This window comes from Mesorhizobium sp. LSJC269B00, assembly GCF_000502815.1.
In the GTDB taxonomy this organism is placed as follows: Bacteria; Pseudomonadota; Alphaproteobacteria; order Rhizobiales; family Rhizobiaceae; genus Mesorhizobium.
On record NZ_AYVN01000001.1, the window covers coordinates 170,017 to 283,912 of the forward strand.

Annotated in this window: 115 protein-coding genes and 2 pseudogenes (2 of these 117 running past the window's edge); 42 read left to right on the forward strand and 75 right to left on the reverse strand. The window is 59.7% G+C overall.

Going from position 1 to position 113,896, the window contains the following annotated elements; all coding sequences use genetic code 11:
* The 21 genes from X771_RS163820 to X771_RS163735 form a co-directional block, all read right to left on the reverse strand.
* Positions 1-241, reverse strand: the start of a protein-coding gene (locus tag X771_RS163820) for a hypothetical protein (protein ID WP_023686226.1). The gene continues 914 nt to the left of window position 1, outside the view; the window shows 241 of its 1,155 coding nt (coding positions 1-241); it begins with the start codon at positions 239-241; the stop codon falls past the left edge of the window.
* Complete coding sequence (locus tag X771_RS163815; RefSeq protein WP_023686227.1) at positions 238-1,134, reverse strand: hypothetical protein; 897 nt, start codon at positions 1,132-1,134, stop codon at positions 238-240. The genes X771_RS163820 and X771_RS163815 overlap by 4 nt, the downstream gene beginning before the upstream one ends.
* Before the next feature lie 17 nt (positions 1,135-1,151).
* Positions 1,152-2,339, reverse strand: coding sequence for a hypothetical protein (locus X771_RS163810; protein WP_023686228.1), 1,188 nt, complete (start codon positions 2,337-2,339; stop codon positions 1,152-1,154).
* On the reverse strand, positions 2,336-4,387 hold the full coding sequence (locus tag X771_RS163805) for a putative baseplate assembly protein (RefSeq protein ID WP_023686229.1): 2,052 nt from the start codon (positions 4,385-4,387) through the stop codon (positions 2,336-2,338). The genes X771_RS163810 and X771_RS163805 overlap by 4 nt, the downstream gene beginning before the upstream one ends.
* Entirely contained in the window at positions 4,384-4,800 is a 417-nt protein-coding gene (locus tag X771_RS163800) for a GPW/gp25 family protein (RefSeq protein WP_023686230.1), read from the reverse strand. Before X771_RS163800 ends, X771_RS163805 begins: the two co-directional genes overlap by 4 nt.
* A gap of 1 nt (position 4,801) precedes the next feature.
* Positions 4,802-5,188: a PAAR domain-containing protein gene (locus tag X771_RS163795; RefSeq protein WP_023686231.1), complete on the reverse strand. Its 387-nt coding sequence runs from the start codon at positions 5,186-5,188 to the stop codon at positions 4,802-4,804.
* Between the two features lie 7 nt (positions 5,189-5,195).
* Complete coding sequence (locus X771_RS163790; RefSeq protein WP_023686232.1) at positions 5,196-5,861, reverse strand: phage baseplate assembly protein V; 666 nt, start codon at positions 5,859-5,861, stop codon at positions 5,196-5,198.
* Entirely contained in the window at positions 5,858-7,096 is a 1,239-nt protein-coding gene (locus X771_RS163785; protein ID WP_156935957.1) for a hypothetical protein, read from the reverse strand. Before X771_RS163785 ends, X771_RS163790 begins: the two co-directional genes overlap by 4 nt.
* Positions 6,979-7,668 (reverse strand): LysM peptidoglycan-binding domain-containing protein, encoded by a 690-nt coding sequence (locus X771_RS163780; protein WP_031202361.1) that lies wholly within the window; start codon positions 7,666-7,668, stop codon positions 6,979-6,981. Before X771_RS163780 ends, X771_RS163785 begins: the two co-directional genes overlap by 118 nt.
* Before the next feature lie 11 nt (positions 7,669-7,679).
* Positions 7,680-7,874: a hypothetical protein gene (locus X771_RS163775; RefSeq protein WP_023686235.1), complete on the reverse strand. Its 195-nt coding sequence runs from the start codon at positions 7,872-7,874 to the stop codon at positions 7,680-7,682.
* Positions 7,875-7,883: 9 nt separating this feature from the next.
* On the reverse strand, positions 7,884-8,324 hold the full coding sequence (locus X771_RS163770) for a phage tail protein (RefSeq protein WP_023686236.1): 441 nt from the start codon (positions 8,322-8,324) through the stop codon (positions 7,884-7,886).
* Positions 8,317-9,618 carry a phage tail sheath subtilisin-like domain-containing protein gene (locus X771_RS1000000165750; RefSeq protein WP_198025802.1) on the reverse strand — a complete coding sequence of 434 codons (1,302 nt, stop codon included), beginning with the start codon at positions 9,616-9,618 and terminating at the stop codon, positions 8,317-8,319. The genes X771_RS163770 and X771_RS1000000165750 overlap by 8 nt, the downstream gene beginning before the upstream one ends.
* 13 nt (positions 9,619-9,631) lie before the next feature.
* Entirely contained in the window at positions 9,632-10,075 is a 444-nt protein-coding gene (locus X771_RS163760) for a phage tail protein (protein ID WP_023686238.1), read from the reverse strand.
* A 19-nt stretch (positions 10,076-10,094) separates the two neighbouring features.
* Positions 10,095-11,636, reverse strand: coding sequence for a phage tail sheath subtilisin-like domain-containing protein (locus tag X771_RS1000000166190; RefSeq protein ID WP_023686239.1), 1,542 nt, complete (start codon positions 11,634-11,636; stop codon positions 10,095-10,097).
* Between the two features lie 102 nt (positions 11,637-11,738).
* On the reverse strand, positions 11,739-12,191 hold the full coding sequence (locus X771_RS1000000167850) for a hypothetical protein (protein ID WP_156935958.1): 453 nt from the start codon (positions 12,189-12,191) through the stop codon (positions 11,739-11,741).
* Positions 12,192-12,303: 112 nt separating this feature from the next.
* Entirely contained in the window at positions 12,304-13,308 is a 1,005-nt protein-coding gene (locus tag X771_RS163750) for a hypothetical protein (RefSeq protein WP_023686240.1), read from the reverse strand.
* 7 nt (positions 13,309-13,315) lie between these two features.
* On the reverse strand, positions 13,316-13,954 hold the full coding sequence (locus X771_RS163745; protein WP_023686241.1) for a DUF4255 domain-containing protein: 639 nt from the start codon (positions 13,952-13,954) through the stop codon (positions 13,316-13,318).
* Entirely contained in the window at positions 13,951-14,163 is a 213-nt protein-coding gene (locus X771_RS163740; protein ID WP_023686242.1) for a hypothetical protein, read from the reverse strand. The genes X771_RS163745 and X771_RS163740 overlap by 4 nt, the downstream gene beginning before the upstream one ends.
* 357 nt (positions 14,164-14,520) lie before the next feature.
* A complete protein-coding gene (locus tag X771_RS0133100) occupies positions 14,521-15,273 on the reverse strand; it encodes a BTAD domain-containing putative transcriptional regulator (protein WP_023686243.1) in 753 nt (250 codons plus the stop codon).
* Positions 15,274-15,526: 253 nt separating this feature from the next.
* The gene (locus X771_RS1000000167855; protein WP_156935959.1) at positions 15,527-15,712 is read right to left on the reverse strand and encodes a hypothetical protein; all 186 of its coding nucleotides are present in this window, start codon (positions 15,710-15,712) and stop codon (positions 15,527-15,529) included.
* Positions 15,713-15,945: 233 nt separating this feature from the next.
* The gene (locus tag X771_RS163735; RefSeq protein WP_031202364.1) at positions 15,946-17,679 is read right to left on the reverse strand and encodes a patatin-like phospholipase family protein; all 1,734 of its coding nucleotides are present in this window, start codon (positions 17,677-17,679) and stop codon (positions 15,946-15,948) included.
* Between the two features lie 715 nt (positions 17,680-18,394).
* Between X771_RS163735 and X771_RS1000000166195 the strand changes: the two genes are divergently transcribed.
* The gene (locus X771_RS1000000166195; RefSeq protein WP_084566693.1) at positions 18,395-20,458 is read left to right on the forward strand and encodes an SIR2 family protein; all 2,064 of its coding nucleotides are present in this window, start codon (positions 18,395-18,397) and stop codon (positions 20,456-20,458) included.
* A 138-nt stretch (positions 20,459-20,596) separates the two neighbouring features.
* On the opposite strand, the gene X771_RS163725 is transcribed toward X771_RS1000000166195, so the two are convergent.
* The 3 genes from X771_RS163725 to X771_RS163715 all read right to left on the reverse strand — a co-directional run bounded on the left by X771_RS163725 (position 20,597) and on the right by X771_RS163715 (position 23,872).
* The gene (locus X771_RS163725; RefSeq protein WP_023686246.1) at positions 20,597-22,258 is read right to left on the reverse strand and encodes a recombinase family protein; all 1,662 of its coding nucleotides are present in this window, start codon (positions 22,256-22,258) and stop codon (positions 20,597-20,599) included.
* A gap of 470 nt (positions 22,259-22,728) precedes the next feature.
* The gene (locus X771_RS163720) at positions 22,729-23,184 is read right to left on the reverse strand and encodes a helix-turn-helix transcriptional regulator (RefSeq protein WP_023686247.1); all 456 of its coding nucleotides are present in this window, start codon (positions 23,182-23,184) and stop codon (positions 22,729-22,731) included.
* Positions 23,185-23,191: 7 nt separating this feature from the next.
* Positions 23,192-23,872, reverse strand: coding sequence for a hypothetical protein (locus tag X771_RS163715; protein WP_023686248.1), 681 nt, complete (start codon positions 23,870-23,872; stop codon positions 23,192-23,194).
* Positions 23,873-24,007: 135 nt separating this feature from the next.
* On the opposite strand from X771_RS163715, the gene X771_RS0133120 reads away from it, so the two are divergent.
* Positions 24,008-24,250 carry a helix-turn-helix transcriptional regulator gene (locus X771_RS0133120; RefSeq protein ID WP_023699715.1) on the forward strand — a complete coding sequence of 81 codons (243 nt, stop codon included), beginning with the start codon at positions 24,008-24,010 and terminating at the stop codon, positions 24,248-24,250.
* Between the two features lie 85 nt (positions 24,251-24,335).
* Here the strand turns inward: X771_RS0133120 and X771_RS163710 are convergent, their stop codons facing one another.
* Together X771_RS163710 and traA are read right to left on the reverse strand one after the other, a co-directional pair.
* Entirely contained in the window at positions 24,336-24,551 is a 216-nt protein-coding gene (locus X771_RS163710; RefSeq protein ID WP_023669907.1) for an AlpA family phage regulatory protein, read from the reverse strand.
* Positions 24,552-24,680: 129 nt separating this feature from the next.
* Positions 24,681-27,804: pseudogene (gene traA / locus X771_RS01000000164600) on the reverse strand (Ti-type conjugative transfer relaxase TraA).
* Positions 27,805-27,976: 172 nt separating this feature from the next.
* On the opposite strand from traA, the gene X771_RS163705 reads away from it, so the two are divergent.
* The 3 genes from X771_RS163705 (at position 27,977) to X771_RS163695 (ending at position 29,624) form a co-directional block, all read left to right on the forward strand.
* Positions 27,977-28,303: a conjugal transfer protein TraD gene (locus X771_RS163705; protein WP_023686249.1), complete on the forward strand. Its 327-nt coding sequence runs from the start codon at positions 27,977-27,979 to the stop codon at positions 28,301-28,303.
* A gap of 1 nt (position 28,304) precedes the next feature.
* Positions 28,305-28,553 (forward strand): conjugal transfer protein TraD, encoded by a 249-nt coding sequence (locus X771_RS163700; RefSeq protein ID WP_023669904.1) that lies wholly within the window; start codon positions 28,305-28,307, stop codon positions 28,551-28,553.
* 540 nt (positions 28,554-29,093) lie between these two features.
* On the forward strand, positions 29,094-29,624 hold the full coding sequence (locus X771_RS163695) for a MucR family transcriptional regulator (RefSeq protein WP_023669903.1): 531 nt from the start codon (positions 29,094-29,096) through the stop codon (positions 29,622-29,624).
* An 88-nt stretch (positions 29,625-29,712) separates the two neighbouring features.
* On the opposite strand, the gene X771_RS163690 is transcribed toward X771_RS163695, so the two are convergent.
* A complete protein-coding gene (locus X771_RS163690) occupies positions 29,713-30,024 on the reverse strand; it encodes a DUF736 domain-containing protein (RefSeq protein WP_023669902.1) in 312 nt (103 codons plus the stop codon).
* 662 nt (positions 30,025-30,686) lie between these two features.
* Between X771_RS163690 and X771_RS1000000166200 the strand changes: the two genes are divergently transcribed.
* Positions 30,687-30,878: a hypothetical protein gene (locus X771_RS1000000166200; protein WP_155929562.1), complete on the forward strand. Its 192-nt coding sequence runs from the start codon at positions 30,687-30,689 to the stop codon at positions 30,876-30,878.
* A pseudogene (locus tag X771_RS1000000169030) lies at positions 30,838-31,069 on the forward strand (hypothetical protein). The gene X771_RS1000000166200 and the pseudogene X771_RS1000000169030 overlap by 41 nt, the downstream one beginning before the upstream one ends.
* Before the next feature lie 282 nt (positions 31,070-31,351).
* On the opposite strand, the gene X771_RS1000000166215 reads toward X771_RS1000000169030, so the two are convergent.
* The 8 genes from X771_RS1000000166215 to X771_RS1000000165760 form a co-directional block, all read right to left on the reverse strand.
* The gene (locus X771_RS1000000166215; RefSeq protein ID WP_245262503.1) at positions 31,352-31,603 is read right to left on the reverse strand and encodes a hypothetical protein; all 252 of its coding nucleotides are present in this window, start codon (positions 31,601-31,603) and stop codon (positions 31,352-31,354) included.
* Positions 31,604-31,718: 115 nt separating this feature from the next.
* Positions 31,719-31,832: a YHYH domain-containing protein gene (locus X771_RS1000000169840; RefSeq protein ID WP_023686251.1), complete on the reverse strand. Its 114-nt coding sequence runs from the start codon at positions 31,830-31,832 to the stop codon at positions 31,719-31,721.
* Between the two features lie 161 nt (positions 31,833-31,993).
* Positions 31,994-32,137: a hypothetical protein gene (locus tag X771_RS1000000167865; RefSeq protein WP_023686252.1), complete on the reverse strand. Its 144-nt coding sequence runs from the start codon at positions 32,135-32,137 to the stop codon at positions 31,994-31,996.
* A 651-nt stretch (positions 32,138-32,788) separates the two neighbouring features.
* Positions 32,789-34,132, reverse strand: a complete 1,344-nt coding sequence (locus tag X771_RS163685; protein ID WP_023686253.1) for a hemolysin family protein — start codon at positions 34,130-34,132, stop codon at positions 32,789-32,791.
* 481 nt (positions 34,133-34,613) lie between these two features.
* Positions 34,614-35,330, reverse strand: coding sequence for a sulfite exporter TauE/SafE family protein (locus X771_RS163680; RefSeq protein WP_023669894.1), 717 nt, complete (start codon positions 35,328-35,330; stop codon positions 34,614-34,616).
* A gap of 20 nt (positions 35,331-35,350) precedes the next feature.
* On the reverse strand, positions 35,351-35,968 hold the full coding sequence (locus tag X771_RS163675; protein WP_245261798.1) for a DUF1007 family protein: 618 nt from the start codon (positions 35,966-35,968) through the stop codon (positions 35,351-35,353).
* Positions 35,969-36,082: 114 nt separating this feature from the next.
* Complete coding sequence (locus X771_RS163670; RefSeq protein WP_023685957.1) at positions 36,083-36,610, reverse strand: hypothetical protein; 528 nt, start codon at positions 36,608-36,610, stop codon at positions 36,083-36,085.
* Positions 36,611-36,764: 154 nt separating this feature from the next.
* Entirely contained in the window at positions 36,765-37,577 is an 813-nt protein-coding gene (locus X771_RS1000000165760) for a methyltransferase domain-containing protein (RefSeq protein ID WP_050587014.1), read from the reverse strand.
* Positions 37,578-37,730: 153 nt separating this feature from the next.
* Between X771_RS1000000165760 and X771_RS1000000165765 the strand changes: the two genes are divergently transcribed.
* A complete protein-coding gene (locus X771_RS1000000165765) occupies positions 37,731-38,375 on the forward strand; it encodes a TetR/AcrR family transcriptional regulator (protein WP_023669890.1) in 645 nt (214 codons plus the stop codon).
* 229 nt (positions 38,376-38,604) lie between these two features.
* Here X771_RS1000000165765 and X771_RS163665 read toward each other — a convergent pair whose 3' ends face one another.
* The 3 genes from X771_RS163665 to X771_RS163655 all read right to left on the reverse strand — a co-directional run bounded on the left by X771_RS163665 (position 38,605) and on the right by X771_RS163655 (position 42,139).
* Positions 38,605-39,642 carry a Cj0069 family protein gene (locus X771_RS163665; RefSeq protein ID WP_031202368.1) on the reverse strand — a complete coding sequence of 346 codons (1,038 nt, stop codon included), beginning with the start codon at positions 39,640-39,642 and terminating at the stop codon, positions 38,605-38,607.
* A gap of 86 nt (positions 39,643-39,728) precedes the next feature.
* Complete coding sequence (chrA, locus tag X771_RS163660) at positions 39,729-41,144, reverse strand: chromate efflux transporter (RefSeq protein WP_031202369.1); 1,416 nt, start codon at positions 41,142-41,144, stop codon at positions 39,729-39,731.
* A 17-nt stretch (positions 41,145-41,161) separates the two neighbouring features.
* Positions 41,162-42,139, reverse strand: a complete 978-nt coding sequence (locus X771_RS163655) for a chromate resistance protein ChrB domain-containing protein (protein ID WP_023669887.1) — start codon at positions 42,137-42,139, stop codon at positions 41,162-41,164.
* Between the two features lie 236 nt (positions 42,140-42,375).
* Here X771_RS163655 and X771_RS1000000167870 point away from each other — a divergent pair, with 236 nt between their 5' ends.
* The 3 genes from X771_RS1000000167870 (at position 42,376) to X771_RS163645 (ending at position 44,151) form a co-directional block, all read left to right on the forward strand.
* Positions 42,376-42,600, forward strand: a complete 225-nt coding sequence (locus X771_RS1000000167870; protein ID WP_023814962.1) for a hypothetical protein — start codon at positions 42,376-42,378, stop codon at positions 42,598-42,600.
* 109 nt (positions 42,601-42,709) lie between these two features.
* Positions 42,710-43,684, forward strand: a complete 975-nt coding sequence (locus X771_RS1000000169845) for a Fe-Mn family superoxide dismutase (protein ID WP_023669886.1) — start codon at positions 42,710-42,712, stop codon at positions 43,682-43,684.
* Positions 43,681-44,151 (forward strand): chromate resistance protein ChrB domain-containing protein, encoded by a 471-nt coding sequence (locus X771_RS163645; protein ID WP_023669885.1) that lies wholly within the window; start codon positions 43,681-43,683, stop codon positions 44,149-44,151. The genes X771_RS1000000169845 and X771_RS163645 overlap by 4 nt, the downstream gene beginning before the upstream one ends.
* Before the next feature lie 34 nt (positions 44,152-44,185).
* On the opposite strand, the gene X771_RS163640 is transcribed toward X771_RS163645, so the two are convergent.
* The 9 genes from X771_RS163640 to X771_RS163600 form a co-directional block, all read right to left on the reverse strand.
* Entirely contained in the window at positions 44,186-45,169 is a 984-nt protein-coding gene (locus X771_RS163640; RefSeq protein ID WP_023686257.1) for an ABC transporter ATP-binding protein, read from the reverse strand.
* Entirely contained in the window at positions 45,162-46,172 is a 1,011-nt protein-coding gene (locus tag X771_RS163635; RefSeq protein WP_023686258.1) for an ABC transporter ATP-binding protein, read from the reverse strand. Before X771_RS163635 ends, X771_RS163640 begins: the two co-directional genes overlap by 8 nt.
* A complete protein-coding gene (locus X771_RS163630) occupies positions 46,169-47,080 on the reverse strand; it encodes an ABC transporter permease (RefSeq protein ID WP_023669882.1) in 912 nt (303 codons plus the stop codon). The genes X771_RS163635 and X771_RS163630 overlap by 4 nt, the downstream gene beginning before the upstream one ends.
* A 4-nt stretch (positions 47,081-47,084) precedes the next feature.
* A complete protein-coding gene (locus X771_RS163625; protein WP_023686259.1) occupies positions 47,085-48,026 on the reverse strand; it encodes an ABC transporter permease in 942 nt (313 codons plus the stop codon).
* A 28-nt stretch (positions 48,027-48,054) separates the two neighbouring features.
* Positions 48,055-49,617, reverse strand: coding sequence for an ABC transporter substrate-binding protein (locus X771_RS163620; protein ID WP_023686260.1), 1,563 nt, complete (start codon positions 49,615-49,617; stop codon positions 48,055-48,057).
* A 130-nt stretch (positions 49,618-49,747) separates the two neighbouring features.
* Positions 49,748-50,188, reverse strand: coding sequence for a YqaA family protein (locus tag X771_RS163615; RefSeq protein ID WP_023683323.1), 441 nt, complete (start codon positions 50,186-50,188; stop codon positions 49,748-49,750).
* Positions 50,189-50,197: 9 nt separating this feature from the next.
* Complete coding sequence (locus X771_RS163610) at positions 50,198-51,520, reverse strand: MFS transporter (RefSeq protein WP_023686262.1); 1,323 nt, start codon at positions 51,518-51,520, stop codon at positions 50,198-50,200.
* Positions 51,521-51,584: 64 nt separating this feature from the next.
* A complete protein-coding gene (locus tag X771_RS163605; protein ID WP_023686263.1) occupies positions 51,585-52,925 on the reverse strand; it encodes a cation diffusion facilitator family transporter in 1,341 nt (446 codons plus the stop codon).
* A gap of 8 nt (positions 52,926-52,933) precedes the next feature.
* Positions 52,934-53,215: a metal-sensing transcriptional repressor gene (locus X771_RS163600; protein ID WP_023669876.1), complete on the reverse strand. Its 282-nt coding sequence runs from the start codon at positions 53,213-53,215 to the stop codon at positions 52,934-52,936.
* A gap of 104 nt (positions 53,216-53,319) precedes the next feature.
* On the opposite strand from X771_RS163600, the gene X771_RS1000000165770 reads away from it, so the two are divergent.
* Genes X771_RS1000000165770 through X771_RS163590 form a run of 3 tightly spaced genes read left to right on the forward strand, consistent with a single transcriptional unit; the run spans position 53,320 to position 55,174 of the window.
* Positions 53,320-53,709 (forward strand): hypothetical protein, encoded by a 390-nt coding sequence (locus X771_RS1000000165770; RefSeq protein ID WP_023683326.1) that lies wholly within the window; start codon positions 53,320-53,322, stop codon positions 53,707-53,709.
* A gap of 48 nt (positions 53,710-53,757) precedes the next feature.
* Positions 53,758-54,492: a HupE/UreJ family protein gene (locus X771_RS163595; protein ID WP_031202371.1), complete on the forward strand. Its 735-nt coding sequence runs from the start codon at positions 53,758-53,760 to the stop codon at positions 54,490-54,492.
* Between the two features lie 34 nt (positions 54,493-54,526).
* On the forward strand, positions 54,527-55,174 hold the full coding sequence (locus X771_RS163590) for a hypothetical protein (RefSeq protein WP_023683328.1): 648 nt from the start codon (positions 54,527-54,529) through the stop codon (positions 55,172-55,174).
* A gap of 210 nt (positions 55,175-55,384) precedes the next feature.
* Here the strand turns inward: X771_RS163590 and X771_RS0133150 are convergent, their stop codons facing one another.
* On the reverse strand, positions 55,385-56,455 hold the full coding sequence (locus X771_RS0133150; RefSeq protein WP_031202372.1) for an NAD/NADP octopine/nopaline dehydrogenase family protein: 1,071 nt from the start codon (positions 56,453-56,455) through the stop codon (positions 55,385-55,387).
* Between the two features lie 231 nt (positions 56,456-56,686).
* Between X771_RS0133150 and X771_RS163585 the strand changes: the two genes are divergently transcribed.
* The 8 genes from X771_RS163585 (at position 56,687) to X771_RS163550 (ending at position 63,307) form a co-directional block, all read left to right on the forward strand.
* The gene (locus X771_RS163585) at positions 56,687-57,658 is read left to right on the forward strand and encodes a LysR family transcriptional regulator (protein WP_023669872.1); all 972 of its coding nucleotides are present in this window, start codon (positions 56,687-56,689) and stop codon (positions 57,656-57,658) included.
* Positions 57,655-59,124 carry an NAD(P)/FAD-dependent oxidoreductase gene (locus tag X771_RS163580; RefSeq protein ID WP_023686266.1) on the forward strand — a complete coding sequence of 490 codons (1,470 nt, stop codon included), beginning with the start codon at positions 57,655-57,657 and terminating at the stop codon, positions 59,122-59,124. The genes X771_RS163585 and X771_RS163580 overlap by 4 nt, the downstream gene beginning before the upstream one ends.
* On the forward strand, positions 59,121-59,603 hold the full coding sequence (locus X771_RS163575) for a hypothetical protein (RefSeq protein WP_023669870.1): 483 nt from the start codon (positions 59,121-59,123) through the stop codon (positions 59,601-59,603). Before X771_RS163580 ends, X771_RS163575 begins: the two co-directional genes overlap by 4 nt.
* Positions 59,600-60,163 (forward strand): peroxidase-related enzyme, encoded by a 564-nt coding sequence (locus X771_RS163570; protein ID WP_023669869.1) that lies wholly within the window; start codon positions 59,600-59,602, stop codon positions 60,161-60,163. The genes X771_RS163575 and X771_RS163570 overlap by 4 nt, the downstream gene beginning before the upstream one ends.
* Positions 60,164-60,220: 57 nt before the next feature.
* The gene (locus X771_RS163565) at positions 60,221-60,961 is read left to right on the forward strand and encodes an amino acid ABC transporter ATP-binding protein (protein ID WP_023669868.1); all 741 of its coding nucleotides are present in this window, start codon (positions 60,221-60,223) and stop codon (positions 60,959-60,961) included.
* A 24-nt stretch (positions 60,962-60,985) separates the two neighbouring features.
* Positions 60,986-61,813 carry a transporter substrate-binding domain-containing protein gene (locus tag X771_RS163560; protein WP_023669867.1) on the forward strand — a complete coding sequence of 276 codons (828 nt, stop codon included), beginning with the start codon at positions 60,986-60,988 and terminating at the stop codon, positions 61,811-61,813.
* Positions 61,814-61,880: 67 nt separating this feature from the next.
* Positions 61,881-62,597, forward strand: a complete 717-nt coding sequence (locus X771_RS163555; protein WP_023686267.1) for an amino acid ABC transporter permease — start codon at positions 61,881-61,883, stop codon at positions 62,595-62,597.
* 17 nt (positions 62,598-62,614) lie between these two features.
* The gene (locus tag X771_RS163550) at positions 62,615-63,307 is read left to right on the forward strand and encodes an ABC transporter permease subunit (RefSeq protein WP_023669865.1); all 693 of its coding nucleotides are present in this window, start codon (positions 62,615-62,617) and stop codon (positions 63,305-63,307) included.
* A gap of 277 nt (positions 63,308-63,584) precedes the next feature.
* On the opposite strand, the gene X771_RS163545 is transcribed toward X771_RS163550, so the two are convergent.
* From X771_RS163545 to X771_RS163520, 6 genes are all read right to left on the reverse strand, one after another.
* Positions 63,585-64,589: an ABC transporter ATP-binding protein gene (locus tag X771_RS163545; RefSeq protein WP_023686268.1), complete on the reverse strand. Its 1,005-nt coding sequence runs from the start codon at positions 64,587-64,589 to the stop codon at positions 63,585-63,587.
* Positions 64,582-65,610 carry an ABC transporter ATP-binding protein gene (locus tag X771_RS163540; RefSeq protein ID WP_031202375.1) on the reverse strand — a complete coding sequence of 343 codons (1,029 nt, stop codon included), beginning with the start codon at positions 65,608-65,610 and terminating at the stop codon, positions 64,582-64,584. The genes X771_RS163545 and X771_RS163540 overlap by 8 nt, the downstream gene beginning before the upstream one ends.
* Positions 65,607-66,482, reverse strand: coding sequence for an ABC transporter permease (locus X771_RS163535; RefSeq protein ID WP_023683335.1), 876 nt, complete (start codon positions 66,480-66,482; stop codon positions 65,607-65,609). The genes X771_RS163540 and X771_RS163535 overlap by 4 nt, the downstream gene beginning before the upstream one ends.
* Positions 66,483-66,484: 2 nt before the next feature.
* Positions 66,485-67,423 carry an ABC transporter permease gene (locus X771_RS163530; RefSeq protein ID WP_023686269.1) on the reverse strand — a complete coding sequence of 313 codons (939 nt, stop codon included), beginning with the start codon at positions 67,421-67,423 and terminating at the stop codon, positions 66,485-66,487.
* Positions 67,424-67,487: 64 nt separating this feature from the next.
* On the reverse strand, positions 67,488-69,050 hold the full coding sequence (locus X771_RS163525) for an ABC transporter substrate-binding protein (protein ID WP_031202376.1): 1,563 nt from the start codon (positions 69,048-69,050) through the stop codon (positions 67,488-67,490).
* A gap of 171 nt (positions 69,051-69,221) precedes the next feature.
* On the reverse strand, positions 69,222-70,379 hold the full coding sequence (locus X771_RS163520) for an FAD-binding oxidoreductase (RefSeq protein ID WP_081727304.1): 1,158 nt from the start codon (positions 70,377-70,379) through the stop codon (positions 69,222-69,224).
* Positions 70,380-70,603: 224 nt separating this feature from the next.
* Between X771_RS163520 and X771_RS163515 the strand changes: the two genes are divergently transcribed.
* Entirely contained in the window at positions 70,604-71,617 is a 1,014-nt protein-coding gene (locus X771_RS163515) for an ornithine cyclodeaminase family protein (RefSeq protein WP_050587383.1), read from the forward strand.
* 4 nt (positions 71,618-71,621) lie between these two features.
* Positions 71,622-72,758: an aminotransferase class V-fold PLP-dependent enzyme gene (locus X771_RS163510; RefSeq protein ID WP_023683340.1), complete on the forward strand. Its 1,137-nt coding sequence runs from the start codon at positions 71,622-71,624 to the stop codon at positions 72,756-72,758.
* A gap of 39 nt (positions 72,759-72,797) precedes the next feature.
* Here the strand turns inward: X771_RS163510 and X771_RS163505 are convergent, their stop codons facing one another.
* Positions 72,798-73,253: a RidA family protein gene (locus X771_RS163505; protein ID WP_245261772.1), complete on the reverse strand. Its 456-nt coding sequence runs from the start codon at positions 73,251-73,253 to the stop codon at positions 72,798-72,800.
* Positions 73,254-73,293: 40 nt separating this feature from the next.
* Positions 73,294-74,262, reverse strand: a complete 969-nt coding sequence (locus tag X771_RS0133155) for a LysR substrate-binding domain-containing protein (protein WP_023683342.1) — start codon at positions 74,260-74,262, stop codon at positions 73,294-73,296.
* Positions 74,263-74,947: 685 nt separating this feature from the next.
* Between X771_RS0133155 and X771_RS163500 the strand changes: the two genes are divergently transcribed.
* The 5 genes from X771_RS163500 to X771_RS0133160 are packed head-to-tail and all read left to right on the forward strand — an operon-like array spanning position 74,948 to position 80,356.
* Positions 74,948-76,519 (forward strand): ABC transporter substrate-binding protein, encoded by a 1,572-nt coding sequence (locus tag X771_RS163500; RefSeq protein WP_023686273.1) that lies wholly within the window; start codon positions 74,948-74,950, stop codon positions 76,517-76,519.
* 21 nt (positions 76,520-76,540) lie between these two features.
* On the forward strand, positions 76,541-77,476 hold the full coding sequence (locus tag X771_RS163495) for an ABC transporter permease (protein ID WP_023683344.1): 936 nt from the start codon (positions 76,541-76,543) through the stop codon (positions 77,474-77,476).
* The gene (locus tag X771_RS163490; RefSeq protein ID WP_023683345.1) at positions 77,473-78,393 is read left to right on the forward strand and encodes an ABC transporter permease; all 921 of its coding nucleotides are present in this window, start codon (positions 77,473-77,475) and stop codon (positions 78,391-78,393) included. Before X771_RS163495 ends, X771_RS163490 begins: the two co-directional genes overlap by 4 nt.
* Positions 78,390-79,379, forward strand: coding sequence for an ABC transporter ATP-binding protein (locus tag X771_RS163485; RefSeq protein WP_023683346.1), 990 nt, complete (start codon positions 78,390-78,392; stop codon positions 79,377-79,379). The genes X771_RS163490 and X771_RS163485 overlap by 4 nt, the downstream gene beginning before the upstream one ends.
* Before the next feature lie 5 nt (positions 79,380-79,384).
* Positions 79,385-80,356: an ABC transporter ATP-binding protein gene (locus X771_RS0133160; protein ID WP_031202377.1), complete on the forward strand. Its 972-nt coding sequence runs from the start codon at positions 79,385-79,387 to the stop codon at positions 80,354-80,356.
* 156 nt (positions 80,357-80,512) lie between these two features.
* Here the strand turns inward: X771_RS0133160 and X771_RS163480 are convergent, their stop codons facing one another.
* Positions 80,513-81,712 carry a PLP-dependent transferase gene (locus X771_RS163480; protein ID WP_023683349.1) on the reverse strand — a complete coding sequence of 400 codons (1,200 nt, stop codon included), beginning with the start codon at positions 81,710-81,712 and terminating at the stop codon, positions 80,513-80,515.
* Positions 81,713-82,453: 741 nt separating this feature from the next.
* On the reverse strand, positions 82,454-83,329 hold the full coding sequence (locus tag X771_RS163475; protein ID WP_023686274.1) for a LysR substrate-binding domain-containing protein: 876 nt from the start codon (positions 83,327-83,329) through the stop codon (positions 82,454-82,456).
* A 416-nt stretch (positions 83,330-83,745) separates the two neighbouring features.
* Between X771_RS163475 and X771_RS163470 the strand changes: the two genes are divergently transcribed.
* Positions 83,746-85,146: a M20/M25/M40 family metallo-hydrolase gene (locus tag X771_RS163470; protein ID WP_023686275.1), complete on the forward strand. Its 1,401-nt coding sequence runs from the start codon at positions 83,746-83,748 to the stop codon at positions 85,144-85,146.
* Between the two features lie 1,339 nt (positions 85,147-86,485).
* On the opposite strand, the gene X771_RS163465 is transcribed toward X771_RS163470, so the two are convergent.
* Genes X771_RS163465 through X771_RS163450 form a run of 5 tightly spaced genes read right to left on the reverse strand, consistent with a single transcriptional unit; the run spans position 86,486 to position 91,055 of the window.
* Entirely contained in the window at positions 86,486-86,869 is a 384-nt protein-coding gene (locus tag X771_RS163465) for an acyl-CoA thioesterase (protein WP_081731284.1), read from the reverse strand.
* 41 nt (positions 86,870-86,910) lie between these two features.
* Complete coding sequence (locus X771_RS163460; protein ID WP_023683354.1) at positions 86,911-87,846, reverse strand: 3-keto-5-aminohexanoate cleavage protein; 936 nt, start codon at positions 87,844-87,846, stop codon at positions 86,911-86,913.
* A 31-nt stretch (positions 87,847-87,877) separates the two neighbouring features.
* The gene (locus tag X771_RS163455; RefSeq protein WP_023683355.1) at positions 87,878-88,984 is read right to left on the reverse strand and encodes an ABC transporter ATP-binding protein; all 1,107 of its coding nucleotides are present in this window, start codon (positions 88,982-88,984) and stop codon (positions 87,878-87,880) included.
* The gene (locus X771_RS0133165) at positions 88,984-89,721 is read right to left on the reverse strand and encodes a GntR family transcriptional regulator (protein ID WP_023683356.1); all 738 of its coding nucleotides are present in this window, start codon (positions 89,719-89,721) and stop codon (positions 88,984-88,986) included. Before X771_RS0133165 ends, X771_RS163455 begins: the two co-directional genes overlap by 1 nt.
* A complete protein-coding gene (locus X771_RS163450; protein ID WP_023686277.1) occupies positions 89,721-91,055 on the reverse strand; it encodes an aminotransferase class III-fold pyridoxal phosphate-dependent enzyme in 1,335 nt (444 codons plus the stop codon). The genes X771_RS0133165 and X771_RS163450 overlap by 1 nt, the downstream gene beginning before the upstream one ends.
* A gap of 121 nt (positions 91,056-91,176) precedes the next feature.
* Here X771_RS163450 and X771_RS163445 point away from each other — a divergent pair, with 121 nt between their 5' ends.
* The 7 genes from X771_RS163445 (at position 91,177) to X771_RS163420 (ending at position 98,557) form a co-directional block, all read left to right on the forward strand.
* Positions 91,177-92,232, forward strand: coding sequence for an ABC transporter substrate-binding protein (locus tag X771_RS163445; RefSeq protein ID WP_023686278.1), 1,056 nt, complete (start codon positions 91,177-91,179; stop codon positions 92,230-92,232).
* A 31-nt stretch (positions 92,233-92,263) separates the two neighbouring features.
* Positions 92,264-93,463, forward strand: a complete 1,200-nt coding sequence (locus X771_RS163440) for an ABC transporter permease (protein ID WP_023686279.1) — start codon at positions 92,264-92,266, stop codon at positions 93,461-93,463.
* Positions 93,460-94,269, forward strand: a complete 810-nt coding sequence (locus tag X771_RS163435) for an ABC transporter permease (RefSeq protein WP_023683360.1) — start codon at positions 93,460-93,462, stop codon at positions 94,267-94,269. Before X771_RS163440 ends, X771_RS163435 begins: the two co-directional genes overlap by 4 nt.
* On the forward strand, positions 94,266-95,444 hold the full coding sequence (locus X771_RS163430) for a M20 aminoacylase family protein (protein WP_023686281.1): 1,179 nt from the start codon (positions 94,266-94,268) through the stop codon (positions 95,442-95,444). The genes X771_RS163435 and X771_RS163430 overlap by 4 nt, the downstream gene beginning before the upstream one ends.
* Before the next feature lie 381 nt (positions 95,445-95,825).
* On the forward strand, positions 95,826-96,878 hold the full coding sequence (locus X771_RS1000000166220) for an FAD-binding oxidoreductase (RefSeq protein ID WP_280941096.1): 1,053 nt from the start codon (positions 95,826-95,828) through the stop codon (positions 96,876-96,878).
* Between the two features lie 3 nt (positions 96,879-96,881).
* Positions 96,882-97,244 carry an AraC family ligand binding domain-containing protein gene (locus tag X771_RS163425; protein ID WP_023683363.1) on the forward strand — a complete coding sequence of 121 codons (363 nt, stop codon included), beginning with the start codon at positions 96,882-96,884 and terminating at the stop codon, positions 97,242-97,244.
* A gap of 407 nt (positions 97,245-97,651) precedes the next feature.
* On the forward strand, positions 97,652-98,557 hold the full coding sequence (locus X771_RS163420; RefSeq protein ID WP_023686282.1) for a LysR family transcriptional regulator: 906 nt from the start codon (positions 97,652-97,654) through the stop codon (positions 98,555-98,557).
* Here the strand turns inward: X771_RS163420 and X771_RS163415 are convergent.
* From X771_RS163415 to X771_RS1000000169040, 9 genes are all read right to left on the reverse strand, one after another.
* Positions 98,541-99,245 (reverse strand): peroxiredoxin-like family protein, encoded by a 705-nt coding sequence (locus X771_RS163415; RefSeq protein ID WP_023686283.1) that lies wholly within the window; start codon positions 99,243-99,245, stop codon positions 98,541-98,543. The genes X771_RS163420 and X771_RS163415 overlap by 17 nt on opposite strands.
* Before the next feature lie 291 nt (positions 99,246-99,536).
* Positions 99,537-100,931: an NAD(P)/FAD-dependent oxidoreductase gene (locus tag X771_RS163410; protein ID WP_023686284.1), complete on the reverse strand. Its 1,395-nt coding sequence runs from the start codon at positions 100,929-100,931 to the stop codon at positions 99,537-99,539.
* Positions 100,932-100,970: 39 nt separating this feature from the next.
* Positions 100,971-102,128, reverse strand: a complete 1,158-nt coding sequence (locus X771_RS163405) for a patatin-like phospholipase family protein (RefSeq protein ID WP_023683367.1) — start codon at positions 102,126-102,128, stop codon at positions 100,971-100,973.
* 22 nt (positions 102,129-102,150) lie between these two features.
* Positions 102,151-102,933 (reverse strand): 3-hydroxybutyrate dehydrogenase, encoded by a 783-nt coding sequence (locus X771_RS163400; RefSeq protein ID WP_023686285.1) that lies wholly within the window; start codon positions 102,931-102,933, stop codon positions 102,151-102,153.
* A 370-nt stretch (positions 102,934-103,303) separates the two neighbouring features.
* Complete coding sequence (locus X771_RS163395) at positions 103,304-103,756, reverse strand: DUF302 domain-containing protein (RefSeq protein ID WP_245261723.1); 453 nt, start codon at positions 103,754-103,756, stop codon at positions 103,304-103,306.
* A 111-nt stretch (positions 103,757-103,867) separates the two neighbouring features.
* Complete coding sequence (locus tag X771_RS163390) at positions 103,868-105,031, reverse strand: MFS transporter (protein WP_023683371.1); 1,164 nt, start codon at positions 105,029-105,031, stop codon at positions 103,868-103,870.
* Positions 105,032-105,161: 130 nt separating this feature from the next.
* The gene (locus X771_RS163385) at positions 105,162-105,644 is read right to left on the reverse strand and encodes a cupin (protein ID WP_023683372.1); all 483 of its coding nucleotides are present in this window, start codon (positions 105,642-105,644) and stop codon (positions 105,162-105,164) included.
* A gap of 192 nt (positions 105,645-105,836) precedes the next feature.
* Positions 105,837-106,751 carry a LysR family transcriptional regulator gene (locus X771_RS163380; protein WP_023683373.1) on the reverse strand — a complete coding sequence of 305 codons (915 nt, stop codon included), beginning with the start codon at positions 106,749-106,751 and terminating at the stop codon, positions 105,837-105,839.
* Positions 106,752-106,988: 237 nt separating this feature from the next.
* Complete coding sequence (locus X771_RS1000000169040; RefSeq protein ID WP_245261696.1) at positions 106,989-107,420, reverse strand: hypothetical protein; 432 nt, start codon at positions 107,418-107,420, stop codon at positions 106,989-106,991.
* 76 nt (positions 107,421-107,496) lie between these two features.
* Here X771_RS1000000169040 and X771_RS01000000164615 point away from each other — a divergent pair, with 76 nt between their 5' ends.
* From X771_RS01000000164615 to X771_RS163355, 5 genes are all read left to right on the forward strand, one after another.
* Positions 107,497-108,228, forward strand: coding sequence for a patatin-like phospholipase family protein (locus X771_RS01000000164615; protein ID WP_023686288.1), 732 nt, complete (start codon positions 107,497-107,499; stop codon positions 108,226-108,228).
* 336 nt (positions 108,229-108,564) lie between these two features.
* Positions 108,565-108,834, forward strand: a complete 270-nt coding sequence (locus X771_RS163370; RefSeq protein WP_023683376.1) for a DUF2282 domain-containing protein — start codon at positions 108,565-108,567, stop codon at positions 108,832-108,834.
* 45 nt (positions 108,835-108,879) lie between these two features.
* Positions 108,880-109,908: a DUF692 domain-containing protein gene (locus X771_RS163365; RefSeq protein WP_023686289.1), complete on the forward strand. Its 1,029-nt coding sequence runs from the start codon at positions 108,880-108,882 to the stop codon at positions 109,906-109,908.
* Complete coding sequence (locus tag X771_RS163360; RefSeq protein WP_023683378.1) at positions 109,895-110,680, forward strand: DNA-binding domain-containing protein; 786 nt, start codon at positions 109,895-109,897, stop codon at positions 110,678-110,680. Before X771_RS163365 ends, X771_RS163360 begins: the two co-directional genes overlap by 14 nt.
* A gap of 11 nt (positions 110,681-110,691) precedes the next feature.
* Positions 110,692-111,168: a DoxX family protein gene (locus X771_RS163355; RefSeq protein WP_023686290.1), complete on the forward strand. Its 477-nt coding sequence runs from the start codon at positions 110,692-110,694 to the stop codon at positions 111,166-111,168.
* A 355-nt stretch (positions 111,169-111,523) separates the two neighbouring features.
* Here X771_RS163355 and X771_RS163350 read toward each other — a convergent pair whose 3' ends face one another.
* The 3 genes from X771_RS163350 to X771_RS163340 form a co-directional block, all read right to left on the reverse strand.
* Entirely contained in the window at positions 111,524-112,882 is a 1,359-nt protein-coding gene (locus X771_RS163350; RefSeq protein WP_023686291.1) for a chloride channel protein, read from the reverse strand.
* Positions 112,883-113,070: 188 nt separating this feature from the next.
* A complete protein-coding gene (locus X771_RS163345; RefSeq protein ID WP_023683381.1) occupies positions 113,071-113,370 on the reverse strand; it encodes a hypothetical protein in 300 nt (99 codons plus the stop codon).
* A 132-nt stretch (positions 113,371-113,502) separates the two neighbouring features.
* Positions 113,503-113,896, reverse strand: partial view of a LysR family transcriptional regulator gene (locus tag X771_RS163340; RefSeq protein ID WP_023683382.1) — the 3' portion only. It continues 512 nt past the right edge of the window; the window shows 394 of its 906 coding nt (coding positions 513-906); its start codon lies beyond the right edge, outside the window; the stop codon is at positions 113,503-113,505.

Sequence of the window (113,896 nt, forward strand, 5' to 3'; positions counted from 1 at the left end):
CAAACAATTGTCCTGCTTGATCCACGACCACGCCGGAGCCGATCTCGAGCCTGGTGTCGCCCTTTTTTCTCGGCAGCAATCCACGAACCACGCCCCAGCCATGACGTCGCGTTTCGGCACTCAGGCGCGACTTGGCCGATACTCCAAGCTGCGTCAGTTCCGCGTCCGAGAGAACCTGCCCCGGATGAAAAAGGGGGCTATCGAAACCAGCTGGGGATGGGATTTTTTTTGGCACGGTCATGAAACTTTTCCGATCATGACCCAGCTTTCGAACAGTCCTCCCGCAACCCAGTTGCCGCTCGGCAGTCGGCCTTTCAAATACGCTCCGGATACCGGCTGCCCCTTCCAGTCGACGACGAAGTCGCAAGCCAATCGAACAACAACTGTTTTGCCATCCATACTCCCGCCGGGCCTCTGAAGGTCCAGGCAGAGCATCGCCCCCCCGGTCACTAAATTGTTGGTCAATGTTAGCCCCGAAACAGGGACGATCGAATCTCTGTTCCCAGAGCGGACCCGAACCTCCAGCGCGTGCTCCGGTGGCAAGTCGATCAGCGAGGAAAACTCGATCCACCAACTTCTAGGCCACGTATCCTCGACGCTGCCATGCTGCCAGCTGGTCCTCGTGATAGAAGTAAGGCCTCGTGACGCCGCCTTGATTTCGATGTTCTGATAGCTCCGCTCGACATCGGCAAGCAGCACATATCCGTCGATGATCGCCTTATCGAGTTTGTCGCGAGGAAAGAAGCGAAGCTCCGCTTGCTCTATACGTCGAACGGGAGTTCCATCGTCAGGGGGTGTTGTGGCCATCCTGGCAATATTGCAGGCAGTCAAGAGCTTCGGCGCAATACTACGAACGCCCAGGACACCGTCCTCCGCGTCGATCGAACATTCGCTGTTTTCGTCGAGCACAATCTCCTGGCCGTTGGAGTCGATCGCGTGGCCTGCGCTGACGTTCAGTTTTCCTCGGTCCCCAGGATCCTTAGCAACGTCCATTCCGTCGATCACGCCCCAGCCTAAAGAAAGAGCGAGCTGCTTCAGTCGACGTGAGACACAATCCTGTTCGAGGGAGAGGTCTTTGGCCGTTAGCAGCATGCCGTCAACGAATATCGGACGGCCGGTATCGAAGTTGGTCATAGTGTTGGGATCCCCTCTTATCCTTGCGCCGCCAGCAAACTGTCTTGGCCAAGCCGTACCGAGCCCAACGGCAGTGGTGGAAGCGTCGTAGTCATGCCCAGCACGGTGTTGTAGCCGACGTTGAACGGCGTCTGCCGGTCGACAACCTCAAGTCCGATGTGGGCTGGCAGGATCGGCGCCAGCAAGCGCTTCCAATCATCCGGGGTGGGATCGTCATCGATGTGGGGGGGGACGAACATCCAGAGCCGGCTGGCAAGCGTGCGCATTCCTAGCATGTCGTCGTCAGACTCACCGGATACTCCAAGGGTCGGTTTCCCGTCGAGTTCGCTGCTGTCGAGGCGAACACGGGTCGCCAGCGGATCGCTGCCCAACGGGGCGCTGTTGGCCAACCAGCCCCAATCGGTTCTCAACGGCGTTGGCTCAGGGTCTTCGCTCGAATGATTGGCGGGCAAGGTAAACAACCGCCGCATCTTGTACCCTTCGACGACGGCTATTCTGCGCCGACGATCTGGCGACATGCCGCGCGCCTCTGCGACTGCGTCGATCCAGTTCAAAACGGATTTGGATGTTCCTGCCTCAAGCGCGTAAGGAATAACGTGTGTTAGGAAGCGTCGCGCCAGCGCGATGCTTCGCCGCTTATCGTCGCTCGACTGACCTTGGCGCCCAAGGACGAGATCGATGTCGATGTCGAACCATCCCGCGAGAAAACGCGCGGCTTCCATCGATGGCAGACGCGACGGCGCTATGAGGTCGCCGATGCGATCGATGTTCGCCTCGATCCGCTCACCATCCTGGAACGCCGAACTGAGAAATCGACCGAGGAAACTCGCTTGGTCGCTATCCTGGCGAAATACGGCTGGAAGATAATTGATCCAGCGGTTGTTATCATAGACGAGAATGAACTCCGCCCGGCTCCATATTTCGGGGCGAATGGATACGGATTTATCCGTGATCGTGATGGTGTCGCCGGCGCTAGCTTGCACGGTCAGGGACACGTTTGTTCCATCGCGCGTGGCTGGATCATCGCCAATGATCTGCACATAGTCATATTGCCGCGAGGGCGGGATCAATTCGACCGCGAGCTCGGCAAATTCACCAGGCTTGAGGCATATGCGCTTAATGTCGATCCGAACGACGTGATCCTTTGCCACTGTGCTTATCAGCAGCGCCTTGTCGGGAGACGACTGGAGGAGCATGGACTTCATGATGGCGTAGCCCCTTCGAGTTGAATGATATGGTCGGGCCGCCCCCAAAGGATCGCCTGATCTGCTATCGCTATGAAGTTGGAGGTATTTTTTTCTGGAGTGACGCTCTCCGTGCTGACAAAAGTGAACGTGCGTGGGCCACGCAAAACAGGCGGGGCCATCTCGAGGATCCTGCCGTTCACATCCGCCCTCAGGGACAGGACCTGATCGATCACGCGAACACCGCCAATGGTGGTCTGCGCCGCGCAGCTCCATAGATCGGCGGCGTAGAGTTGCGTGGCAAAACCACGGTCGCTGCTGTTGAGCCAGTCGTTCAACGAACGCCGGATGGCACCTCTCACCTCGTCACCCGCGTATCCCGCGCTGGCTCGTGCAAGCATGGTTACCTTGACTGGAACGATCATCGCCGCACGGACGAACAATTCCGCGCCAACCATGCGCCGGCGGTCCAGGATTTCCTTGACGTTGCCGATCTCTGCGTCGCTCGGCCACGGCGGCAGGTCGCCACCCAGCCGAGACTTACCCACGACGAAGACCGTGATCACTCCTGGCATTTTGCCTGAAAGCTCGGGGAAATCGGGATGTAACTGAGCGATCGCCCTGGCCCTGCCCATCTGCCCTTTGCGTAACGCCAGTTCCTCGAAGTCCGCGCAAGTGACGGCCCGATCGCGACTGCGCAACCGCGACGCCGCCCGTTGGCGCAGTCTTTCGGTCTGCTCCGCATTGCTGCCATCGATTGCAGGAAAGGGATTGGTGCCGCTCGCCCCCTGGCTTCCAATCTTGATCTGCTTGGCGCCGACATTCCCTCCGATGCCACCGCCGGCCTGGTAGGATTTGGCAACGACACGCACACCTGCCCCCGGAACCTGACCATGCGAGTTGTCACCGAAGCGCACTTCGCCGGTTGCACCATCGACGGTGAAGTGGGTGTCGGTTGAGAGGGAGTCGAAGAAGTCGTCGACCTTGCTCCACAGGTGCTCATTGTTTGCAGGACCTGTTGCCAGCTTGACCGAATCCGGATCGACTGGTCGATTGCGCAGACTGAAGACTTGGCCTTCAAGACCGGTGCTCGTCCCCAGCAAGTCTTCTGTTTCGGTGGTCAGCGCAATGGCGTCGACGGCATTGAGCGCCACGTGCAGGAAGCGCGGCGCGCTCGCGAATGCGAAGCCCGCGCCTCCGACCAGGCACCGTAGCTCGAACACGTAGGTCAACGCTCGCTTCGCCTGGCCCGGCGCTCCACTCGGCGCGGCATTTGCAATCGGAACCGCCCGCCTGGGTCCAGCAATCCGAATAAATCCGTCACACTCGAATCCCTTCGTTGCATCGTCGATAACTTCGAGTGGCTCCCAGACATCCCCGTCAATGCGCGCGCTCCAGGAGAGCGGCGGGGTTTGCGGCCGCAACGCCAAGGAATTGCCTTCCGGCATCGAAAAATCTCCAGTCCTGCCGCGCTTCATCTGGCTGACGTGAAGCGTCAATACGTCTGGAAAGACGTCTGCGGCTTGCATGTCCGGTGATGCTGCCTTGATCCGCAAGATCAATTCGGAATTGGACGCGCCAATCGTGCCGAACGGATCAAAACCTCGGTCGGGCATCTCGTTGAGCTTTGTGAGATCCTCCTCGGCCTCGCCCGGCAATTTACGAATGATTGCAACCATCGGGCGGCGCACCATCGCGAGGTCACGCGTGGTCTGAAACTTCAACGGCCTGTCGGCACCCACGTCGATCGAAATTGAAGACGTGCCACCAGTAATACTGCTCGGACAATTGTCTAACGGCGTGAATTCGATCATCGCTCGCGCTGCCTTTGCCGGCTCGGGCATAATGCCAACAAGGCTCAGCAGCTCACCGTGCAGTTTGTCCGGAACCTTGTTCATCCGGAATAGCATCAGCTCTGTGAACCAGGCGAACAACTCTACCAGGGTGATTCCCGGATCGGCGGGATTGAAGTCGGTCCAATCCGGGCAAGCGAGGCGAATTCGTTTGAGCGCTTCCGCGGTGAGATCGTCAAAATGGCGATCGTCGAGGATCGGGGGAACGAGACTCACGCCGCACCCTCCTGAAGATAGAACGGGTACACCATGTTACCGACAGCATTGTTGGCACGGAGACGATATGTGATGTCTATGAGCAGGCACTCTGGATTCGGTTCCAACGACTGAACATCGATCTTCAGCAAATCAATGCGCGGTTCCCAGCGTGTCAGAGCCGTCCTCACTCGATCTACCACAAGGGCGGTCAACGCCGGTGTGACAGGCTCGAACGGCAGTTCATGAATGCCGCAACCGAAGTCGGCGCGCATGACGCGTTCGCCCGGAGCGGTTGCCAGAATCAGCCAAAGGCTATGCTTTATCTTGTCCTCGCCTTCGCTCAACTTGAATCCATACCGCTTCGGCCCTGCCTGATCCGCAAACCATGGAGGACTGGGAAAACTGGGGCCTTTGCCGAGGAAGTCGGACATTTCAATCTCCGATCCACACGGTGCCGGTTGCGACGACTTTGCCATTTGGAGCGTCGACCGGATCGTTGCAGGTCAGTGCCGTATCGCCGGCTCGGGCCGCAGGTCGCCCACCGATGGATACTGTAACGGACCCTGTGTTGATCGTGCCTCGGTTGCGTGGCGCTATTACGAAAGTACCGCCCATCGGAATGTGTGGCTGGTTGAAAGCAACCGACCCGACGATGGCGGCGGGCATGCCGTTGACCTTCACTGTGTCGACGCATCCTGAATCGATGATCCCGTCGAAAGGATGCGGCACAATGACCGGCGAAGTCGGACCTGGCGGCTGAATCAAATGCATGTCGATCCCCACAACACGATCCCCCTGTTTTGCCGCCGGCTGTTTCATCTTTGCCTCAATTGAGCGTTATCTGGCTGCCCTTCAGCGAAAGCAGGCCGCCGGCTTCAATCGTGAAATCCGCGGATGCGCTCAGCTTGAGGGTCACTGCCTTGATTTCAGCCTGGTCAGCGGCCTGCACCAAGACCTCCTGGGCGTTCACCATCACCTTGCCGCTGGGCGCGCTGACCGTAACGTCGCCGTTGGAGGCCTCGATCGTGACCGGGCCACTGTCGGACACGAGTTGGATTTTCTCCCCTCCTGAATCGATCACCAGCCGGCGTTTTCCATCCTTGTCCTCGATTTCGATCCGCTCCGCGCCGGGCGTATCATCAAGCTTGATCAAATGACCGCTGCGCGATCGCAGAAACCGCCAATGGTTGGACACAGGCTCTGGTTCGCCCGGCGGCGGCCGGTCGACGTTGCTCCACAATGCGCCCAATACATATGCCCGCTGCGGATCGCCCTGCTCGTAGGCGACCAGCACCTCATCTCCGACTTCGGGGCGCAGCACGAGCCCGCGACCTTCCCCTGCCATTGGCGTGACCAGACGCGCCCATGGCGCAACCTTCCCGCCAAGATGCGGCAGTTGGACCTCTACGCGATGCAGGCCGAGCGGGTCATCGAGGCTGGTGACGACGCCGACCACGATCCCGTTTACTGATGCCGAGAAGGGCGCGTTCATAGTTCCTCCCGCCTGCATGCGAAACTGGTGGTGTAGCCTCCAGCACCGATCGTGTGGTCGCTGCTGGTGACGAACCAACGGCCACGGAAACGCTCGCCGACGCCTTCGATCTGAAGCACGCAGCCGGACCGCAGTTCTGGAAGGCCGATGGTCCGGCCGGTCGCGGTCATTGTGTTTTTCACGATCCGTTCCATATAGTCGGTAGCGCGCCGCCGGCCTTCCGCTTCGTCTTGCACTGGTTCAGAACTGATCACCTCGAGGCGTTTTCTGACCGCCGTAGCTATGTTGTCACTATCGAATTTCGGATCGCGGATTCGGAGGTCGTTGCGCCCGACGCGAACCGAAATCGCCGTCTTTTCGCGCGGGTTCCAACTGTTGAGTTCGAGGGCCTCGGGCTGCCTTGCCGTGGAGAAGCGCGGTTGAAACTCAAGCAGCGGCCCGCCGCGTAGCGACGAGCGGTAGACGAGCTTGAGAGGCTCGCCGCGACACTGCAGGGAGTTGATCAGATGGATTTCGGTGCCGCTGTCTGTCTCGGTGACGATCAGTTCGAAGCCTAGCTGGCTGGCCCTGCGTTTAAGGAAAACGAGGTCGAACTCGTTGTCCTGGACGACATCCTGAAGTTGTAACACCGTCGCCAGATCGCCCTCATCGACGCTTATGCTCAAATCGGGAAATGCCAGTTCGATCTGCCGGGCAAGGTCGGTATCCATTCCTGGCGGATAGACCTTGGAGCGCCGTTGTCCGAGCAGATCCTGCAAGCGGTTTCGCCCGCTGACACTGAGCGTCGGAGGGCCACCGGCAGGGAAGCTTGGGATGAGATCCGTGATGATGCCTCGTATCATCCAGCTCATCTGGCCCCGGCCAAGATAACCCATGCGAATGTCGAGCCGCTGGCCAGGGTCGAAAATGTGCTTGTCGCTGTAGGAGAACGTGTATTGGTCGGCATCCCAGTTGGCGAGCGTCAGCGAGAACCCACCCAACTCGTCGATCGAATCATGAAAACTCACATCGAGCACGTCGCGAATGATGTGGCGATCCAGCTTCTGCTGTCCGATCCAGACCTCGAATGCCGGGACAAACAGGTCGCTTGAGCCGGACAGTATGTCAGCGAGCATGTTCATGACGGCCTCGATCGTGACGGATTGGCCAGTGGCCGAATCTTGAGCATCGTGCCAGGAACCAACCTGAGCGGATCGGCGATGGCTTCCGGGTTTGCATCGGCGATCTCGCGCCACAGCGCGTGATTTCCGTAAGCCTGGTAAGCGATCAAGGCGAGGCTATCTCCGCTACGCACGCAATGAGTCTTGCTGTGGTCGGGAGACTGCAGGTTAAGCTCGCGAAGCTGCTCGCCGAGCGTTCGATAGCTGCGCAGCGCCAGCGTGACCCGCGCGCGGATCGGTTCACCGCTTTCGGAAAACAGCGTAAACCGGCATTGCACGTTTTCGGCTATCGCTTTCAGCGCGAGATGAGTTCCCCAAATGATCTTCAGCCTTGGCGGCGCATGCCGTTCCGGTAGAATACGTGCCAGGCGCTGCAGATCATTGGCCAGGGCGGCGACATCCACCGCGCTGTCGATCTTGGAGGCATCCAGCAGCAACTCCAGGCTTAACCGTTGACTGTTGCCGTGAATGAACTGCAGGATCGGCTCTTCCAGTCCCGGTATCGCTATCTCGGCAAAGTTGGCGCCTCTCTCCAAGGAGTATTCCGTAGGGTTGAATTGAGCGCTGAATCGGGTCGGCAACCCAGCGGATCGAGCCGCAGCCTGATCTTCCTCGGCGATTTCGATGATGGTTTTGACGATGGTCACGATAGACTCCGCTATTCCCAAGACAGGCGAGGAACAAAACCAGGAGTAATGGCCATCGACTCGGCCTTGAAGCGCCGCTCGCGTTCGCGCTTGTCCAGGCGTGCCATCACGATTTGAACGATTTGTTCGATTTGATCCGCCGGCAGCCCTACCGGCTGGTCGGCGATATCAACTTCGCTGGTCAGATTGCCGATGTGCAGGTCCATGCCACTCCCCTAACCGATCACTTTCAGGCCTTGATGTGCAACCGTCACGGTCTCCGTGGCGACCATGCTCTGTCCGGCATCGAGTTGCGGCCCCTGCCAGCGGATGGGAAATGCGTCGTGTATTTCCAGCGTGATCGCGCGTTCGGCAGGATCATAGGCCCGGATGAGCAGGCCGATACTTGCAGGTTGTATGGACCCGACCTTCTGCTCGTTGCACCACTTCCAAAGCTCGATACCCGAGAGCCCGCGCTTGAGAACGATGTCAGTCTGCTTGCGCCGGCCGGGAAGCCTGTGAACGAAACGGTTCTCGCCACCCTCGGCGTATTGCTCGACCTCAAGTTCGAGATCCAGGCCCGAACATTCGCTGAAGCCGCCAACCGGGACGCTGTTGAGTTCCAGCACGAAGCGGAAGCCGGGGAATGGATCCTGTCTGCTTGCGGTCTCAGCCATTGGTTATCTCGTGATCCAGCAACTCGACCCGGCCTTCGGCAAGCCCCACACGCACCGTGATCATTTCCGCCGGTGGAGGCGGACGCAGGCCGACTAGGCAGACCACGCGGCCTTCCTCGGCAGCTTCCGCGCTGTTGGTCGTCTTGTCGCAACGGACGAAATAGGCCTCGTCATCGGTCGCCCCGACGAGACCGCCACGCCGCCACAGGTCGAAAAGAATCGTCCGCACCAGACGTTCGGTCGCCCGCCACAACGCCTCGTCACGCGGCTCGAATACGGTCCATTGCGTGTCTTCGGCGATCCACTCGCACAGATGCGTGACGAGCCGGCGAACGTTGAGCCATTTGAACGAATCGGAATCTCCAGGCTTGGAGGACCCACGCCTCGAAAGCGTCGAATCTTGAGGCTCAGAAGGCCCAAGATTCCGAAGCGTCCGGGCTCCCATGGCGCGAACGCCGCGACCTGGCAGCGCGACAATCACGTTCATGCCGACATCATTTTTCGCCGCTCTGTCTTCGTCGGTGAGTTCGCCAGCGACGCCGACCACGCCTTCTATGACCATGTTTGCCGGGGGCGCGAAAACGCCGCGTTCAAGATCACGCCGTGCAATGGTGCCGGCGATATGGCCACAGGGGGGGACCGCCCTTGTCCAACCACCGCCATCCCGGTCCCACACCTCGCGCCTGATCTTCAACCAGGGCCAGTAAAGCGCTGCAAATGCCGATTCCGAGGTTGGGAACTGGCCTTCCCAATACTCTTGAGGCATCCAATCGGCGGGGGGATCAAGCAGCACGATCCGGTCGCGAAGCTGCTCCGCCTGAGCTATCATTGCTTGCTGGATCTGCTTTCTTCGACTCTCCTTATCCTCCTCCGTGTGCCCACAACGCCCGGCGTCGGGCACCGCAAGCATGCTTACCTGGTCGATATTGCCCAGTTGCTCGATGGCATGCTCAACCTTTCCGGACTGCAAAAGATCACGTTGGCAGACCGGCGCGATCCAGCAGGTTCGACCGCCGTTCGAAAAGAACCCCTGGACCGCTGCTGCAAGATATCCCTCGGATGCGTCAAGACTTCCCTCACTTACTTCAGAATATCCCTTGCGCGTTCGGCATTTGGCCTGCGCCAGGAAGTCCTCGTAGCCGTTGCAGACAAAGGGTTTGTCAGAGGTCGTCGCGGGAATGAATCCAGCAAAGCCTGCAATGTCGCTGCGTCGGCGCGAATTCGGAGCCGGACGCTCGACAAAGTCGAAATAGACGCCGGGGGGCTGCGACATCAATGTTGCACTCGAAGCCACGGGAGGCATCCCACTATGCTGTTACCAGTTCAATTTTCTCGCAGGCTATCTCGAGCGTTTCGATCGCCACCTCGGAGTTGCCCGCGTGCAAGGCCGGGCCCTGCCACTTGGCCGGCCATGCGGCGGTGAAATTGAAGCGCAAGGCCGGCTGGCGGGCCTCGTTGAGCAAGGTGATGGAGCCGGAGCGGCGCTCGGCCTTGCCGTCGAGCACCGTCTTGCGCCAGTTCCACAGCGCCTGGTTGTTGGTAAATCCGCGCTTGAGCGTGATGTTGCTGTATTTGTGCAGTCCTGGCAGTTTGGCTTTGCCGGGGTTCTTTTCGTCGCCGTTGCGGTACTCGATGATGTCGGTATCCGTATCGAGCCCGGTGACTTCGCTGAACCCGGCGGCTGATCCGTCGCCGATGTCGAGAATGAAGTTGAATCCGGCATATGGGTCGTTGCGATCTGCGGTGGCCATGGTCCGTCTCCTCTGATCTTCAAGCCTGTGCGTCAGCGGTCATCTGGCTGATGCGGATGATGACGAATTCGGCCGGACGCACCGGCGCGATACCGATGACGCAAACCAGGCGGCCATTGAGGATGTCGTCCTCGGTCATCGTGGTGCGGTCACAACGAACGAAGAAAGCTTCCTCGGGCGTGTTGCCCAGCAATGCGCCAGAGCGCCAGACCGAGGTGAGGAAGTTGGAGATGTTGCGACGCATGGCGGCCCAGGTCGGATCGCTGTTCGGCTCGAACACAGCCCACTGGGTGCCCTGATCGATCGATTCCTCAACGAACAGGAACAGGCGGCGGACATTGAGGTATTTCCATTCCGCGTCTGAAGAGGTCGTGCGCGCGCCCCACAGCCGGATGCCGCGCCCGTCGGGGCGAAAATCGCGGATGCAGTTCACACCCAGCGGATTGAGCATGTCCTGGACCTCTTTGTTGATTGGTGTCTCCAGATCAATGGCCCCAAGAACAACTTCGTTGGCCGGAGCTTTGTGGACGCCACGAGCAATATCCGAACGCGCGCAAATACCCGCGATATGACCGACGGGCGGAATTCGCTTTATTGTTCCTGCATTCGAAACTTTGATCCAAGGATGGTAGAAGGCGGCATAGCTAGAATCGGTATCCTTTTTTAAATTGACATTGTTCGGAATTTCGTTGTCTTCCAATGTAGACGGCAGAAGTACTACCCGATCGCGTAGCCGCTCGCAGCTAGTGACCAACCCGATGATATCGCCGGGCTTCGAAATGTCTGGAGCAATCACGAGGGAAATGCCGTCTACCTCTTCAAGATACTGCAAGGCGGTCCTAGCGGGGGTCCCATCCTTCGGAGCAGGGGGTGGCTCGCCTGCGTCGAGTTTCGTCCACTTTTCTTCGGTCGATTGAGCTTTTGCCAAGCTGAGTCCGGCGGGATTGTCCGCCCTTTTTCCGACAATGCGTACCAAGTTCGAGCGCTGGTTCACGACTGTCATGATATCATTCGGGCTTCCTTCGATATTTGATAGATTGTCGAAAACTTCACGAGAGTCCGGTCGTGAAATCTTCTGTTTCGGCTTAAGTAATTTCCAATCAGAGTTCGAGTTAACGTAACTATCTCCTGGCTCATTTCTGAAGTAATCGATCCACAGCTGTAGCCGTTTGGGACCACCAATAGGCGTCAAGGTGGCTTCGACCAACAGAACCCGTATTCTTGTCCCCCAAGAACCGGGTCCGATCGCCTGGAACGTGAATCCAGACAAATCCGCTGTGGCCACATCTTCGTCGTCTGGCAACACGTCGCGTGCCACAAAGGCGCGTTTACCGCCGTTGTCGTAGAATCCTTTGATCGCGTCCGGGAGGTAGTCGGTTTCAGAGAGAAACCCACCATATAACCGTTGATAGTCTGCGAAGCTGGTAATGAAGTGAGCTCCTATCGGCCCTCGTTCCGTACGACCCATGAATCCAGCTGTGCTGGTGCTCACTCCCTCAATGGGCTTAATGCCACTTGAAACTTCTTCGACATAAACGCCCGGCGCAAGATATTCAGGCATTGAAAAATTCCTTTCCTTAGACCTTAGGCCATTTTGTACTGTATTGCAGAAGTGGTATCGTCATAGACCTCAGTCTTTCACCTACGATCATCGTTGATAGTGTTATGATGTTGATTTAGATTTCGAGCTTAGCACCGGCGATTTCGACAGGTCGGCCGGTGCCGCTGCTGGGGCCGGCGGCGGTGCGGCTGGTGGCAGATTGCGTCCAATTAAGGCATCGACTGTGATTGCCTTTGTTCCTAAATTTTCGAACTCAAGCAGAAGAGGATTACCTTTGGGAAGGACGTCCTGCTGATAGAATCTCGATTGCGGAAGATAGGATATTGTAGATGCAATACCGTCAATGGAGTACTTGACTAACCCATTTTCTTCACCGTCGATTCGTAGGGCGAGAAAATTAATATTTGAGTTATTCAGGCTAATGTTGTCGCGCTTTGTTGGATCTATTTTCAGGTTTGATTTTTCGTAGGATGATATCGGGATGCTCCACGAGCATTTCACCTCAGGACCAGATTCTGCGGATGCAGTTATACTGATTTTTACTGTCTCTACCATCGGTATCTCCTGCCTATTGGTTTGATGTTAGATTAATCTATCGAAAACCTTTTCGACATAGACGCCGGAAGCGAGATGTTCAGACATGGTGACCTCCGAGTCTTTTGCCGACTCAGATCAGCAAAAAATGAATGGGGGGGATGTCCTTGACCGACAACGCGTCGGCCGGCAGCTGTTGGATGCCGATCAGTTTTGTCCGGGCCGTATTGTTCGCGCCGAGCAGTCCGACAGCGTCAGATTCGTCTCGCGTGATTGCGTAGGTCAGTTCGAGTTCACTGTTTGTAGGTGGGTCAGTTTTGAACCTGATCGTCAGCTGTTGCGGGTTCGGCGCTGCTCCAGGCAGCAACTCCAGCGCCTTGCCGTATAAAACGAAGCGATAATCATTTTCGACCCCTGCCGTAGTGCCGGCTCCGTCCATCGCCGGCGCGGTAATCGTCACCTGCACGCCAGGCTTTGCTCCAAGTTTTCCCTCCGTCTTGAACTTTGCCGGCACACGTCCGAACAGGAACGCGGCGACGCCGGTGACCGGGTTGTTGACGGTCGGTACCATGGCGACGCTTATGACGATTGAAGGCCAGTCCTGGATTGAAGGCCAGACCTCGATTTCGGACTTGGGCATGGGCAGCGTATCAGCATCAAACGTCTCGGTTTCGTAGCCATCGTGACGGATGCTGATTTGCTTTATGCGGTCCGGAGCGATGGTCCCGCCAGCTCGGCTGACCAGATGAGGCATGACGAACCACTTCATGTCCGGGTCCTTGGGGAGCTTCGTATTCATCGTGCGCGTTCGCACCGTCAGCAATCCGGACATGCTTTGGAATGTGGCGAGCTCACTCTCGCTGTCGGCAGACGTCTTTGCGAAGAGTCGTGCCGTGCCTTGCAGCGGGTGCGGGGTGGCTGGGTTCACAACCGCCGCCAGCGCGTCGGTCAGCCGAAAAGCCCATATCGGAGCATAGTAGCGATCGTCGAGCGGAACGATGTTCGGATTGACGCGATCGATGATAGCGATAATTCCAGGGTCGTCTCGCAACAGTGGTTCCGGGCCTTTCCCAACCACCGCCGCCCCGATCGCTCCAGGGCCCTTCTTGCTATATTTCGCTTGCAACTTGGCGGCCATTTTACCTCTAGCCCGCGCTCTGCTTGATACGGCCGGAGATGAAGCGGCGTGCAACGATCGGCGTGCCGATCGTTGTGCGCTTGCTGTCGATGCGCACCACGTTGACCTTGAAGCACACTGACAACTGATATGGGCTGTTGAGTGCTTCCCAGATACGCGTAAGTTCCTCCAGACTGAGCCGGCATAGCGAGACATGAAGTTCTTCGCTGGCAGCGGTCTCACTCCCATCCGCTGCTTCAGGGATGACCAGAGGGATGATGGGGCTCTTGTGGAATGCCTCGAGCACGGCGCCAAGGACATAGGCGGAGTTAGATGCGATCATCTTCTCGTCGTTGTCGTCGGCGGACAAAGGCGTGGCCAGGAAGTAGAGCGTCAGCGCCAGCGGAGGCGGTTTAATGAGACCGTCAGCGCCGAAAGACGGGGCCCTATTCTTTACGTGTTCGTTTTCCGTGACAAAGTAGAGCCATAGTGAAAGTCGGTGCGACGATTGAGCATCCCCTTCTTGTGATGGCGCACAAAGCGAAATACAATGTTCCAAATCCTGTGGCGGAGGATTGCCGTCAGCCAGCTTCACCAACTTCAACTCATCGAAGAGTTGTTTCCGGAGTGCCTCGCTCGCCTGAGCCAAGACGGAATGCCCGCTCATGCCTGGCTCCGCCGCGCCGGCAACAAAACATCGGCCGCGCGCAAGCGCTCCCTGATGAAGTCGAGCAATCTCTGTTCGTCATCGAACGCGTGGTACTCACTGCCGTCGTGGGTGACGCGACCGCGCCATTCACGGCTTGCGGGATCTTTCAGCCAAAGGTGAACGACAAAGCTCATCTGGACTTCATCCACGCCATTTTGATTGCCCATTTCATCCTCGTGGAACTTGGGCTCGGCTTTTCAGTTCTAGCTGCAACGAATAAAGCAACGTGGGCACGCGGCAGGCACATCCGGGTGAGCTGGGCGTCACCCGCTAACTACATACGAAGAACCACGAGGTCACCGCTCCGTCACATCGTTGCCGCAGGCGCTCGACCACGCTGCCTTTGGCGGCATAGACGTTCGAGCCAATGTCGACGTTCTGTTGCCGGGCTAATGCGCCGGCTGAGAGCTTGAAATGGGTCGGTTAGTGGAAATGGGCGAAGCTGACCGCCGACATAGCTGTGTGACTGGCGCAACGCGCCGGCCTCGCCCACAAAACGGGGCGTCGGCGTGCACGTTCCGATCTTAGATTGATTGGCCGGCTCGGATGCGATCGATCAAGTTTCGCGTCGTCGGTGATGGCGCAATGCCCAGTTCGTTTCTCAGGAGCTGGGTAAGCCGGTCGTACTGGCGGATAGCCGCGACCTGTTGGCCCGACGAATAGTAGAGCTCAATCACTTTCTGCTGCACCTGTTCCTGCAGCGGTTCGATCCTGAGCGCGGCGTGGCCTGACGACAACGCGTTCTCGAAATCACCGACGTCGGAATAATGTTCCATCAGTCTCCTGTACCCGCGAAGGCAAAGGAGCCGTAGTCGCTCGCGCTCAATCAGCACCCAGTCGTCATACCATCCCAGTAGAAGATCGCCGCGATAGTTGCCGAGTGCGTTCTGGAGATCGGCAAGAACCAGACCTTCAAGCTCGCCTTTGGGCGCGGCCAGGGAAGCAGAAATGCCCGCTTCGACAGCAACGACATCGAAGTGTACCGGCGCCGATAGGCAGATCCGGGGTTCGCCAAGCGGCGACAGCTCGAGCCAATTCGATCCATTGATCTTCAGCAGCGTCTTACGCAACCGCGACAATGCAGTTCCAAGACATGACCTCGCTCGTGCCGGGTCGCAGGAGGACCAGAACTGCTCGATCAGAACTTCTCGTGGATGATCGACTTCGCGGAAGACCACCAGATAAGCCAAGAAAGAAAAATTCTGACGCGATAGGACGATTTCACGCTCGTCCACCGACACGCGGGCACGCCCCAGCATTTCAACAGAAATCTGCATCTGCTATACCCCAAATCACGCATGGGTCAGCAACGGATAGGAACGGGAAAAGGAATTGATAGCCCCATCTCAGCGTATGCGCGATCTATGCTACATGCAATGAGTTGGTATAGAAAAATTCTGCTTTACGCATATACTATTGCTTGACTCTAAGCAAAATCGAACGGCTCCCGTTAAGTTATTGAAACGACAAGTAATTGGCTTTGCCGATGTGAATTCGCAAATAGGGAATTGCTATGTTGATGCAAATCTTTCAGGTGCTGCCTTGGCGTTTTTCACCATCGACTGTGCCGTTGAGGCGGGCCATCAAATGTGGCAAGGTGCCGTACGGGAATGGCAAAACCTCTATCCAATCTGCGAGCCCTGTTATCCAGGGCTGACGCAGTTCTTCAGGGGACGTCGCGCGCCCCGTTTCCCAGCCGCCGATGATGACAAACATCGCCCTTATGATGGACAGCTACCAAATGAAAGGCCGCGTTCGATCGATCCATGCGTCAGCGAGCCGCGTGATTGGGATACGCCTGTGCTCCTTTGAGGGTGCCGCATCAACCGGCGACCGACGCGGCGGTTTTTTGAGAGGCAGTGGCGACTCGCAGAAGGCGCGCTTGCCTTTAAGTAGACCGGCGCGCTTCCATTGAACTGCGATCCACCAAGCGCATTCTACCGAGTCTGTTAGGCCTCGGGCACGATCTGCAGCCTGGCTTTATGCGTGGGAATGGCGCCCTCCTGATGCCGCAGGGGTGGTTCGAAGTTTTCGCGCGCCTCGGCGATCAACGCATCCATACGGTTCCACACCTGCTGCCTCCATGCTTTCGCAGAGCCTTTGTAGGATGGCGGGGCATCAATAAGTTCACTTATTGCCGCTGCGAAGCTTGAGGGGTCGGCCAGATCGCCCCAACCCTCCCGCAATTCCTCAAGCAACTGCTCGATTTGATAGTAGGCAATGAGAAACCGGCGCCAGCGATGGTCGTTGAAGTCAAACGCGGCAAGGTCGCCGGATCTTGGCTGACTCGCCATCAGCGCGCCGGCCCGATCGCCGAAATCGGCAAGGGCAGCGATCGTGGTCGGTTCCATCTTGAGGTTGAGCCCGCCCTCGGTTTCTTTAAGATAGATGTGCACGATCCGCTCGCGATACCCGGACAGGCCAGCGAGCCGCCGGTCCTGCCAATCCTTGGCCGTGTTGAGGACAGACATGGCGAAGGCTGTTAGGGAACGGCAGCTTCCAATTGGAAACCAGTTTGTATCGGTAACTTTCATTGGCAAGTGCACGCGTCGCTCCTTGCGGGATTCGTCGTATTCATCGAGGGAAATACCGAAGGTGGGGCGGCTGGGCAGCAGCGCATCGAAGAACTGCACTGGGAAGTTGCTGGAGATGCCTCCATCGCTGAATAGGACGCGTTTGGGCTTCGCCTCCTCGCCTTCCGGCAGATTCTCGGCGAAATCAATTCTGTAGAGCGGCACCGCCGCGATCAGCACCGGAAAGCTGAGGCTCATTCTGACCCCCAGTACGACCGGCAGCAGATCGGGGGAGGGAAATTTCCGCAGCCCCGAGCGATTGTCGGGCTCGCCACCGGTGCGCGCCATATAGTCGACGATCCAATCAGGCAGCAGTCGCCGCATCTCTTCTTCTTTCCAAAAATAGTTGCCATCGCCTAGCGAGGGCAGCACGTGACCCAACCCCAGTGACAGGTTGGTTGTCATCACGCGAAGGGTGATGGAGGGGGACGCCGCGGCGAGATCCCCGAAGGTCACGGGGCTGTGGCCTGACTGGAAAGGACCCTCGTGGCCGGCGGATTCCTCAATCACCGTAGAGAGCCAGTCGGAGAAAGCATCGAAAGGCACGCCTAGCTGGGTACGCCCGGGACAGAGCCCAAAGTCGTGCTCTGGAAGCCTCTTCATGACATCGCTGTAGAGGGCACATGCGGGCAGGGCTAGTGCGCCTAATACCACCACGATGAGGCCCATCACGAGAGTGAATGCTGTGGGCGCACCAACCCACGCCGCCAGCAGAGCGACGAGCACACCAATCGCCACACCGCCTAGGGTCCAAGGCCAATAGCCAGAAAGAATCGGCCAGATCGCCGCGATGAGCCCGCCTTGGGCAATCGCGACAAAGACCCGGTGCAAAGCGCGCAGCTTCGGCCATGGCTGAAACAGGTCGCCCAGATGCTTCGCCATCTCATCGGGGATCATAGCGACGCGGTCGAAACCGCCCCTATCACGTCCCAACTCGGCGGCTGCGGCGACAGCGGCGGCGATAGCGCCGGCGGACGCGCCACCGATACTGCGAAAACGGAATTTATCCTTCAACTGCAGTAGCGCCTTGGGGTAGACCACGCCCGAGGTGATGCCACCCTTCATGACCACGTCGCACTCCAGCGACGGCACGCTACTCTTGCAGTCCATGTCTCGACCCATTTTGATCTGCCCAAGGCTCCTGTCTCTTTGCAACACTAATGGAGTAGCTCCAGCTGGGCTAGACCACGCGCAAGGTGGTTGAGTAAGATCGCATCCCTTGGGCACGGATTCTGAGACACGCAAAGACAACTGCGCACGCGCACGCATAGTATCTTCTGGATCGAGGCCATTGGTCTTTGAGAAGCATTTGACTAATGGGTTGCAGCTGGGGATCGCGCCCGAGCTTCAAGGCAGGTGACTGACTATGGCATTGGTCTGTCGAAGTGGTAAGACTTGTTCTACTTTGTGGTGGTCGATATCCGTCATCGCGTTTAGAGTGCGATTGAGATTGCGCTCTTCTGGTTCGGTCGAAGTCGATCAGCATGATCTCACCAACGCCGTGGCGGCGAGTTGCTCGGCGACGATCGATGCGGGTCCGAAGATGCCGACTATGCAAACGGTGACACGTCCAAGCCAAGGAGCGCATTTCCCCTGCAAACGCAATCAAAGCGTTGTGCGCCAGCTCCGGAGGTGCCTCACGGGCCCTTAGCGGGCTTGCGTTGTTGACGGCGACACGATCGACTTGGTGATGTCGGCCATGATGATTGGCTTGAGATGGAAGCTAAATTCTGGAAAAGTGACCGTAGAATATCTTGCCAAGTCTAGTCGGCCATATCCAGAATGCTGCACCCTGCGGTAAGTTGTCGCAGGAAAGGAGGTTAACATGACTGAGGTAGACTTAGCGGAATTCTCCCGAATGTTTTCGGAGTCAGTCATCTCGGGAAGAATGGATTTCGCCTTCTTCCTGGGGGCGGGTTGCTCCATCAGCTCGGGGATTCTTCCGGCCAGCACCCTCTGCCTTCGTTGGATCCGGGAGCTCAAACGGAATGAGACGGGCAACTCACTTGATTTCGAGGAGTGGTACGAGAAGGCCAAAAGCAACCCCGGCTTCAGCCGCAAGAATGCCGGAGCATTCTACGCCAAGGTGATTCAAGAGCGATTTCCCAATCCGGCACTCCGACGTATGGCGGTGCAGGATCTTGTCGCCCAGCGGGACCCTGCCTTTGGCTACTACGTCTTGAGCGCGTTGATGGCGAACGAGGCGCTAGGCTCTCGCTTCAACGTCGTGTTTACCACCAACTTCGACGACCTCGTGGCCGACGCGACCTTCTTGTTTCAGCATGTCAAGTCTTTGGTGATACCGCATGAGGATCTTGCTTCGCACGCAGCCGCGAGCGCCAGACGTCCCCTGGTCGTCAAGGTGCATGGGGACGCGAATCTCAGCCCACTTAACACTCGTGAGGAAACTAACGCACTATCGCTGAACATGGCGGATGCCATGCGGCGCAAGCTGGACGACCGTGGCCTTATTTTTATGGGATACAGCGGCTTTGACCGGAGCGTGACGCGCGCATTGCGTCATTTACCTGCGTCCTCCCTCCCTAATGGAGTTTACTGGGTGAACAAACACCTGCCAGAGGATGAGGAATTCCGTACCTGGTTGGCCGAGCGCCGCGCTACCTGGGTTCAACACACCGATTTCGACGAGGCCATGACGCTGCTTCACGCGTCGTTCCGGCTCGATGAGCCGAATGCTCGACGCTTCAAAGTCATCCAGGAGAATCTGGAGGACGAATCGGAGCGGCTACGACGCAAGATGGGTCGGAAAGTGAGAGGTACAACCGAAGATCGCGCGGGCGTCGAAAAGCGTCTCAAATCTGAAATGAAGGTCTTTCAGAAAGCGGCCGGCAACGCAGACGATGTGAAGAGGTTAATAGAGGAAAAGCTTTCGACCTACCGAGGCAATGCGGATCTTCTGGGGGTTTGCGCTCAGTATATGAGGCGGCACGACCTCAGACAGTTTGCGGAGCAGCTTTACGGAATGGCTCTGGAAGTTGACCCCGACCATCCGAGCGTCCTTTGCGCGTTCGCAGCATTTCATTTGGATGAGGCATCGCAATCCGAACGGCAACCGGAGGTGTACGAGAAAGTCGAGAGATTGTTGCGACGAGCCTGCAATAGCAACCCCAGCAACGCCCAATGTCTCGGCATCATGGCGAGCTTCCAATCGAATCACCTTCTGAATAACGCCAAGGCGGATTCATTTTACGAGCGCGCTCTGCAGGCGGATCCGATCAACGCTGAAACACTAGGCAGCTATGCTAATTTCCTTTGGAGAGTTAAAGGCGCCTTCGCTGAGGCGCTCGAATATTATGAAAGATCTATGGACATCAATCCGACCCGCTTCAGAACGCTGGCAAATTTTTCTCAAATGCTGTTCCTGACAAAGGACAGGCGGCGGGCGCACCAGTACGCGTCAAGCGTGGTCGCGAGTTCTGAAAATCCCGTGTTGAGGCTCGAAGCGCTTTTCTACCTGTTCGCTCATCATCCGCGAAATTTTCAGGGGGATTGGGTTGCAATGCTCCGAGCGCTCATCGATCAAGGAGTTCGCTCACCGCGCTGGGATTTTTCCCCTACCCTGCGATGCGCTGCCGAGTTGCAGCACCCGCACATTCTTCTCCTTGAAGCCCTCAGCAACGTTATAGCCCACTCGGCCCCCGCTGACGTCCTCGCCCAGTTCGAACTCTGGAATACGCCACACGGCGCCTTGGTGGACCCTCCAGGAGTCGAACCTGAAACCTCCCGATTAACTCGGTTGCTCTACCCTGTTGAGCTAAGGGCCCAAGGTGGACTTCAACAGGTAGCAACCTCCACGTCAAGCGTGGATCCCGGGCCTCTTGGGCTTGATTCTTCAGCAGACACCGAGAGTGCCAAACCGGCAAAATAGTCGAGAAAATTCGCTCGCTGATGATCCGCAAGGTGACCTGTCCAAGCGACTTGCGAAGTGACCCACCAAACAAGGTACGAACCTGTAACCTCTGTCTTCGGAGGGCATCAACTCTGTCACAAATTGGAAAGTTTTGGACTAAGCCGCGTGCCTCCGATAGCAGAAGAACGCCTCTTCGATAGTGGGTCTCGCGATGTAGCGCTCTCCCGCTACCACCATTCCCCCCGCTCGTTTGACGCCGTGGGGGAAGGCACCCTCGCCCAAGAGTGCCGTTAACCGCCCAGCGATTTCGACTTCGACGCCGCCGATCCTCGATGGATCTCGAAACACCGTGACGGTTTCGACCAAGTCGCGCATTGCCTCTGCACATTCGGAATCGCCAAAAGCAATGCCCTTAGCAAGCCCGGTCCGAAGTTGGTTTAGTTGTTCCTCGTAGCGAGCGAGCACCGCAGGGTGCAGCGCGATCACTCCCGTAGCGGCGGGCACCCGATCCAACTCGGCTAGAATGCCCTTACGCTCTTCATTCAGCGTTGTTGATTGCGGTCCCAGCACGGCTGGGTCGCCATAGCCCTTGGCAATGGCGTTGACCAGGCGCTCGATCTCCCGAGTTAGTTCTTCAAGCCGTCGCTCCAAACGGCTGCGCCTGGCATCGGTGTCGGCTGCCAAGCGCTTCCGTTCTTCGTGGTAGGTCTGGACGTACTGGGCAATCACTTCGGGATGGCGCAACTCGGCGGAAAGGCCGTTCAGAACTGCAGCTTCGACCGTATCCAAATAGAAGGTCTTGGGATCGGCGCATGTTCCGCTTTCAGTCGCGGCGGAACAGCGGATGCGAATGCGCTTGGACTTGTCCACGCCTTTCGACGACATTCCCGCACCACAGGCACCACACCTCAGGAGCCCCGTCAACATGTGCCGTGGTCGGCGCTGGTGGCTTGGATGAGTGGTTGCACGCGCCTTCTTGCGTGCTTGTGCTGCGTCGAACAGGTCGGACGGAACAATAGCGAGGTCGGGCACTGCGACTACTCGCCAGTCACCCTTGGGATTTGGGCGCGAGACACGTTTCCCCGTGTCAGGATCCTTGATCATTCTGACCCTGTTCCAGATCAGGCGGCCAGCATAAAGCTCATTGTGAAGCAGCCCCGTCCCTCTCTGCACATTTCCATTGATGGTGGAGGCATTCCAGGCACGACCGCGAGGCGGCGGTATGCGGTCTGTGTTTAGATCGTGAGCGATATCGCGCGGGGTTTGCCCTGCGACATACTCTCGAAAGACACGACGCACGATTTCCGCTTCATCCTCTGCGATCATCCGCTTCCCGGGATCGCCTAGCACGTACGAATAGCCATAGGTCAGACCGCCGGCGTGAAGCCCTTTGTTGACTCGGCCGGCTTGGCCCCTGCGGACTTTGTGAGCGATGTCCTCTCGGTATAGCTGGCCAACGAGACCGCGCAGGCCGACCAAGACCGTGTTCACCACGCCTTCGTGAACGGCACGAATTTCGATGCCGAGAAATGAAAGGCGTTTGTGAATGCCCGCAAGGTCTTCCATGTCGCGCGAGAGCCGATCAAGTGCCTCTACGACGAGCACGTCGAATTCGTGCTCACGCGCTTTGTCCATGAGCTGAAGTAATCCGTCACGGCCCAGGACGGAGCCACCGGAGCGTGCTCGGTCGTCAAACGTTGCGACAACGTTCAACCCCTCACGTTCTGCATATGCTCGGCACAAAGCGAGTTGATCGTCGATTGATCGCTCATTTTGGAGGTCGGTTGAGAAGCGTGCGTAGATCGCGGTTCGAGTCATGATAAGTTTTCTCGGCCTGTTCACGCTCGTGGTCTTCGCGAGCCGCTTGGCGCGCAAGTGCTTTTGCAAGGCGCAGAATCGCTCTATCAGGCGCTCGGAACAAGGCCCTTTTTTGGTGCCTCACAACCATTGCGAGTAGCGCTCGCTACGGATCGGCTGGGCTTCTGCTGAAAATAAGAATGCTCGGCTTGGTTCGATCCTGCCGAGATCATGATCTTGGTCCATGTCTCCCAGATGCGCGCATGCAGGAGATGAGAAAAGCCATCAAATTGATTAGTCGCAGAATTGGATAGCAAGGCGTGCTTTTCGGAAATCCGTAAGTCCCAACCTCAAGCCGCAAGCTATTCCGGGCGGCTCTGGAGAAGCTCTCAGGCATGTCTGGCGGGATCGCCTGACTACACCCACCGCCGTCTTTCCGAGGTTGTAGGCAACAAGTGGCGCGGGCCCTCACGACCTCCTCAACCTCGTTTCTAATACTCGTCTGGGCATTGCACAGGATCGATTTCCTTTCCCAATTCAAAGAGCAGAGACGACACGCGGTTGCGCACACGCGGGGGGAGTCGCATCAGCCTTTCGATCAAGCGTCTGCCTTCCGCGCTGGCGATGAATCCCAGGCGTTCGTCTACGGTCAGGAGCGGAGCGGTTGCCTCGCCATTGCCCGGCAGACCATCGAAGAAGCGGCTGACAGGAACATCCAGCGAGCGGGCGATTTCGTAGAGCGTGGAAGCGCTGACGCGGTTGCGCGCGCTTTCGTATTTCTGGAGCTGTTGAAAGCTGATGCGGATCGCACGGGCCAGTTGCGCCTGCGAGACGTCCGACTGGACTCGCAGAGTCGCGATCTGCCTGCCGACGTGACGGTCGGCCGGATGGGGACCGACCTCACCGTTAGGTGCCACACCGCTTTGAAAACGATCCAAGATTTTCATCAAGGCTTCACCTGCTCTGTGAGTTTTGCTGCTTTTCTGAGCTTGGGTTCGTCGCAACGTCTAAACGGTGAAGACGGACGAGGTCATTCAGTACCGATCGGATGTGCGGCCAGGGAAAATCGTCTGGATGTTCCCAGTGCTCACCGTCACGCAGGATGACCTTGAGCTTGGCCAAAATGCCTTCGATGGACGTGGCCGCTGTCTGCGGTAGATCATCCAGAAGTGCCCCTTCGACTGTTTCCGATTGCCGGATCAGTTCGTCTGTTCTCGAATAGCCGATCTCAGCATCAGCAGCGTCCCAGCGCGCCTGGTGTGCCACGAAATCCGCAAGCGCCCTGCCCCATTCGACTTCATTTTCAGGAGAGTGGGCATCGTTCAGGCTCTCGATGGAATGGAGCGTCACGTCCGTACCATCGGCAAGCCGCACCTTGGCGCAGGGAAAGCCAACTATCCTGGCGAGGTGTGTCTCCAACCGCTGCTGTTCGCGGCACAGCGCCAGTGTCTCATCATGGATTCTTTGCCAGCTCCCACACAGACGAAGAGCAGGATCGGCCGCGCTGCCGTCCGTCAGTTCGCCAGCCAGCGATTTTGCCTGGAAGGGCCATGCCGCCGCGCCCGTGGCCGTTCCCGTCAGCAAGCGCCGCCGGGTGATGAAAAACAAATTTATGCTATCGTCGGAATCATCCATGATCCGAGCTCCAAACAGCTTTGCATGGAGTGATACAGCCAAACGCTTTGGCGGCCTCAGTTAAATATCTGAATTTAAGATAACTGAAAATCAGATATAAAGGAAGCCCCCATCTGAGTTCAGATGAGGTGATAAGTGGTCGATACACTCGGTACGAATCGGCACAAAGCTTTGATCGCGCTGCTGATCAAAAACCGTGAAGCGGCAGGCCTTACGCAAGTTGAGTTGGCAACCAGGCTCGGCCAATACCAATCGTTCGTAGCTCGACTAGAAAGCGGACAGAGACGTGTTGATGTCGTGGAGTTTATAAACCTCGCCGAGATTCTCGGTTTTAGCGCTCCGTCAGCCATCAAGAAGCTATCGGAAGTAACAGGTTGAGCGATGGGAGCGTGTGACCGCGCTAGTGCAAATTGACAATTTGCAGAACCGGCAAGGAAGCCCCCAGGTTGTTGCACCTACCCGTTCAATCGGACCTCTTCACCTCAGCCTTCGACCCCCATCGAATGGGATCCTCAACCCAGCGGTTGATCTCGGATTCATGCCACCCGGCGCCATTGGTGCTGATCCTCAGTTGAGCCGGGAACGTGCCGTCGGCGATCTTGCGATAGATTGTCGAGCGGGACAGGCCGGTCCTGGCGAGGACTGTTTTGAGACGAACGATACGATCCGGCTCGGACATAGCTTGCGTCCACCTGAATGGTTGTAGCTGATTTCTGTTGGGACAGACAGGACGAACCCATGCCGGAGGCAATCCGATTTTTCGCTTCATCCGCCTGTAGCGTGAAAACGGTGGCAAATCGGAGGGGTGTCAGAGCCCAAGGCCCCGCCCCTTTCCGATGCCATGGCTGAATGCCAGTTCCACACCCAGACGCCGGCCGGATTCGACCTCGATGCCAAGCGCCTTCTTATGATTGGCAAGCATGGATTCAAGCTGCGGATCGCGTTCAAGGCTCTTGGCCATATCGGACATGGCCGAGCGCGTTGACTTGTAGCCGGACATGTCGCCGGCCTGATATTGCTCCCGTCCCGTCCGATCGAGCTTTTGCCAGCGTTCGACGAAACGGTCGGCGCGGCGGCCTGGATCGATGTCCATCCCGGTGCGGATTTCCGTCTCAAGCTGGAGAGCAAGCACGATGCGGCGGACACGGCCAGCCCCCGCCTCGTGGACAAGTTCGGGATTTTTCACATAAGCCGCTTCGGCATCGCGCCAGCCAAAGGGCCGCACNAGCCCCCGCCTCGTGGACAAGTTCGGGATTTTTCACATAAGCCGCTTCGGCATCGCGCCAGCCAAAGGGCCGCACCTTCTCGAAGGCCCTACGGGCATCCCTCAACTCGCGCATCTGCTCGGGACTGCCCAGCCCATCCGCATCTCCGTTGTGCGATATCGCGTCGATAGCGCGCGCGTGACGAATAAGCGCCTTCGTACGAGCGCTGCGCAACGCCGCTTCCGCGTCCACCGGCACATTCGCGCCGCGTGGCACTCCGGTGGCGAGATTTTCTCTGCCGGGCGTCGGGTCCGCATCTCCGATCCGTACCTCTACACTCTCCCTTCCCGGCCCAGGTCCACGTTCCTGCATGGGCACGGCGTCTGCGGGCGAGCGCAACCCGTCGAGCAGTCCGCCTATCCTGTCGCGCAGCTTCTCCGGAACGATCCGGCGCACGATCTCGACCGCGCGCTCGCGGAACGTGATACCGCGCCGTTCGGCATAGTGTTGCGCCGAGTCGACCTGCTCGTAATCCGACGCCATGTCTTTGGCGCGGTCCCGTGACAGCGTCCGGACGAGGCGTTCGCGGGTCGTGAAGTCATCGCTGCCGTAGTGCAGGTCCATTCCGTCTCGATGCCGCGACAGTGCGACGTAGCTGCCATGCGCATCCATGCCCGGTGTGGCGAGCACATGCGTCCGGTCGACGGTCATGCCCTGGGCCTTGTGAATGGTCGCGGCATAGCCGTGGTCGATGTGGGCATAGTCTTTCAGATCGAAGCGCACGGATCGGCCGTCGTCGATTTGAACCGTCATCCTCTGTATGCTGACCTCTTCGATCACGCCGAGCGTGCCGTTCTTGACGCCAAGCGCGCGCTCGTTGCGCAGGAACATGACACGGTCGCCGCCGGCGAAGGCCCTTGCACCGCGTTCCACATCCACCTGAACCTCGTCGCCGAGATCGCCGGCAGCGCGCATGCGCTCGCGCGCTGCCTGGTTGAGCGCGCTCACCTCGTTGTTTGTGTGGGTGAGGATGATCCGGCTTGCCTCTGGATGCGCCTGCCTGTCGCGATCCCAGCGCTCGACGAGTTCAGCTCGCGCCTCGTCGCGCGTTGCAGCCTGATGCACCATGCCTTGCGCATCGTAGGCGCCGATCGCGGCGCCGATCCTGCCGGTTGCCAGATCGCGCGTGGCATCGCGCTGCCAGTCCTCACGCTGCCGGCGGACCTGACCGATTTCGACGCCGCCATGACGCTCGTGGATGGAACGGAACGCGGCGCCGGCCTCGATCGCCTGCAACTGCTGCGGATCGCCGACGAGTACGACTTTTGCGCCAACGTCGGCGGCATGGGAAAGCACGCGCTCCAACTGGCGCGTGCCGACCATGCCGGCCTCATCAATCACCAGGACATCGCGAGCTGTGAGCAGATCGCGGCCCTGTCCCCAGCTATGCTCCATACTGGCGATGGTGCGTGATGAGATGCCTGATCCGCCTTCCAGATTCTCGGCGGCAATGCCGGAGAGTGCGGCGCCTCGAACCTCGTAGCCCGCCGCTGCCCATGCCTGGCGCGCAACGCCCAGCATGGCGCTCTTGCCCGTTCCGGCAAAGCCGACGACGACACCAAGACCGTTTCTATCGGTGATATGCGCCAGCGCATCGGTCTGCTCGCTCGAAAGGACAAGCCCGCGTTGCGCTGCGCGCGCCAGTGCCGCCTCGCGATGTGCCTTACTCACCGCGTGTCTCTCGTCCAAATCGATACGCTCCGCAGCGCGGTGAAGGCGCTGTTCGGTGTCGATCATCTGCCGAGTGGTGAAGCGATCTTCGCCACGTCCGTCCTTGCCGAGTTCAATCAGATCGGGTGCGTTGCTGATGGCTGCCACGACCGCGTTGAACTGCTCCACTCCGTCGCTGTGCCGATGCGAGAACTTCGCAATGTCCTTTCGGGTGAAAGTCGATTGCTGATGCGTGATGGCATCGAGCGCCACGGATGGATCGGCAATGATGCGCGCACCATTGTTGCGCGCGATGTCGCGATGCAGTTCGGCGCGATCTGCTTCAATGTCGCTAGCAGCAAGGCCACTGCCCTCAATGCGCTGTGCTGGCGCACCAATCTGGGTTTGCGGCTCCAGTGAAATGCCCTGCGCTTCCAGACTGCGATGATCGATGTGCGCGTCGATGTCGAGTTCGGCCAGGCGTTCATTGGCCAGCTCCGCCCATCGCTCGCGCCAGCGCTCAACCAGCTGGGTAGCATTCCAGTCTCGAACCTTGGCGCCAAAACCATTCTCGTCCACGGCCCGCATGGTCAGCATGACATGAGCATGCGGCTTGGGGCTTCCATCCTCTGCGCGGTCCCAGTGCACATTGAGATCGGCGACCATGCCCCGGCTTACGAACTCAGCCTGAACGAAGTCGCGCGCCAACTCGATGCCTTGCGCCTGGCTGAGTTCACGCGGGAGCGCAAACTCGACCTCGCGGGCAAGTTGCGCATCCTTCCTCACCTCGAACGCCTCGACATCGTTCCAAAGCCGTTCGCGGTCGCGCCAGGCCTCCGGTGCATCCTCCGGCAGCATCACCTCGGAATGAACGACACCGCGCTTGGCGGAGAAGTCGTGGCTGCGTTCTATCCGCTCGTCACTCAGCCGCGAGGCCGAGCGGTAGGCGGCGGACGCCACAGCGCTTGAGCCTGCCTTGCGGCCAATGACCTTGACGTGAAGATGATAGATCGCCATCGCGACCAGATCATTTGCACGTCAAAGCCCACGTCGGCACGACGTATAAGCGCGCCCTCCCTCGAAAAAATCTCGGGATGGACCAGCCCGTCCCGGGCTGTCTCGGCGACCCTGAAGCCTTCCGGCAGCCGCTCCCCTATCATCCTCCGACCGACAACCGATGGAGACAGCCATGCGCAAACCGCGGGACTTCGACGCAGAACTTCAAGCCCTGGAAGAAAAAGCGCGAGAGCTCAAAACCAGAAAGGTGCAGCAGCTTGGCGAGCTGGTGATCGCCACCGGCGCCGATCAGCTCAGCGCCGACGAACTGGCGGGCGCACTGGTCGCAATCACTGAGACGAAAGACACGGCAAAGCGTGAGGCATGGGCTAAGCGTGGGGTGATGTTTTTCGAGAGCAGGTGCCGGCGAACTGCTTCGGCATCTCAGCGCAACCCTCGCGGCGCTCCAGCGCAATCGGGCAGCGCGCAATCGCCGGCAGGCGGCACAGGCTCGCAATGACATGAGAACATGGCAGGTGGAGCGTCGCAAACGCACCCGACAGCTGATCGAGCTTGGCGGTCTCGTCCTCAAGGCAGGCATTGTCGAGCTCACCAATGACGATCGCGCAATCATCTACGGCGCGATGCTCTGGATCGCCGCGAAGCTGCAGGGCCATGACGGTAAGCATGCCCGGGAGCTTTTGGCCGCGAAGGGAAAGCAGGCATTCGATGGTGAACGGCGTGAAGAGCAGATGGACTGGCGAACATAGCCACAGTTGGCGCGAGCAGCGGCCAATCCAAAGTCGGAACAGCAAACTTCCGCCGGTGTGCCAGCGCCGCAGTCAAGCGCTTGCGCAGGAAGCTTTCGCGATCTCCTCGCGACCGCCGACAATCTTCTCTCGCGAGCCTTGATCCTGATCATATAGAGCGCAAGGCTCGCGTTGGCGACGCTCGTCAAAGCGGGCGCTGCCCTATGAGCGAACTTCAAAATCCAGATCGTGCCCTCGAAACCTCCCACGCCCTCCAGATTCGATCATGCACACTGCGCATTGATACAAACTCTATAGCCAGGGTGAGAGCCAGCGGCATTGCTCTGCACAGCTGGAACGGGCGGAAAAGTGAAGGAAGCTCCTCGCTTTAGATGAGATAGGCAAAAGCATCCCAGCCGATGGGACAACAGAAGCGAAACTTACTCTTGTCATGTTGCGCAAGAGAGGTGGATTTTACGAAGAAACGTACTATTTGCGCCGTGGGCAGGCTAGAAAAATCAAACGTCGCTCAATTCATCCGATACAAAAAAGGGAAATCATATGACCACTGCTCTCGAGCAAGGCAACAAACTGGATACCGTGTCGATAACGGCTGACATTGTCGCCGCCTATGTATCGAACAATCCAGTACCGGTTGGCGAGTTGCCAAAACTCATCGGCGACATCCATGCCGCCCTGAATGGCATCGGCACGCCGGCGGTAGAACCTGTGGTAAAACAGGACCCGGCAGTTTCGATCAAGAAATCGGTGACACCTGACTTCATCATCTGTCTGGAAGACGGAAGGAAATTCAAATCGCTCAAGCGGCACCTTCAGCACTTCAACCTGACCCCCGACGAATACCGGCAGAAATGGAACCTGCCGTCCGACTATCCGATGGTGGCGCCGAACTACGCGGCTACCCGGTCGGCTCTGGCGAAATCAATAGGGCTCGGGCGCAAGGCGGCGACGCCCACGTCTGCCGCGGCGGAAAAACCAAAACGGGCTACTCGTGCGGCGGCAGCGGCGACGACTGCGGCGGCCATGAAGTCGCCGCTGAAGAAGGTCCGCAAGGCGCCGGCCAAAGCGTAACGCGCTGCACCTAGCGGACGTGCCAAGTTGTATAGGACCTGAACATGGCAAAGCCCCGCCTTGCGGCGGGGCTTTGTGTTTTGTCGGGTCACTCTGCGGCGCGGCGTGACCAGATGAGCGAGAACTCACCCTCGGTGTCGGTCTCGACCAGGCTCGCATAGATCGGAGCGGGGAAGCTGGGATCGTCGAGCTTGACCGAGTGGTAGTCGCGTCCCTCGCGCGAGGTCTTCTTCCATGCCGCCCCGAACTCGGTGGCGCCAGCGAAGATGCGGAAGTCGGGACCCTTTTCATTTTCGCCATCCGTCGGAGCGAACGTTACCGTCTTGACGTTGAGATTGAGGGTCTTGACCGAGCCGGAGAAGCCGTTCGCGGTGCGGGAGAAAGTGCCGATCGTAGCCATGGTGATGTTCCTTTGTGTTTTCTCGGGCCGCGCCCATCGCGGCCTCGATGGTGGACGTGAGACCGGAAACGATCGGTCTGCATCCCGAAGGGGCTGAAACGAAGTGGAAGACGGCGACGCGAGGCTTTCTTGGACCGTGAGGAATGGACGCGCAGCGGACAGGGGAAGAAAACGCAGCGCCGACGTTGCGAGAAGACGATCGAGACGGAGTGAAACGAAGACGGTCTTCGGTCAGACCCAATCCATTCGAGGACGCCTTGGGCGTGGCCTGGAAAGAATACCCGGAAGGAACGCCACATTGGCTAAGATCCAGTCAGGGCCATTGTAGCTTGCGCCCTGCGCTTCTGAATTTCGGTCACAGACCTTCCTCACGCGCCAGGGCGGTGTTGGTCCTACTCCTAACCGGTGAAGAAGGGACGTCCGATTTCCCTAATCTTTGGGCTGAATCGTCATCGCGTTCGGGGCGGCTCCGAAGGCGACCAATTGATTGCTGAGGGCAGCACTTCTAAGCCGACAGATGCCGACGATTTCCTATAGATGCGTCACACCTGATCCTCCACCGCATGGCCGAATGTTCCCGCTGCGGTCACGCCGACGCGCGGTGAGGCATTGCTGGAAGGTCGGATTCACGCCGGGCGTCTGACGCCGAGGTGATGCGCTGCGTGACTTTCCCGATAAGAGTGGTGGAAATTCCCGGTTCGACCATTGGTTTGGAGGTGCACCCCGAGCATCTGCCGAAGCGCTTGATGATCCACAAGCCGATGAAGATCGACGGCAAGGTCGTCTGGCACACAGAGATTTCGAGGGTAGGACATGGCCAGGTCGAAAGGTTCGCAGCAATTATCACAGGCTGAAATTGAGCGCTTTGTGACGGCAGCGGAGGCACTGCACTTAAGTATCATCAAGCCGTTTATATCGCCCGATAGCGACCACTTACCGGCAGACGCGCGTCCTGCATGAGGTGCTGTTGAAAGCCGTGCGGGAAGTCACCGGGAAGGAAGTGGCGTTCATCCAGTGGAACGGGACAGGGCCGTGCAAGCCGTAGCGTGGCTCTAGCCGTTTTCGCAGCCGATCCCATCGCCGTGGCGGTCCAGATCATAGATATCCCTGCCGACAACAGTGACCGGGCCGCGTACATAGGCGGACCATTGCCCTTTCCGGAGGAGCAATCGACGTCGCTGGCGATTGGAACGCAGGCTCCCGCGTAGTTTGGGGCGCACGCGTCTTCGGCATGAGCGCAGCCGATGAAAGATGCCACACCAAAAGCGACCGCGCCTACACGACGGGAAGCCGCCGGCTGGATCCTTATCCGAATCAGCGCTGTATCTCAGTCGTCTATCTCTTCGCCTTCATCGTCTTCGTTCGAACCGCGAGACGAGTCTTCGACGAAGGTTTGGCAGCCCTCATTAAATGGTTGGCTGTTTGAGCTGCAGTCGCTGTTGTTGGAAATCTGATTTTGCTCAGCCCAGTCGTAGCCAGCTTTATGCCCGGAACAATCTTCGGTGCAGTAATTTCCTCCGAAAGTCCCCTGCGCATGACATGGCGTGGCTGATGCCGCCGCAAGCATCAATGTGCCCAAGTGGAACAGCCTTCGAATTCTCATCTGCGCCCCCCCATGGTGAGCAACGCTGCTATCTAGGCGCCGCGAACATGCCTACTCGCACGAACCCAAATCACGCAATTTGGTCCTGATATCAGTGGCAGTGATACTCGCCAGTCTTGTGGTTGGTATGGCATCCATTGGCATCGGTGCCGCCGCCGTGTGCGAAGGTATCCATCGAAAATGCGAACATGGTCAAAGCCGCCATGGCGGCAAGGAAGCCCTCCCAAGATAATTTGGACAGAAGAGCACTATCGTGGAGTAGCACAACTGGCTGAATGCAAATTACCTACTTGTTAAGTGGCGATCTTCAATATCCAATATTGCCCCCCGCATCAAGATCGGCCGATGAAATGGCGAGCGACGGGCTTAGACGCCCAATTGCGCGGCCATCATTTGCGTGGCCGCCGTCGTCCGGTCAATGCCGCTGGTGATCGACAGCAGATGTCGTTTCGTCGAAAGAAATTCGGAGTCGCTGCAATCGGCCACAGCGCGCTTGAACAGGGCTCGCATGGCGAATCAGCGCGACCTCGCCGCTACCAGATCACAGACCAGCGAGGCATCTGTCGGCGCAAGTTGATTTGCGACGGCCTTTCGGATCGCAAAGCTTCGCGAACTCGGCTTTCTCAAAGCGGGTCAACGGCGCGGCGGCGGAAAATCAGGGGATTTCGGATTGGTCTTGGCCATGACTTCTGTACACGATTCAAAAATCATTCTTCGCCGCAAAAAATTGCCGCATGCCGCATCTGTGGTCGCTCGTCGACACGCAACCGACATGTCCCTCCGTCGCGCAGTCGCTGTGGTAATGGGGGTGCCACCGCCACGGCGCCACAACGGCCTGTGGCGAGTGTCGATCAGCCTGGCTGACTCATAGCAGCCCGAATGCCATTGCGGTGAGAAAGGCCACCACTAGCACCACCAGGACCCCAATAATCAGCCAGACGGCGCTCTTGGCGTCCATTTAGACCCTCAACTGTCGGTTCCATTGATCACATAGCGCGACGCGAAGACGCTCACCAGTCACTGTGACTCCAGCGGATACGCGTCCTGGGCGAACTGACGGGCGTTTGTGGATAGGGACTACTGTGGGAGCGTGGGTTCGAAAAGTGGGAATATTCGCGCGCAAAAGGCCGGCCGGCTTACCGGCCTGTCGCGCGGTCAGTCTCAACTGGTTGCCGGCTTGGATGTAGGCGGCTCACGGCGAGCGAGCAGCTTGTCGATCCGCCTTCCATCCATATCGAGGATCTCGAAGCGCCAGCCCTCGTGGTCAAAGTGCTCACCGGCTTCCGGCAAGTGCCCAAGGCTGGACAAGGCGAACCCAGCGATCGTGTGAAAATCCCCTTCGGCAGACCCCGATCGGAATCCTAGGCGAGCGAACGCATCGTGCGCCAGCATCATTCCGTCGATGAGCAAGGACCCGTCATCGCGCTCGATGACATCAGGGTCCTCATTGTCCAGGTCAGGAAGGTCCCCTGCGATGGCTTCGAGCAGATCGGTCTGGGTGACGATCCCCTCCAGAGCGCCATATTCGTCGATGACGATCGCCAGACGCACCGGCGTCCGCTTGAACTGATCGAGTACACGGAAAATCGGCGTTGCCTCGTGAACGATCAAAGGTTCTCGGATGACCGCCATCGGGTCAAGCGTTTTGCCGTCGAGCACCTGGTCGAGAAGGTCCTTCTTCAGAATCATGCCAAGCGGTTCGTCTATCCCCCCACGGCCGACCAGAAGCTGCTCATGGCGACATTGCCGGATGGTGCGCAGAATCTCGTCAGGGATGTCGTCGGTATCGATCCAGTCGATATCGCGTCGCGGTGTCATGATGTCGGCAATGCGCCGATCGCCGATGTTGAAGACACGCTCGACCAGTTCCTGTTGCGTCTGATGAAGGAGCCCTGCCTCCTGGCTTGCCGCCACGAGCAGCTTCAGCTCTTCGGGCGAATGCAAGGACTCCTCGCCTGTGCCCGGACGCAGACCGCACAGACGCAGCACCAGATTGCCGAGACCGTTGAGAACAAGAATCGCCGGCCTGAGCAGGAGCAGGAACAGACCGAGAGGGCGGACGACCCGAAGTGCCGTGCTCTCGCTGCGCTGGAGCGCCAGACTTTTCGGCGCTAGTTCACCCAGGACAATGTGTAGCGCGGTTATGATGATGAAGGCGATTGCGACGGCAATGGTGTGCGAAGCTGCCGTGGCCAGCGACCCCATCACTCCCAAGAGGAGTGGCTCGATCAAATGAGCGAGTGCAGGCTCGCCGACCCAACCGAGCGCCAGCGATGAGATGGTGATGCCGAGCTGAGTTGCTGCAAGGTTCGCATCGAGATTCACCAAAGCCCGTTGAAGGAGGCTGGCGTTCGAGCGTCCAGCTGTAGCCAATTCGTCGACGCGGCTTCGTCTAACCGCGACCAGCGCAAATTCGGCGGCGACAAAGAAACCGTTGGCGCCTACGAGTAGGAGAACCAACAGAATTCCAAGAATGTCGCGTAGACTACCATCGTCCGCAGGCATGATATCCTCTTTATGAAACAGCCACTCTCATCTCTCAAGCGCGTATGCCGCCGTCGTGGAACCGCCGTTGGCCATCATTGCGGAGCGATCACCGCAGCTCCGCCTCTGACAATCAGGGGCAAGATAGCCAAATCCGCGCTGAGTATCCTACCCCCGCAAAAAATCCGCCGGCGCGAACCGGCGGGCCAGAAATCGGATAGAAAAAGAACCGGTCATGCCGGCCGAACTAAATGTGGCGTCTGGGTAGTCGAAGTCAATGGACCCGCCGCGTAGAGATCGCCTTTGATCCAGTGATTTAGCAATATCACCCCGATGCCGGCGAGGATCGCCAGCGCTATCATCCAAATGATCTTCTGACGGTCGCTCAATGTTCTAAACCCAAACCCGAACCGCGCGTGCCGGCACTTAATGGCACGACGTCGTTAATTGCAATGTGATCCCTATGAGAATCGCTGTGGCCTTGGCGGTCGGTCAAACTTTCTCATTTCGACGAGATTTGCCAGACAGCCACGCCAGTAAGAATAAGGCCGGCGGTACCTTCGATAGTTCGCGATATCACATCGAACAGGCGCGGCCGACGGTCGAAGAAATGCACCAGCCGTTCCCGAAACAGGATCGACAGAACTGCCACGCAAGACAACGTCAGTGCCACGCCGGCCATCATGGTGATTGCAAAGAGTATGCCCGCGACCGGAACACCTCTTGAGATCGCGAAGGTCATCGCGAAGAGCGTCAATGGACATGGGATCAGGCCGGCCATGACGCCCACAACCTCGCCTTCATGCTGATGGTGATGACCGTGGCTGAGCGCCCGCCAAAGCATCCACAGACCAATTAACCCGAGCAGGCCACGACTGACATCCTCCAAAAGCGGCGCCCGGCCGACGCTGCCCAGCGCAATCGAGACCAATGGCAACGAGAGGGCTGCAATCACAACGGCAATCGTGACATGGGTGAAGGAGAGTGTCAGCGACACCAGTAGGCCGCGACGGATGCTGGCATCCGATCCGGCCAAATAGGTAGCCAGCACGGCTTTGCTGTGTCCGGGTGTCAAAGCATGCGCAGCTCCGAACAGGACACCCATCGGCAGGAAGGCAGTGAACGCCAGCCAGTCGCCCCCGGCTGACAGCAATTTGATCTGTTCGGCGAGCGCCAAGTATATCGTGCGTTGAAACTCGACCAGGGTTTGGAAAAACACGTTCTATCCGTTCCGCCGCTTCAACTGCACGTCAATTCAAGGCGTGTCGCGAATATCTTGCCGAGATCGGTTCCGGTCGGATCGCTGAAGAAGGCATCCGTCAATTTCGTCTGATTCTGTGCGATTGCGGTATTCGGATCGGGGCGGACGACGGCCCTCGTGCAATCTTTCGGTAGGCCAGCCACGGCGATCTTATCGTCATCGGTGAAATCGATCGCGGTGTAGAAGGTCGGATCGTAGACGCCGATGCTCACCTTGCCGGCGAGCGCCAACGTGTCTTTCGGCTGCGTCTCGAATTGGATGATGAGTTGATTGTTCTCGTAGCTAGTGACCAGCCTCGCCGGCGGCGTCATCGCCACGTCCTTGCCTTCCACAGTGACCATTTGGAAATAATTGTATTCTTCCAGTGAGGCATGGATGGTGAGGGCGGCGGCGTCGAGTTCTTCGGCGTCGAGAGTAAAGTCGGAATTCTTGTCGAACTCCATCAGCACCGTCGAGGAGAAGAGCTCGTCGAACCGCCAGAGATGCTTGAGCGACTTGACCGACTTGTCAGCGCCAACCGTTAGGTCCAAACGGGCTTCCGCGAAGACATGAGGATGAGCGCCGACCGCGACGGTGGAGGCGAGCAGGAGCGCCATGCCAAAAATCGTGCTGGTCAGTCGCATTTGCGCTCGCTTTCTCGTCATTGCGCGCCAACCGAGTGATCTGGCAGCGCAAGCAGGCTAAATTGGGACGCGGCCCGCGAAGCCTTTTCAATCATCGACTATCGAACTTGCTATGATGGCGTTCGCTGTGCCCCGAACGGCTGGCGACGTCAAATGCACGAGCTGCTTGCGATTGCCCGCGATCAGTATGAACAGCCGGGAAACCTGCCTGCCCTTCCTCTCCTCGCCGATTTTTTCGGCGTCGGTGCGGTGGAAGAACCGTTTTTCAAACTCGGCGCGGTCGACATCGAAAAGCTTGAGCGAGCAGGTCTGGACGGACCTGCCGTCCATGGTCGCCCTGGTCACCGCGACCATCGTTCCGGCCGGAAGGTCGTCGCCGGTGACCTGCCATCCGCGGAACGCCTTCATGGCATCCACAGGAGCAAGTGCCGCGCCGTCGACGAGCGGCGTCCATCCGCGCGTCTTTGCCAATGTCGCGGTTCGCTCGAAGTCGGGGCCGTGCGCCAGGCATGTCGCGTGGAAGGCATCCAGCGCCCGGTCGACGCCATCGGCATGCGCAAGCGGTGATGCCAACCATGCGGCCGCAAGCGTCAAGGACAAGTAGGTCTTGGGCATTCGGTAGACTCGCGTATCGAAGCAGGCCGGGATAGCCAATCGGCAAGATAGCGCCGCGGCGGCTACGCACGCAATGCAGCGCGGCCCGCGACTACCGGCCCGCGCGTCTTCCTGGCGGCGGCGCGCCCGGTCCGGTCGCCGCGGCATGCGGCGCTCAGGCAGGCAGGATCTTGTCCGTGGTCGCGCGCACATAATCGAGGTTCATGGTCCCGACGGCGCCGGTATCGTCGACCCTGAAGCCTGTCTCGACCAGTAGAGTTCCGACCGCATTCATGTCGATATGCCCGTGCCGATGGAGCCTCGGCAATCTGGATTCGTGCAGCGGCCTTCCGAAGTCGATCAGCAGCAGTCGGCCTCCCGGCTTCAGAACCCGCTCCGCTTCACGGAAGAAGGTCGATCGGTCGGGTTTCGGCAGGTGATGCAGCATGAGCGTACCGATCACGATGTCGAATTGGCCATCCTCGAAGGGAAGTTCCTGGGCCGTCGCCTGGACGAAGGTAAGATCAACGCCGGCTCGCGTAGCCTTGACGCGCGCCCTCTCGACCATTTCGACCGATGCGTCGACGCCCGTGACGCGTCCGACCGCTCCGACCAACCGTCTCGCGGCTATGGCAAGCGTGCCCGTACCGCAGGCGACATCGAGCATCGCCTCGCCGGGCTGGAGCCTTGCCAGACGCAGCATGAATTCACGGAACCGGTCCTCGCGGCCCCAAGTCAGGACGCGCGCAAGCAGGTCATAGCCGACCGCCCTATGCAGGACGATGCCGATGCCCCTTTCGCCGGCGCCATGCGCGCCGGCAGTCCGCATGTGATGGAAGCCGCCCCAGAGTGCGAATGCCGCGACCGCAGCGAGGATGAGGCCGTGGACTGCAGCCGTCCAAGCACCGGCATTGAGATAGCCGTCCCCGAAATGAAGCATTAGCAGAAAACCGGCGACCAGCGACAGTTTGACGAGCACAGCAAGCATAATAACACCCTTTCGCGAATGCTGTCCGTTTCCAGCCCGATGACCAAATTGGTGCATTTCCTTTTGCCTCCTCGTCCGTTTCCGGAGTGCTCAAGGCATTCTTGAGCTTCTGGACTCGGCGTATCATACTGGACAGATTGTCCATTAGCGCTGTTGCTGGACAACGGACCGCTGAACGTCCCAAACCGCACGGTGGAAAGAGCAATGACCATTAAAATCGAGCGGCCCGACGACAGGGGTACGATCGACCGTCGTGTCGCGCGCACGCGCGCCATGCTGCAGGACGCGCTGATTGCTCTGATCCCAGAGTGCGGCTATGCGGCTCTCACCGTGGAAGACATCTGCCAGAAAGCTGATGTCGGCAGGTCGACCTTCTATACGCACTATGCCGGCAAGGACGAATTGCGCAGCGCGGCCCTTGAGGCGCATCTGCTGTCGCTGAGCAGGCGCGTGTCGGCAGACGAAAAGACAGGCAATCGCCTGTTCGAATTCAGCCTGCCGATGTTCGAGCACGCGCGGGCGTTCCGGTCGCTTCACAAAGCGCTACTTGCGAGCAGCGGCGACACGATCCACGATCAATTGCGTGAACGCATACGGCGCGCAGTGCGAACCGAACTGTCTGGCAAGCGGATCGGCGACGCGGGCGTGCCGCTGGAATTCGTCGTCCAGTTCATATCGGGAGCCTTTCTCTCGGTGCTTGCCTGGTGGATCGCCGAGGACTCCAGCCTATCGCCGGCCCAGGTCGACGACCTGTTCCAGCGGATGGCGGGTTCAGCTCTTCCGGGGCGGTCACCCTAGCAAGACCTTCCAAATCCAGATCTCGCGCCGGTTGAGGCTAACGTTCCTCGGGCGGCCGAATCTTGCGAAACGTCATGAGCAAAGGATTTCGTAGATGGTGTTCAAGCCACCGGCGACGAGAATTGGTCAGCCGAAACCGGAAACGGCAAGCAGGGGTCCGGCGACCATCGGACTGACCGCCGAACCGCGTTCGGCCAGAGCCCCACTCGGACCGCCAATCTTCGTCGATTCAAAATCGCATGGCAACGAGTCGAGCTATTTCGGCCGGCGCTTGATCGGGGATGGCAAAGACCGAGCTGACGTTGATCTCACAAAGCGCATACGTGTCTTCACCTGACACAGTCCGTGGTCCGTAGAGAAAATCGGCATCCCAAATGATCGGCAGCGACCTGGCATCGACGCCTAGCACAGCCATCATTTGCGGCGTCCACCCGGTTTCCATATTGGTCCGCAGCGACTGAAACGGTTCGGCCGTGGCGGGATGCATTATCCGCGGCCCTGGTTGCGCAGCCTCGGAATCTGGCCCTTCAGGAGGTGGTGGGATTAGGGCCTTGATGAACTGGTGGCCAAAGCCGACCACCTTGTCGGCGCCCATGTAACAGCGGATCATCCCGTCGGGTAAACGCGGTTGGAATGGCTGATCCACGATGCAGCCATCGGGTGTCAAATACACCTGGCAGCGCGCCATGAAATCCGGCAGTGCGAGTTCTTCCGGCATACTGCCGCGTCGCGCGTGCAGCACCCGAACCGCCGGCTCTCCGCCAGGAAGCGAACCGATCAGCTCGACCTTCCATACTCCCTGGCCGCCATTGCCGCGGTTCTGCTTCAGCACCCGTGGACCGGCCGTCCGAAGCCGCTCCGGAAACGCCTCGCGAAAAGCCTCGGCGGAGCCGTAGAGGTAAGTATCGGTTCCCCATCCGAGATGCTTCGTACGGTGCAGAACTTCCTTCACGCCCATTTTCAGGATCACGTCTGGATGTGCACTCACCCAGGGGCCGCGTGCCGCCACGTCGCGCAGCAGCGGGTCGAGCACCGCACGGGTTTTTCCCTCGTGCAAGGGATCGACCCAGACCAGCACGCCGTCCGTCGCCAGGAGCTGGGTCCGAACCTCCTCGGCAAACTCTTCGTCATAAACGGCGGGTTCGGCGTGAACACCGATCGCAGCGAGTTCCTCGAACACGCGATGAAACCGGTTGTTCTGCGGTGTCGCCGTGCGACGCGCCTCCCGGTCACCGCGCCAGACCACAGCCACTCGCCTCGTGCCCATTATACCTCGCCTCCTACTTGCTCGCCCATCAGGCAGCCCCGATACGAAATAGACTGCGATGCTCGCATCCGAGCAGAAAGATCGCCCTAGACCGAGCCCGCCGCGACGCCGAAAAGCACGCCCAGGATCGAACATGCCGCTAGCACCGCGATCACGCCGACCTTGAAGCGGAATACCGCCAGCATCGCACCGAGGGTCAGTACGAGAGACGGAATGTTGAGGGAACCGAGGACTGGCACGTCGAGCCTCATGCCCAGCAAGCCGATCTCATGCAAATCGCGAAACAGGACATGAAGCGCGAACCACACCGCGAGGTTCAGGATCACTCCAACCACCGCTGCCGTGATGGTCGACAGTGCGGCTGACAGGGCCTTGTTGCTGCGCATCGTCTCTATGTACGGCGCGCCGAGAAATATCCACAGGAAGCACGGGACGAAGGTCACCCACGTCGTCAGAAGGCCGCCGAGCGTTCCAGCGACCAACGCGTTAAGAACCCCCGGCTCCCGGAATGCTCCCATGAAACCAACGAATTGAGTGACCATGATCAGCGGACCCGGCGTCGTTTCGGCCATGCCGAGGCCATCCAGCATTTCTCCAGGCTTCAGCCAGCCATAGTGCTCGACTCCTTGCTGGGCGACATAGGCAAGCACCGCATAGGCCCCGCCGAACGTCACCACCGCCATCTTGGAAAAGAAGATGGCGATGTCGGTGAAGACATTGCCTTGCCCAAGAAACAGCAACAAGAAAAGGACCGGAACGAACCATAGCAGCAGAAACACCGCCGCAATCTTCAGCGACCATTCGATGGATGGCCGGGCATGCGCCGGCATCCCTTCGCCAAGCGCCGAGTCGACATCATCGACCTGCTTGCCACCAAGCTTGCCATGTCCATTGCCTGGCTGGAATGCGGCCCAACCCATCTTGCCCCCGACGTAGCCGATCACGGCCGCAACCAGGATGACCAGCGGGAACGGTGCATGGAAGAAGAACAGGGCGATGAAGGCTGCCGCAGCGAGGCCGACCATCACATTGTTCCTGAGCGCCCTCCTGCCGATCCGCAGGACCGCTTCGAGCACGATGGCCAGAACCGCCGCCTTCAGGCCGAAGAAGAGCGCCTGGATAGCGCCAACGTTGCCGAAGATGGCGTAGATCCAGCTCAGGACCATGATGGCGACCGCGCCTGGCAGCACGAACAGGATTCCCGCGACGAGGCCGCCTTTGGTCTTGTGCATGAGCCAGCCAATATAGATGGCCAATTGCTGCGCCTCCGGACCTGGCAGCAGCGTGCAGTAGTTGAGCGCATGCAGGAATCTCGTCTCGCCGATCCAGCGCTTTTCCTCAACGACGATCCGATGCATCATGGCGATCTGGCCGGCCGGGCCGCCGAAGCTGAGCATTGCAACGCGGGCCCATACTCGCATGGCGTCCGCAAACGAAATGTCATGGTCGTGGGTTTCGGCCAGAGATGGCGGCGTCGTGACGGACTGCTCCAGATTGGCCATAGTTTGAGTCCCTGCGGTCATCCGCGTTTCTTGCGGAAATACTGATAGAGGTTGTCGAAGACAGGAGCGCCCTGCGCGATCCGCTGTTCGTCGCTCTCGTTCGCCATGGCGATGCCTGCAATCAGACTGGCAATCCCAGTCGCCTCCTCGCGACCGAACTTGTTGTCCTTGAGGTCGATGTCATGGACGATCTCGGCGATGGCCTGGAGTGCCGGATCATTGATGCCGGCGCGGGTAAGCAGAACTTCGAAGCTGCAGCGATCGCCCTCATGGGTGATTTCGCCTTCGAACATGTCGAAGCGCAATTCCCCCTCCTTTGGCACGTATCCCTTGCCCGCTACGAAGCGGATGATCGCGTCAGCATCGATGAACCGGCGGATCAGCCAACTGCAGGCGATGCGGTCGACATGCACGTCCCGGCGCGTGACCCAGATTCGGCCCTTGAGCTCGCTCGGCTCGGCGGCCTTCTTCGGTTCCTTGGTCATGGCCTTGTCCTCTGTAAGCTGTGTTTCAAGTTCGGCGATCAGTCCCTCGATCGTGAGGCGACCGCTGGCACCAAAAAAGTCGATCATCACCACTTCAGTGAGCCGCTTGCGCAAGCGACCAAGTTGCGGACGCGCTTCTGCGTGTTTTTCCGATGTCGCGTCGGCCCCAATCGCTGCAGCCAGCTCGCGCGCTTCCCCAGCGATCTCCGCATAGTCGGCATCACGGGCCGCGTCGAACATCGCCCGCACCTGCGCGTCCGACAGACCGTCGACAAGGCGCGCCTCGCAAATCATGGCCTCGCCGCCGCCGGCGACGATCTCCTTCAGAAGCCATTCGAAATCCTCCTGCATCTCGGCATTGGCCGGCAGGGCGTAAACGGTGCTTTTGACTGCGACCGCGCCGATGCCTTGCAACCGTCGCCAGATCTTCACCCGGAAATAGGCGGGCTTGCTTGGCAGCTGATAAATCAGGAGCAGCCAGCGCTGCTCCTGCGATTGCCCCTCACTCATAAGTGAACCGTATCATGGACTGAATTAGATGCAACACTTGTATCATGGCTCATGCGCAAACCATACTAAATGGCCAAGATCCGCAGAGACACCATACTTCAATGCGGGCGAAGCTCATCGTCGGTTGTCGAAGCGCCCCAGCGCACTTCCGGGCGAAGAAAGAAAGCTCATGTGGCGCCCCTCGAACGTCGTCCGGCAGGAATGGAGGCCCCGGAAGTAATGGCGACGGCACCTTCGTGTACACAGTCACGGACAATCGCATCACACGCCTCGCCATCAAGGCTGGTGTCACCGAGAACGGTCGCGTCGAGGTGACGGCGGGCCTTTCGGAAGCGACATCGGTGGTGGCAACCACCCAAGGCGTGCCGCCCCTGAGGACTGCGGTTCAGCCGCAGATGGTTCGCTCCTCGTCCTTGGTGGAATACCCGGCGCAGCTGGGATCGATTCCCTCTCGCCCATAAGTGACCCGTATCAAACGCCTGAGCAAGATGCAACACTTGTATCATTTCTCGTTTGGGCATAACGTGCGCCTGCTCACGGATGGGCCGTGCCGCCGAGCGAGGAAATCCAATGCCGCACCAGATCATGCCGCTGCCGTTCAAGCCGCCCAGGCTCGTCGGACTGTCCGAACGCCTGCTGGCCAGCCATTATGAAAACAATTACGGCGGTGCGGTTCGCCGCCTCAACGCTATCGAACAGCGGCTCGATGAACTCGACTGGGGCGCAGCACCCGTCTTCGACATCAACGGGTTGAAGCGCGAAGAGCTGGTCGCGGCAAATTCGGCGATCCTGCACGAGATCTATTTCGATGGGCTCGGTGGTTCCGGCGATGCCGGAGGCGATCTTGCCGCAGCACTGGAGCGCGACTTCGGCAGCGTGGCGGCATGGCGCGCCAAGTTCATGGCTTGTGCTAAGGCGCAGGCCGGAGGCTCGGGATGGACGCTGCTGACCTGGTCGGAGCGCCGCGATCGGCTGACGATTCAATGGGCGGCGGATCACACCAATTGTCTCGCCGGCGGCATGCCGATCCTCGCGCTCGACATGTACGAACATGCCTACCACCTCGATTTTGGCGCCAAGGCTGGCGCCTATGTCGACGCGTTCATGAAGAACATCCATTGGGAGCGGGTTGCCGCCCGCCACCGGCGGGCTGTCGCGCAGCGCGATCCTTCAACAGGACCTGCATCGGACAATAAGGTTCCAACTGTTGCGCCAGAGGAACTGCGGGCCCGACTCGACCAGGGCGAAGATCTGGTCGTGCTCGACGTCTGCCTGGCCGACGATCTGGCAAAACGCAGCGATATGCTGCCGGGCGCCAAGCTCCGCGCTCCCGAGACCATTGCCGATTGGGCCGATGAACTGCCGAGGGACAGGCCTGTCATCGTCTATTGCGTGTACGGCTTCCAGGTCAGCGGCGACGCAGTCGCCGAACTGCGTCGCCGCGGCGTCGATGCAACGGCGCTCTCAGGCGGCATCGCCGCCTGGCACGCCATCGGCGCGCCAACCGTCCCTCTGGTGATGAGCGAAGAAAGGATTGCGTCATGAAATGGGTTACCCGTGAACGCCCGGTCATCGACCGCATCGCCTGCCCCTGGCTGATTGCACGCTTCATCGACAAGGAACCTGATTTCCTGTTCGCGGCACCTGATCAGGTGATCCGTGTTGCCCAGGAAGCGGGCGCGACACCCTACGACGTGCCCGGCGTCGAATTCACCCATGTCGGCGACGGTTGCAGCTTCGACACCTTCGTCTCGAAATTCGGCCTCGATCGCGACCCGGCGATCGTGACCATTGCCGCGATCGTGCGCGGCGCCGACACGGATCGGCACGATCTCACGCCACAGTCTGCAGGACTGCTCGCGATCTCCATGGGGCTGCGGGACGTGACGCCCGACGACCACGAGATCCTGAAGCACGGCTTCGTCATTTACGATGCGCTTTATGCCTGGGCCTCACGACGCAAGGCGGAGACCCATAGCTGGCCACCCGTCACGAAGCCGGCGGCGGCCTGAAGTAGCGGGCAACGAGGGCAGATCAAGTCGGCACTCAAATCACCGGCCGCCGCTCGCCGTCGGCAAGGTGGCAGGCCGCGACCCCGCCATGCGGCACCGAGCGCAACATCGGCTCCTCGGTCCGGCAGACATCGATCGCCACAGGACAGCGGGTGTTGAAGCGGCATCCCGGTGGCGGCGCGCTGGGGCTTGGAGGGTCGCCCGCGAGGATGATTCGGCGACGGCCGGCCTCGATACGAGGATCCGGCGAAGGAACCGCCGAAAGCAGTGCCTGGCTGTAGGGATGGGCCGGCTCGCGAAACAGCGGCCGCGTCACGCCGGCTTCCGCGATGCGGCCAAGATACATCACCGTCACGTTTGAGCAGACCTCGCGCACGATCGCCAGGTCATGCGCAACGATGACGATGGTAAGGCCAAGCTGTTTCTGCAATGATGTGAACAGGTTGACGATCTGCGCCCGGATCGAAACGTCAAGCGCGCTGAGCGGTTCGTCGCAAACCAGGATCGATGGCTTCAGCGCAAGCGCGCGAGCGATCGAAACGCGCTGGCGCTGGCCGCCGGAAAGCGAACGCGGCAGGCGGTCGAGCACGGTCGCTGGCAGCGCCACCAGATCCAGCAGCTCGCCGATACGGCGCCGGCGCTCGGCCGGAGATCCGAGGCGATGGATCTGCAGCGGCTCTTCCAGCGTCTGGTAGACGGTCTGGCGACGGCTCATCGAGCCCAGCGGATCCTGGAAGACGAACTGGACCTCGCGGCTGAACGATTTGCGGTCCGACTTCAGCCACTGGGCGCGATCCCGCCCCGAGATCAGCACCGTACCCTCAGTCTCCTTCTGCAGGCCGACGACGCTGCGAGCCAGCGTGGTCTTGCCACAACCGGATTCGCCAACGATGCCATGGAAGGCACCACGCGGAATGGTCAGGTCGATGCCGTCGACCGCCCGCACGGCGCCTGTGCCGGAGCGGTTGGCGAAATGGACCTTCAGGCCCTTAACCTCAATCGCCGCAATGTCAGCCATGGATTGCTATCCCTTCCCGCCTCAGCACCACCGGGCATCCCACCTTGTGCGGCGTCCCGCCCGTCGAGATCGTCTGGAGCGGCGGCCGATGCACGCGGCATTCGGGCTCAACCAGTTCGCAGCGGGCAGCGAAACGGCAGCCCGGCTCCAGCCTGATCTGGTTCGGCGGCAAACCTGGTATTTCCTTGGTCGCGGCGCGTTCGTCGGCGCGGAAATCCGGTACAGAGGCAAGCAGCCCGCGTGTATAGGGATGCGTCGGCCGCGTCAGCACATCCATCGCGATCCCCTCCTCCGCCACCTGCCCGGCATAGAGCACCATGACCCGGTCCGCGACCGAGGCGACGACGCCGATGTCGTGCGTGATCAGCACGACCGCGATGCCTTCCTCGCGCTGGATCTGGCGGATGAGCTCCAGGATCTGCGCCTGCACCGTGGCGTCGAGCGCAGTGGTCGGCTCGTCGGCGATCAGCACGCGCGGCCGGCTTGCCAGGGCCAGTGCGATCATGGCGCGCTGCAGCATGCCGCCAGACATTTCATGCGGATAGCGATCGTAGCGGTCTTCCGGGTCAGGGATGCCGGTGCGGGCGAGCAGCGAGACCGCTTCCTTGCGGGCATCCGCATACGAGAGATTGGCAAAGCGGCGCGCCTGGCGCGCCAGTTGCGGTCCGATCTTCAGCATCGGGTTCAGCGCGCTCATCGGGTCCTGGAAAATGACGCCGAAATAGCGGCCGCGAAGGTCAGACAAGCGCCTGGACTCCATTCCGACCAGTTCGCTCGCTTCGGCTCGGGCCGATCCCTTGATGTCGACGGTGACGCCCTCGGGCAGCAGGCCGAGCGGCCCAAGCGTCATGACGGTCTTGCCCGAACCGCTCTCGCCGACGACGGCGACTGTCTCGCCGGGACGGACGTTGAACGACACCCCATCGACCGCGCGCACGGAAACGGTCGTGGCGTAGAGATCAATGACCATGTTTTCTATGGAGTAGATCGGCTCGTCGCTCATGGCGCGGCTGTTCCCGTTTCGACGGCGTTCCGCTCCGCTTCCTCAACGGCGCGCGCCTTGCGACGCTTGCGCAGCAAACCGCCGCGCACCGGCCTCGGCACCTTTTGCAACGCGAAGGTCTCGCCCAGCAGATTGAAGCTGACCACCACCAAAGTGAGCGCAAGGCCCGGAAGGACGACAAGCCTCGGGTATTCCTCAATGTAGCTCATGCCGTCGACCAGCATCTGGCCCCATTCCGGCGCCGGCGGCGCGACGCCCAGGCCGAGGAAGCTCAGCGTCGCGATGGCCAGGACAAGGGCGCCAGCATCGGCGCTGGCATAGACCACGACGAGGGCCAGGACATGCGGCAGGATATGGCGCACAAAGATCCACAGATGGCTGGCGCCCATCACCCTTGCCGCTTCGATATAGGGCTGTTGCAATTCGGCGGTGACCACGGCGCGGCTCATGCGGGCATAGTTCGCCCACCACGCCAGCGTCAGCGCCGTGATCATCGACCAGTAGCCGGTGCCGAGAATGCCGATCAGCGCCAGCGCGATCACCAGGCTTGGCAGCGCCAGCGCGATGTCGATGAGGCTGATCAACACCAGCTCGACGCGCCCGCCGACATAACCGGCGAACGAACCGATGCTGACGCCGATGGCAAGTGCGGCCACCAGCACGATCACCATCGCCACCAGCGATATGCGGGCGCCGCCGATGATGCGGCTCAGAATATCGCGGCCGAGATAGTCGGTGCCCAGCCAGTGAGCCCAGCTCGGTCCCGCAAGCGTGACGTCGTAGTCTTGCGCGCCGGGATCGTAAGGCATGATCGAGGGACCGAGCACACCGACCGCGACAAAGAAGACGACTGGCAGCAGCACCAGCCAGGGCCAGTCCTTCATGCTCCTGAACAAGGACGTGTTCATCGGATCAAGCTCCTCTCGCCCTACGCATGCGCGGGTCGACAAACATGCAGATCACGTCAACCATCAGGTTGACGACAACGAAGAACACCACGAACAGCAACAGAACCGACTGCATGCCGACGAAGTCGCGGAAGCGGATTGCATCGATAAAGAAGGCGCCGACGCCGCGCAGCGCAAACACGGTTTCAACCACGATCGAACCGATGATCATCAGCGTGAACTGGGCGCCGAAGGTGGTCAGGAACGGGATGGCGATGTTGGGCAGAGCCTCGCGCATCAGCACCTGTGTCCTCGTGTAGCCCTTCGCGAAGCCCGTCGTGGCGAAGGGTCGCGACATGGCCTCCTGGAGGTTGACGCGGACGACGCGGCTCAGCACCGATGCCGGAAACAGGGCGATTGTCACCCACGGCAAGAGCCACGAGGTGAAGCCGCTGACGCCGAAGGTGGGCAGCCAGCCCAGCATCACCGAAAAGACGATGACCAGCAGCGCCGCCACGAAGAAGTTCGGCGTCGAGGCGCCGACCAGCGAGAAGGCGTGGAGGAACCAGTCCAACGCGCCACCATTGCTGACCGCACCGGCAACGCCGAGCGCCAGCGACAGGAAAAAGGCGAGAATGCCGCCGCCCGCAAGCAGCGCCGCCGTCATCGGGATTCTGGCGGCGAATTCCTGCGCGATCGGCTTGCCGGTGCGCAGCGAGACGCCGAGATCGCCTGTGATGGCGCTGAAAAGCCATCGGCCGTAGCGGACCGGCAGCGGATCATAGAGCCCGAGGTCCTCGCCGATCTTCTTGATCATTTCGGCATCCGCGCCCGGGCCTGCCGCACGCTCGGCCATGAGCGCGGCGACGTTGCCCGGCGCCGCGGCAACCAGGGTAAAGGTCAATGCCGATGCCGCCACGACAAGCAGACAGGCAAGCAACATCCTTCGCAGAATCGTGCGTCTCATCGGAACTCCCCCAGGAGGTTCGAGGCGTTCAGGCCTTCAGCGTGATCGCCTTGAACGGCAGGTCGTAGTCCGTCGCGGGAAGCGCGAAGTTCTCGACGCGAGGATTGTGCGCCCACAGCCGCTGGCTGACAACGAGCGGGCAGATCGCCCGGTTGTCGTGCAGCCAGTCGTAGAGCGCCTGCATCTTGGCTTCGCGTTCGTCGCCGCTCGCTTCGAGCGCGGCCTTGACCACGCCATCAAGCTCCGGGGAAACATAGATCTTGCCGTCCGGCCCGCTGTCGGCGGTGGATACGAACGCGTTGCCGAGCGTGCCGTGCGGATCATAGGGCGCGCCATAGGTGGTGAAGAAGGCAAGATCATATTCGAACGCCGGGCGACGGTCGTGCATGGTGGCGTTGTCGACTGACGAGACCTGAACCTGGAAGCCGACCTCGGACAGCTGACCCTGGATCATCTCGGCGATGCGGCGCGAACCCGGCAGCGATTCCTCCGATACGAGGAAATCGATCGCCAGCGGCGCGCTCTCCTTGCTCCAGGCGCCTCCGCTTTCGCTCCAACCGCCATCGGCAAGGATTTTCCTGGCCGCGGCGACGTCGCGTACCGGCACGTCATGCCGCTTGCCCGACGAAGGCACGTTGGCCGGGAAGAGATCCGCCGCCGGATCTGCGTAGCCTTCGAACAACACCTTGGCGATCGCGGCGCGGTCGACCGAGACATAGATGGCCTCGCGCACGGCCTTGTCGGCCATCATCTTGGCCTTCGGCGAATAACCGAGCAGCATGGTTGCGGTGCCGGCCTCGGCCACCACTTTCATACCGTCCTTTTCAAGCGCGCGGGCGCGGCGTGGCGACAGCGTCGCCACCCAGTCGCCGCCGATCACGTCGAGATCGCCGGAACGCAGGGCGTTGGCGCGGGCGAGTTCGTCGGGAACCACCTTCAGCTCCATGCGAGCAAACAGTGGCTTCTCGCCCCAGTATTTGTCGTTGCGCACCAGCACGGTGCCGGAGGAATCGTAGCTTTCGACGATCCACGGTCCGGTGCCGACCGGAGCGGTCTGCTTGCCGCCGGCGTCGACAGCCTTCGGCGACAGGAAGCGCACCGGACGCACGATGGTGAGCTCCAGCAAGGCGGCGGGCACCGGACGCTTCAGCTTGATCGTCAACTTGCTGGGTCCATCGGTGACGATGCTGTCGAATCCGTCGGACACACCGATCCATGAGAAATCCGCGACGCCCAGCCAGCGTTTGAGATTCCATTCGGCGGCGGTCGAATCGAAGGGTGTGCCGTCACTGAAGGCAACACCTTCGCGCAGGTCGAAGGCGATCGAAAGCTGGTCGTCGGCGACAGCCCACTTGGTGGCGAGCCCGGGCTCGAGCGCGCCGTCCTGGCCATAGTGTATGAGGGCGTCGAACACGACCGTGTAGGAACTCAGCGTGGAGACGTTTTGCAGCAGGTCGAGATCGCCGGTTTCGGCGGCAATGGCGACCTTCAACGTTTCATGCCCCTCCGAGTACGCGGCGCGCGGAAACGCGGCAATGAAGGCCAGGCCGGCTGTGGAGGCCAGGAAATTGCGGCGGTCGAGAGTCATCATGTTAGTTCCCCTTTTTGTTTGATTGGCAACGATCATGTGCACGCTTGCTAATTTGTATAGACATAAGACATAAAGTCGGAAAACCGTTTGAGAGTTTTACCCCAGCGACCCACTTGGTCGCGGTTGCGGCCTACAGCCAGTTCAGCACCGCCGCCGAGAGCGCGAGATAGCGGCCGGCTTTCGCCATCGTGACGATCGCAACGAAGCTCCAGAGCGGCTCGCGCAGAACACCGGCCATCATCGTCAGCGGATCGCCGATGACGGGAACCCAGCTCAGCAACAGGCTCCATCGTCCGTAACGGCGGTAGCGCGCCGCGGCGCGATCGAGCGCAGTGGGCTTGACCGGAAACCATTTGCGGTCGCGAAAGCGGTCGATGCAGCGGCCGAGCAGCCAGTTGACAACCGAACCAAGCACGTTGCCGATCGTCGCGACCAGGATCAGCGCCGCCGGTGACTGGCTTCCGGTCAGCAGCAGGCCGGCCAGCACCGCCTCTGACTGCAGCGGCAGAATTGTCGCTGCGGCGAACGCGGTGAGGAACAGCGCGCCGAAGGCACCAACATCTCCCAGCATTGGGGCCGCTCAGCTCGCTTTCGGCCATTTTGGGTGCCTATCGTTAACGACATAACCATGCGCATGCTCGAAGCCTGCTTCGGTCCAGACGGCGTCCTCGAGGTGCGAATGCCCGTCAGACAGATCGTCATGGGCGTGGCTGAGAACGTCGGGATCGTGACGCGGCCACAACCACATCGCGGCAAAGAGTGCCGCGGCGCCAATGACGCCAAGCAGGATAAAGGTGAAGGGCAGGCCCATCGCCGCGCCGACGAGTCCGGCGATCGGATAGGTGATGAGCCAGCAGGCGTGCGAAAGCGCGAATTGCGCGGCAAACAATGCCGGCCGGTCGACGGGATCGGCCGAGCGCTTGATCAGCCGCCCAGACGGGGTCTGCGCCAGCGAATAGCCCAGCCCGAGCACGAACCAGAGCGGCAAGAGCAGCTGATAGCTGATGGCGAACGGCCCTGCGAACACGCCGGCAACCAGCAGGCCGGCGCCTGACAACATCGCAACCCGATCCGGGATGCTGTCCAGCAGCCGCGGCAGGACCAGCGCCAAGATCATCGAGCCGCCACCGAAGGTGGCAAGGGCAAGTGCCGTGTCGCTCTGGGAAAGGCCGAATTTTGCCTGAACCAGCACGACCGTGTTGACGATCACCATGGCACTGGCGGCGGCGACAGCGAGGTTGAGCGCCAGCAGGCCGCGCAATCTCGGCGTCGCCAGATAGATACGGATGCCGCGTGTGGTGCGCTCGTAAATGCCGCGCGGCTCAGAGGGTTTCGGGCTCGGCAGAACCACCGACACCACCAGCGCGGCCGACGCCAGGAAGCCGATGACCGTGCCTGCGAACAGGCTATGGAAGCTGATGACGGAAAGCAGTGCCGCCGCCAGTATCGGACTGACCACGCTCTCCAGATCGTAGGCAAGCCGCGACAGCGACAGCGCCCGCGTGTAGTCCTTCTCTTCGGGCAGCACGTCAGGGATCGAAGCCTGGAAGGTCGGGGTGAAGCCGGCTGACGCCGACTGCAGGATGAAGATGAGAAGATATATCTGCCAGACTTCGGTGACGAAGGGCAGGAATACGGCAACCCCTGCCCTGATGAGGTCGAGCGAAACCAGCATGGTACGGCGTGGTAGGCGCTCGGCGAACGCGGCGGAAACGGGCGCCACGCCGACATAGGCGATCATCTTGATGGCAAGCGCCGTGCCGAGCACCGCGCCGGCATCGGCGCCGGCAAGGTCATAGGCCAGCAGCCCGAGCGCCACGGTGGCAAGGCCAGTGCCAATCAGGGCGATGACCTGGGCCAGGAAAAGATGGCGATAAGTGCGATTGGCAAGGACTTGCAGCATATGTCTGTCTTCTTGGAGGAGCGATGGGTCGTTGATCCGTGGCGATTGAATGGCGGGCCTGATCTCAGTGATGGTGGCCTTCCGGCTCGACCATTTTGAACGGCAGCACCTGCTCGCGACCCTTCGCGGCCAAGACCAGCCTCGCCTGGAACTCATGCGGCTCAGCAGGAGCCACGGTGCTCTCAAGGCGATGATGGTTGTCGGCGACGGGTTCGAGGCGAAGCGTCTCCGGCCCGCCAGGCCTATCGATGATCACCGTTGCCATCAGATCGTCGGCATGCCGGTCGATGGTCAGCCGCATCCGCTCGCCAGCCGGCGTGTCGACGATTTCCAATGTCCCGGCAGCCAGATCGCAGTCGACCTTGAAGGGCTCCGGCGCATGATGACCATGTGAGTGAGAGGGTTCCGTGCCCGTCGCGGCAGACCCGGCCGAACTCTCCAGACGAACATTCGCTTCAGCCAACGCCGGCAAGTGGGCGAACAGTTCCTCCTTGAGGGCTTCGGTGACGCCCATCACGTCCTTGGCCGTCGCCGCGTCGGCGACACTGATGGCGACGTCGGCATGCAGGCGATGGCCGATCCAGCGCGCCTGCACGCTTTGGACACGTTCGATACCGGACACATGCTCGGCGGCATGATGGATTTCATCGACGATGCCGGGCTCGACACCGTCGAGCATGCGCGTGAGGACTGCCTTCGAAGACTGCCAGACGATCGCGAAGATGGCCACCGTGATCAAGAGCCCGATGATCGGATCGGCCAGCGGAAACCCCAGCCATACGCCGATAGCACCCAGCACAACCGCCAGACTGGTAAAGCCGTCGGTGCGCGCATGGTAGCCGTCGGCGATCAGCGCCGCGCTGTTGATCTCGCGGCCGACCCGGATACGGAACACTGCAACGGCCTCGTTGCCTAAGAAACCTATAATGCCGGCTATGGCGACCCAGCCAAGAAATGCGATCGGCTGCGGATTGATCAACCGGTCGATCGCCTCGTAGCCGGCAACGATGGCGCTGAACAAGATGATGAGGACAATCAGAATGCCGGCCAGATCTTCGACGCGGCCCAGCCCGTAGGTGAACGTCTTGCTCGGTTTGCGACGGGCCAGCATGAAGGCGACCCACAATGGGATGGCGGTGACCGCGTCGCCGACATTGTGGATCGTGTCGGCCAGCAGCGCCACGCTGCCGGAGAGGAACACGACCACCAACTGCAGCGCCGCCGTGATGGCCAGAACGACGAATGACCATTTGATCGCCCAGATGCCGCGCGTCGTCGTGGCGATCGTCGGGTCGATGACGCCATGCGTGTGGCCATGGCCGCCCTCGCCGTGATCATGTCCGTGGCCGCCCATGCCTTGCGTCATCGGGCCGAACCCGAACCAATCGCGAACTTTGTCCATCATGGCGCTTCTCACAGGTACTTGGTGATATCCTTGAACTCGTCGATCGAGCGGCGCTGCTCGAGCGCCAGCGGTCCGACGACGTCCTCAAGGCAGTGGTTGAGGTGGTCCTGGATCAGCGTCTTCTTGGCCTGGGCGATGGCCTTCTCCACGGCATGAAGTTGCTGGGCGATGTCGAGGCACGGTCGCCCGGCCTCGATCATCTCGACGATCCCGCGCAGATGGCCGTCGGCGCGCTTCAGCCGCTTGATGATGGCAGGATGGGTTTCGTGGACGTGGGGACGCTCATTCATGCCCTTGATGCTATCCCCCCAGAGAGGATATTCCAAGCCTCAAAGTGGCCTCGATTCTGGTGCATGCCACCATTCGTTAGGATTTTAGAGAATAATCGTTAAGCATGCCGAATTGGATCCCTAGCACAGCCTTTCGTCTCATCGTCGCGTTCGCGATGACTCTCGGCGTGCTGCTCTCCCCAGTGGGTAGTTCGGCCTCGCATAGCCCGATTGCGCTCGCTGCCGCCGAGGCAGCGCGTCACGCAGAGCTGACAGCACAGATCGAAAAACACGGCCACAGCCATGACGATGGCGAAGCCGATGAGCAGAGCTTTGGTCATACCCACGGCCACAATCCGGCCGACCACACCCATGAAACGGCGAGCACGCTTCCGGGCTTCGCGCAGCCAGCACCGCCGATAGGCCGGAGCTGGCTGGTTTACCCGCCTTCGTTTGCCGACCTCGAAATCCGTTTCCGGCTTGAGCGCCCTCCCAGGCAGATCGTCATCGCATGATCGCGGCCGCACGCGCGGCCATCCTCAACGACGACGATTGGAATTCTCATGCAAGGATCCTTCTACAAGGGTCCGCCACGCACGCCTTGCGCGCGCTGGCGGTTGGCCCTTCCTGTGCTCATTGCTCTCCTGACCCTCCCATTGCTTGGGGGGACTGCCCTCGCCCATGCCGTTGCCGAAGGCGACAAGGGCTATATCCAGGAGATCACGGGCATCAATCTGCTGCCCTTCATCTATCTCGGCGCCAAGCACATGGTGACGGGATACGACCACGTCCTGTTCCTGTTCGGCGTGATCTTCTTCCTCTACCGGATGAAGCACATTGGCATCTATGTGAGCCTGTTCGCGCTCGGCCATTCCACGACCATGCTGCTTGGCGTCTATTTCAACGTTGGCATCAACAGCTACATCATCGACGCGATCATCGGCCTGTCGGTCGTCTACAAGGCGCTCGACAATATGGGTGCCTTCCAGAGGTGGCTCGGCTTCCAGCCGAACACCAAGATCGCGACGCTGATCTTCGGCTTTTTCCACGGCTTCGGCCTGTCGACGAAGATCATCGAATACAACATCTCGCCCGACGGGCTCGTGCCCAACCTACTTGCCTTCAACGTCGGCGTTGAGGTCGGTCAGCTTCTCGCGCTCGCTGCTATCCTTATCGTCATGGGCTACTGGCGCCGGACCGACAGTTTCTGGCGCCACGCATACACCGCCAACACCATCATGATGACCGCCGGGTTTGTGCTGATCGGCTATCAGCTCACCGGCTGGGTCGTCTCCTGAACCTCCAAGTAAAGATCAAAAAAGGAATTCTCCCATGTACAACACAGACATCCCGACCCGCGCTGAACTGCCGACATCCATGCAGCTCCTCCGATCTACCCTCATCGCCATTGTCGCGGCAGCGGCCATCCTTGTGACCATCGTGCTGCCGGCCGAATACGCCATCGATCCCACCGGCGTTGGGCGAGCGCTCGAGCTCACCGAGATGGGCGAGATCAAGACACAACTCGCCGAAGAGGCCGAGCAAGACCGCCTTCGCGAATTGCAAAACGGCACGCCGACCGCAGTGCCAGGCCAAGATCAGCAGTCGAGTCTTCTGGAGCGCGTCTTCGCTGAACTGGTGATTGGTTCCGCCTCTGCCCAGGAACTGCGGACGGACGAAATGTCGGTCACCCTCAAGCCCGGCGAAGGAGCTGAGATCAAGCTCGTCATGGCCAAGGGCGCAAAGGCAAACTACTCTTGGACAGCCAATGGCGCGGCGGTGAACTTCGACACCCATGGTGACGGCGGCGGCGAAAGCATCTCATACGAGAAGGGACGCGGTGCTGCAGAGGACGAGGGCGTACTTGAGGCAGCCTTTGACGGCAATCACGGTTGGTTCTGGCGCAACCGCACCGGTGCCGACGTCACCGTGACGCTGAAGACGAATGGCGCGTACACCGACATCAAACGCATGATGTGATCGATACGGCACGTCTTATCCGGCGCCGTTTGGCGCCGGGGGAGATCAAGCAGGTGAAATAGCCAACTCGGACCAACACAGTTTGATAATATCCAACCTGTGTTGGTCCCCTTCGGATGTCGTTGGTTAGAATCAGCTCGCAATGATGTAACAGGAGCGTCGCGCTAGCTTCCCCAAAGCGTAATCACGCCGCATTGGCCGCGAGCGCGCTCAAAACCCCTTGCGGCAAAGGGCTTCAAGATCCGTCTTTGTCATTTTCTCGATGCCGAGCCCAGGAAGAATATCATTATCTCCCTTGAGATCCCGGCCATAAGCCGCCGACAATATGGAAATTCCGGATTCATGGAGAACCGCCGGATTTCCGCTGATCTTCCCCAGGACTGCGGTTGGTAACAGGCCGAACGGAACGTCCTCGAGAATATAGCGGCTCTCGATAGTCGTCGGGCCAAAGCCGCCACGACCTTGGCGATCCATCTCCAGGTTCATTTCCGAAACGGTGCTCATGGGGACGTGGAACGACAATGAAAAATGTTCCTGGACGGTACGAACCGCGATACCGAAATTGCCAGCTATGGCCAATCGTTCGGCATCCAGAGCCTCGATGAAGCGACCAACGGCAGGAGTGACATTTCCCCCCTGGCTCCATCGCTCGGCCTTCTCCATTCGTGTGAGATTGAGAAGGGCAATTCCCAGATGGTTCTGCGGATTGAGGTTGCTGAGCGCAATTGCCAGCAGACCATCGCGCTTGACGAAACGATCGCCGAACAAGGCCGTGCAAAGCTTGTACCCTTGATCGAGCGCATCGAAAGGCAGCGTCGCAACATCAAGCTTCTGGCGAATGGAAGTGACCTGGACTTCTGCTGGTCCGAGCTGGCGGCCGGTCAAGAGCGTTGTGCCCCAAACGACGATCGGCAACCTGACCTTGCGCTCGGCTAACCGCTTGGAGAGATACAGCGCGCCGAACGAACTGTGCGAACTGACGATGACAGGAATACCATCTGCCAGGTGAGGGACGGCGGCATCCATCACTATCTTGTGGCCGTAAGCGGGAAGCGCGATCACCACCACATCCGCGTGATCGATGGCATCTTTACAATCATTGGCAATACGCACCGGCACCGTCGCCTCGATATCCCCCGTCGCCTTCAATAATTCGCCAGTCGCCAACGTTCTGGTGCGGTCTCCCGACGGTGACCAAAGTGTTGGCGTATGTCCCGATTGTGCCAAATAGGCCGCAAGGCCATAGGCAATTGCTCCAGCGCCCAGAATACTCACGCGCATAACATTCCTCCTGTCGCCGGCTTTATGGTTCGAGAATCCTTGCCGTCCCCGCCTACAAGTTTTTTCATCGGGAGGATCCGAATTGAAGTCACGTCGGTTGCCATCAGCCGTTTCGATCAGGACTCCGGCTCTGAGCCGGCAAACGCCGCAACGACTATTAGTTTCCGCTTGACATATATCAAAAATGAATGAGACGATGTCAATCATACGAATTACGCATGTAGGGAGAACATGGAAACCCGGGACCTTCAGACCTTCCTTGCGGTTGCTGCCAGCGGCAGCATTACCAAGGCGGCTGACATGCTCGGGCGTTCCCAACCTTCGGTGACACGCACCATTCAGGAGCTCGAGGCCGAACTTGGCTTCGAATTGCTGCATCGGATCGGTCGACGGGTGCAGCTGTCTGAAGAGGGTGTCGCATTCGAGGAGGAAGCGCGGCGATTGTTGATGTCTTTCACCGAACTTGCAGCGCGGGCCAAGATGATCGCCGCCGGCCGTGGGCGGATCCTGCAGATTGTCACAACCTCCGCGATCGGCACCGGCTTGATCCCGGCGGCCCTGGCCGAGCTCAAGGGTGTCGAGCTTCCGCACGAGACGCATCTCGGGCAGTTTCTTCCCTCGATCGTCGCCCAGGAAGTGCGCAGCGGACGTGCCGAGATCGGGTTTTCAAGCCTGCCGCTCGATACGCCCGGTCTGGATGTCCTACGGCTCTATTCGGCGCCTGATGTTGCTGCCGTGCGGGAGGACGATGCGCTGGCTGAACTTGATGTCATACCGCTTTCGGCTTTTGCGGGTCGTCGCGTGGCTACGTTGCTCAATCCGCTGCGGTTTCAGTTGCATGTCGCCAAGGCACTCGCTGCCCGGGGCATCGACACCGGCCCGGTGATCCGGACCAATACTGCCTACGGCGCGTTGCAGATCGTGCGCCATACTGGTGTCGCGGCCGTCATCGATCCCCTCACGGCCTATGGCGTCGCCCTGCCTGGGGTCGTCATTCGCCCGATCGATGTAACCGTTCTCTTTTATTGGGGCGTTGTGGCTGCCTCAAAACGTCCCCTTCGCCCAGTCGCGCAGGCGCTGATGGATGCGGTCGAAGCGGTGGCTGAACGGTCGATCGTCGGTTTCAAGAAGCTCGATCCAGCTTTGGCCAGCCAATTGGTGAACGATCCCGCGTCGGGCACAAATAACGGAACTGGAATATGAAGCATACTCCCACCCCGGCAGCATCGACGGGCCTTGCCGCGTTGGAAGCCCAGCTCGCGCAGGATCTCGACTTTGTCGAGCTGCCCGCCAAGCCCTGGGTCCCCACACGCATGCATGAGGGCGCCCCGGTCCGTGATGTCGTGGTCATTGGCGCTGGCATGTGCGGACTTGCTGCCACGGCAAAGCTGGTGCTGGCAGGGATCACCAATGTCGTCGCCTATGATGCGGCGCCGGCTGGGCTCGAAGGACCGTGGATAACGTTTGCCCGCATGCAAACACTCCGGTCGCCGAAGACCCTGCACGGTCCGTCGCTCGGCTTGCCGCAATTGACGTTCCGCGCCTGGTTCACGGCGCAATGGGGCGTCGACGCCTGGCGGTCGCTGGACAAAATCCCCAAGGGCCAGTGGATGGATTACCTGGTCTGGTACCGCAAGGTTCTTGCTCTGCCTGTGCGCAACGGCGTGCGCATGACCGGCGTCGCACCGGTTGGTGATCTGATTGCGATCGATATCGAAGGCGCGGAATCCGGCCGGGTTCTCACCCGTCATCTCGTTCTGGCCACCGGCCGCTCTGGTCTGGGCGGTTTTGCCGTGCCCGATTTCCTCAGGGGCATCGATCGCGCTTATTGGGCCCATTCTGCGGACGAGATCGATTTCGACGCGCTGCAAGGTAAGCGTGTGGCGGTCATCGGCGCCGGTGCCTCGTCCATGGACAATGCCGCAACCGCACTCGAGGCGGGCGCCGGATCTGTGGACATGTTGATCCGGCGCAAGGAAATGCCGCGCGTCAACAAGCTGACCGGAATCGGCAGTCCGGGTGTTGTACTCGGCATGCATCAATTGCCCGATGCCTGGAAGTGGAAGTTCTTCGACTACACCGCCTCAACCCAGACGCCGCCGCCGCGTTCATCGACGCTTCGCGTTTCTCGCCACCCCAATGCCCGGTTCTTTCTCGACTGCGGCATCGTCGCGGTCACGGAAGATGCGGGAGGCCTGCTTATCGAAACCACCCAGGGGCTGATGCGCTACGACTTCCTGATCGCGGCAACCGGCTTTTCAAACGACTTCAACGGCCGCCCGGAATTTGCAGCCATCGCGCCACATATCCGCACCTGGTCGGATGGCCGATATACACCGGACATGGGGCCGGCGCGTGCAGGCATGTCCGACGCACCGGACCTAGGTCCCGCCTTCGAGTTTCGTGAGCGCGTCCCCGGCTCCTGCCCGATGCTGTCGCATATCCACTGCTTCAACGACGCCGCCATGCTGACGCACGGCAAGGTCTCCGGTGATATCCCAGCCGTCAGCGCGGGTGCCGACCGTTTGGTCCGCGGCATTGCCGCATCGCTGTTTGCCGAAGATGTCGAAACCCACTTCGCCAACCTGATCGCTTACGACACGCCCGAACTTCTGGGCGACGAATGGGTCGATTCAACACCCTTGTTGGAGAAGGAGGCCGCGCTGTGATCGACGCAATGGACAAGGCCGCCGGTCTATCACCGCACGATGCGCTTTTCAGCGCGCGTCGGTTTCGGCCTGAATTCGTGCTGGGGGCCGAGGAATGTCGCCTCTCCGTCCTGCAGCCAGCAAACGACCAAGGGCTTGCGCCTAATTTGCGGGTTGCTCTGGCCCGTCGCATGGCCGCTCTGAATGCCGATCCGGTCCTGATGGCCGAATTTGATGTGCAGCTGGCTCAGCTCGATCCGACTGAGCAGCTTCTGGCCTTAGCCCAGGGGGAAACGGATTTGGAAGAGCCATTGGCGACCATCGCACGTCATGTGGACCTGATTACGCTGACACCGAAAAAGGCGGAAGCGGGCCACATCGCCCTGCTCGCCCAAGCTGGATTGAACAATCCTCAGATCGTCGCCCTTTCCGAGCTCATCGCCTTCGTCAATTTCCAGACGCGGGTGGCAACCGGCCTGCGATTGTTGAGGACGGCATGATTTCCGCGGTGCGCCTGAAGCCATTGAATTGGCATCCGTACATAGCGCCGGTCGAGCTATCCGAGGCCACGCCGGAACAGCTTGAAGCGATGAAGGTCACGCCATCAGCCAAGAAAGTTTCGGAATATGTGCGCACCCTTGCGCATGACCCTGAGAGCTACCTTGCCCGCACCATCTTGTTCAACGCCATCATGTATGTCGAAGGCGGGCTTGCCCGCCCTGACCGCGAGCTTGGTGCATTAGGTGCGTCCATCGTCAATGGCTGCAAATTCTGCGCCGTTGTTCACGCCCGCAGGCATGCAGAGCTGACCAAGAACGACGAAGTGGTCACCGCGCTCTATCTCGATAAACCTGAAGCGCTCGGCCCACGCGATGCGGCAATCTACAGTTTTGCCCGCCGCCTGTCGGCGGCCCCGTCGGAAGCAACGGCAGACGATATCGCCGCGCTTCGATCAGTCGGCATGGACGACCGCGAGATTATCGACCTGATCCACGCCATATCGATCTTCGGCTGGGCAAACCGGCTGATGCACGTTCTCGGCCATGCGGAGAGCGGGTGATGATGTCGCATGCGGTCGAAGCAGTCCGTCTCACACTTTCCGAAGGGACAACCAGCAATGCTTGAACTCAAAGATGTAAAGCTGTCTTACGGAAGCACGCAGGTTCTGAACGGCGTCAATCTCTCGGTAAAGCGGGGTGACGTGGTTTCGATCATCGGCCCCAGCGGCACCGGCAAGACCACGTTGCTGAAATGCATCAACTACCTGGCCAAGCCGTCGTCAGGAACCATCGCGTTCGATCAGATCCGGATGGATTACCAGCGTGCCGACAAGGTCGCTGTCCAGGCGATCCGGTTGCGAACGGCGATGGTCTTTCAACAATTCAACGTCTTCAAGAACATGACGGTCCTGCAGAACGTGATGGATCCACTGGTCGTCGTGCAGCGCAAGTCCGCGGACGAGGCGCGGGAGATCGCCTTGCGGGAGCTCGAGCGGGTCGGCCTCACCCCGAAGCGAGACAGCTATCCCTCCCAACTGTCGGGCGGCCAGCTCCAGCGCACCGGCATTGCGCGCGCCCTGGCGGTTCGTCCCGACGTGATACTCTTCGATGAGCCTACGTCATCGCTGGATCCAGAACTCGTCGGTGAAGTCCTGAAGGTGATCAAGGACGTCACCTCGTCAGGGATCACTTCGCTGCTTGTGACCCATGAGATGCAATTCGCAAGGAACATCTCCAACCGGATCGTCTTCATGGACCGTGGCGTGGTCGCCGCCGATGGCAGCCCGGCTGATATCTTCGACGCGCCTTCCAGCCCACGACTTGCTCAATTCCTGCAGTCAGAACTCGCTTTTCAATAATCCAACAACAAGGGAACCTAAGAAATGTCTGTAATCACATCCCGCTTTTCCCGTCGTCATGCCCTGGCTGTCGTCGGCGGCATCGCAATAGCCCTTGCAACGGCGGGGGTCAGCTATGGCCAGACCGTTCGGACAATCAAGATCGCGACGTCTGCCGAATCCAAGCCGCTGGCATGGGGCGCGATCGGCGTCGAGCCGCAAGGCTATGAGCCCGATCTCCTGAGGGCGATCAACGCAAAGCTGCCGCAATACAAGTTCGAAATGGAAGGCGTCTCCGACATTGCCCAGGAAACCGGTCTCGCTACGGGCAAGTACGACATCGCGGTGGGTGGCTACTACAAGTCGCCCGAGCGCTCCAAGCAGTTCTTCATTCCGGAAAATCCCATGGGCGCCAGCCTGATGAAGATCTACAGCAAGAAAGACAGCGGCATCAAGGAAATGAAAGACCTGGTCGGCAAGAGGATCGTTCCGACCACGGCCGGCGGTGGAACCTACAAGTTCATCATGAACTGGCAGAAAGAAAACCCGCAATACAAGCTCGATGTCACGGCATCGAGTGCAGGCATTCCCTACCCGAACCGGCTGGACGAAGTTCAGAACGGTAAGTTCGACGCTCTCGTCTTGCCGTCCAATCTCGGTGAGCAGACCGTCATCGAGCAAAAGAAACTCGATATCGTGGCGTCCGAACCAGTGTTCAGCAACAACACCTACATGCTGATCCACAGATCAGACGAGAACAAGGTTCTGGCTGACGATGTGAACAAGGTTCTCAAGGAATTGAAAGACGACGGCACGATCGAGAAGCTCTCGCAGAAGTGGTTCGGCGAGGGCATCGTCCAGTACATGAAATAGCACGGCCGTCGAGGGCCATATTCGCTAGTCAGCGGCAAGGCTGAATTGCAAAAAGGAGCGTTTCAAAGTGGATGTATCTGCTATGATTCCCGAGTTGCTCTCGGCACTGCCGCTGACGCTCGCCATCACGTTTACGGCCCTCATTTCCGGGTTCTGTCTGGCTCTCATCGCGACAACACTCCGGGTTCGCAGGGTGCCACTGATCAGTCACCTGGTGGACCTCTACGTGTCCTATGCCCGGAGCGTTCCTGTCGTCCTGCAGCTGTTCGTCGCGTTTTATGGGCTTCCGCTGTTGGTGATCCTGTTCGGCGCCAAAGATTTTATTTCGCCGACGATGGCTGCCATGGTGGGGTTGAGCCTCTACCATGGAGGATATCTGTCGGAAGTCATGCGGCCTGCATATCTTGCCGTCGATCGCGGCCAGCACGATGCGGCCGATAGCCTCGGATATACGTTCCGGCAGAAAATTACTCGCGTCGTCGGCCCGCAAGCGGTGCACTTCGCACTACCGGGCTACGGGAACTCCGTCATCTACCTGATCCATAACGTTGCGCTGGTCATGTACATCGGCGCCGCCGACGTCATGGCGACTGCGCATTTGATCATGGAGCGCGACTACAACCAGTTCCAGTTCGAAACCTACCTCGTCCTGGCGGTCATCTATTCGCTGATGTGCCTGGTCGCATGGCTCATCGTGCGCTTCTTCGAGCTTCGATCACCGATGCAAGCGCCAGAGTCAACGACAACAACTCCGATCAAGAACGAGCTCCTCGCGAGCGTCTGACGTAAGGGTATTCAACCATGTTTGATACCGATATTTTGCTCCAGGACACGCAGGAAATTCTGAGTGCCGTACCCGTGACCGTTGGAATGGCACTCTTGATTTTCGTCCTGTCGACGATAGTCGGCAGCATATTCGCGCTGATCGAATACAGACGGGTGCCGGTTCTGCGAGAGCTCATCATGACTTACAAGATCGTCTTCAAGGGCGTTCCAATGGTCATCGTTATTTTCCTCGCCTATTTCGGTCTGCCGCCCGCATTTCAGTTCCTGTTCTCGTTGCTCGGGATCAACTTCAACGCTCACGAAACCCCCAATTGGGTCATTCTTGTCGTCGCGATTACCGGCTGTGTCGCCGCGTTCCAATCCGAGATTATCAAGGGAGCCCTGAATGCATTCGACACCGGTCAGTCGGACGCGGCCCATTCGCTCGGCTATACGGGCGGCCAACTGTTTCGACGTATCCTGTTTCCCCAGGTGGCCCTCACCGCAATTCCCGACCTGACGACTTCGATGATGGTCATCATGAAGGCGCTTTCTCTCGGATTCGCCATCGAGGTCGTCGATATCTTCGCCCAGTCCCAGCTGACCGCCGCCCTGAACTACTACTACCTCGAAGCCTTCGTGATTGCCGTCGTGATCTACATGGTGATTGCCTATATCGTCACACAGATTGCCGACAGGCTGGAGCAGGCGCTGAGGGTGCGGACGTGAGGCGGATGTGGGATAGAATCGTCAAGCTTCGGATATCGAGCCGCACCTGGGAGGCAATTCTTTCGGGGATGAAAAGCTTGAGGAGAAACCCAAGTAGCCGATGTATGTACCGCTGAATGCCGACTGAAGCACCGATCGCGCCGACGCAACGTTGCGACTGTGCCGACCAGAGGAATCCGGTCTCCGGCTACTGGCATGGAGATCCCCAAGCCGTATTCGGCGCCGCGAGTACGCATCAATATTGGAGAACCTGGGCCTCTCCGTCTCCCACGCCGGTTTATCCGACTTGTCTCACGTCGTATTCCTGCAGGATACCCGCTTTGATCCGACCAGCGAAATGACAACTTGCGAGATGCGATTCCGACAAGCTGTTGACCGGAGGCGATGTCTCACAAACACTTTGCACGGCAGGGCAGCGCGTACGAAAACGGCATCCGGTCGGCGGATTCACAGGGCTTGGCACATCTCCCTTTAGAATGATCCGCTGACGTTCGCGCTCCTCAACTGGATTTGTCGACGGGACAGCGCTGAGCAGCGCCTGTGTATACGGATGTGCGGGCTGGCTATAGAGCGCGCCGCTCTCACCTTCTTCCATGACGCGGCCGAGATACATCACGTAGACGCGCTGTGCGGCCTGGCGAACGATGGCCAGATCGTGCGCAATGAGAAGACATGACATTCCGAAATCATCGCGCAGCTTCAGAAACAGGTTCATGATTTGCGCTCTGATGGAGACATCGAGCGAACTGACAGGCTCATCGCATATGAGTACGGTTGGGTTGGCAGCAAGCGATCGCGCGATACACACGCGTTGACGTTGGCCACCCGACATCTCGCGCGGATAGCGCTCCATTATCTGTTCGGGCAGCCCCACTTGGTCCAAGAGTTCTTTGACATGTGCCGCCCGCGCAGAATGGTTGTTCTCCCCATTGATGAGCAGCGCTTCATCGATCGCCTGACCAATCGTCTGTCGGGAACTCAGCGAGGAAAGCGGATCCTGAAAGATGTATTGGATCTTGCGCCTTCGTTCGAACAAATGCTTGCCGCTCATAGCCAGGAAATTTTCGCCCTTGAATCGGATCTCTCCGGATTTGGCGCTCTCGAGACCGACGATCGTGCGACCCAGTGTCGATTTTCCGCATCCCGACTCCCCGACCAATCCTACAATCTCGCCCGCGCCAATCTTCAGGCTCACGCCATCACAGGCCTTAATCTCAGCCCCTGTGTGGCGGTCGCGAAAGTGAGTTTTGAGATCGACGATCTCAATGAGGTTCTCAGGCATCTTCCATCACTCGCGCAAGCTTGTTGATGATGACCGGGCATGCGGCGACGTGCGTCGACGACTCTCCTGGTACTGAAAGCAAGTGCGGTTGAGTGGCGCTGCAGCTCTGCAGCGCCGAAGCGCAGCGTGGCGTGAACGCACAACCGCGTATCAACCGAGACAGATCTGGCGGCTGGCCAGGAAGACCAATAAATTTCGAACCAATGTCTGCATTTAGCGATGGAACTGAACCGAGCAGACCTTTGGTGTAGGGGTGGACCGGCGTCATCAGCACGTCGTCCACCGGACCCAGTTCTGACAGCCGGCCGGCGTACATCACCGCCACCTTGGTCGCCATGCCGGAGACCACACCAAAATCGTGAGTGATGATGACGATGGCCATCTGCAGGCGCCTCTGTAGGTCTTTCAGCAGCTCCACGATCTGAGCCTGAACCGTGACATCGAGCGCGGTGGTAGGCTCATCCGCTATGAGGAGCTTGGGCTCGCCGGCAATGCTCATCGCTATGCCAACGCGCTGGCGCATACCGCCGGAAAGCTCGTGCGGATACTGCTGCAGTCGGCTTAGTGGATCGGGTAGCCCGACCAACGCCAGCAGTTCGGCGGCTCGTTTGTCGGCCTGCGCCGCAGTCATGCCAAGGTGCAATTCCGAGACCTCGGCGATCTGCCTTCCAATGCGTCGGACCGGGTTGAGAGAACTCAACGGATCCTGAAATATGACGCCGATCTCGCCGCCACGCAGTTTGCGCATTTGTTGCTCAGGCGCTCGCAGGATGTCGAGGCCGTTGAATTTCACCGTCCCCTCTATTTCAGCGTCGAGTCCCGTCGGAAGCAGAGATAGCGGCGCCATGTTGAGGATGGTCTTGCCGCTGCCGCTTTCGCCGACAATCGCCAGGACCTCGCCTTCGTTCACACGGTAGCTCACGCCATCGACCGGCTTGACGCTGGTTCTCGCCGTATGGAGCGTCACCGACAGATTGGAGACTTCGAGCAATGCAGGTGTTGGGGAACTCCCAGTGCTCATGTCGCGATCTCCTTCATGAACAGTTTCTTGCGGGCGGCCAAGCTCCGCTTGGTCATCCGGCGCGGGTTCTTGGACAGCGCGATCTTCTCGCCGAACAGGTTGAAACCTACGACCATGATGGTAAGCGCGAGCCCCGGAAGGATCACCAGGCGCGGTGCTTCTTCAAGATAGGGCAGGCTCGAAACCAGCATCTGTCCCCACTCCGCTTGCGGCGGCTGCACACCGAGCCCCAGAAAGCTCAAGTTAGCGATCGCGAGGGCCAAAATACCGACGTCCGCGCTCGCGTAGATCAGCACGGATCCCAATGCGACCGGCACCAGATGTTTGAATATGATCCTGAGTCGGCTGGCGCCCAAAACGCGAAGGCTTTCGATATGCGGCTGGTTTACTGCCGCCGCCACCACACCTCGCGTCAGCCGGGCATAGATTGGCGTCCAGGCGATCGCCAGCGCAATGATCATATTCCAATAGCTAGGACCGAATACACCAACGATCGCCAGCGCCACCACGAGACTAGGCACACTGAGGCCGAAGTCGACCATACGCATGAGGATTTCGTCGATCCAGCCACCGAAATAGCCGGATATGGTCCCAACCAACATTCCAAATATGCCGGCAAGAAACAGGACAATGGTCACACCCACGAGCGTGGTCTGGGCACCCGCAATAAGTCGGCTGAGCACGTCGCGCCCGAGGTTGTCGGTGCCCAGCCAGTAGACTCCTGAAAACGATTCAGTTGGAGCAAGGAGGTTTTGCGTATTCGGGTCATAAGGGCTGACCAGTGAGCCGAAGGTCGCGATGAAGACAAAGAACCCGATCATCAGCGAGATCGGCCAGCCGACGCTGCGAAAGAATGATTTTATCGAACTCATGATCAGGCCCTCGCAGCTCGACGTTGAAGCGGATCGACGACAATGACGATCAGGTCGACGACGAGATTCACCACAATGAACAGCACGGAGAAGATCAGCAGGCACGCCTGCAGTACTGGGAGATCCCGGAAGCGAGCTGCCTCAACAAAATAGGCGCCAAGACCTTGCCACGAAAAAATCGGTTCGATGATGAACGCGTTGGGCACCATCTGGGCCAGCGCCATTCCAAACGCTGTCAAAACGACCGGGACGATATTCGGCAAGGCGTCGCGAAACAGAATTCTTCGTCTGCTGAAGCCTTTGCTGATCGCGGTGATGACATAAGGCTTGCTCATAGTTTCCTCCAGCGCGACCCGTGCGACGCGGCTGAGGAGCGCACCTGGAACAACCCCAATGGCGATGCTCGGCAAAATCCAACTGGAAAGTCCCCTGAAGCCGAAAGTGGGAAACACGTTCCACGTCACGCCGAACGCATAAATGAGCATTGATGCTAGGAAAAATTTTGGGATCGACACGTTCAAAACGGCGAAGGCGCGGATCATCCGGTCTGTCGTTCCGTTAGGCCACATGGCACCCATGAAGCTGAGCCCGACACCAACGATCAGCATGACAATGCCGCCGCCAGCAATAAGAACCAGAGTGGGCTCAAGGCGTTCCATTATGGCTTCTGAGACCGGCTGACCGGTTCGCAGCGACCTTCCGAAATCGCCCTGCAACACATCGCCGAGCCAGTGCACATATCGCAATGGCAGCGGATCGTTCAGGCCGTATTCGATCGCCACCTGCTCAACGACCTTGTGCGACACAAAGCCGCCTCTCAACTCAGCTATGAGCGCGGCCACGTTTCCGGGAAACGCTGCGATCAAGATGAAAGAGAACACAGAGGCGATGGCGATGAGGATGGCGGCGGAAACACCGCGCTTCATGGCTATTCTCAGCATGGCGAACCTTTGGCTTTCCTGAGACTGCGGGTGCCTCGGCGCGAAGCCGAGGCACAGGTACAGCTTAAAGAGATATGCCTTTCAGCGGCATCTCGTATTCTGTCGCGGGTATGGCAAAAGCCTTGACGCGATCATTGTGCGCCCAGATTCGCTGGGCGTGGAACAGCGGCATCATCGCCCAGTTGTCATGCAGCCAGGTGAAAACGGCCTGGAATGCCTCAGCCCGCTCGGGCTCCGGAGCCGAGAGTGCCTTGAGGATCAGTGGGTCAACCGCCTTGTCCTCGTAGATCTTTCCGTCCGTTCCCGGTTCGATCGTCGAGAGGACCATCAAACCAATTGAATTGAAGGGGTCATACGGCGCGCCGTTGGTTATAAACAGCGAGAGATCATACTTGAACTCCGGAATATCACCGTGACGCGTAGCGTGGTCGACGTTGCGCAACTTCACGCCGATACCGGCTTCCGAAAGCAACGCCTGTATAACCTCGCCTAGGGCCCGGGAGCTCGGGACCGCGTCTTCGGATATGACAAGATCGATGTTCAGCTGCTTGCCGTCCTTGGATCGGACAGGCTCTCCAACCCAACCGGCCTCGTCGAGCAGGCTCTTAGCTTTTTCCAGGTCACGCTTCGGAACTTCAAATCGGGTTCCCGAATAGGCGATCACCTCGGGATAAAGGTTCATCGTAGGCGTGGCAAAACCCTTCATCACTGCCTTGCAGATGCCCTCGCGGTCGATAAGCAGGTTGAACGCCTCGCGAACACGCACATCCTTAAAAGTATCGATGCGCGGGTTGAAGCCGAGCACAATCGTATCCGTGCCCGTGTCGGTCACCACGGTCATGCCGGAAGACTCAAGGGTCTTCGCATCCTGAGGACTGACGGGAGCGATGAACTGTCCGCCCATCGCGTCGATGTCGCCTGCTCGTAGCGCCGACATCCGACTGCGTGCGTCCGGCATGACAATCAGCGAAACCTTGTCAACAGAAGGCTTTGCCCCCCAGTACTTTTCGTTGGGAATGAGGTCGGTGCCCTCAGGCGCGTCCTTCTCGATCTTCCACGGACCGGTTCCCACAGGAGATGCGTACTTACCCTCTCCATCAACTGCTTTAGGGCTCAGGAACCTTACGGGCCTGACATAGGAAAACTCTACGAGAGCCGTGGGAGTCGGCTGCTTGAAATGGATTGCGATCGTCATCGGGTCGACGATCTCGATCTTGTCGAGATTCGCGCTGATACGCATCCAGTTGTAGTCTTCCTTCGGAAGCCAGCGATCCAGATTCCACTTTGCCGCTTCGGCGTTCCAAGGCTCGCCATCCGTGAACGTCACCTCGGGGCGAAGCTTGAACGTGTATACTTTGTCATCGGGTGACTTGTCCCACGAGGCAGCCAGAGCCGGTTCGATCTTGCCGCCCGAAGAGTAGTGCACGAGCGGGTCGAAGATCATATCCTGCACGGCGAAGATGCCGACATAACGCTGCGGATCGAGATTTCCCGCTGCGCGACCGATCGGCAGTCGCAACGTGTTGCCTTCTTCTGCCGAAGCTTGATTCGTACCAACACCGGTGACCAAGAGGCCGCCAATGGCCGCCGATCCCAGCAATAGAGTTCTGCGTGAAAGAAGTGTCATCTGAGTTCCCCTGTTATGGTTATGACCTGTCTTCTGCGTAGCCTTCGACCCTTGCGCTTCCTTTTGATTGTCGCCCCTTTCCGAGGCTGCGCTCATTTGTTCGATTCGAATTCCGGACTGGTTGATCTCCTACGGCAGCGCCACACCTCGGTGCTTGACTTGCCTGAATGCTCAGTCGTGGCTGGGGCCGGCAACCGCGGATTTGGGTACGACGCTGCCAGGGGCTCCGCCGAAGAAGCGCGCTGGTCTGAACATGGCGAGTTCTTCGCGGATGTTCCCGTGAACAATCTCATCAGCCAGCAACCGCGCCATCTGCGGGGCGATCGTGACACCGCTATGTGTCACGCCAACATAATACCCATCGACTTGCGGCATCGGGCCGGCGCAGCTCAATCCGTCGCCGGGAATCGGGCGAACCGTCGTCCTGACGGCCTCGATGCTGACTGCCTCGAGCGCTGGAAGCAGCTCACGTGCAGCATTGAGGATGGTGGTCGCTTCGATGCCATCGGGCCGAAGCAGTTTCGGTTCGGAGAGCTGATCGTCGACTGATATTTTATGAAGCATCAGGCGGCCTGCGCCGTCGGGACGGACATCGAGATCGTCAGCGTGGAACTGCCGTCTCAAGGTCATCGCCACTGGCTGAGTGAACGCCAGAACGCCGATTGACGACTTCATTGGGATGCCGGGAATCTCGCCCAAGCTGTCTTTGGATGCCCCCCCTGCGCAATTCACCACAATGTCAGCTTCAAATCGTTCGCCGGCCGCCGTGCGCACGCCTGAAACGCGTCCAGACCGCGTCTCCAACGACTTGACTTGCGTGCCGGTGTACACCTGCGCGCCCCAGCGTTCGCACGCACTGCGCAACAGGCAAGCTGCGTACAGAACTGGATCGATCCAGCCCTCTTCGGGGTAATAGACGATAGGCGCCTCACCTATCGCCCGAACATCGAGGTCGGGCTCCATCGCGGCAACGCGATCCCGGGAGATGAAATCGACGCCATACCCCCATTCCTGTTCAAGCTTTACTCCCGCCAGCTGCTTTGCCTGTGCAGCCTCCGTGGTCCACCATTCGAAACTGCCTGTTTGGTTGAACCAGCCCGCGCCCTCGAACTCACGGGCGAGATCGATATAGGCGCGCATACCAGCGACATTGAGCGCATGGTATTCGCGAGGTCTTTTGCCGTTGGCATTGGTCCAAGCAAAACTTACCGCGGAAGCGCCAGAAGCAACTCTACCCTGCTCAAGGACAGAAACTTTCGCTCCCGCTTTCGCCAACTCGTATGCAACGGAGGTACCAATAACTCCTGATCCTATAACGATAGCACGCATATATTATTGCTCCGAGCGCTTTATCCCAGGAATGCTTTCGGCATCTCAGCATGCAGCCGAGTTCGTCTTGGAAGCGGCTGTCTCTGCTGGCGTATTCTGCTGAGAGCGACATGCATCGTCAACGATCCAGCAACGTGTGGTTTATGCTTTAAAGTTATGAACTTCGCGGATGAGTCCGGTAGTGCCGGTGATAGGCTGCACGAAAATTGCCCAGGGACGCATGCATGTTGAGTGCCGATCATCAAGCACCAGCTTTTATGGTGCTCGACAAAAATGCCATTCGAGCTGCGCTCTCGATCGAACTGTCGCTCGAGATCGCAGAAGCAGCCCTACGCAAGACGTCGAACGGCGTTGCGAGCCAAGATGTCCGACGAACGCTGACGCTGCCTGGGTCGGAAGGAACTTGCCTATCCGTAATGTACGCGGCGCTCTCCGACCGTGACCTGTTCGGTGCGAAAGTCCTCTCTATCTTTCCTGACAACTTCGCCCTGGGGCTGCCTTCTCATCGAGGAGCTATCATCCTCTTTGATAAGGAAAATGGCAGTCCGGTTGCACTGGTCGATGGCGGGGAATTGACCGCCTGGCGCACAGCGGCAGCGAGTGCCGTCGCTACCAGAGCACTATCTCGCGCCGACTCCTCAATCCTTGCGATCTTTGGATATGGCGAACAGGCGCGACGCCACATAGAAACGATCTCGAAGGTGCGGCCTATCAAGCGGCTTCACATCTGGGGGCGAAATCCTGGGAAGGCGTCGCGTTTCGCCGAAGAACAGGCGAGCGCAGGCTTTCAGACATTGGTCTTCCCATCCGCAAGAGACGCCCTGGTAGAAGCGGACATTGTCTGCACCACAACCTCGGCGCAGGAGCCGGTACTGTTCGGCGAATGGCTGCCTCCGGGGATTCACATCAACGCCGTCGGCGCAAGCGTGTCTCAATGCCGCGAACTCGACCTGGAATGCGTGCGCAGATCGAGCATTTGGGTCGACTACATGCCAATGGCGCTCATCGCGGCCGGAGAGATGGTCGAAGCTTTCAAGCTCGGGGTTGCTAGCCGAGACGACATCCGCGGAGAAGTCGGCGCGATGTTGGAAGGCGCCATCCCCGGCCGCACTACCGATGCGGAGATCACTCTATACCGTTCTCTCGGCGTCCCGGCGCAGGATATCGAACTTGCGAATTTCGTTTACTGCGTTGCCCGCGAAAAGTCGCTTGGCACGCCCATTGATTTCGAGGTGTGATCGTATGCTGGACTGCCAACGTGATCTTTTCGATCTCCCAAGGTCGATCTCCTATCTCGACGCCGCATACATGTCTCCAATCCCGAAAATATCGCTGCAGGCTGGCATAGCCGGGACGGCGGTGAAAGCGTCGCCCTGGAAGATGTCCATCGGGTCGTACTACGACGAGGTCGAGGATGCACGGACACTGGCCGCTTCGATGATCAACGCGGATGCGGACGATATCGCAATCGTTGCTGCCACAAGCTACGGTACAGCAGTTGCCGCGGCCAACGTGCCTGTGGAGCCCGGCTCGACGATCATCCTCATGGAGAACGAACATCCGTCGCATCGGTATGTCTGGTACGAACTTGCGGAGAAGAAAGGTGCGTCGATCACAATCGCGAAACGGCCCGCCGACAATGACTGGACGTCTGCGATCATCTCGACGATCGGGTCGTCCAGCGTGCCGGTCGCTGTCGTCGCAGGTACGATGGTGCACTGGTTCGAGGGAATGTCGGTTGACCTGGAGGCAATCGCATCCGCCGCACGGGAGGTTGGCGCCTGTGTCGTCGTCGATGGAACCCAGTGGGTGGGAGCGCTGCCTTTCGATGTCAAGACGGTGCGTCCGGATTTTCTCGTTTTCGCGACCTACAAATTCCTTCTCGGGCCATATCGGCTCGCGTTTCTTTACGCGGACCGCCGATGGCATTCGACAGGCAAGCCTCTCGAACACCATTCGTGGAACCGTGTAGGCGGCGATAAATCGGACTTCTATGCGGTAGATGTGGCTGAGTTTCTACCAGGCGCCCGGCGATTTGACATGGGCGAACGCTCCGATTTCGCGGTACTGCCAGTTGCGACCGCTTCTCTTCGCCTCTTGAGTGAGTGGAGCGTCCCAACCGTGTTTTCCCGGCTTGATTACCTCAACCAATTGATCTGGGACGAAGCTGCGAAGCTCGATCTAACGGTGTCTGACAACCGCTTTCGAGCCCCGCATATTGCAATCGTCGATCTTGGCGACAGGCCGATAGAGGGACTTTCCGAACACCTCAAGAGCCAGGGAATTTTTGCGACCGTGCGTGGAAAGAAACTACGGATCTCTCCTCACGTCTATAACGACGAAGAGGATGTGAAGCGCCTCTTCGCAGCTATTGCATGAATTGCGGGGCCGCAAGACCCCTCCCCTTCGCTGACACGGTCAGACGGCGGCAGTGAATTGGATTTCCACATGGATGTCCGGGAGCGCGAAGGTCGCGCCCACGGTAGCGCGTGCGGGAGGAACCGTGCCTTCGAGCCATGTGATCCATGCCCTGTTCATCTCATCAAACTCGTTGATGTCGCGCATCCAAATTTGCGCTGACAGAATTTTCGATTTGTCCGACTGAGCCTTGCCAAGAAGCGCGTCAGCCTTCCGCAGCACCTGTAGAGTCTGCCCGAAAGCATCGGCACTTCTGTCATCGGCTGTCAGGCCCGAGAGATATGCCACCCCCTGATGGATAACCACACGGCTCAATTTTTCGTTTGTTTCTAGCCTTTGGATGTCTGACATCAATTTGGTTTCCATTGCTGTTGCATCGGCGGCCAGAGCTTGCTGAACTAGCTTTTTGCTGCCGCCAGATGCGGCGACAGTCGCTTCGGGATCAAAATCGGTCAATTGAGTTGGGGCCGCACGCATCGGGCGAAAAGTTATGAACTCAGCGCACGAGGTTCAGGATGCCTTCCTCTACCCCGTTCATATAGCTGCGCGTGCCCTGGATGAGATGTTCGGTGAACGCATCGGCTGCCGTGGATGCGATCACGCCCCATGGTCGATAGACACTGAGATTGAGATCGAGATGAGGCCGGAAATCCCTGATCTCGATCGGTAGGTCGCGCGCCGTCCAGGCGGACAAGCGATCAACGACGGTTACGCCCATGCCGCACGCCACAAGACTGATGCAGGTACTTGAAAGGCTCGACTCCACTTTGAGTGAACGGTTCACCCCACGCTCCACGCACAAGGCGTCGAGTTGCCGCCGCATTGGATCTGATGATCCCATCGAAATGAAGTTGATGCCGTCGAGATCGTCCGCCTGAATGACCTGCAATTGTGAGAGCTTGTGGCCGGCAGGCATCACGCAAACCGGCGGAGTTGCCGTCAAGGCGCGGCGAACGATTGATGGGTTTTCTTCCGATGAGGTAACGCCGATTCCGATGTCCAACTGGTTACGGCTCGCCCGCTGGATAACGGTTATCGAGCTCCGGATCTCCAGCGAGATCGAGACTGATGGATGAAGTTGGGAAAAGCTGGTGATCAGCGACGGAAGTAACGTGAGTCCAAAAGCTGGTAATGCACATACGTTCAGCCGGCCGCTGCGTAGTTCACGGATATCTCTAGCCGCACGCGAAATACCTCGTGCCGACTCAAAAACCCGTTGCACTTCAGCGTGCAGCATATGCGCCTCCGGCGTCGGAATGAGACGTTGCCGGGTCTTCCTGAAAAGCTGGAAGCCGGCCTTCTCCGCAAGGTGCTGCAGCATCTTGCTAACGGCCGGTTGCGTGATGTCCAGAGCGTCCGCTGCCTTCGTCGTTGTTCCGTGCAGCATAACCGAGGCGAACACCTCGATTTCGCGGGGAGTGAATTCCTCGTGTTTCCCTGGATCAGTGGCACTTCGATTGCCCATCCAGAACCACCCTTGTTATCAAAAACCAGATACTTGACGCTATGGCCAGGCGAGTGTCTCTACTAATAACTTTGGGGAATAATCTCATGCAAGCAGTTCATAGATAATGAGATCATTGCCAGCCGTTCGTATCTTTGGCCCTTTTTGCAGGCGAACATGAGGGTGCGTTGTGGCCGCGCTGCCTCAAGGATGCGCCCGCAAGCCTTGCGATCCTGATCGGCGATCACACAAAATCGGAGAAAACCTCACGGGCGCTTGGGGCGAATGCCTCGCCATTTCGCCTGCCCGTTACCTCGGAGAACGGGCGGAGGGAGGCCAATCATCCCTGCGGTATGGGAGATTCTGCCAGGGTCAACGCAATCTCATTGCCCCGACTTTATGAACGTCGATGATCCCATCCTATAACCCTCGAGAATAGCTCGTGCTGATAAAAATATTAGACGGCATGATCTGCGCCATGTCACCTTCCTTAAAATTACATGTGACAGCTGGAGTGGATACCGGCCGTGCCGAATTGGAAAGAGGTTCTGCCCTTGGTTCGGACGGCGTTTGCGGAAACGATCGCGGCAACACCACTTCGGCGACTCACCAAAATAATCCGGCAAGAGGAAAGATCGGAACCGCGCGGAGGCAGCCCGTCCGGCTCGCGAGGTAAAATGGGGAAAAGGGCGATGGAGAAAGCTCAATGACACTTACGCGTCGCAACATTCTAACGTCTTTCGCCACTGCACCACTCCTGTTGGGGTTGGACGGCCTGATCAGGTCTGCCATGGCCGACAACCACACGGGAACCTTGCGTGTCGCGGTGGCCAAAGCGTCCACCAATCTGGACGCGCGTGACTATGTCGCCCAGTTCCAACTGCAAGATCTCATTTACGAGCCATTGATCAGATATGGGGAAAGGGGTGCTCCGGTACCCTGCCTCGCAGAATCCTGGAGCCTTTCCGACAACGACACTCGATTGACGCTGAATTTGCGGAAGAATGTAAGCTTTACCGACGGGCATCCCTTCGACGCGGATTCGGCTATCTGGAACCTGAAACTCTGGATGGGTGTTGCGGACAATTCCTGGATCAACGCCTCCAAGTTTTTCTCGGGTGTCCAGAAGATCGACGAGCACACGATCGAGATCAAGTTTACGCAGCCCGTACCGGGGCTCATGTATGAACTCAGCTATGTTCGGCCCGTACGTTTCCTGTCTCCCATTTCCGTCAACGAGGACGGAACCCTCAAGGCACCGGTTGGAACTGGGCCGTGGATTGTTCAAGCAAATTCGACCTCCGGCAGTTCTTTCATCCGCAATGATAAATATTGGGGAGATAAGCCATCTTTTTCCGGGATCGAGATTACCGTTATGCCGGATTCTCGTTCCCGTGTTGATGCCATGCGTTCTGATGAACTGGACATTGTCGGCGGCGGAGCCGCTGCGCTGACATCGCAGGAGGCGGACACCTTGCGGCGGGCGGGAATCAACGTCATCACCGCGCAGGGCTCGATGACGATGGTGCTTTCCTTCAATACTCAAAGGAACCCCGCCCTTGCGGAGAAGGCCGTACGACAGGCGATTGATGTTGGCTACGACCGGACTGCCGTATCGGCTGTGCTCTTCAATGGCGACGCCGCTCCGGCTGGTGATCTTCTCGGGCCCACCGTGCCCTTGTCTGGCACGAGGCATGACGCACCCGTTCGCGACGTCGAGCAAGCGAAGCAACTGCTCGAGAACGCCGGTTGGACGGGCGCGCCGTACCGCTCGAAGAGTGGCAAGAACTTGTCCCTGGAGCTTCTAGTTTCAGACGATTTTATCGCCGGCTCCAAGGTGTTTGGCGAAATTCTTCAGCAGCAGCTTGGTGAAATAGGCATAAACGTCACGGTGCATTCCGTCGACCATGCCTCCCGCCATTCCGAGATTCCTAAGCGCGAATATGACATCGCAATCTTTCAGACCTATGGCGCTCCCTATGATCCATTCGGCTCGGTGACACTTCTGTTCCTATCCACGATAGAAAGCGGGTCCGACGGCAAGGTCGCGCTCGATCCAAGTCTGGATCCACTCATCGCAGCTGCCACTGAAGCGGTGGGAGTTGAAGCTCAGTTGGCCGCATTGCAGGTCTTCTACGACAAGCTTCGTGAAGATGTCCTATATTCACCAGTCCTCTACCCGCCGACATATTGGGCAGCTTCGAGTCGGGTCGAAGGCTTCAACGTCCCTCCCACCGATACAGAATTCCCCTATCGAGGTATGGTGTTGAAGTCTTAGTTTCGGGGAGGTGGCTTGTTCATGTTTATTTATCTGAGGCGCCGATTGCGAAACTCAGCACTGCTGCTGCTGATGGCGTCAGTATTGTGTTTCGGGCTCGTCGTGGCTGCCCCGGGAAATGTCGCGCAGCTCATCGCCGAGCTGCGCTTTCCGGGCGCATCCAAGGCTATGGTAGACCAGGTCGCGCAGGAGCTCGGGCTGAACGATCCTGTTCCTGTTCGCTATTGGCACTGGTTGCAAGGCGTCGCTCAAGGTGACTTCGGCATTGCCTATATAACAGGCGAAGATGTCGGCAACGCCATCAGAGACAGGGTTCCGACCACGATGAAACTCATTCTCGGGGGGAGCATCGTGACGATAGTCTTGTCGGCAGCGATGGGACTGATCGGTGCGGCTTGGCCAGGACGTTTCCCCGACCACATAGTGCGGCTCATGGCTCTGCTAGGCGCGTCGACACCAGTGTTTTTCGGAGGCGCAGTTCTGATCCTGATTTTCGCCGTCAATTTGCGATGGTTGCCTTCGTTTGGCGACAGCTCCATTTTGAGTTGGGTACTCCCATCAATCGCGATGGCGGCGCCTTCCGCTGCTGTGCTTTCTCGTGTGCTCCGGATCGGCATTTCCGAAGCGATGACACGGCCTTATGCCCTGACGGCGCGCGCGAAGGGGTTCTCGGTCCTGCATATCATGCTCCGCGATGCCTTACCCAATGCAGTTCCCGCATATGTCAGCGCGCTGGGCAACATGATCGGCTCGATGACTATCGGAGCGATCATCGTCGAACCGCTTTTCGCCCTTCACGGCATAGGCGAGCTCTTTGTATCAGGCGTTCGCACCAGAGATTTCATGGTCATGCAGGCCTGTCTCCTGGCGTTTGTACTGTATGTCTCGCTGGTGAACCTGATAGCCGACTTGCTGATGATTGCGGCGGACCCTAAGCTGCGGAGGCAGGTGGCATGAAGCGCTTTTGGCATTCCGTTGGAGAGGCGTTCAGCAACTTTCCAAAGTCCGCGCTGATTGGGGTAGGTCTGTTTCTCTTTCTAGGAGCATTCGGTCCGTGGCTGGTCCCCCACGACCCCAACCTACAGGATCTTACTGCTCGCTTCGCCGGTCCCTCAGCCGATCATTGGCTCGGGACGGACCATATCGGCCGCGATGTCTTCTCGCGCTTGATTGTATCGGCTCGAACAACAGTCGTCGCAATGACCATTGTCGTGACTTTCAAGCTCCTTATCGGAGTCACGCTGGGTACTTTCGCCGGCTTCGTCAAAGGGCGGACCGAAGAGATCCTGATGCGCTTCGTGGAACTCTTCATGGCGCTTCCGTCGCTCATCATAGCTCTCGCAATCATCGGCATGCTCGGAACGGGCTACTGGAACATGGTGCTGGCGCTGATCCTGGCGTTCTGGGCAGGTTCCACTCGCGTCGCCCGCGGCGTGGCGATCGGGATATTGAACCGGCCGCATATCGAAGCACTCCGGGTTCTTGGGGCCAGCCCGCTGCGAATCTATTTCCGTCATCTGCTTCCATCAACGCTAGGAATGGTGCTGGTCTATGTTTCAGCGGATGCAGGAGGGATTGCACTATCAATTGCGACTCTTTCGTTTCTCGGACTGGGCATACAACCGCCCACTCCGGAGTGGGGGCAGATGCTCGTTGATGCGTTGCCGTACCTCGATCTCAATCCGTGGATGGTATTGCTTCCCGGCTTTGCGATCACAGGAGTCGTCGTCAGCTTCAACTTGCTTGGCGAAGCGATTGCACTGAACCGTGTGCCGCGCGACTTGCGACGTTCGGTTTTGCGGCGCGGCCGGCTTGTCGCTGCCTCATGGGAACGAGCACCAATCGAAGATCCGAAAAAGCGGATTGCGACATGAGCACAGATAAAGTTCTGGAGGTAAGAGACCTCAGTGTCGATCTCTTCACCAAGAATGGTGCACTTAGGCCTGTTGACCGGGTCAGCTACAGCGTGCGCAGGGGAGAGACGCTAGCCATTGTCGGCGAGAGCGGCTCCGGCAAGACTGTGATGAACTTCGCGCCACTCGACCTTATGCCAGTTGGGCTGGCGGTCCAGATCAGCGGTTCATTCAACATCGCCGGTACTAATATTGCAGCCTTGCCGCCTTCCAGCCTGCGCCATGTTCGTGGGAAATCGGTTGGAGTGATTTTCCAAGATCCGATGAGCGCCCTGAATCCGGTCAGGCGGGTGGGCCGACAGATCGCGGAGGTGGCGCAAAAGCAGCTAGGCTTGACCACCCGGCAAGCTGAGAAGCGCGCTGAGGAATTGCTCTCCCTGGTAGGAATGTCGGACCCAGTCCAGCGCATGAGACAATATCCTCATGAACTGTCGGGGGGTCTACGACAGCGCGTCATGATTGCGATTGCGGTTGCGAGCGAGCCGCCTCTGCTAATCGCGGACGAGCCGACAACGGCGCTGGACGTGACGATCCAGGCGCAAATACTCAAGCTCCTGCAAAGCCTTCAGAAAAGATTGAACATGGGTATCGTGCTGATCACGCACGATATGGGCGTCGTTGCCGCCATCGCGCATCAGGTCGCCGTGATGTATGCGGGACGTATTGTGGAGTACGGCCCCGTAGCGGACGTACTAGTGTCACCCTCCCATCCTTATACCTGTGGTTTGGTCGACGCGATTCCAAGAGAGGAAGATCCTTCCGGGTCACCCTTCAGGGGAATTGCCGGGCTTCCGCCGAGCATGGGAGCGCCTCTGGAGGCATGCGCATTCGCCGAGCGGTGCGCATTTACCCAGCCGGTTTGTCTCAACGGCCGGCCCCAACTGCACTCCATTCCGCAATCATCTGTTTCGATGGCGTGCACTGTAAAATACGAGCAACTGAGGTAGGGACAGTGAAAAGCATCCTCGAGGTAAAGGACCTGACCACCCGCTATAAAAGCGGGGAACGGGACAAATGGATCACCGCTGTCGATAACGTTTCAGTTCACCTAAATGCCGGCGAGATCGTTGGACTTGTCGGCGAATCCGGGTGCGGCAAATCCTCTCTCGGACGAACCATAGTTGGTCTCGAGAATCATCAGCATGGCAGCGTAGTGCTGGACGGCACCGATCTTTCAACCCTCCGGGGGCGCGCGCTACGAGATCGGCGACGTACAATCCAGTACATCTTTCAAGATCCCTATGCCAGCCTCTCCGAACGTCAGACCGTCGGTGAGACCCTGGCCGAGGCACTTGTCATTGCCGGCAAGGTTTCGGCCAAGCAAATCGACACCAAGGTCGGCAAGTTGCTCGATCAGGTTGGGTTACCCTCCCAAATGAATAGCCGGTTTCCTCGCGAACTGTCGGGTGGACAAAGGCAGCGGGTCGCAATCGCCAGGGCCTTGGCGGTCGAACCGAAGGTGTTGATATGCGATGAGCCTGTGTCCGCTCTTGACCTGTCAATCCGGGCTCAAGTCATGAATCTTTTCTTGGAGCTGCAGCGTGATCTGGGGGTGGCGATGCTTTTCATTGCTCACGACCTAGCGCTGGTTCGACAGGCCGTGACGCGGCTCTATGTGATGTATCTCGGGAAAATCGTCGAGGAGGGTACGAGCGAGGAGGTCTATCGGACACCTCAGCACCCTTACACCCGGGCTCTGTTACCTTCGGTTCTGCAATCGGATCCTCGTGTTGCCGCTGAACGGGGACTTGTCACGCTGGCGGGCGAAATCCCCAGCCCGATCAATCCTCCCTCCGGTTGCCGGTTCCACTCGCGATGTCCGATTGCGCAGAGCATTTGTTCGCAGACCCCTCCTGAGATGAAGAGTGGTGGCCGCGGACGTCAGTTCGCGTGTCATTTCGGCACCGATTTGAAGGCGGCGTGACCGACAGGAACTGTGCGCTTCCAGAATGGATCGCAAATGGGGAGCGGCCTGCTGGCTCCGGTCTCGCCTCGATCGCGTTGTCATGCCTGCGGAGAAAGTCCGGGCGCACCAGCTTTCTCCCCTCTCTCCATGAGTCACGTCGACGACCGGAAACAACTAGCCGTGGACGGCGCTGCGCGGTTCATTTCTCTCGCCGTCGATCAACACCGCGAAGAAGCGCTGCAAATCTTCCTCAAGATCGTCAGGGTGTTCAAGCCCGACATTCAAGCGAAAGAGATAGTCCGGACCCGTCCAAGGCCGAACCGTTCGCAGTGCCTTCACGGTTGATGGCGCGATCAGGCTCTTGGTTCCTCCCCAAGAAGCGCCAATGGAAATTATCTGTAAGGCGTCCAATGCAGCGAATGCTTGGCCCGCATACTGTTCCTTCAGTATGAACGTGAAGACACCGCAGGAGCCGCTGAAATCTCGCTTCCAGATTTCGTGGCCAGGGCTGCCAGGCAGCGCAGGGTGGATCACCGTTTCCACGCATGGATGTTCGGCTAGCCAAGCCGCGATGCGAAGGCCGGATGTGTCGGATCTTGCGAGGCGTATTGCCAAGGTCTCCAGTCCGCGAGCCAGAAGCACACAGTCGTCAGGCGACGTGCCGATGCCCAGTCTTCCAAGAGAGGCTTTGATTTTCAGGCCCAAGGCGTCGTCCCTTGTGGTGATCGAGCCCAAGACCAGGTCGGAGTGACCGGAGAAATGTTTGCTGAGAGCTTCCGCAACAATATCCACGCCATGGCGGATCGGCCTGAAATTGAGGGGAGAAGCCCATGTGTTATCGCACCCGACGAGTGCGCCTTTGGCGTGAGCTATCAGGACAATCGCCGGAATGTCTTGCATCTCCAGCGTTATTGACCCTGGAGACTCTGTCCAGACGAGGCGCGTGCGCGCATCAATCAGGGAATCCAGTGCGCGCAAGTCGACGGGATCGTAGAAGACGGCCTCAATGCCAAGCGACGCCAACTCATGGGTGGCAAAATCGCGCACGGGGCCATACACGGTGTCGGGTATGAGTACTTTCTCGTGTGCGGCAACAAGGGCCAGCATGGAACAAGCGACAGCAGCTTGACCGGAAGGCACCAGCAGTGTGCGGGCGCCCTCTTCCAGTTCGGTGATCTTCTTCTCCAAGTACCGATGAGTGGGCGTTCCATAGAGCCCGTAAACATATCCATCAGCACTGCGCTCGAACCGGGCGGCGAAGGACGCGGCATCCGGATACCGGATTGTCGAGGCGCGATGTATCGGAACGGTCAGGCTGTCATAGCCTTCCAGGCTCACCGCGAACCTCGCCACCGATCTTGTGTCATCATGCATTCGATCCCGTCTCCGTTAATGACGCCATTGTTGACATGCGGGGATGTATCCCGTCCAATAGCAACAAATGGCGCTGCTATTCTCTTAGGTTATGGGCCTACGGAGTTCTCTGGAGCGCGGGTCGGCTTCAAGTCCGCCATTCGGCGCTTTGCCGTCGCAACAAGAGCATGCGATGCATGCGAGTGCTGCACTTAGCAGAAGGCATCATTTCGAGACCTGTTCGCAACAGCTTGAGAGACGCAATTCGAGGTCATCCAGAAGACCTTGCGTGCGGCCCGAGCCAATTGTGAGCTACGATGGGGCACCGTTGGTGTGCCTTCCATTGTCGAGCGCCGAGCCCGTGTAGGAGGTCGTGATCGCGCATCCCGGTGAGGCGACGCTTTCTCAGCCGCCGGCCACCCAATAACCTGACGGAATAGGAGGCCTAAATCTTACCATTGGACGAACCTGTGCGTCCTTCCCATGATGCAGTCGATGGACGAGTGGTGGGAATACTTTCAAGCTTGAGCAGCCGATACTCGCAACGGCACGCCGCTTCTCTTCATCAACTAGTTGGATGCATCTCAGCCGGGAAGCGTGTTGGTGAAAGGTGGGTTGCAGGGTTTCGTGGAGCGGGATGTGAGCCGTGGAAGTGTGATGGAGGGAACTCTTCACGTAAAGGACTGGTCATCGGAGCAGGCAAGAGCCGATGCAGATCCACTCATCCGGAAGCAACCTGACGCACGAGTGTGTTCGACCATTTCAGATCGCGGCTCGCAAATCCTCGAGGAACTCCGCAATAATACGAGAGGGGAGACGATTGGGCGGCCTGATCAAGAGGGTTCGAAAGTAAAGTGCGGGCTCGAACGGCCGCAAGGTCAGCCCGCGGCCCTCATACGGCTGTGCGGTCAAAGGATCGACAAGGCCGACGCCGACACCAGCAGCCACCATCGCACAGATCGTTGTCGAATAGGGCGTTTCCATCACAGTTCGCACCGCGACGCCGGCTTCCTTGAGAACGTGCTCGGCGTCGCGTCGGGTCGTGTCTTCCGGGGCGAGAGCGATAAATGGACAGCCGGCAAGATCGATTGGGCGGATGATGTCCAAGGACTCGAGTGGATGTCCCTTGGGCACCGCCACGGCTACTGGAAACTGCGCAAACTCGCTCACCTCAACACCCGTGCGATCGATCTCGTCAGCGACAATCCCGAGGTCGAACTGGCCGGAAGCGACGAGGTCGCGCACATTAGAGGACATGCGCGTCTGGAAGGTGACGGCGATGTTCGGATTTCGATCCATAAAGGCGCGAAGGGCGCGCGGAAGAACATTGGTCGAGAGCGCCGAAAGACAAGCGATCCTGAGTTCGCCGGAGCCGTAGTCTCGAATGCGGGCGGCCGCCCCCCTGAGATGGCTGAGGCCAACAAAAGCCTGTTCGACCTCGCGGAAGAAAAGCTGTCCCTCGGGAGTAGGGTGGAGTCTACCCTTGATCCGCTGGAAGAGATCGAAACCAAGCGAGCGTTCCAGCTCTTGGATCATCTTGCTGACCGCTGGCTGGGACACATGCAAAACGTCAGCCGCGCGGGCCGTGGTACCGTTGGTCATCACTACCCGGAAGACCTCAACCTGCCGAAAATTCATCGATGCCGCCACTTCAATTCAATAACTCACGCGAATAGATGTGCGGAAAATTCGCGTCCTTTTCGATCGAAATCCGTACAGCGTTCACAGTGGTTTGGAAAGGCGCTCTCATCCAATTCGTTGTTACACCCCAAGGGCCAACCGAGGACTTTGCATCTCTTGGTGTTGGAGTGCATCCAGCGCCTGTCCATCGACGGCTTCCGAAGCGCGACGTCATGGCCAGGGGCCCGACGCAACATTGCGCCTGAGTATCGGCCTGGAGGACGAAGGCGAGCTCTGGGGCGATATCGAGCGCCTCCTGACAACAAGCATGGGATCAACGGGAACGAAAAGCGCGAGCGAAGGATCTCTCAAGGTCGTCCGCTGCGTCTGACGGCGTCCGCGATAAAAATTTTTGCGCACTTAAGGTGATCAACATGCCGGATGTGGAAAATGTGCTCCGTGACATTGACGACAATTTTGAGGTTTCAGTCCGCAAACTTCTGGAGTTAATCTCTATCCCGTCGGTTTCGAACGAGATTTCGGGCGAACCAGAAATTCGTCGCGCGGCTCACTGGCTCAAGTCGGAGTTGTCAGCGATCGGGCTTTCCGCGGAGATCATCCAGACCAACGGTCACCCGGTTGTCCTCGCCAGTTCTCCCGCAGGCTCCATGATCGAGCGCCCACGTTTGCTGTTTTACGGACACTACGATGTGCAACCGGTCGGCGACTTGAAACAATGGACGCATTCGCCGTTTGAGCCGCGCGTGATCGAGGAAGAAGATGGCGCTCATCGCTTTTACGGCCGAGGTGCATCGGACAGCAAAAGCCAGCTCTGGACGTTCATCGAGGCTCTCCGTGCATGGAAAAGTATCGAGTGCAGTTTTCCAGCCGACATCATCGTGATGCTGGAAGGGGAAGAGGAGTCGGGTTCGGCAAGTTTGCCTGCCTTCATCGAAGCGCATCGGCATGATCTTCAATGCGACGTCGCGTTCATCTGCGATGCAGAGATGTGGTCGCCCACCCAGCCAGCCATCACGACACGACTCAAGGGGCTGGTCCACGAGCGAGTGACCATCTTGGCGCCCAATCCCGATCTTCATTCAGGCCACTACGGTGCCGTGGCCGCGAACCCCATCCGCATACTGAGCAACATTCTGACAGACATTCATGACAAAGCTGGGCGAGTGCGCATTGAGGGGTTTTACGACGGAGTTCGCGAGATTCCGGATAATCTGCGTCGGCGATGGCGGGGGCTCGAACAAGACGCAGGCCGGTTTGAAGAGGTCAACCTGAGCGGCGGCATAACGGAAGAAGGATATACCACGCTGGAAGCAATGTGGGCACGCCCCACCGTCGACATGAACGGCATCACGGGAGGCAATCAAGGACCGGGCGGACGGTCAGTCTTGCCTGGAAGTGCAACAGCACGTCTCAGCTTCCGGCTCGTCGATGCACAGGAACCGGGGAAGATCCGTGCCGGGTTCAGGGCCTACGTTGAATCGAAGCTTCCGAAGGGTTGCACTGTGGAATTTGAGGGTGATGACGGCAGTCCGGCGGTAGTCCTTTCGCACGACAGCCCTTTCGTAGCTGCCGCTGCGCACGGACTGGAACGCGAGTGGGAAACACCTGCCATTCTGAGAGGGACAGGTGGTGCGATACCCTTAGTCCACCAACTAAGCGAGGTTCTTGGCGTTGAGTGCGTCGTCATCGGCTTCATCTTGCCCGGTGACTTCATCCATGCGCCAGACGAACACTACGATACGCGACGTCTACGAAAGGGCGTTCGCAGCTGGGTTAGGATCTTTGAAGAAATCCAACTGCGGATCGCAGGATAGACGCCGTGAGAGGTTCATAAGTAAAAAACCGCAGCTTTCGAAAGGCGGCGCTGACCCGATCGTTGCCGTCGGTCGGCAGCGGGAGGCATCCACACCAATCGCTGCCGGCCGGTCGGCACAATTAGCAACCTTCGGCAGTCGTTTTCATCTGCCCAGGGGCGGCGGACTTGGCGCTTGTGTCATCCTGCTGACCAGGAGCCGCCTGCTTCGCACTGCCACTCTGCTGGCCAGGCGCACAGTCCTTCGCAGAGTTCGAGTTTGTCGACTTCGTTGTGGTCGAATCCGTGTTGCTATCTGTCGTCGGCATCGTTGTGGTTGTAGTGGAGGAACCACTCGACGTCGTCCCTGTTGTCCCTGTCGTCCCGGCTAAAGCAAGCCCGGTGGAAAGAGCCATCATGGTAGTAGCAAAAAGAAGCCGTTTCATCGTTCATCTCCAAATGACAAAGCAATGTCCCTTCCGTTCGATAACAAGGGTGCCAAGGATCGGTTCCGTGCGCTAATGGATTCTAGCGCAAAGTGGTGGGCTTTTCGGTCGGGTTTGCCCCTGCCCCCTGGCCTCGCGATGTGCTGTTTCGGCAGGGCTTGGGGTCAGGCTTCGGAATAACCATCGGCAGCCGCTTGCGCACCGGTGCGATGCGGATAATGCTGGGTATGGCTGGGCTGGAGCGGAACTCTTTCCAGCCTGGCCCGGCTGCTTTCCCCCTCAGGCGGCAGCGTCTCTGCGGCGGGAGGGCATGCCCATTTGACCGTTTCCGCCCCCTACAGACGCACGGCGGCCTGCGGTGTTTCGGCCAGACAAGGGCTGCGTGTTGACCTGGATCGTGCCCGGCGTATCAATATTGTTTCGAGGCCGACTGCTTGGCGACGCGATATGATTGGGTTGTGGGAACCCTGCGATTTCTCGAAAGTACCGGCATAGGGTATCCTGGGGACGATAGGGAGCGGCCAAATCGTCGGCAGAAGAACGTCCGAAAGGGCTATCGGCAGCTCCGTCGTGGGAACGAAAAAAGTAGAGAAGCAGAACTTTCGTGTGCGATTTTTGCACACGCCTTCCGACAACCATCTGATAGACGTATCTGCCCCGTCCATCATTGCGACGAGTCTTGTTTTTCAACGTCGTGACACTCGATACCGAATTGCCGTCACGCTGGCTGACGATAGCAAAAGAGCGCCCTTGCGAATGTCCCGCTACCAATTCAACCCCGCTATCGTACGCAACGGCCCGATTGTGTCGGCCGCCCAATGCGGTGTCTGTGCAATTGCGGCTATATTTTGCCCTTCCTATGGCGAGTAGAAGCCTTCCGCGACCTACCGCATCTCGCTCAAGACATTCTCGCCGTCACCCATGCGCATCGGCTTCACCCCTCGGGAGATTTGCGCTCGCTTGTCGGGCCTTGCCTTCGATCTCGATCTTGCTCCGCGCTTGAAGATCGAAGCGCACCGTTACGGTGCGCATGCGTGCATGCAGCACATCGTCCAGCGTGCCGCGCATTTCATGCAGATAGGTCAGCGACGACTTCCCAAGCTTTTCTATAACGGTGCGAACGGTGACCAGAGTTCCCACCTCGGTTTCGTGCACGTAGTCGATCTCCATCCTCACATCCGCCCAGCCGAGCGTCGGCGTCAAACGGGGATCGGCGATCCTGCCGAGCAGCTGGAAACTGGCGTCGTCGAACATAGCGACGTAGTGACGGACGTTGAGATGGCCCATCGCGTCACACATCCAAGGATGGACGACGCCGACATAAGTTTCAATCGGGGGCGTCAAAACCCGACCTCGTTTCCGCCCTTGAGATCCAGCAACTGGCGGGCTTCGTCGGGGGTTGCGATTTCAAGCGACAGTTCGCCAAGGATGCGCTTGATCTTGGCGACCTGCTCGGCATTGCTCTTGGCAAGCGCGCCCTTGCCGATATAGAGACTGTCTTCCAGCCCGACACGCACATTGCCACCCATGATCGCACCCATCGTGCAGAGGTTCATCTGGTGCTTGCCGGCGGCAAGGATCGACCAGAGATAGTCGTCTCCGAACAGCCTGTCCGCCGTCCTGCGCATGTGCATCATGTCTTCGGCGTCGGCGCCGATTCCGCCCAGAAGCCCGAAGATCGTCTGGACGAAAAGCGGCGGCTTCAGCAGCTTGCGGTCGAGAAAGTGCGCCAGCGTGTAGAGGTGACTGACGTCATAGCACTCGAACTCGAACTTGGTGCCGTAGGCCTGGCCAACCTCGAGGATGATGCGCTCGATCTGCTCGAACGTGTTGGAGACGATGCCCTTCTTCGTGTCTTCCAGGTAGCCCTTCTCCCAGTCGTACTTCCAGTCGGTGTATTTCGGCGCGATGTGGTGCAGGGCGAAATTCATCGATCCCATGTTGAGCGAGCAGAGTTCGGGCTTGGCGGCATGGGCGGCTTCGAGACGTTCGTCGAGCGTCATCTTGAGGCCGCCGCCGGTGGAGATGTTCATCACTGCGTTGGTTTGCTGCTTGATGCGGGGCAGGAAGTCCATGAAAAGCCTGGGATCGGGGGTGGGTTTGCCCGTCTCGGGGTCGCGGGCATGTAGATGGATTACCGAGGCGCCAGCTTCGGCTGCGCCGACAGCGGCATCGACGATCTCGCTCGGCGTTATCGGCAAATAGGGACTCATGGTCGGCGTGTGGATCGATCCGGTGACCGCACAGGTGATGACGACTTTCGGCGATTTCTTCATAGCTGGAGCCTCCCTTGTCTGCCTTTTGTTGTTATCGATCGAGCGCGAGGCAATCCTCGCGGCCACAACCCAGCCGGATCGCCGTACCCGGATCGAGCTTCGGTTGAGACGATGAAGTGGCTAGCTTGACGATGAGTTTCTGGCCGCTCGCGGTCGCGGCGATGAGCCGGACATGATCGCCGACATAGATTGACTGAACGACCGTCGACGGGATCTCGTTGAGTGCCGTGACGCCGTCCTGCAGAACGGACAGGCGCTCGGGCCTTATCGACAGCGTTATCTTGGTGCCCGCGGCAAGCGCAGCGCCGCAGGACATGGCGTTCAACACAACGTCGCCGTCGTCGAGACGGACGGATACGCCGCCATCCTCGCTCCCGGCCAGCACGGCGCCGAACATGCGGTTGTTCTCACCGATGAAGCTTGCGACAAAGCTCGCCGCGGGACGCTCGTACAGTTCGCGCGGCGTCGACAGTTGCTCGATGCGGCCGGCGCTGAACACCGCGATCCGGTCCGACATGGTTAGCGCTTCGGTCTGGTCGTGCGTGACGTAGACGAAGGTCACGCCCAGCCGGGCGTGAATATCCTTGATCTCGAACTGCATCTGCTCGCGCAGCTGCTTGTCGAGGGCGCCAAGCGGTTCGTCCATCAAGACAAGATTTGGTTCGAAAATTAGGGCGCGGGCAACCGCCACACGTTGTTGCTGCCCGCCCGAAAGCTGCGCTGGCCGCCGATTGCCGAATTCGGGCAACTGGACCATGTCGAGAACGTTCCCGACACGTCGCCTGACCTCCTCGCGGCCAAGTTTGCGGACCTCGAGCGGGAAAGCCAGATTTTCGGCGACCGTCATGTGCGGGAAAAGCGCGTAGTTCTGGAACACCATGCCGATGCCGCGACAATTGGCGGGAACGTTGTCGATGCGCTGACCGTCAATGAGAATTTCGCCCTCGGTCGTATCTTCGAATCCTGCCAGCATCATCAACGCCGTCGTCTTGCCGGACCCGGAAGGGCCTAGCAGCGTCAGGAATTCGCCGCGCATGATTTCCAGGTCGAGCTGGCGCACCGCCTGGACCGCATGCCCGTAGCGCTTGCTGACGCCGCGAAACTCGACGTGAACCGGCCCACGCGGAGATCCGCCCATCACCGCGCCTGCGCCTTCGGATCACGGCGCACCGAAGTCGGGCGCTTTCGAGCAGGCTGCACCTCAGCCGCCGCCGCGGCGCGAAGAATGATGTCGGCGGCCTCGCGCAGATCGGCCACCAGGGCCTTGCGCGCAGCCGCGCCATCGGCGCGACGCAGCGCCGCGAGCATTTCGTCGTGATGGTCCAGGCCCAGGCCGTAGGTCACGTCCGAGCGGACGATGTTCAAGAACGGTCCTGCCTGCAGCCACAATTTCTCGATGATCTGCTGGATGAGAGGTGACCGCGCGGCATGGTACATCGTGAAATGGAACCGCCTGTTCAGGCCGAGATAGTTAGCCATGACGTTGCTCTCGACGCACTCGCGCATCAGGCTGTTCAGCTTCGCCAATTCATCGAGTTCTTCGGGCGTGATGGTCGTCGCAGCCCATTCGGCCGCCGTCCCTTCGACGCTGCAGCGCACACGCACGAGATCCGAAATACGCGCCACCGTGGCCTCGGGGACGATGACGCCCCGGTTTGGGTGGTCGAACATCGCCTCGTCGCTGACGAGTTGCCGCAAGGCCTCGCGCACCGGCATGGCGCTGGTCCGGTACTGTTCGGCAAGCTGTCGCACGACCAGTCTTTGGCCGGGCAGGAAGTCACCGTTCATCAGTGCTTCCTTCAAGCCCGTATGGACACGAACATGAGCTGTCTTTTGCGCGGCCGAGCCGGCGGTGGCATCCTTGCGATCAAGCATCAGTTTGTCCGGCGGGGCAGTATTTTGAGGTTGCTCGACAGGAAATCGTCGAATGCGGCGGCGAAGCCGTCGAGTTCGGCGTCGCCAAATGGCAGTGACAACGCCAGCATGCCGCGCGGCGTCACGTAGTACCCTCGCAACAGCATCTCGATATGCCAAAGCGCAATCACCGATGGATCGGCATCGTCGAGCCGCGCCGGCGTGTCCACCGGCCCCCTGACGAAATGCAGGTTCATCAACGACCCGCGCCCTATGACGATGCCCTCGACGGCATGTCGTTCAAGTGAGACGTTCATCGCTTCACGCAAGCGATCGCCGCGCGCATTGATGGCGCGGCTCGCCTCTCGCGTCAGCACCTGCGTCAGACCGGTGAAACCAGCAGCCATGCTGAGAATATTGTTGTTGAACGTCCCGCCATGCGAGAACGCATCAGGCAAAGCCGGATCGAAGCGGTCGACGAGGTCGGCGCGTCCACCGAATGCGCCAAAACTCGCACCGCCGCCGATGTACTTTCCGAGCGTCACGAAATCGGGAAAAATTTCATGCGCGCCATGGAGCGCTCGATAGTCGAGGCGCGAGGTCATGACCTCGTCGAAGATCAGCAGCGCGCCGGTCTCCTTCGTCGCTGTGCGCAGCGCTTGCAGGAACTCGCAGGTCGCCGGGATGCAGCCGCCACCGCCCATCATCGGTTCGACGATGACGGCGGCAAGGTCGTCGCCCTGTTCCTTGATGAGCGCCACGGCGCCTGCACTATCGTTGTAGTCGGCGAAGACAAAGGGGAAAGGCAAATTGAGCGGTGAGCCGCCATGCGCAAAAGTCAGTACGCCGCCGTGATAGCCTTCCCGGAAGGCGAGTATCTTCGAACGCTTCGTGATGGCGCGAGCGGCGGAAATCGCCATGATGTTCGCCTCGGTGCCCGAGTTGCAGAAGCGCACGCGCTCGATGGCTGGAAAACGCTCGACCACCGCCGCTGCCAGGCGCGCCTCGTAGCGGTTGGGTGCACCCAGCATGATGCCGCCCTGTATGACGTCCACAAGGGCCGCCGAAATCGCCTTGTCGGAGTGGCCGTAGAAGCCGGCGCTGTATTCCGAGACCAAGTCGACATAGGTATGGCCGTCGAGATCGGTGACCCTGCAGCCCTCGCCGGAGACGAACGAAACAGGGAATGGCGGGTACCAAAGTACAGCCCTCGTATTGCCGCCCGGCAAGAATGCCGCGGCCTCGTTCTGACGCGCCAGGCTGTTCGGGTTGGCGTCAGCGAAACACTGTCGCGCCTCGTCCAGAACAGCAGCGAGACTGACATTGGCGCGCACGTCTCTAGTGCCTTGCAGCATTCGATCAAATCCCCTTATCTTTTTAACTTTTTTGCACCCTATCGCAAATTCCTGTTGCTAATCAATCCATTTTGCGTTTGAAATTTGATCAAATCTACAACGATAAGAAAGGGGAACTGCAATGAAGACTTATCTGCAAGCCGTATCTGCCGCCGCGATCTGCCTCGCGACCTCGACTTTTGCCGCGTCCGCGGCCGATCCCGTCACGGTGGTCGGCTGGGGTGGTACATGGGACAAGGCCTACAAGGATGGAGTCTGGGACAAGTACACCGAAAAGACGGGCGTCCCGATCGTCATGGAAGAGTGGGGCGGCGAGGTCGCCAAGGTGCGTGCCCAGGTGCAAGCGGGCAACATTACTTACGACGTCGTCTCGGTGGAAGCGCCCGCCATGGAAGTCGGCTGCGCCGAAGGCCTGTTCGTCCCGCTGACACCCGAGATCACAGGCGACGCAGCGAACTATCTCCCAGGAACCCTGCACGAATGCGGTGTCGCGTCCGACACATGGGCAACGGTTCTTGCCTACAACACGGATGTCTATAAGGGCGACGCCGCGCCAAAGAGCTGGGCGGACTTCTGGAACGTCGAGAAATTTCCAGGAAAGCGCGGCCTCTACCAGCAAGCGCAGTTCACGCTGGAAAATGCGCTCATGGCCGACGGCGTGAAACGCGAGGACATGTACAAGGTGCTGGCCACGCCGGAAGGTGTCGACCGGGCTTTCGCCATGCTCGACAAGATCAAGCCGAACGTCGTCTGGTGGTCCACCACGACGCAGGGCATCCAGAACCTCGACAGCGGCGAAGTGACGCTCAGCGACGCGTTCAATGCACGCATCACCAACGAAGCCATCAACGAGAAGAAGCCCTACGCCATCGCGTGGGACGCCGGCTTCTTCTACGGCACCGACTACTGGGCCGTGGTGAAGGGCGCACCACACCAGCAGGGCGGGCTGGATCTCCTCAAGTGGTTTTCCATCCCTGAAAACCAGGCCGGCTTCTCCAAGCTCTATGCCTATGGCACCGGCCGCAAGGAAGCCGCCGACCTCATTCCCGCGGACTGGAAGGCCAACCTGCCGACGTCGCCGGAGCACCTCCAGTACGGCGCCGCCTATGACAACGACTTCTGGACCGAGCACAAGGAAGCGTTGGAAGAACGCTTCAAGGCCTGGCTCGCGAAGTAACTTGGGCATGTTGGTCGGGACAAAACCGGCTATGAAGCGGCGCCAACGGGGCGGCATGCTCGCCCTGTTGACGGCTCCGCTTATATTATTCGTCGTCATTCTGTTTCTGTGGCCGGTGGCGCGCTTCCTCGCTCTGGCCGTCGACAACTCGGATTTCTCGAACAACCTGCCGCGCACCATTGCCGCTCTGGCCGGCTGGAAAGCAGAGAGCGGCCTGCCTGGCGAACCCGTCTTTGCAGCACTCGTCGAGGACCTGGCCGACGCGCGGCGCGCCGGGAAGGAAGGCGTCCTGGCGCAACTCGTGAACCAGCGCGTTGTCGGTAGCCGTTTCCTCGTCATCAAGACGGCAAAGGATGCGGCCGACGGCAAGCTCGGCATGCGCCCCGTGCGCGACGAGGTGCTCGCCAAACAGGCCGGCTGGAAAAACATCGATCTCTGGCAGGTCATAGCGCGTCAGCAAAGCGCGCGAACGGACTATTATCTGCTTGCGAGCCTCGACCTGAAGCGCGGCGCGGACAATTCGATCGAAGCCGTTTCGGCCGACCGCGCCATCTTCGTCGACGCGCTGCTGCGTACGATCTGGATCAGCATCGTGGTGACGGTCATCTGCGCGGTGCTCGCCGTGCCGCTGGCGCAGGCGATCGTCAGCGCGCCGCCTGCCTGGTCGAAGCTGATGTTCGCGCTGATCCTGTTTCCGCTCTGGACATCGCTGCTGGTGCGCACCGTCATCTGGATCATCGTGCTGCAGAAGAACGGTCCCGTGAATTCCACACTGCTCGGATTGGGTATCGTCAGCGAACCCCTCGACCTCATCTACACCCGCTTTTCGCTGTACCTGGCGATGGTTCAGGTTCTGCTGCCCATGATGGTCCTCTCCGTCGTCGCCGTCATGCGGCGGGTTCCGACCACCTACATGCGCGCGGCGCTGTCGTTGGGTGCCCCGTGGCTCACGGCGTGGCGCCGCGTGCAGTTGCCGTTGATCCTGCCCGGGATCCTGTCCGGCGGGGCGATCGTTTTTGTCTTCGCGCTCGGCTATTACATCACCCCGACGCTTGTCGGCGGGCCGACGGACCAGATGATCTCCAGCTACATAGCCTTCTACACCAACAGCACGCTGAACTGGGGCATGGGCGCAGCGCTTTCCCTGCAACTGCTCATGATCCTCGTGTTGTTTGCGTTCCTGTTCTGGACGGCATCCGTCCTCTTCCGCAGCAAGGCGCATGTCGCATGAGCGCCGACCGCTTCCGGAAATGGCTGATGTATGCCTATGCGGCGACGTTGCTGGCTTTCATCATCCTGCCCCTGCTGATCGTGGTCCCCATGTCACTGACCTCGAGCAATTCGCTGGCATTTCCAACGCCGGGCTGGTCGTTGCGCTGGTATGCCGAGCTGTGGGTCGACGAGCGCTGGCCGAACGCGCTGTGGAACTCGGTCGTCATCGGGCTATCCACCACGGTTCTGGCTTTGCTGCTCGGCATACCTGCGGCGATCGGGCTCGCCTGGGGTGATTTTGCCGGGAAACGTATCCTCTACGCGATCATCGCCGCGCCTTTGGTGACGCCGGTCGTCATCGTCGGCGTCGCGGCCTTTTCATTCTTCGCCACGCTGGGACTCGTTGGCAGCAAGCTATCGATCATTCTGGTGCACACGGCGATGGCCGTGCCTGTGATGCTGACCACCGTCGTCGCCAGCCTTTCGACCTTCGACCGGACGCTGGTTCGTGCGGCGGCATCGCTGGGCGCCGGCGCCATGCGCACCTTCTTCAAGGTGGTGCTGCCGCTGATAGCGCCGGGCGTCGTTACAGGGGCCATCATCGCCTTCATCATTTCTTTCGACGAAGTCGTCGTCGCAAGCTTCCTCTCGACGGGCGCGGAGCGAACCTTGCCCCGCATGATATTCTCCGGGTTGCGCGAGTCCATCAGCCCTGCCATCGCGGCCGTCGCCGTGCTGCTGATCGCTTTCTCGGCGATCCTGCTTGGGGTCATCGCCATCCTGCAGAGCCGCTCGCAAGCTCTCCGCGCAAAGGCATCGGCATGAAACTGGTTCCGTCGGTGCAGCAACTCGAGACCGAGATGACGGCATGGCGGCGGCATCTCCATGCCAATCCCGAACTCGGTTTCGAAGAGTTCGAGACGGCCCATTTCGTGGCGGACAAACTGCGCGCGTGGGGCATCGAGACGACCGAAGGCGTCGGACGCACAGGTGTAGTCGGGACGCTCAGGGGCAGGCTCGGCGCTGGTCGGAGCCTTGGCATCCGCGCCGACATGGATGCCCTGCCGATGACAGAGGCACGGCCGCTGGCGCATGCGTCCCGCACCCCCGGGCGGATGCATGGCTGCGGCCATGACGGCCATACCACTATGCTGCTCGGCGCAGCCTCGGCGCTTGTTCGCTCGCCCGACTTCGCCGGCACGGTGCATTTCATCTTCCAGCCGGCCGAGGAGGGTCGAGGTGGGGCGCTTGCCATGCTGAACGAGGGCCTTTTCGAGCGTTTCCCCTGCGATGAAGTCTACGCGCTGCACAATTGCGAACGGCCGCTCGGCGAGATCGCCGTCCACCGCGGAACGGTGGCCGCGGCGGCCGATCGCTTCGAGATCGTCGTCCACGGAAGGGGCGGCCATGCGGCGATGCCGCATCTGGCGATCAATCCACTCCCCATCGCCGCGCGCATCCTGCTGGCAATCGAAGCCCTGCCCGGCCGCGTCACCGATGTGCATTCTTCCGCAATCGTCACCGTTGGCAGCCTGCGCGCCGGCGAAGCCTTCAACACCATCCCCGATACGGCGTTTCTGACCGGCACCGTGCGCACCTTTGACCATCAGGTTCAAAAGACGCTGGAGACGGCAATCCGCCGCATCGCGAAAAACGAAGCTGAAGCTTTTGGCGCCGACGTCGACATCCGCTACGAAACGCCCTTCGCACCGACGATAAACACTGCGGCGCAAGCCGACGCGATGATCGCAATTGTGAACGAGGTGATGGGACCGGCAAGTCTCGTCATCGATCCGCCTCCCGAGATGGGTTCTGAAGATTTCTGCTACATGCTGGAACAGCGGCCCGGCTGCTATTTCCTGCTCGGCCAGGCCGACGATGCGCACCAGGCTGCGGCTCACGACACCAACTACGATTTCAACGACGCAATCCTGCCGATTGGCGCGAGCCTTTGGGTCAGGCTCGTGGAGCGCCGCCTATCAGCCAGAGGCGCATCGTGATGCAACTGACGGAAAAGGACATCGTCTGGCGAAGCCATTGGCTGCGGCAGGCCCTGCCCGAGGACCCAGACCTTGCGCCTCCGCTCGAAGAGGCGACCCAGGCTGACATCTGCATCGTCGGCGGCGGCTATCTGGGCCTGTGGACCGCCATACGCCTCAAGGAGCACAATCCCGCCTTCGATGTTGTCATCGTCGAGCGCGACATTTGCGGCGGTGGCCCGAGCGGCCGCAACTCCGGCATGGTGCTCTCGGCATGGACGAAATACAGCGCGCTCGCCGCGCTGCGCGACGGAAACGATGCACTTTCGATCATCAAGGCATCCGAAGCCGCAATCGGCGGCATCGAGGCTTTCTGCAAGGCCGAGGGAATAGACAGCTGGTTTGATCGCATCGGCTGGATCTGGGGGTGCGACGTGCGAAGCCCAGCTTGGCGCCTGGGACGACGCGTTGAACAAGCTGGCGGCGCATGGCTACGTGCCGGCGCGACGAGTTTCGCGCGAGGAGATCGCAGCGATGGCCGGCACGACGAGCCACTTCGGCGGCGCGTTCGATGCGTCGTCGGCAACCGTGCACCCCGGCTACCTGGTGCGCGGCCTGCGCCGGGCAGCACTGAAGCGCGGCGTGCGCATCTACGAGAAATCGCCGATGACGCGTTTTTCACGCGGCGGCAAGCTCAAGGTGGAAACGGCGAGAGGAACTGTGTCCTGTGGCAAGATCGTGCTTGCCATGAATGCATGGTCCGGCGCCATTCCCGAACTTGCGCCGGCAATCTTCAACATCTCCAGCGACGACGCCATGTCGAAGCGCATTCCAGACCTTCTCGACAAGGTCGGCTACCGCCGCGCGCCGCTGATGATCGATTCCCGCGTCTTCGTTGGCGGTTGGTCGCCGACCCGCGATGGCCGGCTGTCTGTTGGCGTCAGTGGCGGCGTCATCGGCCTCGGCGGCATCGTCGACCAGCGATTTCATGGCCAATCGCCACGGGTTGCCGACATGCGCCGCGTGTTGCGGGACGGTCACCCGGCGCTCGCCGGCTTTCCGCTCGATACATCGTGGAACGGACCCATCGACCGGACCGTCAGCGGCGTGCCGCTGTTCGGCGCCCTGCCCTCTAACCGCGACATCATTTACGGCTACGGCTTTTCAGGCAACGGTACGACGATGGCCTATCTCGGCGGCAAGATCCTGACCACCCTGTTGACCGCAGGCGAATCCGAACTAACCCATTCGGCGCTCGTGCGTCCGGTGACGCGAGGCTTCCCACCCGAACCATTCCGTTTCGTCGGCGCGCATTTCGTTCGTGGCGCGGTGCGGCGGCGCGACGATCTCGAACATGCCGGCCGAAAACCCGACCTCTTGACCAGATGGCTCGCGGGACTGGCCCCGTCCGGCGTCACCCCTTCGAAAGCCAACCTCCGCGCAAGGAAAGGATAAACGGTGTCCAAGGCCAAGATCTTCAAGCACAGCGAATTGACCCTGAAGCCGTCCATCACACCGACCGGCACATCCTCGATTGCCCGCGTCATCAATGCCGATATCAGTCGGACCATGGGCGGCGGCATCGAGTATCTCGAGAACGCCTCGATCGACTGGACCGTGACCTACGACGAGGTGCTGTTCATCCACGAGGGCACCTTGACGATCGAACTGGACGACGGTCGCCATGAGTGCAATCCCGGCGATATCGTCTGGCTGCCAAACGGCACCCACCTGAAATACATCGCCACCGAGCGTACCGGCTATTTCTATTGCCTTTACCCGTTCGACTGGGCAGCGCGGCAGGGAACGGTAGAACCCTGAACTGACAGGCACTCCTTTTCCATGCGTTGGCCATCCGCAGCGCAGTTCCGAACCCGGGGCGTCCAGAAATCGACTCCGGCTCCCACTCCTTGGGTTGTCACCACACGGCTTAGACGTGCAATCTCAAGTGACTCTTTGCGACCTCAGCTTGCCTGGAAGGGAGGTCTCGTTGTTACGAGACCTCTGCACAGCTGAGCACGACCTTCGGAACTTCAAAGCTGGAATCCAGGCGAGGATGTGCCAAGTGCCCGACAACCCGCCGGCCAAAGCCGGCGGCACTTCAGAGCCCGATTGCACCGTTTCGCCTCCGCAAGCCCTCCGCCTTTGCCTTAGCGTCCTGTTGCGCTAGCATAGATAGAAGCTAGCTACGCCTGACGAATCGGATTTCGCTGAGGGGGCGGAAATTCATGGAGATGCAGCAGGTTCGCTATTTTCTGGCCCTGTCCAACACGCTTAATTTCACCAGAGCAGCGGAAGAGTGCAATGTCACGCAGCCGGCTCTGACGCGCGCAATCAAGACCCTCGAAGACGAATTGGGCGGTGAGCTGCTTCGGCGCGAGCGCCAACATTCCCATCTGACCGAGCTTGGCCGACGCATGCTGCCCTTGCTGCAGCAGTGTTACGATGCTGCCACTTCCGCTAAATCGCTCGCCAAGGCGGTGCAAAGCAGCGACGTGGCCCCGCTTAATGTCACCATTTCCAACAGCGTCAACATCGCACTTCTGGTCTCGCCGTTTACGGAGCTTTTCCGGGCCTATCCCGGCGTGCATCTCAAGATCAACCGCGGCTCGCCGAACGCTGTGATTGATGCGCTGAAGAACGGCGATGTCGAACTCGCCGTTGCCGGTCCGCTGGGGGCGGCATGGGACCGGCTCGACACCTGGCCGCTGTTCCAAGAAGGCATAGAGCTCGTGGTGAATTCCGATCATCCGCTTGCACGCCGCAACGAGGCCGATGTCGCGCTGATCCAGCTTGTCGCGGAGCCAGTGTTGAGCAGGATCGACTGGGAAACGAGCGAGGAGCTGTCACGCTGCCTGTCGGCAAATGGACTGACGCCACGGTCCGCGCATGAGGTCGAGACCGATCATGATCTCTTGGCGCTACTGGAAGCAAACGCCGGCGTTGGTTTTGTCTCGGTGACTGCGCCACGCTCGCCAAACGTCCGTAGGCTAAAGCTCCGCGACTTGGACATCTCGCGGGTCGTTGCCGTCTATGCAGTCGCCGGCCGCCACCGTTCCCCAGTGGCAACGACGCTGCTAAACCTGTTGCGATCGACCGACTGGTCGACCTTTGGCGTCAGTGAGCCCGCCTAAGCGCCCCGATCAAGTCTTCAATGTCCATCCGCCGGCGGTAGTCCGGATCAACGAAGCGGTCGGTGATGATGCCGTCCGTGCCGACGACGAAGGTCGCGGGGATCGGCAGGAACCAGCTGGAGTTGCCTTGAAAGTTTGGGATGTCATAGGCAACGCCCATCAACCGCTCCATCTCGGCCCCGATCCAAATCGCAAGGTTGAGCGAGAGGGCATAGCCATTATCCATGTCGGTGAGGAATGGAAACTTGGCGCCCACAGCTGCCTTCATCGCCTTCGCGAACCTGCGCCGCTCCGGCATAATCGCCACAATCTGGCCGCCCAAAGTGGTAATCTCCTCCTGAGCTTCAACGATGCCAATCGCATTCAACCGGCAATATGGACACCAGTGCCCGCGCTGAAAGGTGATCACGGCCGGACCTTGGGAGAGGATGTCGCCCAGGCCAATCAGTCTCCCCTCGTCATCGGGCAGCAGGAATCCCGGCATGATATCGCCGGGAGTCGGCGCCATGGATCCAGCCCCTTGCTGCCCTAGGCGCGTCACCAGGCGGTCCACCGCATCCGCAAAATCCGAGTTTAGTCGGCGCACGGCACCGGCAATCACCGCCAGCCGGTCGTTGAGAGGTGCGTCGAGTTCGATGGCAGCCTGCACGGACTGTTCAAACGTCATTGCCTGGTCGTCGGCGTCCATTTCTGCACTTTCGCAATTGCATACAGCCTATCATTGAAGCCCCACGGGCACGGCCATGCTTTTCTTGCATGGAGTCGATGCCTTGCGTGCATCGAAACTGCACGGATTCACCTTCTGTTCGTTATTTCCGCTCGAGTTGTTACGTCCGGTCTGGTTGGGACAGCTGCTGCCGAGATCGCGCGCCTCGACTTTTGCCTCCGACAGGCCGGCAGCAGGTCTAGCGACCTTCACAGCCATACCGCCACCAAGGATCGCGACATCAAATTCTCCACCGTCCCGGCCTATCGAGATTCAATGCAATTTGACCCGCGGTTTGGTGCGGTGCGACAGGATTCCGGTGACCGTGTCCAGCACGGTCTTGAAGGTCCCGTGCACTGCCTTGAGATGCATCTTGTAGAGCGAGCGATACATCAACCGGGCAAGCAGACCCTCAACCTTCAATCCGCCGATCAGGTTGCCGAAGGTGCCGTAATCGGCCAGTGAAACCAGGGAACCGTAGTCGCGGTAACGGAACGCCGGCGCCACCTGCCCTTCGAGGCGCGCCGCGATCACCTTGACCATATGATCGGCCTGCTGATGGGCCGTCTGGGCGCGCGGCGGCAAGGGAGCTTCGCTGCCGGGGAGGACACAACTCGCGCAGTCGCCGATCGCAAACACGTTTTCATCCCCTAGCGCTTGCAGGGTCTCATCCACGACCAGGCGGTTGATGCGGTCTGTCTCGAGGCCATCGAGTTTCTTAAGGAAATCCGGCGCCTTGATCCCCGCAGACCAGACGACGAGTTCGGCCGGCACGAATAGCTTCTCGCCGAGACTGACACCGCCCTCCGTCACTTCGGTGACCTTGATCCCGCACCGTATCTGAACGCCGAGATCACGAAGCAGATGCGCCGAGGCGCGCGCCAGGTGCTCGGGCAAGGCCGGAAGGATTCGTGGCCCGGCCTCGACGAGGGTGATGCGGATAAGTCTTTTGAAATCAATGTTGTCGAGGTTGTGCGACGCTATCTCCCGCATCGACCTGTGCAACTCGGCCGCCAGTTCGACGCCGGTGGCTCCAGCGCCAACGATGACGCAATGGAGTTGGCTCGGCGACAGCTGCTCGTATTGAGCGTTGGCCCTCAGGCAGGCGTCTATCATGCGCTTGTTGAATCGAACGGCCTGGGTAGCCGTATCGAGTGCGATTGCGTGGCGGGCCGCCCCTGGCGTGTCGAAATCGTTGCTGACGCTGCCGACGGCCAGCACCAGCGTGTCGTAGCCCAGCACGCGCGGCGGTATGATCTGCCTGCCTTCGTCGTCGAAGCTTGGCGCAACAAAGATCTGCCGCTTGGCGCGGTCGATGCCGACGACGTCGCCAATCCGGTATCGATAGTGATGGCGACTGGCATGGCCAATGTATTCCACCGCATCATTCGACGCGCTCAGTGCGCCCGAGGCGACCTCGTGCAGAAGCGGCTTCCAGATGTGCGTGCGATTGCGGTCGACAAGCGTAACGGAAAGACGCCGCTTGCCGAATTTGCGGCCGAGGCGCGTTGCCAGTTCCAACCCGCCGGCACCGCCGCCGACGATGACCACGCGATGCCGAGACCTGTCCGCATGAGATGGTGTCTCCGGTATCGCGCGAAAAAGCGCGGCGTTGTTGGCGAGCACGGCTTCTGGAACCAGCCGCATCCCGGGAGTGATGATCTGCATCGGTATTCTCCGTCTTTCTTCCCGCCGCGCTCGAAGATGTCACTCTTGCGATTCGTGGATGACGATGCCCTGCAGCATGTCGACTTCGCACTCCCATGGCTTCTCCGCGAGAACGCGCTGGCCATGCTCGTAGCCGGCCTGCCAGCGGGTACGGATGCCGGCGCGGGTGAAGTCGATATCCTTGGTGTGGTCCTCGCCGTCGAGGCGCGGTGAAAGCAACCGCACAAGGTGCATGACCGACGGGCAGCCATAGGAGGCCAATTCCTTGAACATCGGATCCTCGCGCCGCTCGTCCGGGACGAGCTTTCCCATTTCACGCACGACGTGGCGCAGACGATGCAATTGCTCCTGCCGGGCCACGTGGCTCTTGCCGCGACTTGCGAATTGAAGGTCCTTTTGCCGGCCCATGACTTGCCAGATCGATTTCGGCTCGGTGGCGCGGGGCTGCCACATGTTGACGGCAAAGATCAGCGCGTCGCGGCGCGGACGCGCGTCGAGCACGACCTCGATCGGCGTGTTCGAATAGATGCCGCCATCCCAGTAAGGCTCGCCGTCGATACAGACCGCCGGAAACGCCGGCGGCAAGGCACCCGACGCCATGATGTGCGCCGCCGACAGGGTCATCTCGCGGGTGTCGAAGTATTTGAGTTCACTGGTGTTGACGTTGACCGCCCCGACCGTCAGCCGGGTATGGCGCCGGTTGAGATAGTCGAAGTCGATCAGGTCATTCAGCGTCCGCTTGAGTGGATCGGTCGTGTAGTAGGAGGCGTTCTCGACACCCACTTCGCGGTTCACTCCGAACATGGCACTTGGATTCGGTTCGAAGAACCCCGGTATGCCGCGCATCACGGTGCCCATATTGGCAAAGACGTTGCTCGGAACCATCATTGCGAAAAACTCATCGAGCGGGCTGATCCGGCTGACGCCTTCCCAGAACTCTTGAAGCCTCGCGAGCCGAACCGTTGGTTCGTTTCCGGCGATCAACGCGGCGTTGATAGCCCCGATCGACGTGCCGATAACCCAATCCGGTTCGATGCCACCCTCGACCAGCGCCTGGTAGACGCCGGCCTGATAGGCGCCGAGCGCGCCGCCGCCCTGAAGAACCAACACCGTCTGCCGCTTGGCGGCGCTGTCTGCCAGACGGTCGATCTTTGGCTCGGCCTCGGACACGGGCGGATTGCGGGTGATCTTGTTCATGGTCTTTATTCCTCGTTCGGGTTCAGTGAGCCGTCCAACCGCCTTCGATCGGGATGATGGCGCCGGTGATCGAAGCTGCATCGTCCGAGGCCATGAACAGGCAGAGCGCCGCAACCTGAGCAACTGTCACGAATTTTTTGGTCGGTTGGGCAGCGAGAAGGACGTCCTTGATCACCTGCTCCTCGGTGATCCCGCGTGCCTTGGCCGTGTCCGGTATCTGCTTCTCGACCAGCGGGGTCAGCACATAGCCCGGGCAGACAGCGTTAACGGTGATGCCCTGCTCGGCGACTTCCAGCGCGACCGTCTTGGTCAACCCGGCAACGCCGTGCTTGGCGGCGACATAGGCTGACTTGTATGGCGAAGCGACGAGAGCGTGTGCCGAGGCGACATTGATAATGCGGCCCCATTTGCGTTCTTTCATGGCCTGCAACGCGCGCCGGATCGTATAGAACGACGACATCAGGTCGATCGCCACGACTGCTTCAAATTTTTCGATCGGAAAGTCATCGATCGGCGCGACATGCTGGATGCCGGCATTGTTGACCAGGATGTCGATCGCGCCGAACTCGGCGATCGCCTTGTCCATCATCGCGGTGATGGCGTCGCCCTTGCTCATGTCCGCGCCGTCATAGCGGACGGTCACACCGTGCTCCGCGGCAATACCCGCCCGCAGCTTCTCGATCTCCTTGGCATCGCCAAAACCGTTGAGGACGATATTGCAGCCTTTGGCGGCAAATGCTTCGGCGATCCCCTGGCCAATGCCACTGGTAGAGCCTGTTATCAGCGCGGTTTTTCCTGTGAGCATGGTGATCTCCTTCGATCTGAGCGCGAGCTGGTCATGACCGCCTGCCGCCGGGTGGTTTCCGAGTTCTGTCTGTTGATGAAAAGTATGACCCCTGGCCCCGGACATCGGAAATGCCGTTGAGACATGGATTCGATAGCCGACGGTCAGATCCGGTCTCATTCCTCCGGCGGGCTGAGACCCCAGCCGGCTGGCTTTTTCACCGGCCGGCGAACCACCTTTCGTTCGCGTGAAGGACATGAGGTCAATCTCGTCACGGCGCGGCCGCAGACACCGCCGGCGGTCGGCGCGCTCCTGCAAGAGAAATGGTTCGGGGAACCGGCGAGCACTCTGCCCGCCGCTGTCGCCGAATAATCTCGCTGGATCCCGGGCGCTAGTTCTTCTTGATCGTCGAGGTAACCGACTGGATGACTTCCGTGGCCATTTTGAACTGCGGCGCCCGGTCGGTGATGCCATGACGCTTGGCGATCCAGTCGAAATCGGTATAGGCGGCGTAGACCCCGCCATCGGCCGTCTGATAGACCAGCACGCGCACCGGCCAGTCGAGGCCGGCTTCGGGGTTGGCCGTGATGAAGGTCGTGCCCAGGGCCGGATTGCCGAACATCACAAGACGCGACGGTTTGACATCGTTGCCTGCTTTGTTGCCAAGCTTCGCTTGGTCGATGACGCCGAAGAACATAATGCCTTTCTTGAGGACGTCCTTCTTGATGCGGGCAACGGTTTCAGCGACGGAGTAGTCGCTCTTCACCGTCACGACGCCATCCGAGGCGGCGGCAGGGACGACGATCGCCACCAGTATGGCAGCGCCGGCAATCAGGGTTTTCATATAAGTGGTCATGTCAGTCTCCTTGGGTTTGTCGTGACGTTAAGTTGAGCGATGGAATTCACAGCGCCTTGCTCGTCGGCGCGACTTTCTTCGGCTCACCGTTCGTGCCGGTCAGACTGTTGGCGTCTTCAGCACCCCCGCGACAGCAACCGCACAGGCAAGCACAGCGACAAGCACGGTCACACATGCGGTCCAGCCAATCCGGTCATAGATCTGGCCGAGGACGAAACTGCCCGCGAGCCCGCCCGCATAATAGGATGCGAGGTAAATGCCGCTTGCCGCGGTGCGATCACGCGATACGGTCCGGCTGACGTGGCCGGTGGCTATCGCCTGCGCCAGGAAGGTGCCTACGGCGACAAGCGCCATCCCGGCAAGAACGATCGGCAGACTGGTCGCAAGCAGCAGAAGCAAACCGAGGATCGCCAGCGCAAGTGTTGCACCGATCCCCACCCTGGGGCCTAGGCCGGCAGCAACGCGCCCTGCCAGCGGCGTGGTCAGCATGGAGGGCAGGAAGACGAAATAGACAAGACCCAGTGCCATCGGCGACAGCGATAGCGGAGTGGCGACAAGCTGGAAGTTCACATAGGTGAAAGTGCCGATGAACACGAAGAGGATCATGAAGCCGATCGCGAAACAGGCGCGTAGCTCGGCGTCCTTCAGTGCGCCTTTCCAGGCCGCGCGCGCGGGTTGGCCCATGGCGTCGGCGCCCATAGTTGCGGATGTCTTTTGCAGCGTAAACCATACAAGAGCCGCGCCAATCAGATTGAGGGCGGCGAACGTCAGGAAGTTGGTGGAGATGCCGAACGTATCGGCGACGGCGGCCGACATAAGCCTGCCGAAGAAATTGCTGGCGACGTTGCCGGTCACGTAGGCCGCAAGCGCGCCGGTCGTTTGGCGCGATGAAAAATGTTCGGCCAGATAGGCCATCGTCAGCGTGAAAGCGGTTGACATGCATAGGCCCTGTGCGACCCGCAGCAAGGCGAACACGATTATGTTGTCGGTCTGCGAAAGCAGCGTCGTCGGTATCGACAGGACGGCCAGGCTGATCCAGATGCCGTTGCGGCGATCGATGCCGCGCCCGAAAAGCGCGACCGCGATGCCGGCCACAGCCATGCCGAACGTGCTGGCATTGACCGCGAGACCCATCGTGGCGCGGCTGACGCCGAACTTGATGACCAGCGACGGCAGTATGGCCTGAGTGGCGAAGAGATCGACAAGCGTCAGGAACGCAATCAGGGCGATCAGGCCGAAGCGCCGGCCATCCGCAGCAACCATTCGGAGCCGCGTTGGTTCACTCAATCCACTGGTCGTCATGACAGGGCTCCGTGGCCACACGTCCCCAGGCGGCTGCCCGAGGACGCGCTTCAATGGGGGGTTACGGGAAGACGTCGTCGAAAGACGCGGATCACATCATGTGGTCGTCGGGCATCGCGGGCGGCAGGACGTCGGCGGAATAGAGCACGGCGGGCACCTTGCCGTTGTTCTTCCACCAATGGGCGAGCTGGCCGAACTCGGCAGTCACATCGCCAGCCGGGTGCTCGATGCCCACTTTACAGGTGCTGCGGTATTCGGTGATCGAGCCTTCGATGATGAGGATGTTGGCCGGGCGGACGTTGTGTTCATGCCATGGCACGACGCCGCCGGGCTGAACGACGAGCTTGCGAAGGCGCAGCATATTGCCCTTCCAGGCCTCGCCCTTGCTGCTCAGATCGATCGCAGAGAGAACCGTGTCGACAACGCCAACCGGTTTGCTGGGATGTTCCTGGATATCAGTCGTTGCGGCCTGGCCGGCTGGGCAGTCGCCGGCGAAGGCCGGGGCAGAGGAAAATGCAGCGGTTGCCGAAAGCAGACCTGCCGCAAACGCCAGAGTGAGTTTCTTGGTAGCCATCTTGTATCTCCTTTGTCGGTGCCCAAACGCGGGAGGCGGGGCATGACGAGGAGAGTGACGGGAGCGATCAGAAAAGAGAAATGCTGACTGGCTTTCAATTCGATACCTGAAAACTATCGTCGAACGACGCGAGCGCATAAAAAAGCGCACGACAAGACTTGTCGCACGCTCCCAGAATTTGGTCGTTTTGCTTCAGGCTGCGTTTTTGTGGATCGCCTGGGCTATTGGGCTCTCAGGCCAGCCATGCGCCTTGACGCTGTTCACGAAAGCCGACGCCGCAGGCGAGAACCTGCGTCCCGCAACGACGACCAGGGATACTTCCCGCCAGACCTCAGGATCGATGACGGGACGGACCTGCAGGCCCGGAATCACCGCACTGAATTCAGGGATGAAGCAGATACCTAGCCCTCCGGACACCATGTTCTGGATCCAGTCCTCGCGCTCGCTGGCGTAGGAGATCCTGAGCTTGACGCCACGATCATTGCAGAGACCAGCAAGATGATCGCGATACTCACAATTCAGGCGCCTGAGATAATTTTCGCCATCGAGTTCGGAGATGGCAACGTTGTCATTGCGGGCCAGCCGATGGCCATTTGGAAAGGCGAGGACAAAGCGCTCGCGATAAAGCGGTGTGACGTCAAAGCGGTCCGGGAAGCTGTCGCTCGAGGCCATGATGGCGACGTCGATCTCGCCGGACTCCAGAAGCTGGGAGAGCGATGCCGGGACACCCTCAACCAATTGCAGCTGGATGCCCTGCTGACGCCGGTTGAATTCGGTCAGAAGACCGGTGAAGCGACGGGGGCCGATTGTGCACATGACTCCGACCTTCAGGTTGGCGTTTTCCAGGCACAGGAATCTCGATGCCTCCTGCCGCACTCCAGTCAGTTCGTCGAGAATCTGCTGAAAACGGGGGCGAAGCAGCACACCCAGGTCGGTCAGGTGGGTCAAGCTTCGTTCACGGCGAAACAGCAGCCCTCCGACCTCTTCCTCGAGTTGTTGAATCGCGCGGGACAGAGCCGGCTGAGTGACGTTGCACTTTTCGCCCGCGCGCGTGAAGTTTCGTGTCTCGCACACTGCCAGGAAGTAGCGGATGTGGTGAACGTCCATGCCGATTTATCCCCAATTGCACGAGGTTGTTCGCGCTTCGGAGACTGCCGCAAGGCTCGCTTTGGCGCCAATGCACTGCGGCTATAAAGTCGATAGCGGTCCGTCATGGCGCCGCGACAGCGCGCGCTGCGGACTACTTGCGTTGCGCAGCAGCTGGCCATCACCAAAAGACGGTGGCGAGCAGACCGCTCGCCATTGTGACATCATTCCTGTGTTGCCCGGCACAGTCGGTGCAGCTCAGTTGGCGCCGCCAAGCGCCAATACATTGGCGCAGAACGCTGCGTGCGGCTTGCTCATGGCTGCGTCATTGCACATCTTCATCATCTTGTCCCGATCACCCCGGGGCGCAGTCAGCCAAGCCTTTTTGAAACCGGCCATCGGCTTCATCGTTTTCATGCCGGCATCGCTATAGAATGACGGCAGCGACGCCAGATCGCTGAAGGCATCGGCGGATGCAGGCCCGGCTAAAAGAGCGAGGGCGAACGCCCCCAAACAGACATTTCGTATTCTCATGACACGCTCCTTTTGGTGCTGAAGGCCTGCCGGCGAAGGTCGTGGCGCCAGCTCCAAAGCGAGATCGTCGGATACTCGCCAGCCTCGCAAATCTTGCGGCGCGGAAGAGATTGCCGCCAATGCAATCTGACTATGGAGTTCATGCCAGCTTGGCATTTCGCCAATGAAGGATCATGCGGCAGTGTCTCCATCAAACGCCTTCCCTGGCGTTCTTCGGGAGGAGATCCAAAAGATGCAAATCCAGGCCGCAACCGACCATGGCTTTGTTGCCGGTGCAAGACCGGCGACGGAAGACAGCCAGCTGATCGACATTACGCTGACAAACGACGCACACGGCGCATTTGTCTGGGGCGTGCTCGATCGCTTGCTGGATGAGCCTCGCCTTTCCTTCCGCAGCATCACTGCATCCGGTTTCGGAGGCATGGAGGCAGCGGTTCTTGCCTACGGACTGGCTCTGGGCGGCAGGCGTGGGGCAAGGACGGCGCTTACCAATTTCTGGCGGCGTGTCAGCCATGCAACGATGTTCGCGGCCGATACAGCCAAGCCGCTGAGATCGATCCTGGAACAGTCCATCGACATTGCCGAGATCCGCAAGGAAAGCTGCCCGTTGAAGCTCAACATCCTGGCTTCGAACGCCCTCACCGACACCGTCACGATTTTCTCCGGCGACCAGTTGTCGATCGACGCGATCCTGGCGGGAGCGACAGTCCCATTCCTCTTTCCCGCCGTGGAAATCGATGGCGATCCATATTGGGGTGAAGGCGATTTTTCGGCCTTGCCAGCAGTGCAGCAAATCGAGGCTGGGCATTGGCTGATTGTCAGCGGCAAACCCTCCGAGGGCATGACGCCTTGTGCTCACCGCCTCGCCGCAAATGCCTTGAACTCTGCATCTGTCCTCTTGACAGTCATCACAGAACAAGTGCTGCGCTGTTTACCAGGCCCTGGACCGACTGGGGCGAATTGACCGACATGCGTGACCGTGGACGGCAGCGGGCCGAGGAATGGCTTCTCGCTGGCCATCCAAGCTTGAGCGAAAGCTCAGTCGTCGACAGCAAAAATCGATACGTCTAGGCGCCTCCCTCCGCTTGGCCGCGCCTGCCTCTCCGCGCTCACGAAGTGTAGGCGCCAAAGCCCTCCGGTTCCCCGCCGGAGGGCTTTGGTCGTTACCCTCCTCAACATAGTGACCGCGTATCAAATCCATGCCGAGACAGCATTTCAGCTTCATCGCGCATTGGACAACACTGCTTGCAGACAGGCCGCCAGGTCAGTCTTCCCTCTAAACGCAACCAGGAGAACGACCGTGATCAACACCAAGACCCTCATCGGATCGGCCCTCGCAGCCGCCACCTCGCTTGCTGCATCTGCAGCCTATAGCGGCCCGGCTGCTCAGCCCAGCTTCTCGTTCGAGAAGTGCTATGGCGTCGTCAAGGCCGGCCAGAACGACTGCCAGACCGCGACGCATTCATGTGCCGGCACCTCGACCGCCGACAACCAGCCGGACTCGTGGCTCTACGTGCCGGCCGGCAGCTGCGCCAAGATCACCGGCGGCAGCGACAAGCCGAAAGCCTGACCGACCCAGACTTCAAGCCAACCCCCTTTGGAAGGGAGCAGACCGATGCCCCGTGCATTTCAAGGTGTCGCCATCCCCGCAACCGCGGGCATCGGTCTTCGCTCTCCTCATATCAGCGAAATGTTGAGCCGCAGGCCCTCCGCCGGCTGGCTCGAGGTGCATGCCGAGAATTATATGGGCGACGGCACCGCCGTCGAGGCGCTTGAACGGCTGCGCCAGATATATCCGCTGTCAGTTCACGGTGTTGGCCTGTCTCTGGGCAGCGCGCAAGGCGTGGACCGCGATCATCTGGAAAGGCTGCGAAAGGTCTGCGAGCGGTTCCAGCCCGATCTCGTTTCGGAGCATCTTGCCTGGAGCGTTGCCGACGGAGCCTATCTCAACGACCTGCTGCCGCTTCGCTATGACGAAGAGGCGCTGGCGATCGTGGCGCGAAACATAGCGACCGTCCAGGATACGTTGAAGCGACGTGTGCTGATCGAGAACCTGTCCGCCTATGTCGCGTTTGCCGACTCCTCCATGAATGAAGCTGAATTTCTGGCCGAGCTGGTGGCGCAAACTGGCTGCGGCCTGCTTCTGGACGTCAACAATGTCCAGGTTTCGGCGCACAATCTCCAATACGACGCAAAGACCTTCATCGACGCTTTGCCTGCCGATGCCATCGGTGAGATCCACCTTGCCGGCCATGCGACCAATCAGGTCGGCGGCGACACCGTGCTTATCGACGACCACGGCTCTCGCGTGCCGCCGGTTGTCTGGGGGCTCTATCACCATGCCATCAGCCATCTCGGGCCGCGCCCTACGCTGATCGAATGGGATACCGATGTTCCGGTTCTCGACGTGCTGCTCGGCGAGGCTATGTGGGCCGACATGCTCTCCGCTTCGATCATGTTCGGCCGCAAGCAGGCCGCGAGGCAGACCGCCCCAACCACGGTCCTGCCGGTGTCCAGCCTGCCAGCTTTCGAAAGCACGCGAACCAGCATGCCTGTGCTTGCGGCATTTGCCGCTGCCAGAGCCAGACCGGCCATGCACATGGCCTTGCCGACAATCGAGGGAGGATATCATGCTGCCGCTTGAACATCTGCAGACCATGGTGGCGCGCTCGGTGCTGGCCATGGAGCCACTGATCGACGCGAAAATGCTGACCGCTGGCAAGGCCGACCCAATGGCTCGCCTGCGCATCTACCAGAACAACACGCGCAGTTCCTTGACCGCGGTGCTGATGGCCGTCTTCCCCGTTACGGCCCGCCTCGTGGACGAACGTTTCTTCCGCTTCATGGCGAGCGAGTTCATTCGACGGCATCCGCCGGCGGAGTCACGCCTGGCGCGTTATGGCGCGGGCTTCCCTCGCTTCCTGAAGACCATCGACACCCTGTCCGACATGCCGATCGTCGCCGAGACGGCTCGGCTCGAATGGGCCATTGCCGAAGCGCTCGATACAGCTTCGCTGCCGGCCCGCAGTCTCGCAGAATACGACAGCACCGACCTTGGGCTGTCGCCGGATATCCTGCTCCAGCCCTCACTGCGACTGATGGTCTCCCACTGGTCGATCCTATCGGTATGGATGGAGCATCAAAAGGAGACTGCGGTCGATGAAAAAATCACCTGGACAAGACGCCCTGAACGGGTGGCGCTGTGGCGATCGGGGAACTACGTGCGGCTTTTTCTGCTCGACCGCGCGAGCTTCGGCTTCTGGCATTCGCTGAAGCACGGCTTCGGCCTTGAGCATGCCACTGGCCGCGCCTTGGCGCTCGACCCGGCCTTCGACCTGGTTTCAGCGCTTGTGCGTCTGTTCCGCGACAGGCTCGTCACCGACGTGCGCGTCCCGGTGCCCCCTCTCTCAAACTGAAGGAGACGATCATGACTGCGATACCAGAATATTCCACGCCTCGCCCTGCCGGCCTTGTTGGTGTTTACCGACGAGTGATCAGCTTGCCGGAGCGTATACCATTTTCGCTGGTCCAGCTCGCGGCTCGAGTGGCGATTGCGCATGTCTTCTGGCAGTCTGCACAATCGAAGCTGGCGTCTTGGCCGGTGACGCTGCAGCTGTTCGCCAGCGAATACAATCTACCCCTCATCGATCCGTCGATCGCGGCGCCGCTGGCGACAACGGCAGAGATCACCGGGGCGGTGCTGCTTTTCCTGGGGCTGTTCTCGCGTCTCGGCGCGCTGATGCTGCTCGGCGTCGTTTCGGTTATCCAGATCTTCGTGTTCCCTGAGAACTGGGCCGAGCATCTGCTGTGGGCATCGCTGTTGCTGCTGGTGCTTACGCGTGGTGCTGGGGTTTTCTCACTCGACTATATAGCCGATCGAATCTCTTCGGCCTCCAAAACCTGAATATTTCAGTCGAGGAGGCTGACCTGATGTGCATCTTCACCCGTGCACTGAAAGCTGGATGAAGGAGCCTTGTCCAACCCACTGGACACCGCGTCGCAGTCCGCCGTTCCTAAGCTAACACCTCTCACCTGAGCTAGGTGCACCTCAAAGGTTGACGTATCGATCTTCGGTCTTGCCGTCGCCACTAACTCCGGCAACGGTCGCGTTGCTGTGAGGCCGTAACGGGCACTCGCCGCGGGGCGAATACGGATTTATGCAAGTCGTCTCGCCTCTTCAGACGATGTTGATTCTCGCACACCGGATCCACAAGAAAGTTCGCCAGCATGTCTTTCAATCGACAAACTCAAGCTGGGCTCTAAGCGGCAGAGCCGGATGTTTCGAGATTTCTGGATCTTCTCCGCCGGATCGCCTCGGCGATGAAAAGGCGAGATAGGGCGTGGTAGAGCGGCTCGTTCGAAATCAATCGCGCTGTCCCATAGCCCAGCATCGATGCGCACATCAGCGCAATGACATTGTCGTGGTTGCCGGTCATTTCGAGGATGATGACGAAGGCTGTCATCGGAGCCTGCACAACGCCGGCGAAATAGCCGGCCATGCCAAGCAGCGCAGCGGTGCCGGTGGCGCCGCCGAGGAGTAGGCCAAGCGTGCTGCCAAGGCCGGCTCCTACGGCCAGCGATGGCGCGAAGATGCCGCCCGGAATGCCCGAAACCATCGAGAGCAGGCCAGCTGCGAATTTCCCAGCAAAGAAGAACGCCGGCAGCGGCGTGCCTTCGATGGCTCCCCGCGCCTGCGCATAGCCGGTGCCGAAGGTGAGGCCATTCGAGGCGATCCCGATCGCGGCCACCGCCAGCCCGCAAATGCCTGCCACAACCATTGTGCGCCAGAGCGGCTGGAACGCGTTCCAGCGCCGGATGCGGCGCATCGCGTTCAGCGCCAGCAGAGAAAATAGCGCGCCGACACCGCCGCCGATGATGCCACAGGCAAGCACCAGCGGCCAGTCGCTGGCAAAGGCCACTGTTTCTTTGGCGACTCCGAAGTAAGTGTAGTTTCCGACCAGGCCCAACGAGGCAAGTCCAGCGAGGATCACCGCCGTTAACACCAGCCCATTGGTCCGAGATTCATAGGCGCGACCCATCTCTTCGATAGCGAAGACAATGCCGGCAAGCGGTGTGTTGAAGGCTGCCGCTATGCCTGCCGCCGACCCGGCCAGGATCAGCCCGCGCGCCTGCGCCATGCCACCCCAGCGCGCGACCTGCAGCATCAGAGAGGCGCCGACCTGCACTGTCGGTCCCTCGCGGCCAATCGAGGCCCCGCAACCTAGACCGACGACGGTGAGCGCGATCTTGCCCACTACCAGCCGCAACGACAGGATATGGCCGCGGTCGTCGTCATCACGCAGATGGCGCGCGGCGATCGCCTGCGGAATGCCGCTGCCCTGCGAGCCTGGAAAGAAGGAATGCGCAAGCCAGGCGCAGAGAACGAAGCCGAGCGGCGTCAGCACGAGTGGCAGGTAAAAGCGCCAGCCGCTATCGGTGTCGATGACGGAATGGAATAGCGCCTGCGCTTGATCGGCAAGCACCGCGAACAGCACGCTGATCAGTCCGATCGAAATGGCGCCTGCCCAGAAGACAATGCGCGGCTGCCAGACGCGACGCGAAACCCACATCGCCTGCGAGCGTCGCAGCATCGGATGTCGTCGCGATATGCGTGCCATGTTGGGTCCCTTCGTAATAGACCCGGCCTAACACACCCACCGAGCCGATCAACCTTGCGAAGCAACAGCTTTGGCTGGCGAGGACAGCAACCACGGCAGTGACATGGTCTCGATGGCGGAGGATCGATGGGACATCCCGCCGGCGCGCGTGCCGGCGGGATGGAAGCATTGACGGGCGCGATGGCTCCTCACATCGCCATTTTTTCACACTCGGCCTGGGCCTTCTTGGTCGATGTATCGACCATGTAGGTTTTGCCCTTGGCGTCGGTCATCATCATCATGCAATGCTTGATCGGCTTGGCCATTTTCATCATTTCGGCGCTCATCTTGGCGTCCGGCATCATGGTGCCCATATGCCCGTCGGGCATGACGGCTGTCACTTGCCCGCCCTTCATCATGGACATCGTGCCCATCGTGTCCTCGGCGAATGCTTGCGAGGCGCAAAGAGCGGCAATGCTGGCGGCGACGAAGATTTTCAACGAATGCATTCGGAATACTCCCATTTTTGCGGGGCACAGTTGCCCCATTCGTGGGTTCGCCCGACATTGCGGTCAGTTACATCGACACGAAGATGTGATCGTATGGCGCATGTTTGCTGACGCGGAAGGCGGACTGTGGACTTAGAGACCAGTCGATCCCGCCGTCATCGGTATGTGCCAGTCATACTCCATCACCGCCTTGGCAAATGCAGAGATGGCGGGCGAAGGCAGTCGATCCGCGACGGAGACCAGTGACACCTCGCGCACGATCTCTGGGTCGACGACCAGCCTGTGGCAGACGCCCGGCTGGCTGGCGGAGAATTCCGCGATGAAGCAGACGCCCATTCCCGCGGCTACCATAGCCAGGATCCAGTCCTCGCGCTCGCTGCGATAGGCGCTCTTGATCTCGAAGCCGAGGTTTTGGCAGAGCTCGTCGATGCGATTCCCATATTCGCAGTTGATACGCTCGAGATAGGGCTCGTTGCGCACATCCGTCAGTTGCAGCGTATTCCGCGTCTCGAACGGATGCCCGGTT

Bases quoted from the DNA above. Each gene is read 5' to 3' on its own strand.
- X771_RS163815 (WP_023686227.1), bottom strand. From the start codon at position 1,134: ATGACCAACTTCGATACCGGCCGTCCGATATTCGTTGACGGCATGCTG.
- X771_RS163810 (WP_023686228.1), bottom strand. From the start codon at position 2,339: ATGAAGTCCATGCTCCTCCAGTCGTCTCCCGACAAGGCGCTGCTGATA.
- X771_RS163800 (WP_023686230.1), bottom strand. From the start codon at position 4,800: ATGTCCGACTTCCTCGGCAAAGGCCCCAGTTTTCCCAGTCCTCCATGG.
- X771_RS163795 (WP_023686231.1), bottom strand. From the start codon at position 5,188: ATGAAACAGCCGGCGGCAAAACAGGGGGATCGTGTTGTGGGGATCGAC.
- X771_RS163790 (WP_023686232.1), bottom strand. From the start codon at position 5,861: ATGAACGCGCCCTTCTCGGCATCAGTAAACGGGATCGTGGTCGGCGTC.
- X771_RS163775 (WP_023686235.1), bottom strand. From the start codon at position 7,874: ATGGACCTGCACATCGGCAATCTGACCAGCGAAGTTGATATCGCCGAC.
- X771_RS163770 (WP_023686236.1), bottom strand. From the start codon at position 8,324: ATGGCTGAGACCGCAAGCAGACAGGATCCATTCCCCGGCTTCCGCTTC.
- X771_RS163760 (WP_023686238.1), bottom strand. From the start codon at position 10,075: ATGGCCACCGCAGATCGCAACGACCCATATGCCGGATTCAACTTCATT.
- X771_RS1000000166190 (WP_023686239.1), bottom strand. From the start codon at position 11,636: ATGCCTGAATATCTTGCGCCGGGCGTTTATGTCGAAGAAGTTTCAAGT.
- X771_RS1000000167850 (WP_156935958.1), bottom strand. From the start codon at position 12,191: ATGGTAGAGACAGTAAAAATCAGTATAACTGCATCCGCAGAATCTGGT.
- X771_RS163750 (WP_023686240.1), bottom strand. From the start codon at position 13,308: ATGGCCGCCAAGTTGCAAGCGAAATATAGCAAGAAGGGCCCTGGAGCG.
- X771_RS163745 (WP_023686241.1), bottom strand. From the start codon at position 13,954: ATGAGCGGGCATTCCGTCTTGGCTCAGGCGAGCGAGGCACTCCGGAAA.
- X771_RS163740 (WP_023686242.1), bottom strand. From the start codon at position 14,163: ATGGGCAATCAAAATGGCGTGGATGAAGTCCAGATGAGCTTTGTCGTT.
- X771_RS0133100 (WP_023686243.1), bottom strand. From the start codon at position 15,273: ATGCAGATTTCTGTTGAAATGCTGGGGCGTGCCCGCGTGTCGGTGGAC.
- X771_RS1000000167855 (WP_156935959.1), bottom strand. From the start codon at position 15,712: ATGTTTGTCATCATCGGCGGCTGGGAAACGGGGCGCGCGACGTCCCCT.
- X771_RS163735 (WP_031202364.1), bottom strand. From the start codon at position 17,679: ATGGACTGCAAGAGTAGCGTGCCGTCGCTGGAGTGCGACGTGGTCATG.
- X771_RS1000000166195 (WP_084566693.1), top strand. From the start codon at position 18,395: ATGACTGAGGTAGACTTAGCGGAATTCTCCCGAATGTTTTCGGAGTCA.
- X771_RS163725 (WP_023686246.1), bottom strand. From the start codon at position 22,258: ATGACTCGAACCGCGATCTACGCACGCTTCTCAACCGACCTCCAAAAT.
- X771_RS163720 (WP_023686247.1), bottom strand. From the start codon at position 23,184: ATGAAAATCTTGGATCGTTTTCAAAGCGGTGTGGCACCTAACGGTGAG.
- X771_RS163715 (WP_023686248.1), bottom strand. From the start codon at position 23,872: ATGGATGATTCCGACGATAGCATAAATTTGTTTTTCATCACCCGGCGG.
- X771_RS163710 (WP_023669907.1), bottom strand. From the start codon at position 24,551: ATGTCCGAGCCGGATCGTATCGTTCGTCTCAAAACAGTCCTCGCCAGG.
- X771_RS163705 (WP_023686249.1), top strand. From the start codon at position 27,977: ATGCGCAAACCGCGGGACTTCGACGCAGAACTTCAAGCCCTGGAAGAA.
- X771_RS163700 (WP_023669904.1), top strand. From the start codon at position 28,305: ATGAGAACATGGCAGGTGGAGCGTCGCAAACGCACCCGACAGCTGATC.
- X771_RS163695 (WP_023669903.1), top strand. From the start codon at position 29,094: ATGACCACTGCTCTCGAGCAAGGCAACAAACTGGATACCGTGTCGATA.
- X771_RS163690 (WP_023669902.1), bottom strand. From the start codon at position 30,024: ATGGCTACGATCGGCACTTTCTCCCGCACCGCGAACGGCTTCTCCGGC.
- X771_RS1000000169840 (WP_023686251.1), bottom strand. From the start codon at position 31,832: ATGGCGGCTTTGACCATGTTCGCATTTTCGATGGATACCTTCGCACAC.
- X771_RS1000000167865 (WP_023686252.1), bottom strand. From the start codon at position 32,137: ATGCGAGCCCTGTTCAAGCGCGCTGTGGCCGATTGCAGCGACTCCGAA.
- X771_RS163685 (WP_023686253.1), bottom strand. From the start codon at position 34,132: ATGCCTGCGGACGATGGTAGTCTACGCGACATTCTTGGAATTCTGTTG.
- X771_RS163675 (WP_245261798.1), bottom strand. From the start codon at position 35,968: ATGGCGCTCCTGCTCGCCTCCACCGTCGCGGTCGGCGCTCATCCTCAT.
- X771_RS163670 (WP_023685957.1), bottom strand. From the start codon at position 36,610: ATGCCCAAGACCTACTTGTCCTTGACGCTTGCGGCCGCATGGTTGGCA.
- X771_RS1000000165760 (WP_050587014.1), bottom strand. From the start codon at position 37,577: ATGCTTGCTGTGCTCGTCAAACTGTCGCTGGTCGCCGGTTTTCTGCTA.
- X771_RS163665 (WP_031202368.1), bottom strand. From the start codon at position 39,642: ATGGGCACGAGGCGAGTGGCTGTGGTCTGGCGCGGTGACCGGGAGGCG.
- chrA (WP_031202369.1), bottom strand. From the start codon at position 41,144: ATGGCCAATCTGGAGCAGTCCGTCACGACGCCGCCATCTCTGGCCGAA.
- X771_RS163655 (WP_023669887.1), bottom strand. From the start codon at position 42,139: ATGAGTGAGGGGCAATCGCAGGAGCAGCGCTGGCTGCTCCTGATTTAT.
- X771_RS1000000169845 (WP_023669886.1), top strand. From the start codon at position 42,710: ATGCCGCACCAGATCATGCCGCTGCCGTTCAAGCCGCCCAGGCTCGTC.
- X771_RS163645 (WP_023669885.1), top strand. From the start codon at position 43,681: ATGAAATGGGTTACCCGTGAACGCCCGGTCATCGACCGCATCGCCTGC.
- X771_RS163640 (WP_023686257.1), bottom strand. From the start codon at position 45,169: ATGGCTGACATTGCGGCGATTGAGGTTAAGGGCCTGAAGGTCCATTTC.
- X771_RS163635 (WP_023686258.1), bottom strand. From the start codon at position 46,172: ATGAGCGACGAGCCGATCTACTCCATAGAAAACATGGTCATTGATCTC.
- X771_RS163630 (WP_023669882.1), bottom strand. From the start codon at position 47,080: ATGAACACGTCCTTGTTCAGGAGCATGAAGGACTGGCCCTGGCTGGTG.
- X771_RS163625 (WP_023686259.1), bottom strand. From the start codon at position 48,026: ATGAGACGCACGATTCTGCGAAGGATGTTGCTTGCCTGTCTGCTTGTC.
- X771_RS163620 (WP_023686260.1), bottom strand. From the start codon at position 49,617: ATGATGACTCTCGACCGCCGCAATTTCCTGGCCTCCACAGCCGGCCTG.
- X771_RS163615 (WP_023683323.1), bottom strand. From the start codon at position 50,188: ATGCTGGGAGATGTTGGTGCCTTCGGCGCGCTGTTCCTCACCGCGTTC.
- X771_RS163610 (WP_023686262.1), bottom strand. From the start codon at position 51,520: ATGCTGCAAGTCCTTGCCAATCGCACTTATCGCCATCTTTTCCTGGCC.
- X771_RS163605 (WP_023686263.1), bottom strand. From the start codon at position 52,925: ATGATGGACAAAGTTCGCGATTGGTTCGGGTTCGGCCCGATGACGCAA.
- X771_RS163600 (WP_023669876.1), bottom strand. From the start codon at position 53,215: ATGAATGAGCGTCCCCACGTCCACGAAACCCATCCTGCCATCATCAAG.
- X771_RS1000000165770 (WP_023683326.1), top strand. From the start codon at position 53,320: ATGCCGAATTGGATCCCTAGCACAGCCTTTCGTCTCATCGTCGCGTTC.
- X771_RS163595 (WP_031202371.1), top strand. From the start codon at position 53,758: ATGCAAGGATCCTTCTACAAGGGTCCGCCACGCACGCCTTGCGCGCGC.
- X771_RS163590 (WP_023683328.1), top strand. From the start codon at position 54,527: ATGTACAACACAGACATCCCGACCCGCGCTGAACTGCCGACATCCATG.
- X771_RS0133150 (WP_031202372.1), bottom strand. From the start codon at position 56,455: ATGCGCGTGAGTATTCTGGGCGCTGGAGCAATTGCCTATGGCCTTGCG.
- X771_RS163585 (WP_023669872.1), top strand. From the start codon at position 56,687: ATGGAAACCCGGGACCTTCAGACCTTCCTTGCGGTTGCTGCCAGCGGC.
- X771_RS163580 (WP_023686266.1), top strand. From the start codon at position 57,655: ATGAAGCATACTCCCACCCCGGCAGCATCGACGGGCCTTGCCGCGTTG.
- X771_RS163570 (WP_023669869.1), top strand. From the start codon at position 59,600: ATGATTTCCGCGGTGCGCCTGAAGCCATTGAATTGGCATCCGTACATA.
- X771_RS163565 (WP_023669868.1), top strand. From the start codon at position 60,221: ATGCTTGAACTCAAAGATGTAAAGCTGTCTTACGGAAGCACGCAGGTT.
- X771_RS163560 (WP_023669867.1), top strand. From the start codon at position 60,986: ATGTCTGTAATCACATCCCGCTTTTCCCGTCGTCATGCCCTGGCTGTC.
- X771_RS163550 (WP_023669865.1), top strand. From the start codon at position 62,615: ATGTTTGATACCGATATTTTGCTCCAGGACACGCAGGAAATTCTGAGT.
- X771_RS163545 (WP_023686268.1), bottom strand. From the start codon at position 64,589: ATGCCTGAGAACCTCATTGAGATCGTCGATCTCAAAACTCACTTTCGC.
- X771_RS163540 (WP_031202375.1), bottom strand. From the start codon at position 65,610: ATGAGCACTGGGAGTTCCCCAACACCTGCATTGCTCGAAGTCTCCAAT.
- X771_RS163535 (WP_023683335.1), bottom strand. From the start codon at position 66,482: ATGAGTTCGATAAAATCATTCTTTCGCAGCGTCGGCTGGCCGATCTCG.
- X771_RS163530 (WP_023686269.1), bottom strand. From the start codon at position 67,423: ATGCTGAGAATAGCCATGAAGCGCGGTGTTTCCGCCGCCATCCTCATC.
- X771_RS163525 (WP_031202376.1), bottom strand. From the start codon at position 69,050: ATGACACTTCTTTCACGCAGAACTCTATTGCTGGGATCGGCGGCCATT.
- X771_RS163520 (WP_081727304.1), bottom strand. From the start codon at position 70,379: ATGCGTGCTATCGTTATAGGATCAGGAGTTATTGGTACCTCCGTTGCA.
- X771_RS163515 (WP_050587383.1), top strand. From the start codon at position 70,604: ATGTTGAGTGCCGATCATCAAGCACCAGCTTTTATGGTGCTCGACAAA.
- X771_RS163510 (WP_023683340.1), top strand. From the start codon at position 71,622: ATGCTGGACTGCCAACGTGATCTTTTCGATCTCCCAAGGTCGATCTCC.
- X771_RS0133155 (WP_023683342.1), bottom strand. From the start codon at position 74,262: ATGGGCAATCGAAGTGCCACTGATCCAGGGAAACACGAGGAATTCACT.
- X771_RS163500 (WP_023686273.1), top strand. From the start codon at position 74,948: ATGACACTTACGCGTCGCAACATTCTAACGTCTTTCGCCACTGCACCA.
- X771_RS163495 (WP_023683344.1), top strand. From the start codon at position 76,541: ATGTTTATTTATCTGAGGCGCCGATTGCGAAACTCAGCACTGCTGCTG.
- X771_RS163490 (WP_023683345.1), top strand. From the start codon at position 77,473: ATGAAGCGCTTTTGGCATTCCGTTGGAGAGGCGTTCAGCAACTTTCCA.
- X771_RS163485 (WP_023683346.1), top strand. From the start codon at position 78,390: ATGAGCACAGATAAAGTTCTGGAGGTAAGAGACCTCAGTGTCGATCTC.
- X771_RS163480 (WP_023683349.1), bottom strand. From the start codon at position 81,712: ATGCATGATGACACAAGATCGGTGGCGAGGTTCGCGGTGAGCCTGGAA.
- X771_RS163475 (WP_023686274.1), bottom strand. From the start codon at position 83,329: ATGAATTTTCGGCAGGTTGAGGTCTTCCGGGTAGTGATGACCAACGGT.
- X771_RS163470 (WP_023686275.1), top strand. From the start codon at position 83,746: ATGCCGGATGTGGAAAATGTGCTCCGTGACATTGACGACAATTTTGAG.
- X771_RS163465 (WP_081731284.1), bottom strand. From the start codon at position 86,869: ATGTGTGACGCGATGGGCCATCTCAACGTCCGTCACTACGTCGCTATG.
- X771_RS163460 (WP_023683354.1), bottom strand. From the start codon at position 87,846: ATGAAGAAATCGCCGAAAGTCGTCATCACCTGTGCGGTCACCGGATCG.
- X771_RS163455 (WP_023683355.1), bottom strand. From the start codon at position 88,984: ATGGGCGGATCTCCGCGTGGGCCGGTTCACGTCGAGTTTCGCGGCGTC.
- X771_RS0133165 (WP_023683356.1), bottom strand. From the start codon at position 89,721: ATGCTTGATCGCAAGGATGCCACCGCCGGCTCGGCCGCGCAAAAGACA.
- X771_RS163450 (WP_023686277.1), bottom strand. From the start codon at position 91,055: ATGCTGCAAGGCACTAGAGACGTGCGCGCCAATGTCAGTCTCGCTGCT.
- X771_RS163445 (WP_023686278.1), top strand. From the start codon at position 91,177: ATGAAGACTTATCTGCAAGCCGTATCTGCCGCCGCGATCTGCCTCGCG.
- X771_RS163440 (WP_023686279.1), top strand. From the start codon at position 92,264: ATGAAGCGGCGCCAACGGGGCGGCATGCTCGCCCTGTTGACGGCTCCG.
- X771_RS163435 (WP_023683360.1), top strand. From the start codon at position 93,460: ATGAGCGCCGACCGCTTCCGGAAATGGCTGATGTATGCCTATGCGGCG.
- X771_RS163430 (WP_023686281.1), top strand. From the start codon at position 94,266: ATGAAACTGGTTCCGTCGGTGCAGCAACTCGAGACCGAGATGACGGCA.
- X771_RS163420 (WP_023686282.1), top strand. From the start codon at position 97,652: ATGGAGATGCAGCAGGTTCGCTATTTTCTGGCCCTGTCCAACACGCTT.
- X771_RS163415 (WP_023686283.1), bottom strand. From the start codon at position 99,245: ATGGACGCCGACGACCAGGCAATGACGTTTGAACAGTCCGTGCAGGCT.
- X771_RS163410 (WP_023686284.1), bottom strand. From the start codon at position 100,931: ATGCAGATCATCACTCCCGGGATGCGGCTGGTTCCAGAAGCCGTGCTC.
- X771_RS163405 (WP_023683367.1), bottom strand. From the start codon at position 102,128: ATGAACAAGATCACCCGCAATCCGCCCGTGTCCGAGGCCGAGCCAAAG.
- X771_RS163400 (WP_023686285.1), bottom strand. From the start codon at position 102,933: ATGCTCACAGGAAAAACCGCGCTGATAACAGGCTCTACCAGTGGCATT.
- X771_RS163395 (WP_245261723.1), bottom strand. From the start codon at position 103,756: ATGAAAACCCTGATTGCCGGCGCTGCCATACTGGTGGCGATCGTCGTC.
- X771_RS163390 (WP_023683371.1), bottom strand. From the start codon at position 105,031: ATGGTTGCTGCGGATGGCCGGCGCTTCGGCCTGATCGCCCTGATTGCG.
- X771_RS163385 (WP_023683372.1), bottom strand. From the start codon at position 105,644: ATGGCTACCAAGAAACTCACTCTGGCGTTTGCGGCAGGTCTGCTTTCG.
- X771_RS163380 (WP_023683373.1), bottom strand. From the start codon at position 106,751: ATGGACGTTCACCACATCCGCTACTTCCTGGCAGTGTGCGAGACACGA.
- X771_RS1000000169040 (WP_245261696.1), bottom strand. From the start codon at position 107,420: ATGCCAAGCTGGCATGAACTCCATAGTCAGATTGCATTGGCGGCAATC.
- X771_RS01000000164615 (WP_023686288.1), top strand. From the start codon at position 107,497: ATGCAAATCCAGGCCGCAACCGACCATGGCTTTGTTGCCGGTGCAAGA.
- X771_RS163365 (WP_023686289.1), top strand. From the start codon at position 108,880: ATGCCCCGTGCATTTCAAGGTGTCGCCATCCCCGCAACCGCGGGCATC.
- X771_RS163360 (WP_023683378.1), top strand. From the start codon at position 109,895: ATGCTGCCGCTTGAACATCTGCAGACCATGGTGGCGCGCTCGGTGCTG.
- X771_RS163355 (WP_023686290.1), top strand. From the start codon at position 110,692: ATGACTGCGATACCAGAATATTCCACGCCTCGCCCTGCCGGCCTTGTT.
- X771_RS163350 (WP_023686291.1), bottom strand. From the start codon at position 112,882: ATGGCACGCATATCGCGACGACATCCGATGCTGCGACGCTCGCAGGCG.
- X771_RS163345 (WP_023683381.1), bottom strand. From the start codon at position 113,370: ATGCATTCGTTGAAAATCTTCGTCGCCGCCAGCATTGCCGCTCTTTGC.